Source organism: Streptomyces sp. NPDC091387 (genome assembly GCF_044756945.1).
Classification (GTDB): Bacteria; Actinomycetota; Actinomycetes; order Streptomycetales; family Streptomycetaceae; genus Streptomyces.
In genome coordinates this window covers 210,819-325,852 of sequence record NZ_JBIVTZ010000007.1, presented here as the reverse complement: position 1 = coordinate 325,852, position 115,034 = coordinate 210,819, and the positions used below count along the sequence as shown (strand labels likewise).

The window sequence follows — 115,034 nt, the reverse complement described above, 5'->3', positions numbered from 1 at the left end:
ATCTGCTGCTGCGCCCTGGTCAGTTCGGGGTCGCCCTTCAGCGGCTTGCCATTCTGCCCGATCCGCGTCTCCAGCTTTCCGGGACCCTTCACGTGGGCGTGCGCCGGTGCGTGGTCGTTGGAGTAGATCTGGATGGTCACGCCGCCCTCGTTGACGATGGTCCCCACGCCCGGGAAGTCGACGTTGTGGACCAGGAGGGGCGAGGTGCCGGCGACGACGTAGTACGTGTGGATGCCGGCGACCGTCAGGTCGTGGGTCGTGCGCATGTGCACGACGTGCGAGACGGACAGGACGGGCAGCACCCGGCCGGAGACCGACCGCAGCGCGTCGCCGGGCCTGATGGCCCCCGCGTCGACCCATTGGCGCCGAGCGGGCAGCCAGAAGGGGTGCGCGTCGGTCGCCGTGATCACGGCGGGCTCGCCGCCCGTGTCCCGTACCCGTATCCGGGTGAAGTGCTTGTCGTCGTACGTCGTGATGGCCGCCGTGACCCGGCGTGAGCCCGTGGTGCCGGTCGCCGGGTCCGTCGCCCGGACCCGGTCGCCGACCCGGAGCGACTCGATCGGAGCCTGCCGCCCGTCGGCGAGGAGGACCGGCGTGCCGGGCAGGAAGCTGTGGGTCGGGCAGGTCTCCTTGGGATCCGGCTCTTCTTCCTTCGGTTCCTTCTTCGGCGGGTCCTTCTTCTCGCCGTCGAGCTTCTTTCCGGCGTCGGCGACCTTCTTCTCGGCCTCCTTCACCTTCTTGCGGTTCTTGATGAGCCCCTTCAGGGCGTCATAGAGGTCGCCGCCGTGCTTCTTCAGGCTCTTGATGAGCTTGTAGGCCTTTTTCCACTTCCAGGGCGCCCCGTACTTCGCCCCGAGTTTCCCGACCGCGCCACCGATCAGGCTGAGCAGGACGTTGATGAGGGTCTCCGTGCAGGCGCCCATGTCGCCCTGGGTGATGCAGTCCAGCGCGTCGGTGATGCCCAGCTCGTCGGCGAGGATCTTCGCGAGTTCCTTCGCGGCCTCAAGCGCCTTGTCCCCGTTGGACTTCTCGTCCTTCTTCGCGTCGTCGAGGTCCTTGACGGCCTGGTCGTACTCGATCTGCGCCGGAGACTTCGGCGAACCGTCCGCGTTCCTGTCCGACGCCGGATCACCGTTGCCCGGACGGTTCGAACCGTCCTGTGCCTCGGCGTTGCCGTCACCGCCGCAGTTCCCGCCGCCACCGATCCGGCAGACCTGGACCCCGATCTTCTCCGTCAGATCAGCGCCGATCCCCGTCGCGACCAACGCGCCGACGATCGCCGCGACCACCAGGACGAGCCCCAGATACTCGATCGCGCCCTGACCCGCACTGCTCCTCCGGAGCCCGGCGAGGCGTACCCGCGTCCGCGGCATCGAGCGCCTCAGGCGCAGGCGTAAGCGTCGGGCGGCGACCATGGGTGACATGAGCCCGACGCTATGCGCGGGGTTGCGGCCCTGTCATGGGCCCACGGGCCCAATCCGGCCCACCGCGCCGCCGCCCCCGCGAGGGTGGCCTGTCCGCCGGATGGCGCACGCCGCGCCCGGCGGGGGAACCGTATTCCGGCCGCCGGCGCGTGGCCGGCGGCCGCACGCGGGGCGGGCGTGAAGCGGAGCTGCGGCCGCGCTTAAGAAAACCTCGATGGACCTGGGGCGCGCGGTACGGCAGATTTCTCCGTGACGGCAGAGGATGGTGCGCGGCAGCCGGTCGATGCGCGCTGCCACGCCGTCCCCTCATTCCTCCCCGGGCCGCAGGCTTCCTCTGGCATGCCCCCGGCCCGGGGAGATCAACGCCGTACCAGGTACAGGGAGCCGCAGCCGTGAAGGCACTCGTGAAGCAGAAGGCCGAGCCGGGACTCTGGCTGATGGACGTTCCCGAGCCGGAGACCGGCCCCTCGGACGTACTCATCAAGGTGCTCCGTACCGGCATCTGCGGTACCGACCTGCACATCCGCAACTACGACGGCTGGGCGCAGCAGGCGGTCACGACGCCGCTCGTCCTGGGCCACGAGTTCGTCGGCGAGGTCGCCGCGATCGGGTCCGACGTCGTGGACATCGCCGTCGGTGACCTGGTCAGCGGCGAGGGCCACCTGGTGTGCGGCAAGTGCCGCAACTGCCTGGCCGGCCGCCGCCACCTCTGCCGCTCCACGGTGGGGCTCGGCGTCGGCCGCGACGGGGCGTTCGCGGAGTACGTGGCGCTGCCCGCGTCCAACGTGTGGGTGCACCGGGTCCCCGTCGACCTGGACATCGCCGCGATCTTCGACCCGTTCGGCAACGCCGTGCACACCGCGCTGTCGTTCCCGCTCGTCGGTGAGGACGTCCTGATCACCGGCGCCGGCCCGATCGGCATCATGGCCGCGGCCGTCGCGAAGCACGCCGGTGCCCGCAACGTCGTCATCACCGACGTCAGCGAGGCCCGGCTCGAACTGGCCCGCAAGGTCGGTGTCAGCCTGGCCCTCAACGTCGGTGAGCTGACCATCGCCGACGGGCAGCGGGAGCTCGGACTGCGCGAGGGCTTCGACATCGGCCTGGAGATGTCCGGCCGCCCCGAGGCGATGCGCGACATGATCGCGAACATGACGCACGGCGGCCGCATCGCGATGCTCGGACTGCCGTCGGAGGACTTCGCCGTCGACTGGTCCCGGATCGTCACCTCCATGATCACGGTCAAGGGCATCTACGGCCGGGAGATGTACGAGACCTGGTACGCCATGTCCGTCCTGCTGGAGGGCGGCCTCGACCTCGCCCCCGTGATCACCGGCCGCTACGGCTACCGCGACTTCGAGGCGGCCTTCGACGACGCGGCGAGCGGACTCGGCGGCAAGGTCATCCTCGACTGGACCGTCTGACCTCCTGCCGCCCCCGTCCTGCCGCCCTCCGTACCCAGCTGGGAGACACCCTCATGTTCGACTCCGTACGCGACGACATGCGCACCACCCTCAAAGAGATCGAGGCCGCCGGGCTGCACAAGCCCGAGCGCGTGATCGGCACCCCGCAGTCCGCGACCGTTGCCGTCACCGCGGGAGGCCGCCCCGGTGAGGTGCTCAACTTCTGCGCCAACAACTACCTGGGCCTCGCCGACCACCCCGAGGTGATCGCCGCCGCGCACGAGGCGCTGGACCGCTGGGGCTACGGCATGGCCTCGGTCCGCTTCATCTGCGGCACCCAGGAGGTCCACAAGGAGCTGGAGCAGCGGCTCTCCTCCTTCCTGGGCCAGGAGGACACGATCCTCTACTCCTCCTGCTTCGACGCCAACGGCGGTGTCTTCGAGACCGTCCTCGGCCCGGAGGACGCGGTCATCTCCGACGCCCTCAACCACGCCTCGATCATCGACGGCATCCGGCTGTGCAAGGCCAAGCGCTTCCGCTACGCCAACCGCGACATGGCCGACCTGGAGAAGCAGCTCAAGGAGGCGTCCGGGGCCCGGCGCCGCCTCGTCGTCACCGACGGCGTCTTCTCCATGGACGGGTACGTCGCACCGCTGCGCGAGATCTGCGACCTGGCCGAGCGCTACGACGCCATGGTCATGGTCGACGACTCGCACGCCGTCGGCTTCGTCGGCCCCGGCGGGCGCGGCACGCCCGAGCTGCACGGCGTGATGGACCGCGTCGACATCATCACGGGCACGCTCGGCAAGGCACTCGGCGGCGCCTCCGGCGGTTATGTCGCGGCCCGCGCCGAGATCGTCGCGCTGCTGCGCCAGCGCTCGCGCCCGTACCTCTTCTCCAACTCGCTCGCCCCGGTCATCGCGGCGGCCTCCCTGAAGGTCATCGACCTGCTGGAGTCCGCCGGCGACCTGCGCGAGCAGCTCAACGCCAACACCGCGCTCTTCCGTACCCGGATGACCGAGGAAGGCTTCGACGTCCTGCCCGGCGACCACGCCATCGCCCCCGTGATGATCGGGGACGCGGCGAAGGCAGGCCGGATGGCGGAGCTTCTCCTGGAGCGCGGTGTGTACGTGATCGGGTTCTCGTACCCGGTCGTCCCGCAGGGCGCGGCCCGTATCCGCGTCCAGCTGTCCGCCGCGCACTCCACGGCCGACGTGAACCGCGCGGTCGACGCGTTCGTCGACGCGCGGGCAGCCCTGGGCGAGTAGGCCCCCGTCGCGGAGGGCGTCCCGGACCCCCTCCGCGACCTGGGACAATAGGGCACATGATCGATGCACGGCGGCTGCGCACCCTGCGTGCGGTGGCGGACCACCGCACGGTGACCGCCGCGGCCGCCGCGCTGTACCTGACCCCCTCCGCGGTCTCCCAGCAGCTGGCCGCGCTGGAGCAGGAGACCGGGCACCGGCTGGTCGAGCGCAACGCGCGCGGGGCCAGGCTCACGGCCGCCGGGGAGATCCTGCTGACCCACACCAACGCGGTGCTGGCCCAGCTGGAGCGGGCGGAGGCGGAGCTCGCCGCCTACGGCGCGGGTGACGCCGGGACGGTCACGGTCGCCGCGTTCGCCACCGGCATCGGCCTGGTCCTCGCCCCCGCGATCACCGCCCTCGGCGTGACCGCACCCGGCATCCGGGTCCGGGTCCAGGACGCGGAGGGCGACGCGAGCGTCCCGATGGTGCTGGACCGCCAGGTCGATGTGGCCGTCGCCGTCGAGTACCGGGGCGCCCCGGGCGAGGACGACCGCCGGCTGACCCGGGTGCCGCTGTACTCGGAGCCGTTCGACGCGGTGCTCCCGGTGCGGCACCGGCTGGCGGACCAGGAGCAGGTGGCGGTCGCCGATCTGGCGAAGGACACCTGGATCGGCCCCTACCCGGGCAACCCGTGCCATGACGTGGTGGTCCTGGCCTGCCAGTACGCGGGCTTCGAGCCCAGCCTCGAACACTCCTCCGACGACTTCCACGCGGTGGTCGCACTGGCGGGCGCGGATGCCGGAGTCGCCCTGGTCCCGAGGTCCGCGCTGCGCGGAATGGACCTGACCGACGTGGTGGTCCGCCCGGTGCACGGCAGCGCCCCGACCCGCCGGGTGTTCGCGGCGGTACGCCGGGGAGCGGAGGCGCATCCGCTGATCGCGCCGGTGCTGGACGCGCTGGCGGGGGCGGCGGGCGGCGTGGGTCTCGGGCGCGGGACGGGCTGAGGCGCCGGCCGCGGAGCCCCGGGCCTCGCTACGTATCTCCGTATTCTCCGAAATCTCCGTAATCTCGGGAATCGCCGCCCCGGCCCGGCCGATCGGCCAGACTTGCCCCTGTTCCTCCCGGTGACGAAAAGGACAGCAGGCATGGCGAACAGCGCGCTCCTGGTGATGGACGTCCAGCGCGACATCGTGGACATCACCGGGGCCGGCTCCGGATACCTGTCGCGCCTGAGCGGAGCGATCGAGGGTGCCCGCGCGGCGGCCATCCCCGTGATCTACGTGGCCATCGCGTTGCCCCCGGACGATCCGGAGGTCAGCCCGCGCAACAGGGTGATCACGGACGCGGTGCGGGCCGGCTGGTTCACCGAGGGCGAGCCCGGCACCGCGATCCATCCCGACGTCGCGCCCCGGCCGGGCGAGGCCCTGGTCACCAAGAGGCGGGGGAGCGCGTTCTCGGGCAGCGACTTCGACCTGGTGCTCAGGGCGCGCGGCGTCGACAGCCTCGTGGTCACCGGCATCGCCACCAGCGGCGTGGTGCTCTCCACCCTGTGCCAGGCCGTCGACCTGGACCTCGGCCTCACCGTCCTGGCGGACGCCTGCCTCGACACCGACCCCGAGCTGCACCGGGTCCTCACCGGGAAGCTGTTCCCGCGGTGGGGGGACGTCATCACCGTCGAGGACTGGCTCAAGGCCATCGCCCCTCAGTAACCGGCGGCCGGTCCCGCGCCCGGCCGCTCCTCCGCCCGCCCCGGAGCCGCCCCGGCCCGCGCCGCCCCGCGTCCCCGGGAGCAGCGTGCCGGCCGCCGCGGCCGCCGTCACGGTCAGCGCCGGGCAGCGGTCCGGTTCCGGATCGCCGGTCTCGCGGTGGGCCAGCACGACGGCCGAGCGCAGCACGCCCGTCGCGGCGGACACCCCGTGAGCCCCGCGCACGGCCTCGGCCGCGTCCGACGGGAGGCCGGCGGCGGGACCGGTCACCACCAGGTCCGCCCGCAGGGCGGCCGCGGCCCGGCGGTCGGCGGCCCGCTCCAGCGTCGTGCCCGCCGTCAGCTGCACGCAGACGAACGCGGCCGGCACGGTCCACCGCCGGGTCCTCGCCGTGCCGGCGTACCTGGAGGGCAACGGGACGCGCTGAGCCACCCGGGGTCAGGCGGGCTGGAGCAGGTCCCAGCGGTTGCCGTACAGGTCCTCGAAGACGGCGACCGAACCGTAGACCTCGTGCCGGGGCTCCTCCAGGAACCGCACCCCGGCCGCCGTCATGCGTGCGTGGTCGGCCGCGAAGTCCTCCGTATGGAGGAAGAAGCCGACCCGGCCACCGGTCTGCGCCCCGACGCTCGCCCCCTGCTCCTCGTCCTTGGCGCGGGCCAGCAGCAGCCCCGTACCGTGCCCGCCGCGCGGCCGGACGACGACCCAGCGGGAGCCGTCGCCCCGGTCGGTGTCCTCGACCAGCTCGAAGCCGAGGGCGTCGGTGTAGAAGGCGCGGGCCTCGTCGTAGTCGCGGACGACCAGGGTGACCAGAGCGATGTGCGGCATGGGGTTCCTCGGTGCTCGGGGCGGGCGGGGGAGGGGTACGGCCCGGAGGCCGCCGGGCCCGTAGCGGGACAATATCCGCCATGGACACCAGTGACCTCACCGGGCTGACGGCCCGCGCCCGTCGGCTCGCCCTGGCCGGGAAGCGCCGCGTCCTCGGAATCGCCGGTCCGCCGGGCGCCGGGAAGTCCACCCTCGCCGGACGACTGGCCGACGCCCTCGGGCCGCTCGCCGTGCTGGTGCCCATGGACGGTTTCCACCTCGCCCAGGCCGAACTGGAACGGCTCGGCCGGGCGGACCGCAAGGGCGCGCCGGACACCTTCGACGCCGCCGGGTACGCCGCCCTGCTCCGGCGGCTCCGGGCACCGGAACCGGGAACCGTCGTGTACGCCCCCGCGTTCGACCGGGCCCTGGAACAGCCGGTCGCCGGGTCCGTCCCGGTCGGTCCGGACGTTCCGCTGGTCATCACCGAGGGCAACTACCTGCTGCACGGGGAGGACGGCTGGGCGCCGGTGCGCGCGCTGCTCGACGAGGCGTGGTACCTCGAACTCGACCAGGACGTACGGATGAGCAGGCTCGTCGACCGGCACGTCCGGTTCGGGAAGCCGCGGCCCTACGCGGAGCGCTGGGTCGCCGGCTCCGACGAGGCGAACGCCCGGCTCGTCGCCCCCGGCCGCGACCGGGCCGACCTCGTCGTACGGCTCGGGCAGGCGCCGGCTCCCGGAGCCCGGGAGGAACCGCGCGGCCCCCGCCCCTGACCGCTCGCGTCCGGCGGTCCGTACCGGCAGGATGCAGGGAGCCGTTCCGTGCCGCCAGGAGGTCCCGCATGTCCAGCCCGAACCAGCCCGTGCCGTTCACCGCCGACGACTACCGGGCCCGGATGGCGCGTGCCGCCGAGAGCGCCGCCGCCGCCGGACTCGCGGGCGTACTGGTCGCGCCCGGACCCGATCTGGTCTATCTGACGGGGTACCGGCCCACCGCGATCACCGAGCGGCTCACCCTGCTCGTCCTCGCCGCCGGGCAGGACCCCGTCCTGGTCGTACCGACGCTGGAGGCGCCGGACGCCGAGCAGGCCGTGGGCGCGCCCGCCCTGACCCTGCGGGACTGGACGGACGGCAAGGACCCGTACGCCGTCACCGCGCCGCTGCTCGACGCGAAGGGGCGGTTCGGGATCAGCGACAACGCCTGGGCGATGCATCTGCTCGGCCTCCAGCAGCACCTGCCCGGGACCTCGTACGCCTCGCTCACCGAGGCGCTGCCGATGCTGCGCGCCGTGAAGGACGCCGCCGAGCTGGAGCGGATCGCCGCGGCGGGCGCCGCCGCCGACGCCACGTACGAGGAGATCCTCAAGGTCCGGTTCGCGGGCCGCGCGGAGACCGAGGTCGCCGCCGATCTGGCCCGGCTGCTCACCGAGTACGGGCACTCCCAGGTCGACTTCACCGTGGTCGGCTCCGGGCCGAACGGCGCCAACCCGCACCACGAGGCGGGGAGCCGCACCATCGAGCGGGGCGACATGGTCGTCCTCGACTTCGGCGGCCTCAAGCACGGCTACGGCTCCGACACCTCCCGTACGGTCCACGTCGGTGAACCCACCGCGCAGGAGCAGCGGGTCCACGACATCGTGCGCGAGGCGCAGGAGGCCGGCTGCGGGGCGGTCCGGCCCGGTGCCGCCTGCCAGGACATCGACCGGGCCGCCCGCGCGGTCATCACCGAGTTCGGCTACGGCGACCGGTTCATCCACCGCACGGGCCACGGCATCGGCGTCACCACCCACGAGCCCCCGTACATGATCGAGGGCGAGGAGCAGCCGCTCGTCCCCGGCATGTGCTTCTCCGTGGAACCCGGCGTCTATCTGCCGGGCCGGTTCGGCGTGCGGATCGAGGACATCGTGACCGTCACGGAGGACGGCGGCCGGCGCCTCAACGCCACCGCACGCGAACTGGCGATCGTCGAGTAGCGCCTCAGCCGTCGGCCAGCACCACGCACGACTCCGGCGGGAGGTGCAGCGCCCCGTCCGCGCCGGGCGCCTCGACCGGCAGCCAGGCGGCCAGCACCCGGCCCCCGCCGCTGCGGTGCCGGCCGCCCCCGAGCGGGATCGTGGCGGGCTTCTCGTCCAGGTTGACCGCGATCCGCAGATCGCCCCTGCGGAAGGCGAGCCAGCGGGCCTCGTCGTCGTACGCCGGTTTCACCGTGGCCAGATCCGGGTCGCAGAGGTCGGGCATGGTGCGGCGCAGCGCGATCAGCTCGCGGTACCAGGCGTGCAGCCGGGCGTGCGGCTCCCGGCCGGGTTCGCTCCAGTCCAGACAGGAGCGGTCCCGGGTGGCCGGGTCCTGCGGGTCCGGGATGTCCTCCTCCGGCCAGCCGTGCGCGCCGAACTCCCGCCGTCTGCCGTTGCGTACCGCCTCGGCCAGCTCCGGATCGGTGTGGTCGGTGAAGAACTGCCAGGGCGTACGGGCGCCCCACTCCTCGCCCATGAACAGCATCGGCGTGAACGGCCCGGTCAGCACGAGCGCCGCCGCGCAGGCCAGCAGACCGGGGGAGAGGGAGGCGGCGAGCCGGTCTCCGAGCGCCCGGTTGCCGATCTGGTCATGGGTCTGGGCGTAGCCGACGAAGCGGTGGGCGGCACTGCGGGTGACGTCGACGGGGCGGCCGTGCGTGCGGCCGCGGAAGCCGGAGTACGTACCGTCGTGGAAGAAGGCGTGCGTCACCGTCTTGGCGAGCGCGGCGAGCGGGGCGGCGGCGAAGTCCGCGTAGTAGCCCTGGGACTCGCCGGTGAGCGCGGTGTGCAGACAGTGGTGGAAGTCGTCGTTCCACTGCGCGTGCAGACCGGTGCCGCCCGACTCCCGGGGCGTCGTCGTACGGGGGTCGCAGAGGTCGGACTCCGCGATCAGCGAGAGCGGACGGGCCAGTTCGGCGGAGAGCGCGTCGGTCGCCGCCGACAGCTCCTCCAGGAACGTCAGCGCCCGGTTGTCGGCCAGCGCGTGGACCGCGTCGAGCCGCAGGCCGTCCAGGCGGTAGTCGCGCAGCCAGGCGAGCGCGCTGCCCAGCAGGAACGCCCGCACCTCGTCGGAGCCGGGGGCGTCCAGATTGACCGCCGCGCCCCACGGCGTGTGGTGCGTCTCGGTGAAGTACGGGCCGAAGGCGGGGAGGTGGTTGCCGGAGGGGCCCAGGTGGTTGTGGACCACGTCCAGCACGACGGCGAGCCCCAGCCCGTGCGCCGTGTCGACAAAGCGCTTCAGTCCCTCCGGGCCGCCGTACGGCTCGTGCACGGCCCACAGCGACACCCCCTCGTACCCCCAGCCGTGGACACCGGGGAAGGGGCAGACCGGCATCAGCGAGACATGGGTGATGCCCAGCTCCGCCAGATGCCCGAGCCGCGCCGCCGCCGCGTCGAAGGTGCCCTCCGCGGTGTACGTGCCGATGTGCAGCTCGTACAGGACGGCGCCCGGCAGCCCGCGCCCCGCCCAGTCCTCGCGCCACTGGTACGTGGAGTGGTCGACGACCGCGCTCTCGCCGTCCGGCCCGTCCGGCTGGCGGCGCGAGCGGGGGTCGGGGAGCACCGGCCCGCCGTCGAGGACGAACCCGTAGCGGTCACCGTCCGCGGCCCGCGCGTCGGCCGTCCACCAGCCCGCCCGTACGGGATCGCGCTCCATGGACCGCGGCTCACCCGCCAGCCGCAGAACGGCCGATCCCGCCTCCGGTGCCCATACCTCGAACAGCATGCGCGTCTCCTCGTCTCCTCGTCCCGGCCCATGGTCGGCAGAAGCCGCGATCACCGACCGCTGACACTGGATCCAGCCCGTTACCGGCGATTAAGGTCTGGTCCTGATCACTGCCCTGCCGGCTTCTGCCATACGCACTCCCTCTTACCTACGGCTGTGGAGGCCGAGATGACTGTGCCGACGTTCCCGCCCGGTTTCCTCTGGGGAGCCTCCGCCTCCGCGTTCCAGACCGAGGGGGCCGCCGACACCGACGGCAAGGGCCCCTCCGGCTGGGACGCCTTCGCCGCGCAGCCCGGACGGATCAAGGACGGCACCGACACCGGGCGCGGCACCGGCTTCCACCGGCACTACCGCGAGGACGTCGCCCTGCTGGCCGGCCTCGGCGCCGACGCCTTCCGGTTCTCGGTGAGCTGGCCGCGCGTCGTCCCCGGCGGCAGCGGGCCGGTCAACCCCCAGGGGCTCGACTTCTACGACCGCCTCGTCGACGAACTCTGCGCCCGCGGGATCACCCCCGCCCCCACCCTCTACCACTGGGACACCCCGCTCCCCCTGGACGAGGCCGGCGGCTGGCTCAACCGGGACACCGCCTACCGCTTCGCCGAGTACGCGGGCATCGTCGCCGAGCGCCTCGCCGACCGCGTCCCCATGTGGATCACCCTCAACGAACCCGCCGAAGTGACCTTGCTCGGCTACGCGCTCGGCCAGCACGCACCCGGCCGCGCCCTCCTCTTCGACGCGCTGCCCGCCGCCCACCACCAGCTCCTCGGCCACGGCCTGGCCGTACGCGCCCTGCGCGCCGCGGGGGCCGACAACATCGGCATCGCCGTCTCGCACTCCCCGGTCTGGACCGCGGGCGAGAGCGAGGAGGACCGCTTCGCCGCCGAGCTGTACGACACGCTGACCAACCGGCTGTTCTCCGACCCGCTCCTCACCGGCCGCTACCCCGACGAGAACTTCGCCGCACTGATGCCCGGCCCGGTCGAGGACGACCTGAAGACCATCTCCACCCCGCTCGACTGGTACGGGGTCAACTACTACAACCCCACACGCGTCGGCGCGCCCAGGGGCGATTCCCTCGACACCTTCGCCGGCTTCGACATGCCCGCCGAACTGCCCTTCGGGATACGGGAGATAGAGGGCTACGAGACGACCGACTTCGGCTGGCCCGTCGTTCCCGACGGACTGCGCGAGACCCTCGTCCAGCTGAGCACCCGCTACGGAAACCGGCTCCCGCCGCTCTACATCACCGAGAACGGCTGCGCCTTCGACGAACCGACCGAGGACACCCGCCGGATCGCCTTCCTCGACGCCCATCTGCAGTCCCTGCGGTCGGCCGTCGACGCGGGCGTCGACGTACGCGGCTACTTCACCTGGTCGCTCACCGACAACATCGAGTGGACCGAGGGGGTCAGCAAGCGGTTCGGCCTGGTCCACATCGACTACGAGACGCTGCGGCGCACGCCCAAGGACTCGTACGCCTGGTACCGCGACGTGATCAGGGAGCAGAAGCGGCAGGGCGCCGGTCCGTGCGACCGGACCGGCGCGGACCGGGCCTGAGGACCGGCCCCGGGCACCCGGTCACGACGCCGTGCAGTTGACCCTGATCGGAGCGGCTGCGGCATGCCGGTTGCCCGAGGTCTTGCCGCGGTTCTCCAGCACGATGGATATCTTGCCCGTGCTCACCGGGAACGTTCCGGCGTTGATCCACTGACCCAGGTGCGAGGTCTGGTTGATCTCGAAGGTGCCGATCTGGGTGCTCGGCTTGGCCTCGAAGTAGCGGTGGACGGCGTAGTGCGCCGGGTTGCCGCCGACCCGGCTGATGTTCTTGACGTTCGGGATGTAGACGGACACCTGGCAGCTGCCTTTGGTCACGGACCCGGTGGGGAACTTCCACTGGGCGTAGCCGGTGGATTTCGTGGTGCTGTTGGACAGCGGCACGCTGTAGTAGAACCCGCTGCATCCGTAGGACGTCTGGCTGCCCGTGCTGCCGACCCAGCCCTCGCCGCCCTTGCGCCACCGGTTGGACGTGGCGAAGCCGGGGGTGTCGCAGCCGGGGCCGATGAAGTGGCTGTACGTCACCGGGGCCGCCCGCTCCTGCTGGGTCGACACGGGTTTGTCGGCCGGTTTCGCGGCGCTGCTCTTTGCTGCCGAAGACTTGGACGCCGAAGGCGTGGCGTGCTTCTCTGCCTTGCTGTCCTTGGCGTCCTTAATGTCCATGGTGTCCTTGGCGTCCTTGGACACTTCGCCGGTGTCCGTGGCGAGACTCTTCGTCCCGGCCTCGTGCACTCCGCCCGTCGCCGGGCGGCCCGTTCCCGAGCCGCCCGTCCCCGAACCGCCGGAGGGCTCGCCGTCGGACTTCGGCAGCTTGTCACCGGGCGCGTTCTGCCGGCCCGGCACGAAACCAGGGCCCGAGCCGTCGGGGCCCATCCGGCTGCCCGCGGGTGCCAGTGCGGAGGACGGCGAGGCGTCGTCACCCGATCCGGACAGCCCGGAGATCAGGAACGGCACACCGACCAGGACCAGCCCGCCCGCCACGGCTGCCGCGATCAGGGGCTTGCCGGGGCGGCCCAGCGGGAGCACGCCGGTGCGGCGGGCGCCGGTGGTGGTGGCGGTGGCCTTTGCGGTCTTGGCCTTGGTCTCGGTCTCGGCGGAGGTGGCCGCGCCGGTCGTGGCGACAGCGGCGACGGTGGCGGCTTCCGGCGCGGTCTCCGCCTCGGGCTGCTCCTCGGCCTCGGCCTCGGCCTCCGCCCCTGCCCCTGTCTCTGTCTCGGCCTCCGTTCGGGAGGGTTCCTCGCCCTCGGCGGCGGCCGGGGCGGCGGAAGCGGACACGGTGGCCGGGGTGCCGCTGCCGGATGACGGGGCGGCGGCGGTCCCGGCCTCCGGCTTCGCGGGGAACAGTCCGGTGGACGGCTCCTCGGCCAGGACCGTAACCGCCGCGGCGCGGGGGACCGGTGAGCCGGGAGTGCCGGACTCCGCACCGGCTGCGGCTGACTCGCTGGTTGCCATGACATGCCTCTCGGACGGATCAGGATGGGGGACGGGAAAACGGGCGGCCGGGTGCCGGCCGCCGGATCAGGTAGAGCCGGGGAAGTGGCCGGTGCAGCGCTCCGGCCACCTGGCGGCCGTCGCACCGCCGTCCCGGCGCGCCGCCTCGTCGAGCCGGGCGACCGCCTCGTCCGACGGCGCCCGGAACTGGCGCGTCCCGCCCGGGATTTCGGCCAGCAGCACCCGTGCCGGGGCCTCCTCGGACGCCTCGTGCCGGGCCAGTACGGAGAATTCGGTACCCGCCGCGAAGAGCGCCGTCGCACCGCTGTCACCCGGGGCCGCCAGCACCGACGTACGGCGTGCGGTCACCGGCCTTATGACGTAACGGACATGGCCGTCCGGCGGCGCCGGAGCACCCTTCTGCTCCAGGTGCACGACGTCGAGCGGCGCGTCGCAGCGCAGCACGGTTCCCGGAACGGCGTCGTCCGCGACGCCGGGCCCCGGCACGGCCCGGAGCAGGGTCCCCCGCAGCGCGGGCAGTCTGCGCAGCCCGGAGGCGAGACAGGCGGCGTACGGCGCCAGCCCGCCCCCGCCCGAGGCCGCGTCGGAGGCGAGCGCGAGCGCTCCGAACCGTCCGTCCGGCGCGGCCGTCAGATACAGGTGTACGGCGACGAGGTCGATCCGGGCCTGCTCCTCCTCGGGCCCTCGCAGGGCGGGGAGATGCACCAGCGCCCGGTTGACCGGCCCGGTGTGCTCCTCCCAGACGGACGCCGCGAGTTCGCGGAAGGCGGCCCGGTCGGCGCCACTGCTGAGGCCGGTCGGGGCCGGGGCGGTGGGGTGCCGGGACGGTGCGGCGGCGACGCGGACCGGCGGCTCAGGTGCGCGCGGAGCCGGAGCCGGGGCCCGGTTCGTCGGGGACGCCGGCGTGCTCGGGGCCGATGCGACCTGCGGGGCCGTCCGGGGCTCCGGGGCCTGCGGGAGCGGCCCGGCTTCCGGCGCGGGCGAGCTGGGCAGTCCGGTGTGGCCGCTGCTGGTGGCCGGACGGGAGGCAGGTGCGGGGGCCGGGACGGGGGCCTGGGCAGTGGCCTGGGCCGGGGGCGGCGTCGCGGTGCGCGGCACGGCGGCGCTCGTCGGGGGCGCGGACGCGGCGGGTATGGACGCGGCGGGTACGGGCGCGGCGGGTATGGGCGCGGGTGTCGCAGTCGCAGCCGCTGCGGACCGCGTGGGCGGCGCGGCGAACATCAGCGCGTTCCGTACCGCGAAGCGCCGCAGCGCGTCCACCGTCTCCGCGCCCGCACCGGCGGGCGAGGCGATCTCGGCGTGCTCACGGACCTGGGCGTCCAGCTCCGGCAACAGGGCGGCGAGCGCTTTCAGCAGGGCGCCCCGGGTCGGTCCGTCGCCGTCCGTGTCCGCCACCTCGATCCGCACCGCCCGTGCCTCGGCGGGCCGGTCGCGTACCGCCGCCGGGGGGTCGGGGGTGGCGCCCACCCACAATCCGGCCCGCACCGCGACCACGTACGATCCGCCGGGCAGGCGCCCCACAGCGGGTTCCGAATCCGGGCCGGTCACGGCGTCGGGCAGCAGCCACCGCACCGGACGCGGGGCCGCCGTCTCCGCTTCCGTCTCCGCCGGGGCGCAGCTCACCGCGGCGAGCAGCGCGGGCCAGGTGCTCTCGCCCTCGGCCGAGACCAGCCGTACCTGTTCCTGGTGCGTACCGTCCGAGGGGTTCGGCACGGAGAGCGGGAGGCCCGTGCAGACCTCCACTTCGGTGCCGAGCAGGTCCGCCACGCGCTGGGCGACGGGCAGCAGATCGTTTCCGCCGCCGGGGGCCAGCCGCACCCGGTCCCGCAGTTCCGCCGGCAGCCGGGCGAGCAGCGTCGCCAGGTCCTCCGCGAGGTCGTTCCGGCTGTCCGCGCCGTTCACCAGCACGGTCAGCCGGTCCGGGTGCACGGCGAGGGCGAACGCCAGATCGCCGGGACGGGGCGCCGCCGCTCCCGTGGGGTGCAGCAGCAGGCCCGCGGGTATCTGCCGGACCGTGTGGTCGCCCAGTTCGCCCAGCGGCACCCGGGCCAGTGCGCGCTGCCAGCGCGGGGCGGGTATGCGCGCTCCCAGCGCCAAGGGCTCCGCGCCCGGCGCGAAGCGCCACCAGCCGCCCGCCGGGCTCGCGGGCTCGGTCACGTACAGCCCACCGCCGGGCACCAGGACCGCGGCGGCGTCCGGCGCCTCGATCTCGACGTCCCACGCGTCGGCCAGGCGTTGGGCCAGCGGAAGCTGCCCGTCGGGCTTCCGCGCGGCGGCGCCGGACATCACCAGCCGGGCGGCGGACCGGTGTTCGTCGCGCAGCCGGGCGAGCAGGCCGCCCAGCTCCTCGCCGAGGTTCCCCGCCGCGTCCGGAGCGACATCGACGATGACCACCGGGCGCTCCCGCTCGACGCGCAGGCTCCGGGCCAGCTCCCGCACGGAGGTACGGCGGTCGGCGGAGGAGCGCAGCAGGAACCCGGACGCGCCGCCGGGACCGGAACCCGCGCCGAACTCGTCGAGGACCGTGCGGGGGCCCTCCGGATCACGGGCGACGGGGCCGGGCACGGCAGGGCCGGGGGACGGTTCCGCCGCCGAGCGCCGTCCGCGCCACCGGGGCAGCCGCGAGGTCAGTCCGCTCATCGGGAGCCCTCCCGACGGGTGAAGCCGCTGCGCTGCACTGACCCTCCATCAACGATTGTGCCTGGTTGAGACGCTGACCATAGCTCCCGGACGTTCACGCGGGACCCGCAGGGCCGGTGGCGGACCCGCCGGTGAGGATGTCCAGGGCGAGGTCGGAGAGCGCCGAGGGGGCGGGTCCGGGTGCGAACGGCGGCGCGGTGTCCGCGTCCGTCTCCGCCGACGGTCCGGTGCTCGACCCGGCCCGCCGCAGAGCCGCCAACCGGGCTCCCGCGAGGCGGAGTTCAGCCTGCCGCAATGCCCATTCCGACTCGGCGGCCTCGACGCGCGACGCCGGCTCCCAGCCATCCACGGGCTCTCCCGCCGCCATGGGTCCCTGCTTCTCCCGCGTGTCCGTCACGTCGCCCTCCCCGAGCCGCCGCCCAGGCTGGTGCCCGCCATCATGCTGGAGAGCTCGGTCGCGCCCGTCCGGAGCTTCGGGGGCATACGGCCGTTGTGGTGGGTGCCGCCGCCGGGGCGCTTGGAGCCGGTCTCCGGCAGTTGTTCGATGTAGGCGCTCCAGCCCCGCTCACCGCGCGGACCCTGGACATGCCACTCGATCACGAGGCGCCGCGAAACGCTGCTCCCCGGCGACTGCGTGGCGTACGGCTCGCCGTTGAGGCCCCGCACCTCGATGCTCATGCCAAGGGCCGACGCGTACCTGCCGAGCAGGAAGTGCGCGTCGGGGCCCAGCGTGAACTCCTGCCCGTGGCGCAGTTCCGTGAAGCTCTGGCCAGGGGAGTGCAGGGCCCCGGTGGCCAGCCGGGTGAAGAGTTCCTCCACGCCGATGCCGTGCCGGTCCGCCTCCGCGACCAGGGTGCCGACTTCCCGGAGGGAGTTCGTGTTCGCGTACAGCCCCCGCCAGACCGTCTGGAGGACGCTCTCGCCGCCCGGTTCCCCGTGCGGCACGCTGTCGAGTGCCCGGAAGAGGGTTCCCCGGGGCCCGAGAGGCGGCACGAGCTGCCCGGCCGGCACATGGCCCTCGCGGAACGACGGCAGGTACTCGTGTGCGAAGTACCGAAGGTGGTCCAGGAAGTACGGGTTGTCCGCGCTCAGCGCGAGGGCCCGGGAGAACAGCCTGATGCTGTTCGGGTCGATGCCCGCCCAGATGACCGGGTCCGGATCCCGTGACACCTTGTCGGAGATCGACACACTGACCGAGTTCACTCCCGGCACACCGAGCCGCGGGTCGAGATGCGCCGCCAGCCCCGGGGCCCGGTCGGCCACGGGTGTGCCGTGGACGAGCGGGGTGGTGGGGTGCACGGGCCACAGCGGACTGTTGGTGTGCACCGGCTGCGTCGCGCTGCCCCAAAGGGGCTGGCCCTTCATGCCGGGAACCTGGCTGACGGAGTCCAGGACCTCCTGGTCCTGGTACTCCGCGAGACCCCAGATATCGCGGAACGGTGCCAGTTGAAGGCCCCTGCGCCCCGCCTGGACGTTGCCCAGTCCCGGTTCGCTCTGGTGGAACATCCGCTGGAACGGGTTGGTGAGCCCCACGTGGTCCTGCGGCAGCGCCCCGGTCGCCCAGCGCCCCGCGACCAGCCGGGACAGATCGGTGAGGACCGCCGCCTGCTCGAACTCCACGACGAAGGCGGTGCCCCGCCGCGGCAGCACCTGGTTCTCGGCCGCGACCTTGCGCCGGGTGTGCTGTGCTTCGAGCCGCCGCGCGTACGCCCACCGCCGCCTGAGGTGAGTGGTGAAGTCGGCATGCGGGGCGGGCGGCCGCGGCAGCGGCAGGTCCTCCCGCAGCTCCCACGTGTTGACCCGGTTCAGTGACTGGCTCAGGTTGTGGAACTCCGCCCCGCCCAGCCCGAAACGCAGCTGGTGCCGGTCCGGCGCGCCCCTGAGCAGAGTGGCTGCCGCGTCCACGAAGAGGTTGGGCTCGGGCGAGTACGGCAGCAACGGGTGCAGGCCGCGCAGCCGGGTCCGTACCCGCATGTCGTGGGTGATCTCGCTCCGGACCGTCTCCAGCATCTCCTCGAACGACGAGGTCGCCGGTCTGCCTCTCTCGGCCAGCAGCGCCGCGTACCGGCTCTCGGTCAGCTCCTTCAGCCGTGCGGTCGCCGCCGTCTCGTCCGGGCGCGGCAGCCGGTAGCCGCCCGACATCATCAGCGGGCGCAGCGGCAGAGCGTCCTCGCCCGTCTCCAGCCGGGACTCGAACCAGCTGAAGACATGCGTGTTCCGGGTGGTCGCGCCGTCGCGCGTGGAGACCACGTGCGGATAGGTGTCGAAGTCCATGAACGCGATGTACGGGTGGGTCCGCCGGTCCATCATCGAGCGCACCAGATGGCGGTTGGCGTTGCTTTCCAGGACGTTGTTGCGGGCCGTCCCGAACGGGAAGGCCTTGCCGTCCGGCCAGGTCATGGTCATCGGGACCAGGGCCAGCGGGCGTGCGAAGGTGGCCCGCGTCGCCGCGTGGCGCACGGTCGCGGCGATCTCGGCGTGCTTCGCGGCGATGCTTTCGGCCTTGGCCGCCTTGGTCTGCCGCCCTCCCCCGGGGGGCCCTTCCACGCGTGCGTTGACGCCGACGACGACCGCCACCCGTCCCGGGTACCCCTCCAGTTCCTCGGTGACCGCGTCCAGGAACTCCTGGAGCCGCTCGGGGTGTTCGCTCAGCTCGCGCGCGGAGACGATCGCGTTGACGACGTAGGAGACCGGAAACGCCTGGCCGGACCGGTCCGGATCGTCCGGCAGGCTGTTTTGCAGCCAGTCCTGGTACTCGCTCTCGGTCAGGTCGTGGAGGCTCGCCGGTGGCACGAGATCGCTGAACGCCTGGTTGACGTAGGTGAGCGTGGAAGTCTGCGGGCGGTTGCCCGGGGCGGGCACGGACCACTCGTGGCCGGGGTGGGTGCGCTCGGACTCGACCACCTCGACCGGGGCCGGCTCGTCGAGGTCCATCGGTGTCGCCTGCGGTACCGACCGGGATGCCGTCTCCGGCTGGTCGAGGTCCATCGCCATCAGATCGGAGGCGTGGTCCCAGGCACTACTGGAGACGCGATCGGATTCGTCGCCCGGAGCGAACGGGGCGTCGCCGAACGGCCCGTCGCCGTGATCGTCGGCGATCCGGGCGCGCGCCTGAGCGGCGGCGGAGATCCGCAGGCTCTCGTTCTGCTCGGCCCGGCGCAGATCCAGCTCCCGGCGCGCGGTCAGGACGGCGAGTTCGGCCACCCGGAACCGCCGAAGGGCCTCCTGTTCCGGGTCGTTCCGTTCCGCGGCCTCCCCGGCGTCCTTGTTCTTCCCCGCGTCCTCGTCCAGGGGCTCCCGCGTCGTCCGGTCGGTCGCGGTGTGCAGCGGGACGACCGCGTTCTCGCTGACCCGCTCGATGGTGGCGAGGTAGTCGTGCGGAAGGTTCTCCAGGCTCTCCTGCGCGGTGCTCACCATGAGGCCCTCGCGACGCACCCCGCTCGCCAGGTCGTCGCGCCGGAACAGATGGCGTTCCTCGGGCCGTTCCGCGGCGTCGGAGTACTCGTCGGCCAGCCCGAGGTAGTGCAGGATCTCGTGAGTGAGTACCGCGTCGCTGTGCCCGACGTCCCACCTGCGCTGGTCGGCGCGCACCGGCGGACCGTCCGACTGCGACAGCGTCACCACCTCACTGTGCCCGGCCGACTCCACGAACTCCACCGTGACGTGCAGCTGGTCCCCCGAGTCCGGCAGCGTGTAGCCGGTGTTGACATGGGCGTCCAGCGCCGCCTGGAGGCGGGCCCGCAACGCCGACAGGTCCTGCGCGCCCAGCCCGTCGGTGAGCCGCACCGGCAGCGTCACGAAGAACTGCCGGACCGTCCGCCCGTCCGGCATCCGCATCCGGCGTACATGGCTGCGGATCAGGGTCAGCGAACCGTCGAGGCGCCCCGCCTCGCGACGGGACTGCACCCGCTTCGGGTCGAACCGCTCGGTGTGCACGGCGGCGGTCGTCGTCTCGTGGAACGCGGCCACCTCGTGCGGAAGCACGGGGCTCTCCGTGCGCTCGCCCCTCCTGCGGCCGCTGTGGGCGGCCGTGGCGGGCGGCGTCGTGCCCTCGCCCGGGGCCCGGGGGGCCGGCCACTGGGGGGTGAGCGAGGCCAGCGACTGAGCGGTCGGGTCCGAGAGCGGCGGCAGCAGGAGACCGGGCACTCCGGTACCGCCCGTCCGGTGCGCCCGCGCGATCCCGGCGCCGAGGGCGAGCAGCTCGACCCCGGTCTCGATGTGCCGCGCGTTCGCCCGCTCGACGGCCTGGCGCGCCTCGTGCCACTGGTGTTCCAGCCGCGCGGTGTCCTCGGCCCGTGCCGCCCGCTCCAGCACGGCGTCCGCCTCACCCAGGGACCGGGCCGCCGCGTCCAGATCCTCGTACGCCGTGACGGCCTGCTCCAGCTCGGCCACCGCGTCGAGCAGCATGGTCTGCCGCCGGGCCAGGGCGTCGTCCCGGCCGGGGGCCGCCGCGGTAAGGCGCTCGCGGGTGGACTCCATCATGCGGGTCGCGTCCAGGAGGGCCTTGCCGGCCTCTTTCCTCGTGCGGCCGAGGCCCGTCACGAGATCCTGCTGGTCCGCGTACACCTGCTGTGCCCGTTGCCGGTCGAGAGCGGCGGCGGCACGGAGAGCGGTGGCCTGCCGCAGCGCTTCTGGCGGGTCCGGGGCGGGGCTGGGCGGTCTGCCGTGCTCCTCCTCGAACAGGCGCAACCGTTCACGTGCGGCGTCGAGCCGGGCCTGCGCGCCGTTCCGGTCGGGGAACACGGTGCTGTCCGGGACCAGGGTCCAGACGCGGGTTCCGTCGCCGTCGCGCAGCGCCAGCTCCAGCGTCCGCCCGCTCTCCTCGGCGATGGACTGCGCCCGGTAGAGCGCCTCGATCCGGGCGGCCGGGGTGGGGGCCGGGCCCAGGTCGAGCCACAGCTGCACCACGGCTCCCGGCGGCAGCACGTCGCCGGAGGCGGTGATCAGCTGTGCGACCTGTGCGGGAGCCAGTTCGCGTACGTCCGGCGCGGACAGGTCCCACACCCCCTCGCCGCGGTGCCCTTCGGGGAGGACTCCGAGGCCCAGCAGATCGCGTTCGGACACCCGCAGCAACGCGGTGCCCGTCGCGTACCGCACCTCCCCGGTCGGGCCGGTCAGCGTGGTGACGGTGTCGACCTCGACCTCGTACGTACGCAGCCCCTGGTCGGCCCCGGGCATGCCCGCGGTGCCGGTCTTCTCCCAGTGCCGGGAGAGTGCCGACACCCCGCCGCCCTGACCGCCCGGGGTGGACTGGTTCGACAGGAGGGGCGCCGATCCGCCGAAGTCGAAGCCGCCCTTCGAGCCCAGAGTTCCGGACACGCCCAGGGTGAAGGAGCTGCTGCGGGACGTCGAGGAGCCGGACGTCGTACTGAAGCCCGTCACCCGCACCCGGTCGACCGTCACATTCCGGGCGGTGTCGATCAGCCGGGGCCGGAACACCCGCGTGGACAGGGTGATCATGGGGTGCTTCGCCGTCCCGGTGACGGTCCCGCCCGCGCCGGCGGCCGCGCGCACCGGGTCCATGGTGATGGTCCCGCCGTGCAGCAGCTCGGTCAGCCGCACCGCCGCACCCTCGGACGAGCTTCCGGAGCCGAGGCCCTCGCCGGCCAGCTCGGGCGCCAGCTCCCGCACGGCGAGCAGCAGGTCCTGCTGGTTGCTGAGCGCGTACGCGACCTCGTTGCCGGTCGGCCGCAGCGGTGCCGCCGTGGCGAGCGGGCCGAAGAGGGTGGGGTCCTCGGTCGCGACCACGTAGTCGAGCCGCTCCCTCTCCGGCAGGGGCGCCGGGGCCTGCTGCTGGGCGTGGTCCCCGGAGAACCGCAGGGTGACCCGGCCGGGCACGTCCACGGACGGACGGGTCCCGGACCCGCCCTCGACGTGGAGGTCGGCGGTGAACACGTACCCGAGCGTGAACTCGTTGCCGCCCTCGACGCGTTGCCACAGCCGGTCCTCTGCGGTGAGCGTCGTGCTCACGTTGTCCGAACGGGTCGTCGAGCCGCCGGCGGAAGGACTGAACGTCGCCCTGCGGGAGTTCTCACCGGACATCGGCACCACGATGCTGCCCGGCAGCGAGAAGCCCCAGCGGGTGGTGCGGGCCTGGCTCCGGGTGACGTTCGCGGGGGAGTGGGCGGAGTAGTTCTCCACCCCCGCACCCCGGTCGCCGCTCCGGCCCGTCACCAGCAGGAGCTGCTCCTTCGTCCACGCGGGCCTGCCGTGCACCCGCAGCGTGACGGTACGGGTGGTCGGACCGCCGGTGTACGGGAAGCTGAAACTCAGCGGCCCGCCCGCGCCGCGGCCGGGCAGCGCGCCGAGAGCGGCGGGCGAGGTGTAGTCCGCGATGCGCTGCGCCAGCCCGGGTGCGTAGTCGCGGTGGCCGGGCGTGAGGCTGCCAGGCGCGTGCTCCTCGACCAGGCCGGTGAGCCGCTCGCGCAGCAGATGGGGTCGGCGCGGGTCCTCGTTGGTGGTGGGGCGGGGCCGGTCCGTGTGCGCGGTCTCCTGCTCCTCGGCCGTCTGCCCGGCGACGCCCTGCTCCTGGGAGTCGCTCCCGTCGGTCAGGGCAGGACTCGGCTCCGGGACGGGGGCCGGGAGCGGCGCTGCCAGGGGCGTCGCCTCCAGCACCGCCGCGAGTCCGAGCGCGCCGTGCTCGACGAAGCGGTACGGCAGCCGGGCGGTGGCGGGGCGGGACGTCCCGGTCTCCTCGCCCGCGACCCACTCCAGCATCGTGCCGCCGCGCCGGAGCTGATCGGCCGTGGCCAGGAACGTGATGCCGCCCGGCACATGGACCGTGCGCGTCACCGAGGCGGCCGACCGGTTCAGCGGCGAGACCCGCCGGTGCCCCCGGCGGACCGTCACCTCGTACGTGATGTCCGCGCCGATCCGGTGATGGGTGCCGTCCTCCACGGGCACCCGCGTCATGTTGGTCGACGCCGACGTCGTCACCGAGTTGCCGGTCCCCCGCCCGTAGACGCCCTTGCCGCCCGCGCCGCCCGTGGGCGGCTTCGGCGCGGCGGGCGCGGACGGATCAGCGGTGACGGGCGGCCCGGCGGCGGCCTGCTCGGCCTCCTCCCGGCTCTGGCCGTACTTCACCGTGAATCCGGGCCCGCCCTCGTGCGAGGTGGTCCGGGTGACCTGGTGGGAGGCGCTGTCGGTGACACCGAGGTCCGTCTCGCCGTACTGCCGGACCGTGCCCAGGTCCTGCGGATTGCTGAGCACGGCCCGTACCTCGACGACCAGGTCGGTGCCGCCCGACACCCCCGGCGCGAACAGGTCGTCGATGACGAAGACACCCTTCACCATCTGGTGCGCGCGCGACATCAGGGCGGCGGGCGTCAGCTGTGCGTGCAGCGCCTCGTGCAGCAGCATGCCCTGGTCGGAGAGGTCACCGGTGGACACGGTCTGCCGGACCACCGTGGCCATGGACAGCACCGAGTCGACGACGGACCTCGCGGCACCGGCGGCCGCCGCCCACCAGGACGACGACGAGGGGGCGTTGGCCGGGGCCGTGGCCAACGGACGTTCCGTACTGACGGGCAGGGCCGGGCCGTGGCCGGAACCACCGGCGTTGCCCAGTTCGTTCAGCTCGATGTCGCCCGCGTGCTCCTGCGGGTACGCGCCGGGCATCGTCGACGGCCGCGCACTCCGCGTCGGGAGGGGCCCGGTCTGCTGCTGCGCGGACTCCTCCTCCACCGGGGGCGCCGCGAGGTCCGACAGGATCGAGTCGACCGCCTCGTACAGCTGCTTGCTGCCGCGTACGACGTCGACGAGGGAGCTGTCGGGCAGCAGGAACGTCTCCTGCTCCGGCGGCAGCGGCGTGCCGGCCTGCTGGAGCACCGCTGCCCCGTATGCCTCGGAGAAACCCTCGGTGCGCTTCTCCGGCACCGCCAGATCGACGGAGACCGGCTGCCCGGCCGAGGTGAACGGACCGGGCGGCAGCGGACCTGAACCACCGGTGATCTCGGCCGCGAACACGGCCGGTACCCGGAAGACCTCCGTCTTCTGCTGGGTCGTACTGATCATCTGCGCGTGCGAGACCGAAGCCCCGGCCGTCGAGGTGTCCGTCGTCTGCCAGGTGCCCTTGTAGTCCGCGGTGAGAGCGCCCCTGAAGTGACCGGGCGCGAGACCGGTCAGCTGGGTGCCCAGCTGGAAGGTGCCGGAGCTGCCGGACGACTGCTGGCTGGTTCCGGGCACGGACAGGCTGCTGATGCTCGGCAGGTGGACATCGCTCAGTGAGGTGACGTGGGTGGGGGCTGTGGTGTCCTGGGGATCGCGGTCCAGGGTGAGGCGGAGCCGGACGCGGTCCACACCGCCGCCGAGTCCGGGCTTGCCGAAGTGCAGGACGAGGCCGCCGTCCACCAGTTCGTCCATGGTGCCCAGCAGACCGTGCTGCGAGCCGAGCACGGAGAGCTTGCGCAGGTTCTCCAGACGGGCCTTGACCAGGCGCTCGTCCATGAGCGTGCCGTCCTGCCCGCCGGGCCTCGGCAGGTAGCCGTTGTCGCTGAGCCAGTCGCGCGCCTGCTCAAGGACCGCGGTGATGCCCGCGCCGTTCACCCGCAGGGGGGTGGTGGTGAGGCCGATGGCGTCCAGCCGCGTCACTTCCGTGGGCGCCTGCTTCTGCGCACCGGCCGCGGGCACGGCGCCCAGCGCGGTCCGCGGGGTGAGCGTCCGGAGCCGCACCGGAGTCACCGGCATCGTCTCGGGGGTGGTCCGTGTGCCGTCCGCCGCGATGAACTCCACGCTGTAGACCACGTTCGCCGGGGTGAGCACGTGACCGCCGTTGGTGCGGATGTTGTGTGTCACCCCGTGCGTGGCGCCCGCGCCGAGACTCTTGTCCTGCTGAACGCCGAAGCCGCCCTTGGGCTGTACGGAGCCACCCAGATGGAAGTCCCGGAACGACATGTCCGCCTCCGCCGGCTTCACGTTGAACACTGCGCCGAATCCGCCCTCGACGCTGTACGCCTGGGACACCTTCGCCAGCGAGTCGGTCTTCAGCTGACGTTCCAGGAAGCGTTCCAGGCTGTACTTCGGACCGACCCGGATGTCCTGGCCCTCGCGGCGGGTCACCTCCGCGGTGACCCTGAACACGCCGACGGCGTTGCCGCGCTTGTCCAGCAGGACCGGCGACCACGTACCCGTGCTGCCGCCGGGGTCGTCCGTCGTCCGTTGCAGGGGGAGGGCCCCGAGCAGGTGCTCGGCGCCGAAGTACTTCTGCACGGCGGCCAGCGACCCGGGCCCGAGACCGTCGAGCCGGCCGCCGAACCGGGCCCGCACCGCGCGCAGCAGGCTGCCGGGATCGGACATCGAGTCCATCACCCACAGCGGCGAATCGTTCAGGTGCGCCTGGAAACCGACGGTGTCCTCCTGGCGGAAGACGTTGCCGCCCGCTGTCCCGTGACCGGGCAGGGCCAGGTGCTCGGGGAACCAGGCCGACACCGTGCCGAGTTCCCGCACCCCCGTCCGGTCCGGCGGGATCTCCTGGAACGGGGGCGTGGAAGCCTCCCGCACCCGGCCCAGCGCGGTGTAGTCGAAGGGGCTGGCCGGCTCCGAACTGCGCAGCAGACTGGTGGAGTTGACCGCACTGCTCACCGTCGTCGACAGGTTCGTCTGCTGATGGGTGATGCTGAAGCTCAACGAGGTGGGCACACTGGTGAGGAAGCTCTTGATCACGCTGAAGGTGTTCGAGAACGGATTCAGGGAGATGGTGCGCACAGCGGTGGTCGAGGCCGTGGACGTGCTGTCGAACGCGGCCGCGTGCCGCTGCTCGTTGTTGTGCGGCGGCATCCGGCTACCCGCGCCGAACAGCGCGGAGGGCCTGGGCCGCTCCAGTTGCAGCTGCACGGCCAGCGAGCGCGGCCGGCCGTTGACGTCCAGGGTGATCGCGTGGCCGTCCCTGCTGAGCAGCATCAGACGGTTGTCCTGGAGGGCCTGCGGGGAGAGCAGTTCGGCCAGCCGGTCGCGCGCGTCGGCGCGCGCGGTCTCGGTCAGGGGGCCGGCGACCCTCTCCAGCGTGGTGAGCGCCTCCTGCTGGAGGGCCGTGGCGACCTGGTCCGAGATCGGCGCGAGGTGGACGCCGCTGACGCCTTCGGAGGCGTGGGTGCCCAACCGCCGCACCTCGTCGGACAGTTGCACGTTCGAGGGCGGGGGCGGGGGCGGGGGCGGGAGTGGCGGAGTGGAATGGCTCGGGCCGGGAGCGCCGTCGCTCTCGTTGCCGCCGTCCATGTCTATGCGGACGTCGGTGTCGGTGTCGATGGCGATCACGGTGTGCGGTGCTTGGCTGCTGGTCCAGGCGGGGGCGGTCGCCTTGGCGGACTCGTCGGTTTCGCTGGACTCGCCGGAATCGTTGGAGTTCTCGGACGGGGCGAGGCGGGACTCGGCGGGGGTGAGCTGGGTATCGGACTGCGAGAGCGTCCGCGGTGCGGAGTGCGGGTCCTCGGCCGCGGAGGATTCCTCCTGGACCCGCACCTGTGCCTGCTCCTCCACGGTGGGTTTCGTCGAGGTCGTGTTCGGCCCGTTCGACGCGCTGTTCATGTCCGAGGACGTGGTCTGATCGTTCGCACTCGACGTGATCGGCTTGCTGTTGGACGGAGTGGACGACAACGAGGAAGTCGGCGAGGAGGACGCGGACGCCGACGGCGATACGGACGGTGCGGAGGCCGGCGTGTTCGCTGACGTGGTGGACGGGACGGTGGTGCCCTGGGGCATCGTCGACGGCGCCGCCACGACGGGCTGGACACCGCCCTCACCGGTGCCGTCGTTCTCGTCGTCGCTGACGAGGTTGCCGTGGTCCTCGCGTGAGGGACCGGACACGTCGAGCAGCTCGAAGCCCTCGTCGTCGTACGACTTCTCTTTCACGGAGGAGGAGTTGTCGGTGGTGCTGGACACCGTGCCGTCGTCGTCCGTGGAGAGCGGCGACGAGGTGTCGCTCAGGTCATGGCTCAGGCCGTCGCTCGCCGTGACCGGGCCCGACTGCGCTCCCGGACCGCCGCCCGCGTTGCTCCCCGTGCCGCCGCCGGACTCGTAGCCCGTGGAACCGCCCGGGGTCTCAAGACCGCCGCCGGGCAGTTTGAACCCGGCCTCCAGCGTCTGGTTGCGCAGATTGCCCCCGAGCTTGTCGCCCGCGCCCTCCAGTATGTGTCCGACGCGCCCCTCCACCATGCCGGAGCCGAAGGTCAGGCCCGAGGTGCTGAACGTGTGCTCGTCGCTGAAGAACAGGTTGTAGAAGCCCTCGGAGACCGCCGCGTGCGCTCCCTCGGACACGCCCTCGGTGATGCCGTGGACCCCGGACTGGGCCATCGCCCGTATGGCGCTCCTGCCGAGCTGGTCGGCCGCGCCCTGGCCGAGGATCTTGCCCAGGGCGCCGTTGCCCTCCTTGGCGAGCGGCTCGAGCGCGTCGTCCAGCAGCTTCGGGAGGTCCTTCTTGCCGGTGTTCTCCAGCAGCGTCCTCGCCCAGTCGCGGCCGACGGCACCCGCCTTGTCGCCGCCCAGGTGGTTGCCGAAGGTCTCACCGATGTTGCGGACGAACCTGTCCCCGGCCGCCTTGCCGCCCGGTCCCGTGGTGTGGGGGATGTCGTTCGCGAAGTTCCTGGCGAAGTCCTCGCCGAACGTCTTCGGGGCTTTCGGCCCGGCGCCCTTCGGACCCTTGGGGCCCTGCACGGGCGGCTGCGGGAACGCCTTGTCGAGCTCCTTGCCCAGCTGCTTACCGCCGCCCTTGCCGAAGAGGTCGGCGAGCCTCTTGCCCAGCTTGTTGCCCAGGAACTGGAACGGTCCGGCCAGGAACCCCTGGATCGTGCCGGACAGCGCCGCGCCCTTGGTCAGGTCGCCCTCGTACTCGTCGCGCGTGCCCTTGTTGAGCTGCGACCACTGGACCAGCAGGTCCATCGCGACGCCCATGCCCACGTTGATCAGCTGGTGCATCAACAGGGTCATCAGCGCCCGCCCGAGCCACGAGCGGATCAGGAACCGCACGATCGCGCACTTCGCCAGGTACGCCTGGATCGACGCCCCGAAGAAGAACGCCAGCGCCGCCGCGACGACCGCCTCGAACAGCAGCTCCACCAGCTGGGCGATGATCATGTACTTGGTGTACTGGAGCTGCGTCGCGGCCTTGCGGGTGTACGTCGCCAGCAGCTGCGCCTGGTCGGCGACCGCGTCGAAGTAGTTGAGCCCCTCCTCGCCGATGAAGCTCTTCATCGCCGCCTGGTACATCGCGGCGGCGTCACCGTCGAAGCTCTCGCTGGTGTAGCCGAGGGCAGCGGCGATCTGCTGCTTCATGTCGTTGTTCAGCTTGCCGTGCAGGTCCTTGTGGACCTCGGCCAGCGCGAACAGCTTGTCCTCGTCGCCGTTCGGCGGTACTTCACCGGTCAGCGCGGCGAACAGCCAGGCACAGTCGGGAGGGAACTCCAGGGACAAGGGTCAGCTCTTCCGGGCGTGCTGGCCGAGCGAGTCGGTGATGTCGGTCTGGAGGTTGCCGAAGTCCGTCGAGGCGTCGCGCAGGCTCTGCGCACTGCCGTTCAGCGCGTTGCTCAGCGCGGTGATCCCCGTCTTGGCGTCCTCGACGGCGGGCAGGTACTTCTCCGCGAAGGTCATGCCGAACTTGTCGGTGCCCCAGCACCCGTGGTACGAGGTGATCTTGTCGAGGTAGTCGTCCCGGATCAGCTTGATGTGGTCGGCCACCTGGTCCAGGTTCTCGCCGCTCCGGTCGAGCCCATCGGTGTCGACGTCGAGTCCGCTCATCGCCGCGGCCCCCCGTCCGTGCCGGCCGCGTCGTCGTCCTCGACGATCTCGTCGAGCAGCGCGCCACCGGACGAGGGGGTGGGCGCCTTCGACGGGGGCACCGGCAGTCCCTCCTCGCGCAGCGGGGCGAACAGGGCGTCCCAGTCCAGCTCCTGGAAGCCGCCCTCGCCGGTCGGCGAGAGACCGGGGATGGGCCCGAACGGCCGGTACACGTCGGCGAGCTGCTCGGCCGCTCGGGCGCGGGCCGATCCGATGGTGGACATCAGCACGGCGGCGAGCTGCGCCGGGGGCATGGTCCGGTACCTCGCCGTGGGGAAGCGCAGGTTCGTCAGCTCGCCCTGCGGCCCGACCGTCGCCTCCACCGAGCGGTCCTTCGCCATGACGGTCGCGGAGATCCGGGCGGCGGCGGCCCCGGCCTCGGTCAGCTTGGTCCGGGCCTCCTCGAACTCGGCCAGCGCCTCGGCCAGGTGCTCTTCCATCGGGTTGCTCATATGCGCTCCGCGCCCTTCGTCCCGCTCATCCCGCTCATGTCACTCGGTCCCTTCCTCGGCCGGCTACCGGCCGATCACCGCCGACACGCCACCCTCGTCCGTGCCCCAGGTGTCCTCGTCCTCGCTCACCCAGGTGGACCGCTCGCGTTCGTCGCTCTGGGTGTTGCCGCCCGCGCCGCCGCCCATGCCACCGCCCATCGGCGGCATCATCGGCGTGCCGCCGGACGAGGTGGTGCTGGGCCGCCGACTCGCCATCGCTGCTTCCTCCGCGGCGAGCTGAGCCGATTTACCGCTGCGCGCGGCGGACGCCTCTCCCGCGGCCATCGCCCGGCCGCGTTCCCCGGCCAGCCCGGTCCCTGCGGCGCCCGAGGCGGCTCCCGTGCCGCCTCCGGGGACGAGCCCCTGGTTGCCGAGCGGGTTCAGCGGGAGCCGGCCACCCCCGCCGGTGTCGGCGCCCGAGTCGCCGTAACCCCCGCCGCCCAGCGGCGATCCGCCGCTGCCGCCGTCCGGGTAGTCGTAGTAGTCGAAGTCGCTGCCGCCACCACCGGTCCTGTTCGCTCCGAGCCCGCCGGTACCGCCTGACGTGCCGGTCGTCCGCCCGTACGCGTCGGTGGTGACCGTGCGCCCGTCCGGGTAGCTGATCTGGTGGCCGCCGTTCTTGAGCGTCTTGTCGACGGTGCCGTCCGGGTACGTCGTCGTGGACGAGCCGTCCGCGTTGTGCTTCGTCTGCGTCTGCGTACCACCGCTGCCGGTGGTGTTGAGGTGCTCGGTCTGCTTGTGGCCGTCGGCGTCGGTGGTGGTGTACGTACCGTCGGGGCCGAGCTTGGTGGTACTGCCGTCCTGGTACGTGGTAGAGACCGTGCCGTCCTTGCCCACCTGGGACACCGAGCCGTCGGCGTACTGGACGGTGGAGGTGCCCTTGCCCAGGTGCGAGACGGTCTTGGTGCCGTCCGGGTCGACCGTGGTCACGGTGCCGTTCGCTGAGACGGTGGTCTTCGTGCCGTCCTCGTGCGTGGTGGTGGCCGAGCCGTCCTTGCCGTACGCCGTGGACGAACCGTCCGGGTTCCTGACGGTCGAACCGGGCGCCGGGTGGCTGGTGGTGCTGTGGCCCTGAGCGTCGGTGCTGGTGAGGGTGCCGTTCGGGGCGAGCTTCGTCGAGGTGCCGTCCGGGTACTGGGTGACCGTCGTGCCGTCCGGGCTGATGGTGGCCTTCGTGCCGTCCCGGTAGGTGATGGTCTCGCTGCCGTCCTTGTTCAGAACCGTCTTCGAGCCGTCGGGATTGTTCGTGACGGAGGTGCCGTCGGGGTTGACGGTGGTGGTCGTGCCGTCCTTGTGCGTGGTGGTGCGCGAACCGTCGGCGTTGTACGAAGTGGTGCTGCCGTCAGGGCCCTTGACCGTCTTGACGGGGTAGCCGCCGGTGTTTCCGCCCGTGGCGTTGGGCGACAGCGGAGGCGGGATGACGCCCGCGGGCGTGATCTCCTTGTGGCCGTCCGGGTAGGTGGTGGTGGTCGAACCGTCCGGGTTCGTGATGCTGGTGGAGCCGTCGGGATTCAGGACGGGGACGTTCGCGCCGCCCAGGCCGCTGCCGCCGCCCGTGCCGTTGAGGCCGAGCGTGGGCGGAGGGACGATCCCGGTGCCGCTCTCACCCGTCCCGCTGTTCCCGCCGTTCAGGCCGAGGCCGCCGCTGCCGGCTCCGCCGCCTCCGAATTCACCGTCGGTGTCGTTCTCCTCGATCTGTGGCAGAGGCTCGATGTCGCCGGTTCCACCACCGTCGCTGTCCAGGTCCTTCGTGAAGTTGTCCATCTCATTCCTGGCGTCCTCCTTCTCCTTCTCCGCGTCGGCCATCTCCTTCTCCGCCTCCTCCTTGGCGCGGCCGGCCTCGTCGGCGGCGTTGGCCCCCGTGAGGCTGTTGACGCCGGCCTTGAACGGGAAGGACGCGTCCGAGTTCAGCCCGACCATGGCCTGGTTGAGCTCCAGCATGGCCTTGCTCGCCGCCTGGTCGAGAGGAGCGAGGGTGGCGAGCCAGTTGGTGCAGGCCAGCGTGGCCAGGTTCTTCCAGTCGCCCTCGACGGTGAGATCGCCGTAGACCGGGTGGATGTGGAGGACGCCGTCCCCGGGCTTGTTGCTGCCGTAGTTCTGCCGCACCCTCATGATGTTGTTCTCGTTCAGCCACATCGCCAGATCGTCGAGCAGCGCGTCGAGATGGGATGTGCCGAGCCATACGTTCGCCGGCCGGGCCTTGAGACCGGCGTAGGCCGTGTTGACCGCGGCCTGTACGCCGGGGTCCGAGTTGTTCTGCCAGCCGTTCCAGGCCGTGGCGAGTTGGTTCGCCGCCGTCCAGATCGCGAGTTCGGCGTCGATGAGCTTGTCCCCGACCACGGACCGGGACCTGTAGTCCTTGTTGCTCTTGAAGTCTCTGCCGCCGCCGGGCTGCACCGCACCCGTTCTGGGCGCGATCAGCGTGAGGAAGTCCTTGTAGCCGAGGCCCACCGCGTCGATCAGGTCGCGGAAGACGTCCGCTCCGCTGCCCTGATAGGACGAGAACTCGCCGTCGAGCTGCTTCACCCACTTCTCGAGGTCGACGGACTTGGCGGAGAAGTAGTCGACGACCCTGTTGAACGCCTCGGCGATGGGGCTGAATTCCCTGAGGTTGACCGCGTCGGCCGTGACGACCGCCGGGGTGTGGTCGTACCCACCACCGAACCCGTCCGTGGTGAAGGTGTCCCGCAGGGCCTCCAGCGCCTTCCCGTAGCCGTAGTCATAGGCCCCGGCGTTCCCGGTGTTGCTCCAGTCGGCGCCGCTGGACGAGCTCCAGGGGAGGGAGATCGTCGCCTTGTAGACGTTGAGGTAGCTGCCGGTCTGCCCGCCGGAGGGGCCGTAGAACTGGATGACCCGTTCGGGAGTCTCACCCGCCTCCACCTCGCCCGTGGTGTAGCTGTCGTCGGACGCGTCCCCTTCGGTGACCCTCGTGACCGTGACCCGCATCCACTCGCTGCCGGTTCCCGACTTCGCGTCCGCACCGCCCACGGCCGCCACGTTGGCCCTGGTACCGCCGTCGAAGCCGGTGAGCTGCTTGACGACGGATTCCCAGCTTGAATCGGCTGCCACGGGCAGGACACTCCTTGTACGGGTCTGTGCGACGAGCGGAGACGAAAAGTGGGGGTCAGGCGGTCTTCTGGGTCGGGGCGAGGTCCCCGTCGACATCGCCCAGGTCGTTCAGGAACTCCTGGCTCTTGATGTCCTCCAGGCTGTCCGCCTGGTTCTTCTTCATCGTCTCCAGCACCGTCTTCATGTTCTTCTGGATGTCGTTGAAGAGCTTCAACTGGTCGCTGATGACGCCCGCCTGGGACCCCGCCGCGCCCGTGAGGTACTCCACCAGCGGATTCGCGCTCAGCGGGGTCGCGTCCTTCCCGGCCAGTTTGCCGAGTTTGAGCACATGGCTGCTGAGGCCCACCTCAGGGGTGGCCATCTGGGCGCTGAGGAACTTCAGGGAGGAGATCCCACCCGTCTCGGTGTCCTTCTCCAGCGCGGTCAGCAGGTCGATGAACTCCTGCACGTCGGTGTCGATGAACTTCTGGAGGGACTCCGTGTCCAGGTGCGACAGATTGGTCGGGTCGGCCGCCATGGCTTCTCACAATCGACGGGGGAGGCGGGGCAGGCGGGAGGCGGGGGCTGGGGCGGGCGATCACCCGCCGACGCGGATGGTCCCCCACTCCGACGCGCTGCGGTTCTCGTGCTTGCGGTACTGGTCCGAGATGTCGCTCAGCGTGGAGCTGTGCTTCGTCAGGACCTGGCCCAGCTGGGTGGTGGCCCGGTTCCACTGGTTCTGCAGAGCCGCGTACGTCGCCGCGTCCGCACCCTGCCAGGCACCGTGCAGCCCGGCCAGTTCCTCGTTGAGGGCCTGCACCAGGGACTGGATGCGGGTCGTCTGGAGGCGCATGTCCTCGGCGGCCTGGTCCACCCGGCTGTACTCGACGTGGATGATGCCGTCGGTCTTGTTGGAGGGGTCGTACGGAGTGGTCATGACGAACTCCTGGAGGGGGAGACGGGGCGGGGACGGGAAGGGGGAGGCGCCGTACCGGCGATCAGGTCAGCTGGCCGAAGACGTCGTTCGACCGGCTGCTGCTCTGGATGGTCTCCGTGGTCTGTCCCTGCAGGCCGCGCTGGAGCACGCCGGTCTCCTGGAGCTTCTCGATCATCTGGCCGATGTTCTTGGTGATGATGTCCACCTGGCCGCTCCAGTCCGTGAGCAGCCGCTGGTACGCGCCGCCGTCCTGGCCCCCGTACGCCGACATCAGGCCGCTCATGGTGGTCCGCACCTCTTCCTGGGACTGCTTGATGCCGCCCTGGACCGTGCTCAGCGCGGTGTAGCCCTTCTGGTTCTCGGACTGCGACGACGTCTGGAGGTTGCCGGGAGGGGCGGGGGGAGTCGACATGGCAGGTGTCCTTTCCAGAACGTGAGCGTCTGCTGATGCTAGAGATGCGGGTGTGGCGCAAGCAATGCTCAGAGGTGAGATCTGAGCTGGAATTGATCTTGATGACGCCGACAGGTGTCCATCGGCCTGTGAACGGGGGCAGCCGAAGGCCCGGTGAAGGGTGGACGTCACCCATGCACCGGCCGTTCATCCGCACGGCTTCTCCGACGGGCCCGCGAGGGACGCCCGTTCACCGCCGGCCACCGCGGCGTCCAGCACCGGCCCCGTCGGCAGCATGTCCAGCAGCCGCGACGGCACCGCCTGCGCGTGTCCGCCCTTGAGGCCGAGCCGCTCCACCGACTTGGCGTCCGGCAACCGGTACTTGATGCCCACATCCGTGACCAGGTACGTCGTCGTGCCGATCACCGAGCCGCCCGCCCCCAGCGCCTGCACGAGCGCGCCGCCCCCGGGACGTACCTCCAGACCGTCCACCGCCAGGCACGCCCGCCGGATCTCCGGACCGGAGGCCACCGGAGCGGCCCGTACCGTCGCCGGCACCAGGGCCAGGGCCACCCGGGGCGCGTCCCCCTCCGGCTGGATCCGGGCGCACACCGACGTGCCGGGACCCGGGTCCCGTACGACGGGGGTACGGGACGGCCAGCCCGCCGGGTCCTTGGCCGCCTCGGCCGCCGGTGCCCGGTGCTGGGCCAACTGGTCCGCCGTGAGCGGGAGCGCGGCCGGCACCGACCCCTTGTAGGCCAGCTTCGCCGTCCGGTCGTCGCCCAGCACGAGGGCCGCCCCGGGGGTGCTCAGCGGGCGCAGCCCGCTCTTCTCCAGCAGGAAGTGCTGGGTGACGGTGCCCGGCGAGGCCAGTGCGTACACCTGGCCCGTCCGGCCGGCATGCCCGCCGATCCGGGGGCCGGCCGCGCCCCGGCCGTCCACCTCGGGTGCGGTCAGGTCGGGTCCGGCCGGGACGCTGTCGAGGAACGCCGCCGAGACGGGCACCGGCGTCGCCCCGGAGTAGCCCAGCGCCTCGGCCGCACCGTGCTTGCCGAGCCGCAGCCGGTGATCGCCCCACAGCAGGTGCGTGCTGCCGTCCGGGCCCTGGACGAGGACCGCGCGGTCGTCGCCGGGGGAGACCCCGCCGGCGGGCAGGCCCAGGCGCAGCGAGGTGACGGGGCGGCGGCCGGTGCGGTCGGCGCCCGTGCGCTCCGGTTCCTCGGCGCAGACCTGCCACGCACCCTGCTCCAGGTCACCGAGGCCGGGCAGCGCGTCGGGGGCGCCGGGGATGCCGACCGGGGTCCCGTGCCGCTCGCCCGCCAGGGATGTCCCGGACACCGAGACCACCTTGAGCTCATCGGCCGCGATCAACTTCGCCGACGCGTAGTTGCGCACCGGGCGCAGCGTCCCGTCGAGATAGAGGAAGCGGGTACCGGTGTCCTTCTGCACGATCAGCGCGGACTCCTGCCGCCAGGTCTTGGAACCCGCCGGCGAGATCATGCCGAAGAGCAGGAACCCGACGACGAGCACGACTCCGAGGCCGATGCCCCAGGCCATGCCCCGGTTCGTGCGGCCCACCGGGGACTCCGGGGAGTCCGGGTCGCCCCGCAGCATGCCGCTGGTCAGCCGCCCCATGACGAAGAGGTGGGCCTGGACCTGGTCCTTCCTGGACTGCATGTCGTACGCCCCTCAGCCGTTGGCGGTGCGCAGGGCCGTGTACACGCCCAGCACCCACAGAGTCAGCGGGATCAGGGCGACGGCGAGCAGGCTGTGCAGAATGTCCGCCGCCCGGCCCCAGTAGGGCAGCATCCGGCGGCCGGGCACCGTCCACGAGGCGATGGCCGCCGACGCGGCGACGGCGATGAGCGCCGCGATCAGGAACGGGCGCTGCCCGGCGTCCAGCGAACGGGCCGCCCGCACCGCCATCAGGACCAGGGCGTACAGGCCCGGGAGCATCACCGCGGGCCGCTGCCAGACGTTGCCGATGCCGCGCGCGTGCAGGAGCAGGAGCAGGCACAGAACTCCGGCGGTGACCAGGGCGGCGGTGTTCGGGCGGTCCAGGACGAGGGCGGTCAGGACGACCGCGCAGACCAGACCGGTCCCCGCGTACAGGGCGGTCATCCACTCCTCGGCGAGCGCGGTGCGGCTCACCACACTCCGGCTGGGGTGCGGTTCGATGCCTTCCTGGAGCTGCTCCGCGTTGGTGGGCAGGGCGGGCAGCCGCAGCCCGGACAGCCGGAAGGCGATGCCCGGAACCAGGCCGCCGAAGACGACCGCGAGGACCGCGAGGACGCTCGCCGCATGCGCGGCGGGCCAGTCGGTGACCAGCATCAGGGCGCCCCACAGGGCGCCCGCGAGCGCGACCACCGCCGCGCTCAGCAGCAGCGGCACGAAGGCGGCGACCGCGGCCACCGCCAGGACCGCCCCGCCCGCGGCCGCCGCCGAACCGGCGAGCAGCCGCGCACCCGTCAGCTGCGCGTCCGCGTCACCACTGGGCAGCAGCGCACCGGCCAGCCCCAGATACGGTGCGACGAGGAAGCCGAGCGCGGCGCCGGCGGCGGAGTCGCCCACCGCCCGGCTCGCCGTGGCGGCACCGAACAGCACCAGCAGTCCGGTGGCGGCCGCGACCGCGGCCCGCAGCGGCGCGGAGCCGCCCGGCAGCGCCAGCACCAGCAGTCCGGCCGCGAGCAGCACGACCGCGGTGCCGCGCAGCAGCCACCGGCTGGTGCGGGCCTCCCAGCCGTGCGGGCGGTCGCGCATCGTGACGGCGACCCCGTCCACCAGGTCGTCGAAGTGGACGGGCGGGAGTGCCTCGGTGCGGGGACGGAGGAACAGCGTCTCGCCGTCCCGCAGGCCCAGGCCCTCCGGGGTGCGTTCCTCGTCCAGGGGCTCCTCGCCCAGGCGTTGCAGCACCCAGCCGCCGTGCTCGATCCCCCGCTCCGCCAGGCCGTGGCCCGCGTGGTCGAGAAGGATGGGCAGCAAGTCGGACACGGGGACGTCGGCGGGGACCGCCAGATCGATGAGCCGTTCCTGGGTTCTTACCGTGAGCCGACAGAGGCCGGGGGCGGATATGTCTGTCATGCGGCGGGGCCACACCTCTCCGAGGGGCGGGGATACCAAAGTTGATCACCGCACACTACCTTTGATCCCGCGTCAGGCCGTCAGCCCCTGGTGCGCCCCCCTGTGCCGGGCATACACGTGCTGAACCGCCCTGGATCCCCTGCCTCCCCACCGCGTCCGAGGCGACGAGCCCGAGGAGTATTTCCGCGTGAGCACCGTTCTGTTCCGTCGTCCCGCCCGCCGGCGGGGCCCCGACATGCCGGACGGCGAGATCAGCCTCCAGGAGCCGCCCGCTCTCCCGGAGGCGGAGCCGAACACCTCGGCCATGTGGATGTACCTCCCCATGGGCCTGACGTCACTCGCCATGATGATGATGTTCATCAGGCCCGGCCAGGCGACCACCTTCAGCTACCTGGCGATCGGGCTGATGCTGCTCTCGTCCGTCGCGATGATCGTCGGACAGCTGATGCGCAGCGCGGGCGAACGCAAGCGCAAGCTCAAGGGCGAGCGACGGGACTACCTGCGGTACCTGGCCCAGACCCGGCGCAAGATCCGCCGCACGGTGGCCGACCAGCAGAAGGCGCTGGCCTGGCGGCACCCGGACCCGGCCGGACTGTGGGCGCTGACCGGCACCAGCCGGCAGTGGGAACGCCGTCCCGCCGACGAGGACTTCGCCGAGGTACGGGTCGCCGTCGGCGAGCAGAAGCTCGGCACCCGGCTCGCCCCGCTGGCCACCAAACCGGTCGAGGACCTGGAACCGCTCACCGCGCACGCCCTGCGCAGCTTCATCCGGGCGTACGGAACCGTCCCCGGCCAGCCCATCGCCCTCTACCTGCGGGCCTGGTCGCGCATCCTCGTGCACGGCGACAACGACCGGGCCCGCTCCCTCGCCCGCGCCCTGATCGCCCAGCTCGCGGCATTCCACGCACCCGAGGAACTCACCGTCGCGCTCTGCGTCTCCGACGCGCGGCGCGCCGACTGGGAGTGGGTGAAGTGGCTGCCGCACACCCAGCACGCCTACCAGCGCGACGGTGCGGGGCAGGCCCGTACCGTGGCGGCCGGACTCGTGGAGCTGGACGAGCTGCTCGGTGCGGACTTCACCGAACGTCCGCCGTTCGACCCGGAGACCGCGCCCGGCCGCGAGGAGCCCTTCACCGTCGTCGTCGTGGACGGCGGCACCGTGCCCGGCGGCCACCGCCTCGAAGGAGCCGGGTACCGCAACGCCGTCGTCGTCGACCTGTCCGAGGCGCTGGCCTGGAAGCCCGCCCGCGGCACGCTGCGGCTGCGCATCGATGACGGCGGACTCCACCTGGTGCGCACCGACCGCGAACGCAAGGAGCAGGCCACCCTGCTCGGTGAACCCGACACGCTCGGCCCGCTCGCCGCCCGTACGCTGGCCGCCCGGCTCGCCCCGTACCGCCTCGGCGGCGGTGCGGTCTCCGCCGAGCCGTTCGCCTCCGACACCGAACTCACCTCCCTGCTGGGCATAGCGGACCTGCGCCGCCACGACCCCGCCAAGCTGTGGGACACCCGCCCGCTGGAGAGCCGCGACCGGCTGCGGGTGCCGATAGCCGTCGGTGAGGACGGGATGCCCGTCGAACTCGACATCAAGGAGTCCGCCCAGGGCGGCATGGGCCCGCACGGCATGCTCATCGGCGCCACCGGCTCCGGCAAGAGCGAACTGCTGCGCACCCTTGTGCTGGGCCTGGCCCTCACCCACTCGTCCGAGACCCTCAACTTCGTCCTCGTCGACTTCAAGGGCGGTGCCACCTTCCTCGGAATGGACGAACTGCCGCACACCTCTGCCGTCATCACGAACCTGGTCGAGGAACTCCCCCTCGTCGGACGCATGCAGGACGCCGTGCACGGCGAACTGATGCGACGCCAGGAACTGCTGCGCCGGGCCGGGAACTACTCCTCCGTGCTGGAGTACGAGAAGGCACGCGCGTCCGGCACCCCGCTGGCACCCCTGCCCTCCCTCTTCATCGTGGTCGACGAGTTCTCCGAACTCCTCTCCGCGCACCGTGACTTCATGGACCTCTTCGTGATGATCGGCCGCCTCGGCCGCTCGCTCGGCGTCCACCTCCTCCTCGCGTCGCAGAGGCTGGAGGAGGGGCGGATGCACCAGCTGGAGTCCCACCTCTCCTACCGCATCGGCCTGCGCACCTTCTCCGCGATCGAGAGCCGCGGCGTGCTCGGCGTCCCCGACGCCTACCACCTGCCGCCCACCCCCGGCAGCGGCTACCTCAAGAGCGGCGTCGAAGCCCTCACCCGGTTCCGCGCCGCGTACGTCTCCGGGGCGTACACGAGCAGGCGCGGCACCGTCCAGCAGGCGCAGATCGCCCGGCAGGTCGTCCCGTGGGGCACCGACTGGGTGGTACCGCGCACCTTGCCCTCGGCCCCCGAGCCGGCGACCCCCGTCCCCGGCTCCGGTGAGTCCCTCCTCGCACTCGCCCTCGACCGGCTGCGCGACAGCGGCCCGCCCGCCCGTCAGGTGTGGCTGCCTCCGCTGGACGCGCCGCCCGCCCTCGACGCACTGCTGCCGCCGCTGGTCCCGGACCCCGACTTCGGCCTCACCACGACGGGTTCCCCCGACCGGGGCAAGCTGCGCGTCCCCGTCGGCATCGTCGACAAGCCCTTCGACCAGGTGCGCGACCTGCTCACCGTGGACTTCTCCGGCGCGGGCGGGCACTTCGCCGTCGCGGGCGGTCCCCAGAGCGGCAAGTCCACCGTGCTGCGGACCCTCATCGCCGCTCTCGCCCTCACCCACACCCCGCGCGAAGTGCAGTTCTACTGCCTGGACTTCGGGGGCGGAGCCCTGCTGGGCCTCGCCGGACTGCCGCACGTCGGCGGGGTCGCCGGCCGTCTCGACCGGGAACGGATCTCCCGCACCCTCGCCGAGGTCACCTCGCTGCTCAACCGGCGAGAGCTGTTCTTCCAGGAGCAGGGCATCGACTCCATGGCCACCTACCGCAGGCGGCGGGCCGAGGGGCAGTACCCGGACGAGCCGCTGGGCGACGTGTTCCTCGTCGTGGACGGCTGGTCCACGGTGCGCAGCGACATGTTCGACGACATCGCCGTCTTCAACGGCATCGCCACCCGAGGCCTCAACTACGGCGTCCACCTCATGGTCAGCACCTCCCGCTGGGTGGAGCTCTCCGCCGCCCTCCGCGACCAGGTCGGCAACCGTCTGGAGCTGCGGATGGGCGACCCGATGGACTCCGCCATCGACATCCGCAAGGCCGGTACCGTGCCCGCCGTACCCGGGCGCGGTCTGAGCCCCGACAAGCTCCACTTCCTCACCGCACTCCCGCGCATCGACGGCGGCGAGGAGGCCGATGACCTCACCGACGCCCTCGCGGACCTCGTCGAGGCCGTCGCCGAGCACTGGGATGCCCCGCCGGCCCCGCCCGTCCGCATGCTGCCGGCCCACCTCACCGCCGCCGATCTTCCGCCGGCGGACCCCGCCCGGCCGCTGCGCATCCCGTTCGGCCTGGACGAGGCCGAACTCGCCCCGGTCTGGCACGATTTCGGGCAGAGCCCGCACCTGATGCTGATCGGGGACACGGAGAGCGGCAAGACCAGCGCGCTACGGCTGCTCGCCCAGCAGATCGTCGCGACCCACACCCCCGAGCAGGCGCGCATCCTGGTCGTCGACTACCGGCGCGAGCTCGTCGAGGCGGTCCCCGAGGAGTACCGCCTCGGCCACGCGGTGGCGGCGGACCCGCTGCGCGAACTCATCGACGGGGTCACCCGGGCGATGGTCGTCCGCGCCCCGGGCGAGGACATCTCCCCGGCCCGGATGCGGCGGGCCGACTGGTGGACCGGGCCGCGCCTGTTCGTGCTCGTCGACGACTACGAAATGGTCGGTACCGGCTTCAGCGGCCCCTTCGAACCGCTTCTGCCGCACATTCCGCTCGGCTACGAGGTCGGCCTCCATGTGGTCGTCGCCCGCGCCGCGACCGGTGCGTCACGTCTGGACCCCCTGATGCGCAAGCTCCAGGAGGTCAACTCCCCGGCCCTCCAGCTGTCCTGCCCGCCGTCGGAGGGCTACATCTTCGACAGCGTCAAGCCGAGGATCCTGCCGCCGGGGCGTGCGCTGCGGATCGCCCGCCGCAAGGCGGCGCTCGTGCAGGTGGCGCTGCCGCGGGAGGCAGCGGGGCAGGAGGGGTAGAGGCAGGGTTCCGGTGGGCGGGCGGGTCCGGGAGCGGGCCCGCCCGCCCCGGCCGGCGCCGCTGTCCTCAGGCGGTGCCGCCCTCCCCGTGGGTGCCCGGGTCCAGCCGTCCCGGCCGCCAGCCCCTGGCCCGCCCCCGCGGCAGCGCCGCCGCGAGGAACGCCACGAGCAGAGCCGTCCCCGCGGCGCCCGCCGTGACCAGCAGCGCGGTGTTCCTGGCACTCGCGGCGTCCGGGGGCGACGCCGGCCTCACCGGGTCCGGCCGTGCCGCCGCCGCATCCGGGGCAGGGGCCTCCGCGCCCGCCACCGCACCGTAGGGATCCAGCGCGGGCAGGTCCGCCGGGTACGCCGTGCGCAGCAGCCTCTCCCGCACCTGGGCCGCCTTCAGCTCCGGGTGGTAGGAGCGGACCAGCGCCGCCGTGCCCGCCGTCACCGCCGCCGCCAGCGACGAGCCCGAGCCGGTCCACTTGCCGCCGCCCACCGGGCCCGGCCCGACGAGTGCGTCGCCGGGTGCGGTGAGGTCGGCGCGCGTGTAGGGCGGGGCGGTGTCCGGACGGGTGCCCTGCGGGCCGGTGTCCAGTACGGCGAGGACGCCCTTCGGTGGTGCGGGAGCGGGCTTGGCAGGGGTTTCGCCGCTGGTCGCGGTCGGGACGCTGTCCGCCGCCGCCGGGGCCACCACCAGCGAGTCCCTGGCCGCGGCCACCGCCAGCGCCGCCCGTACCGCCTTGTCCGCGCCGTCCAGCGGAGCCGTCACGGTGATCACACCGGCCCCGTGCTCGGCCGCCGCCCGCACCCCGGCCGCCAGGCGTGCCGGGTCGGGTTCGCCTCGGACGCCCGTGCCCCGTACGGCAAGGATCCTCGCCTGCGGGGCGACCCCGGAGAAGCCCTGGCCGGGCGTCGCCGCCCCCGCGACCAGACCCGCCTGGAAGGTCCCCCGGCCCACGCAGTCATCGCCCGCGTCACCCACCGCGTCGACCCGGCCGGCCAGTACGGCGGGCCCGTCGCTCACCCCGGTGCCGACGACCGCGACCGTCACACCCCGCCCCTGCGACAGGGTCCACACCTGGTCGAGGCCGAGCGCCCGGCGCGTCCAGGGGGCGTCGGAGGTGGCCCGGCCCTTGAAGGCCGTACACGCCTGCTGTGCGGACAGCCGCTCGGGAACCCCGGGCAGCACCACCTGTCCGCTGCTGTCGCCGCCGTCGTCCGCGAGGGCGAGCGGGCCCGGCAGGGCAGTGAGAGCGGTGCTGAGGAGCAGAACGGTCGTACGGCGGTGCATGCGGGGCGTTCCTCTGTTCGGTGAGGTCCGGAGGGTCTGGGGGAGGAGTGCGCGGCGGGACAGCTCTCAGGAGGGCTGACGCAGGCCTGCCAGGTCCTCCGGCAGCAGGAGCTGCAGATCGTCCAGGCTCGGCGCCACGACTGTGCTCAGCCGCCCCGCCTGACGCGTCATCATCTGTTCCAGTGTCTGCCGCGCGAGGCGTGCGTTGCCGAACGTGCGCCCCCTGGGCAGTCCGTCGAAATGCGCGCGCAGCGCGGTGGCGGCGCCGGGCGCGCACTCGTAGCCGTTGTCGACGGCGTGCTGGCGCACGATCGTGACCAACTCGTCACTGGAGTAGTCGGGGAACTCGACGTGCCGGGGGAAACGGGAGGCGAGACCCGGGTTGGAGCCGAGGAAGCGCGCCATCTCCTCGGTGTAGCCCGCCGCGATCACCACCACCTCGTCGCGGTGGTCCTCCATCAGCTTCAGGAGGGTGTCCACGGCCTCCTGGCCGAAGTCGGCGGAACCGCCGCTCCCGGCGGGGGTGAGGGTGTACGCCTCGTCGATGAACAGCACACCGCCGAGCGCGCGCGTGAACACCTCCTTGGTGAGCTGCGCGGTGTGTCCGACCCACCGGCCCACCAGGTCGGCCCGCGACACCTCCACCAACTGGCCGCGCGGCAGCACGCCCAACGAGGCCAGCAGCTCCCCGTACAGCCGGGCCACCGTCGTCTTGCCGGTGCCGGGCGGCCCCGCGAAGACCAGGTGGTTGCTGATGCGCGGTGCGGGCAGTCCGGCTTCGGTGCGGCGGCGGGCGGTGGCCAGCAGGTTGACCAGGTCGCCCACCTCCCGCTTGACGGCCGCGAGCCCCACCAGCGCGTCGAGCCGCAGCAGCGGGTCGTCGTCGGCCTTGCGGTCCACGGCCGCCGTCACGCCGACGTCCCTGGCGGTCAGTACCGCCAGATCGCGTTCGTTGACCTCCGGCATGCCCGCGAGCCGGGATGCCTGACGGTCCACCATCTCCTCGAACACCTTGCGGGCGGTGCGTCCGTTGCCGAAGGCCGCGTCGCGCGGAATGGCCTCGAAGTGGCCGTGCAACGCGGTCCGGGCAGCCGGTTCGAGCTCGTAGTGGTGCCCCGTGCACATCCGCTCGACGATGGTGACCAGCTCGTCCGAGGTGTAGTCGGTGAACTCCACGGTGCGGGTGAACCGGGAGGCCAGACCGGGGTTGGAGGCGAGGAAGCCGGTCATCTCCTCGGGGTAGCCGGCCGCCACGACCACCACGTCCTCCCGATGGTCCTCCATCAGCTTCACCAGGGTGTCGATGGCTTCCCGGCCGAAGTCCGCGCCCGAACCGCCGCCGTCGGAGAGCAGTGTGTACGCCTCGTCGACGAACAGCACGCCGCCCAGAGCCTTGTTGAAGGTCTCGGTGGTCTTGATCGCGGTGCCGCCGACGATCTGTGCCACCAGGTCGGCCCGCGACACCTCCACCAGGTGCCCGGTGCGCAGCACTCCGAGTGACGCCAGGATCGACCCGTACAGCCGGGCCACCGTCGTCTTGCCGGTGCCGGGTGGGCCCGCGAACACCAGATGGCGGCTCATCGGCGGGGCGGGCATGCCGAGGCTGGCACGCCGCTGCGCCAGCCGGTTCAGATTGATCAGCGTCAGGACCTGCTGCTTCACGTCGGCGAGACCGATCAGGGACTCCAGCTCGGCCACCGGGCCGGTGTCCTTGTCCGGCTCGGCGGCCATCGGAACCGCACCACCGGGCAGTCGCCCGCCGCCCGCCGCCTCGGCGCCCGCCGCACTGCCCCAGGCATCGGGAGCACCGTTGTCCGCGCTGTTCAGGCCCTCGACGGCGAGCCGGTCGCCGGGCACCGCCTGGCGCAGCCCGCTGCCCCGGTTCTCCCGTACCGTGCAGCCGATCAGTGACGCCGGGTCGGTGCCCTCGACCCGCACGCCGTCGGCGCCGGAGCCGGACACCTCGCAGGTCTTCAGGGCCGCCCGTGCGCCCGCGGCGACCAGCACACCGTGCTCACCCGAGCCGGTGACCCGCGCCCGCGCGGCGGACAGCTCGCCCTTCGCCTCGATCAGGACGCCCGCCCCGGCCGCGTCCTGGACGGCGGTGTCGCGAAGGGTGAGCGTGCCGAGTGCCCCGACGTGCACGCCCGCCCCGGCCGCCGTGCGCAGCGTGCTGCCGCCGACGTACAGAGTGCCGTGCCCCGAGACGTGCACGGCCGAGCCTGCCGACGCCTCGACGACGCACTCCTCCAGCCGGCCCCGTCCGTCCTTGGAGACCTCCACCCCGTGCGAACCCGGCCGGGTGACGGTGACGCGGCGCAACAACGGGTTGGCGCCGGTGCGGACGACGATGCCGGACCCGCCCGCGTCGCGTACCTCCAGGCGGTCGAACTCACCCGCCGAGTCCTCGTCGAGCAGTACCCCGACGGCCTTCGCGTCCGCCACGACCGTCCCGGTCAGCACCGGGGAGGAGAACCCGTTCACCCGGATCGCCGCATCCTGCGCGGAGGCGAACACACAGTCCTTGAACGTGCCCCGGCTGCGCTCGGTCACGAACAGACCGTGCCCAGCGGTCCGTTCCGTACGGCAGGCGGTCAGAGTGGGGGAGCTTCCGGCGCCCAGCACGAACCCGTGCCCGGTCGTGTCGGCCACCGACACCTCCTCCAGCACGGTCGGCCCGGTCGAGCTGACGTACACCCCGACCACCGCCTCGCGGACCGAGCCGCGCACCATGCGCACCGTGCTGTCCTCCTCGACGGCGACCCCGGGCTTGTCCGCCGCGGATATCTCGCAGTCCTCCAGGTGCAGGTGGGCCTGACCGTTCGTCAGTACCCCGTTGCCCCGGGTGTCGCGCAACCTGCCGCCGCGCACGGTGATCCGCCCGCGCTCCCCGGCCACCACCGCCGACGTGCCCAGATGCTCGACGACGCAGTCCTCCAGGAAGCTCTCGTTCCCGGACGTCGAGACCACACCGGCGCCCGCCGGATTGCTGACCCGGCACTCGCGCAGGGCGAGGGACCCACTGCCGCGCGCGAACAGCGCCGCCCACGCCGAGCCGTGCACCTCGCACCGGTCCATCGCGATCTGTCCGCGCGGCGAGTCGACGACCGGCAGCTCGTCATCGTGGCCGCGCAGCACCAGGTCGCTCACCATCAGGGCGTCGCCGGTGAGGGTCAGCGCGGTGCCGCGCCGGGGCGCCAGCTCCACCGTTCCGGCCCCTTCGGACGCGGTCAGCGTGATCGCGGCGGAAACGGTGACGGACTCCTCGTAGCGGCCGGGACCGATGCTGACGACAGCCCCGGTACGGGCCCGTGCGACGGCCTCCGCGACGGTGCGGAAATCGCCCGAACCGTCCACTGCGACGGTGAGCATCTGGCGTGACACGTATCTGACCTCCCGGCCCCCGGAGCCGGTGGGGCGGCGGGGACACGCGGCATGTGGTGGGGCGTACGGAACTTGAGAGCCCATCATGCCTGTTCTCGCAGGTCGAATGCCATGGTGGTCCGGGCCGGGCCGCAGCTCCCGAACGGCCCCTCCGGCGCCGCGCACCGCGGGCTCCGCGTCCGCGGTCCCCGGCTGCCGGATCGCCCTCGCGGCCCGGACCGCCTGCCGCGGCGGCGGCTCCGTCAGTCCCACACCATGTCGAAGGCGCGCTCGAAGTTGACGTACCCCAGACGCTCGAAGGACTTCGCCATCGGCACGTTGCCGAGGTCCGTCGCGGCCCGGATCCGCTCCACCCCGTCCTGCCCGGCGAGCACCCGGGTCCCCTCCGTGAGGAGGTCGTCGATGTAGCCGTGGCCGCGGTGCGCGGGCAGCACACCGATGTACGCGATGATCGGGTTGTAGGTGTTGCGGGCCGGGATCACGAAGCCGACCGGTTCACCGCCGGGGAGTTCCGCGATGCGCCACCACTCCCGCGGGGTGGTGTAGCCGGCCAGCTCCTCGTCGTAATGCTTCTCCGCGGCCCGGCGCGCCGACAACCCGGAGGCCAGGTCCTGTTGGCCGTGGGCGTCGAGGGTGCCCTCCATCACGGGCGCCATCAGCGCGAGGAGGTCCTCGCGCCCGGCCACCGGGCGGAAGCGCAGCCGGCCGCTGCCGGCGGGCACCGGGGTGCCCGCGCGCCACTCCAGGCGCAGCCGCTCGACCAGCATCCGGGCCCCGGTGCGCTCCATGACCCGGATCCGGGCCTCGACGGCGTCACGGACCACCGGGTCCTCACGCCAGTCCGGCGGCACGTACCGCCCGTACTCGGGACGCGGGCCGCCCGCGGGCACGACCGCCGCGGTCGCCGTCTCCAGCAGCCGCAGGCCCGCCTCACCGCGCTCGGGCTCGGGCAGGGTGTCGTCGAGGTCGAAGAAGTCGAGAAGGAGCGGCGCCTTGCCGTCCGGGCTCCACCACGCGATCCGCGCCACCACCCGCTCGCCCCGCAGGGCCACCCACATCCACTCCGGGCGGCGGCGGCCGGACCCGAGGTCGTCCGCCAGTTCGTGGTCCAGGACGTACGACAGCCGGCGGAAGAGACCGAGCTCCTGCGGGCCGGTGAGCGGACGGACGGTCAGTTCGGTTGGTGCAGCAGGCACAAAGTCTCCAGGACTACGCGGGAGCGCCCCGGCGGTCGTCGGGGCCGCACGGCGGCAGACGGTAGCAACGTCTCGCTCCGGGCGCCCCTGGATATCCGGGTGAGAGGGGTGAGAGGGGTGCGCGGGGGCCCCGGGCGGGCCGTCCCGCACAGGCCGGGAGCGAGGAAGGAGCGGCCGTTCTGGACACCTTGGGGCGGTCGGCCCGACAATTGGCCCTGTGACGTCCTCCTTCGAGTTCCACACGTATCCCGCGCGGCTGTCCGACGCCCAGCGCGACCGTGTTCTCGGCGTGCTCAGAGAAGGCGCGGCGCAGGGAAAGCTCTCCCACGACACCTTCATCCGGCGCATGGAACTGGCCCTGACCGCGAACCGTTCCGAGGAGCTGGCCGCGCTCACCGCCGACCTGGACGGCGGCGGTGGCCGCTGGTCGCGGCAGCTGATCCGGGCCGTCGGCGGGGTCTCCGGCTTCCCCGGGCGGGTGCGCAGGGCCTGGTGGGCCGAGCGGCTGCCCAAGCTGCTGCTGCCGGCGCCGAGCCCGTACCCCCTGCTCATCGGCCGGGATCCGGGCAACGGGCTGCGCCTCAGCCACGAGACCGTGTCCCGGACGCACGCCGAACTCACCGTGCACGGCGGCCGGTGGCTGCTGCGCGACCTGGGCTCGACCAACGGCACCTGTGTCAACGGGCAGCGCGTCACGGGCACGGTCTCGGTGCGGGAGGGGGACCAGGTGAGCTTCGGCACGATGATGTTCCGGCTCTCCGCGCCCGCGCTCACGCCGCCCGCGTAGCGCGTCCACGAACGGCTCGCCCGGCCCGCTCTCACGCCTGCTGGTGCAGTCCGCCGCCCGCCAGGGTGAGGAAGGCCTCGCCGACCGCCTCCGAGAGCGTCGGGTAGGGGTGCACGTGGCGGGCGACGTCGGACGGCTCCGCGTCCCAGCCGACGATCAGCTGACTCTCGGCGATCATCTCCGAGACGTGCGGCCCGACGAGATGGACGCCCAGGACCCGGCCGCCCCGCTCCGCGACCACCTTCACCATGCCGCCCTGCCCGCTCGCGGTGTTCTCCCACGTCGGGCTGACCGGCGCCGCCGCCGCGTTCACCGAACTGCTGAGGCTTCCTGGCCGCCGGGCCCGAGGAGCGGCCCGTGACCGGCCGGGCGGTGAGCGCCCCGTCACCCGGACGGCCGCGCGCCGACTGCGGCGGGTCCGTTGAGGTGATCCCCTGAGGGGGACCGCGCCGCACACCGGCGCACCGACCACCCGGGGGTACGGATGCAGGCCGACGCCCCCGGAGACATACCCGCCCCGACGCCCTCGCCCGACCACCGCGCCGCCAGGCCGTCGCGGAACCGCCGGTCGGCCCGCCCCGCCGGACCGAGCCTCCTCGCCCCCGGCGCCGCCCGCGACCCGTACCGGCTCTACCGGGTGCTGCGCGAGGAGTACCCGCTCAGCTACGACGCCCCGCTGGGGGCCTGGCTGATCAGCCGGTACGACGACGTGGTCGCCGCGCTCACCGGCCCGGGGTTCACCGGCTTCCCGCACGACGGGGCACCGCGGGGCGGCCCCGCGCCGCTCGGCCTCTGCCACGGCAGTGCCCGTTGCCTGCCCCGCGACCGGTACACGGTGGTGACCGGCACCGCGCCCCGGCACCTGGCCGAACGTGTCGAGCGGACCGCGTACGTGCTGGCCCGGCGCATCGCCGGGCGCCGACAGGCCGATCTCGTCGAGGAGTTCTGCCACTGGCTGCCCGCCGGTGCCGGGCCCTTCCGGGCCCCGCCGCGCACCGCCGGCGGCGCCACCGCCGACGAAGGGCCCTGCACCCGGCACACCGGGCTGCGCGAGACCGCGCTCGCCTCGCTGCTGGCCAACCTGCTGGACGACCCCGACCTGCTGGCCGCCCTGCGCGTCGAACCGGCCCTCGCCGGGCGGGCCTGGACGGAGTCGATGCGCCGCGACCCGCCCGTCCAGGTCGTGCTGCGGCGCACCCTCACCGAGGTCACCCTCAGTGGCGGCACCCTCCCGGCACGGACCCCCGTCGCCTGCCTGATCGGCGCGGCCGGACGCGATCCGGAACGGTTCGCCGCACCGGACCTGTTCGACCCCTTCCGCCGCGACCAGGGCCGTACCACCACCACCGGCCCCGCGGGCTGCCCGGCCGTGGTGCTCGGGCGGCTGGAGGCCGAACAGGGCCTGCGCGCCCTGCTGGACGCCATGCCCCGGCTCCGCTGGGCCGACGGATTCAGGCCGGCCGCCACCGGCCTGCTCACCCGGGGCCCGCGGTCCCTTCTGGTACGGCCCGGCTGAGCAGCGCCACCGGCCGTCCGGCGAACAGCTCGGACACCGCGGCCGTGCCGCCGGAGAACTCCCGGCCCGGCGTCAGCAGATCCCGCCACACCCCGTCGTCCGGCAGCGTCAGCTCCGTCCCGCGCCAGCCGCCCGACTCCGCCAGCCGGAGCGACAGCCGGGTCACCGCGGTGACGACCTCGCCCGAGCGGCAGAACGCCAGGCAGTGCCCGGCCGCCGGCCCCGAGGCCGCCAGCGGGGCGTACGTCCCCGACTCGCCGAACACCCCGGGCCGCTCGCGCCGGAGCCGCAGCGCCGCCACCGTGAGCGCCTCCTTCTCCTCCGAGAGCGCACCGGAAGGCAGGTCAGGGGAAGGGCGCCGAAACGGCCGCCGGTTGTCCGGATCGACCAGGGCCAGATACGCGCGCTCGGTGCCCTGGTAGAGATCCGGCACCCCCGGCATCGTCAGCTGCACCAGCGCAGCGCCGAGCACATTGGCCCGCACCTGCGGGGCGAGCGCGTCCGCGAACCGGTCCAGCAGCGCCCGCACCGGACCGGTCCCCGCGGCCGGACCGGCGGCGACGAAGTCGGACATCGCCCGCTCGTACCCCGGATCGGGTTCGGTCCAGCTGGTGAAGAGACCCGACTCGCGCACCGCCTTCAGCAGCGCGGGCTCCAGCCGCGCCGCCTGCTCCCCGGCCGGGAACCCCACACAGCCGAACGCGGTCTGCCACGCCTGCCAGGCCAGCTGCGGATCGGGGGCGGCCGCCGGGGCCGTCCGGGCCAGTTCCGCCACCAGCCGCGCCCACGGCCCCGGACACTCCGAGAGCACCGCGACGGTGGCCCGGACGTCGGCGCTGCGCTTGGTGTCGTGCGTGGTCAGCGCCGTGCCGGTGGCGGGCCAGTCCCGCGCGAGCCGGGTGCAGAAGGCGTGGAAGTCCTCCGGAGCCACCGCCGGCTGCCCCGGATCACCGCCCACCTCGTTGGCCGAGACCAGCGGCACGTACCGGTAGTACGCGGTGTCCTCGACCGACTTGGCCCGCAGCGCGGACGCCGTCTGCGCGAACCGGTCGCAGAACGCCGCCCGGTCGCCCCCCGGACCGAGCCGCCCCAGCGCCAGCTCCCGCACCACGTCGACGGCCGACGCCTCCTCCCGCACGGCGAACACCGCCTTGGCGTCGCTCACCGCCGTCGCGTCGAGCGCCGCCAAGGCCGACTCCGTGCAGGGCCCGCCGGCCGTCACGTACGGCCGGTAGACCGGCACCCGGACCAGCAGTTCACGCACCGCGGTGTGCAGCGCCCACGGGGCGTGGTCGCGCAGCGCGGGGTCCTCGGCGCAGACGCGCGACGCCAGCCGGGTCAGCAGGGCGGTCTCGGCGGCCAGCTCATGGGTGACGACGCGGTAGGCGGCCCGGCGCACGGTCGCGTTCCAGTAGCCTCCCCGGTCGCCCGCCGGAGAGGCGGACTCCCGGTAGTGGCCGAGCAGTTCCGCGGCGCCCACCGGATCGACGAAGAGACCGTCGATCCGGTGCAGCGCGTCGTACCCGGTCGTCCCGGCCACCGCCCAGCCGGCCGGCAGCGGCTCGGGGCCGGTGAGGATCTTCTCCACCACGGTCCACACACCGCCGCTCGCCCCGGAGAGCCGTTCCAGATAGGCGGCCGGGTCGGCGAGTCCGTCCGGGTGGTCGATCCGCAGCCCCTCGACGGTCCCGTCCCGGACCAGTTCGAGGATCTTGGCGTGGGTGGCGGCGAAGACCTCCGGGTCCTCCACCCGCACCCCGATCAGCTCCGAGATCGTGAAGAACCGCCGGTAGTTCAGCTCGGTCCGGGCCAGCCGCCACCAGCCGAGCCGGTAGTGCTGGGCGTCCAGCAGCTCGGGCAGGTCGAGACCGGCGGTGCCGGCCCGGAGCGGGAACTCCTGCTCGCCGTAGCGCAGCACCTCCCCGTCGACCCGGAGCGCGCCGAGCTCCTCGCCGAGCCGGCCGCCGAGCACGGGCAGCAGGATCCGCCCGTCGCCCGCGGCCCAGTCGATGTCGAACCAGCGGGCGTACGGGGAGCCCGGCCCCTCGCGCAGGACCTCCCGCAGCGCGTGATTGTGCCGGGGGTCCGCCGCCATGTGGTTGGGCACGATGTCCAGGACCAGCCCGAGCCCGTGCTCCCGGGCGGTGCGGGCGAGCCGCCGCAGCCCTTCCTCACCGCCCAGCTCGGCGCGCACCCGGCCGTGGTCGACGACGTCGTAGCCGTGCCGGGACCCGGGCACGGCCTCCAGGACCGGGGACAGATGCAGATGGGAGACGCCGAGCGTGGCGAGGTACGGCACGGCGTCCTCGGCGGCCGAGAACGGGAAGTCCGGCTGGAGCTGGAGCCGGTACGTGGCGGAAGGCGTCATGGGGACGTTCGTACCCAGATCCGGGCGCTCTGTGTCACCCCGTCGCGCACAAGGGCCCGACCGGCGGCCCCGTACCCGGCGCTCCCGCTACGCGGGCCGCTGGAGCACCGCCATGCTCCGCCCCACCAGGGTCACCCGATCGCCCGCCGCGACTCTGGGCCCCGCGCCGGTCAGCACGCCGGCCGGGCGCGCCGTGTCGACGACCACATGCCACTGCCGCCCGTGGTTCACCGGGACGGCGAACTCCAGCGTCTCGGCGCTCGCGTTGAACATCAGCAGGAAGGAGTCGTCGGAGATCCGCTCGCCGCGCGGCCCCGGCTCCGAGATGGCGTGCCCGTTCAGAAAGACCGTCAGGGCCTTGGCGTGCGCGGCCTGCCAGTCCCGCTGGGTCATCTCCTCGCCCTCCGGAGTGAACCAGGCGATGTCCGAGAGCTCGTCGTGCGTGCCCTCCACCGGCCGCCCGTGGAAGAACCGGCGGCGCCGGAAGACCGGATGGTCCCGGCGCAGCCACACCATGGCCCGGGTGAACTCCAGCAGGCTGCTGCCGAGCCCGTCGCCGCCCTGCGGCTCCGTCTCCTCGCCGTCGTCGGCCGCCGCCTCGGCCGGGTCGGGCCAGTGCACCCAGGACAGCTCGCTGTCCTGGCAGTACCCGTTGTTGTTGCCCAGCTGGGTGCGGCCGAACTCGTCGCCGTGACTGAGCATCGGCACACCCTGCGACAGCATGAGGGTGGCGATGAAGTTGCGCATCTGCCGCTCGCGCAGCTCCAGCACCTCGGGCCGGTCCGTGTCGCCCTCCACGCCGCAGTTCCAGGACCGGTTGTGGCTCTCGCCGTCCCGGTTGCCCTCGCCGTTGGCGTCGTTGTGCTTGTCGTTGTACGAGACCAGGTCGTGCAGGGTGAATCCGTCGTGGCAGGTGGCGAAGTTGATCGAGGCGAGCGGCCGCCGGCCGTCGTCCTGGTACAGGTCGGACGAGCCGGTCAGCCGCCCGGCGAACTCGGCCAGGGTCCGGGGCTCGCCGCGCCACAGGTCCCGGACCGTGTCCCGGTACTTCCCGTTCCACTCGGTCCACAGCGGCGGGAAGTTCCCCACCTGGTAGCCGCCCTCGCCCACGTCCCACGGCTCCGCGATCAGCTTCACCTGGCTGACCACCGGGTCCTGCTGCACCAGGTCGAAGAACGACGACAGCCGGTCCACCTCGTGGAACTGACGAGCCAGAGTGGCCGCCAGATCGAAGCGGAACCCGTCCACGTGCATCTCGGTCACCCAGTACCGCAGCGAGTCCATGATCAGCTGGAGCACGTGCGGGGAGCGCATCAGCAGGGAGTTCCCGGTCCCCGTGGTGTCCATGTAGTAGCGCTGGTCCTCGGCGAGCCGGTAGTACGAGGCGTTGTCCAGGCCCCGGAAGGAGAGCGTCGGCCCCAGGTGATTGCCCTCCGCCGTGTGGTTGTAGACCACGTCGAGGATCACCTCGATGCCCGCCTGGTGCAGCGCCCGCACGGCCTGCTTGAACTCCAGGACCTGCTCGCCCCGGTCGCCCCAGGAGGCGTAGGCGTTGTGCGGGGCGAAGAAACCGATGGTGTTGTAGCCCCAGTAGTTGGCGAGCCCCGCGTCCGCCAGCCGGTGGTCCTGGACGAACTGGTGCACCGGCATCAGTTCGATCGCCGTGACCCCGAGCTCCGTCAGATGCGCGATGACCTCCGGATGGGCCAGTCCCGCGTAGGTGCCGCGCAGCTCCTTCGGCAGCCCCGGGTGAAGCATCGTCAGGCCCTTCACATGGGCCTCGTAGATCACCGTGCGGTGGTAGTCCGTACGGGGCCGCCGGTCGTCGCCCCAGTCGAAGTACGGATTGACCACGACGGACGTCATGGTGTGCGGCGCCGAGTCGAGGTCGTTGCGCGCGTCCGGCCGCCCGAAGGGGTAGCCGTACACCGCCTCGCCCCACTGGATCCGTCCGGCGACCGCCCGTGCGTACGGGTCGAGGAGCAGCTTGGCGGAGTTGCAGCGGGCGCCGCGCTGCGGCTCGTACGGCCCGTGGACCCTGAATCCGTACCGCTGACCGGGCATCACCCCGGGCAGATAGGCGTGGCGGACGAAGGCGTCGGTCTCCCGCAGCTCCACCGCCGTCTCTGAGCCGTCGTCGTGCAGCAGGCACAACTCGATTCGGTGGGCGGCCTCCGAGAAGACCGCGAAGTTGGTCCCGGCGCCGTCGTACGTGGCACCGAGGGGGTACGCCTGTCCCGGCCAGACCTGCATAGATTCGACTCTTCCACTCTGATGCGGTTGCCTGGGGAATGCGGGCTCCCTGGGGCAGATCTTCCCCGAAAGAGCGCCCCTTACCTAAGACGTCGCCCGGTCCGGTCAACATCGGGCCCCTCCATGTCGCCCGGAACCGGAATCCGGTGGACGCATGCGGCCTGCTGCCCGGTATGCGGCTTGCGGTGGGGTGTTTAATCACTATGAATCCGCTCACTACGGCAGATCTTGTCCCAGGGAACGAGCTTGTCCCGCTGGGGAGTTGAGAAAGGAGCCTGTGCATCCGGCTGCACCGGCTCCCGCTCCCGGAGTACCCTTCCTTGATCGTTGGTGGGGGAGTGGAAGGCGGTGTGCGGGTGAGCTCGGGAGGTTTCGAGCTGCCCCCAGGTGACGCTGGTCACGAGGGGGACGCCACCGTTGTGCGGCCCGGGGCGGTCTCGCTCGCCCGGCCCATGGAGATCGGTGCGGAGCTGGACTGGGGAGCGGACGCCTGGAGTGAGGTGCGCACACGTGCCCAGCGGGCGGGGCGCGCCTACATCTGGCTGAATCTCGTGGAGCAGCGGCTGCGCGCCGTGGTCGCCGCGGTGCTCCGGCCCATCTACGAACCGGTCCACGGCGAGGACTGGGTGGTGGCCGCGGCGGGTCCCGCCGGGCAGGAGTGGGTGCAGCGCGCCGTCGCCGTGCGCGAGGTCTCACGCCGCAAGGGCTATCTGCTCGACCCGGCCGACGACAACGTCCTGAGCTTCCTCACGCTGCCCCAGCTGCGTGAGCTGATGGTCCAGCACTGGCCCTGTTTCGAGCCCTACTTCGACGACCGCCGCGATGTGGAGCTGGCCCTCGACGAGCTGGAGGTCGCCCGCAACGTCGTCTCCCGCAACCGCGCGCTCAACGAGGCGGTGCTCGCCCAGGCGGAGCGCGCCTCCGCGCGGCTGCTGGAGATCCTCGGCAGCGGCGCCGCGGTCCCGTCCGCCGACCGGCTCCCGGTCGACGCCGTCGAGGAGCTGGTGGGCGACCGGTACGCGGACGTGGTCTCCGTCCACTCCGACCGGGTGCGGCTCCAGCGCCAGCTGCCCGCGGAGGACCTCTTCGGGGGAGCGCGCCGGCTGGACGCGATCGGCATAGGGCTCAATCTGCTGGTGCAGAACTTCTCCGGCCGCCGGCTGATCCGGCTCGCCGAGTCGGGCTGCCGGGTCCGGCTGCTCTTCATCAACCCGGCCAGCAGCGCGGTCAAGCGCCGGGAGCGGGAGCTGGGCCTCAAGAAGGGCGAGCTGAGCCGGACGGTGGAGATGAACATCCTCCACATGCGCCGGGTCCGCTCCAAGCTCCGCGACCCGGGCGCCTTCGAGATCCACGTCTTCGACGAGACCCCGCGCTTCACCGCCTACCTGGTGGACGGGGACGGGTCCGACGCGGTGGGGGTCGTCCAGACCTACCTGCGCAGGGCCCGCGGCATGGAGGCGCCCGTGCTGGTGCTCCGCGGCGGCGGGCGGGCGGTGGTCCGGGCCGGGCAGGACAGCGAGCACGGACTGTTCGAGACGTACCGCGAGGAGTTCGAGTCCGTGTGGACGGACTCCCGTCCGGTCTCCTGAGGGACCGTCCCCCGGAGGGTGCTGTCAGTGGCCCGTGCGAGGGTGGTCGTCACCTGGGGGAAGCACCACGAAGGAGGTACGGGATGAGCTGGCACCGGCATGCGCTGGTCGGCTTCGACCTGGAGACGACGGGTACGGAACCGCTGGAGGCCCGGATCGTGACGGCCGCGGTCGTCGCCGTCGACGGCAGTGACGGCGAACCGGCGGACCCGCACACCTGGCTGGCCGATCCGGGGATCCGGATCCCCGCACAGGCCTCGGCGATCCACGGCATCAGCAGCGAGCGGGCGGCGGCCGAGGGCCGGCCGGCCCGCGAGGTGGCCGACGAGATCGCCGACACCCTGACGGGCTACTGGCGACAGGGCGTGCCGGTCGTCGCGTACAACGCCGCCTTCGACCTGACGCTGCTGACGGCGGAGTTGCACCGCCACGGGCTGCCGTCGCTGAGCGAGCGCCTCGGCGGCGCGGGGATCGGTCCGGTCCTCGACCCGTACACGATCGACCGGGCGGTGGACCGTTACCGCAAGGGCAAGCGCAACCTGGAGGCGGTCTGCGTCGAGTACGGCGTGGTCCACGGCGGCGCGCACGACGCGGGAGCGGACGCGCTGGCCGCGGTGCGGGTGGCCTACGCGATAGCCGCGCGGCACGGCTCGGTGGCCGCGCTGTCGGCGGCGGAGCTCCACGAGCGCCAGATCACCTGGTACGCGGAGTGGGCCGCCGACTTCCAGAAGTTCCTGCGCCGCAAGGGCGAGGCGGACGCGGTCATCGACGGCCGGTGGCCGGTCCGCGAGCCGGTGCCGGTCTCGGGCTGAGGGGCGCTGCCCGGCCTTCGGCCGTGCCGTGTCCTCGACCGCCGGACGGGCTTGAGCCCTTGGAGCCCGTCCGGCGACCGAGGACAGCTCCGCGGGCTCAGAACGGGTACCAGCGCACCCCCGTGTCGCCGTCGCGCAGCGACGCCACGCGCCTGCGGAACTCCGCGAGCGCCTTCGGGTTGGCCGGTGCGTGCTGGGCGACCCACGCGCAGCTCGCGGTCTCCCGCGCACCGCGCAGCACCGCGCAGCCGTCCCACTCCCGGACGTCCCAGCCGTACGCCGAGGTGAACGCGTCGTAGGCGTCGGCCGCCAGCGCGTACCGGTCCCGGGACAGCGCCAGCACCACCAGGTCGTGCTCGCGCAGATCCGTGGAGAAGGTCTCCAGGTCCACCAGGACCGGCCCGTCCGGACCGACATGGACATTGCGGGGGAGCGCGTCGCCGTGGATCGGGCCCGGGGCCAGATGCGGCACCAGCCCGGCGGCGGCCGTCGCGAAGCCGTCGCGGCGCTCGCGCAGATACGCGGCGTCGGCCGGGTCGATCGCGTCGCCCGCCAGGCCCAGCCAGCGTTCGACGCCGCCCAGCAGCTCCCGGCGGGGCAGGACGAGACCCTCCGGGGCCGGCAGCGCGTGCACCGCGGTGAGCAGCGGCGCCAGATCCCGCGGCACGGCGGGCCGCACCGCGTCGGGCAGCCGGTGCCACAGGGTCACCGGGTGGCCCTCTACCAGCCGGGCCGAGGGCTCGGCGGCCCGGACCGCGGGGACGCCGGACGCGGCGAGCCACTGGGCGACGGCCACCTCTCGCTCGGCCCGGAGCCGCAGCTCCGGACTCCGTACGGCATCCCGGCCGATCTTGACCACCAGGTCGCCCACGGCGAACACCGCGTTCTCGCCCAGCGCGAGCAGCTCCGCGTCGCCGGGGTGCCCGGCAGCGGTCAGTACTTCGCGCGCTCGCATCTCGTTCATGGATCCGATTTTCGCATCTGTGCAGGTTGTCTTGACGAACAAGCCCGCCCTCAGCACGATGACGGAGGCCACCTGAGCGGCCAGAACGGTATCAAGCCGGTCGAATGACGCAAGGGGGTCGTATCCGTGACATTGGCGAGTGCAACCGTGCAGTCCGGGCGGCACGGTCCGCCGGGCGGTCCGCCAGGCAAGGGGCCCGCCCGGATCAACCGGAACGCCGGTACCTGGTTCCTGGTGCTGCCGGCCCTCATCCCGATCCTGGTCCTCAGCGTCGGCCCGCTGCTCTACGGCGTCGCGCTGGCCTTCACCGACGCCCAGTCGGGCCGTACCCGGTCCACCCAGTGGGTCGGCACGCTGAACTTCCAGGACCTGTTCCACGACGGACTGTTCTGGGACTCGTTCCGGATCGGCCTGGTGTGGGCGGTCGGCGTCACCGTCCCGCAGTTCGTGCTGGCCCTCGGCCTGGCGCTGCTGCTCGACCAGAACCTGCGGATGCGGTGGCTGGCGCGGGCGCTGGCGATCATCCCGTGGGCGATGCCGGAGGTGGTCGTGGGCATCATGTGGCGGCTCGTCTACAACCCGGACGCCGGAATCCTCAACGAGACGATCCGCGACCTGGGGCTCGGTGACGGCCGGGACTGGCTGACCGGCCTCGCCACCGCGCTGCCCGCGGTGATCGTGGTCGGGGTCTGGGCCGGGATGCCGCAGACCACGGTCGCCCTGCTGGCCGGCCTGCAGAACACCCCGCACGAGCTCCACGAGGCGGCCGCCCTGGACGGCGCGGGCGCCTGGCGCCGCTTCCGTACCGTCACCTGGCCCGCGCTCAGACCCGTCGCCCTCTCCATCACCGCCCTCAACTTCATCTGGAACTTCAACTCCTTCGCCCTGGTCTACGTGCTGACCAACGGGGGTCCGGGCGGCCGGACGAGGCTGCCGATGCTCTTCGCGTACGAAGAGGCCTTTCGGTACGGGCAGTTCGGCTACGCCGCGGCGATGGGCTGTGTGATGGTCGCGGTGATCTCCGTGCTCCTCGCCGTGTACCTCGTGGGACGGCTCGGCGGAGGTGAGGACCGATGAGTCCGCGTACCCGCGGAGCCGCGCGCGCCGGACAGTACACCGCGCTCCTGTGCTACCTGGTCTTCCTGGCGTTCCCGTTCGTGTGGCTGATCTCCACCGCGTTCAAGCCGGCACCCGAACTGGGCTCCCTGCACCCCACCTGGATCCCCGAGCACCCGACGCTCGACAACTTCCGGGCCGCCTTCGACGAACAGCCGCTGCTCCGGGCCGCCGCCAACTCGCTGATCGCCGCGCTCTCGGCCGGGGCCATCGCCGTCGTCATCGCCACCCCGATGGCGTACGTGATGGCCCGCCACCGCTCGCGGCTCTCCACGGCTGCCACCGGCTGGGTCGTGGTCAGCCAGGCGTTCCCGTTCGTCCTGCTGATCATTCCGCTCTTCCTGGTCCTCAAGTATCTGCATCTGATCAACACGCTGTGGGGGCTGATCATGGTGTACGTCGTCTGGTCGCTGCCGTTCGCGCTGTGGATGCTGGTCGGGTACGTACGGGCGGTACCGCCCGAGCTGGAGGAGGCGGCGGCGGTCGACGGCGCGAGCCGGCTGCGGACGCTCGTCTCGGTCACCGCGCCGCTGCTGGCCCCCGGGATCGTCGCCACCGCGCTCTTCGCCTTCATCACCGCGTGGAACGAGTTCTTCTTCGCGCTCGTCCTGCTCAAGACACCGGAGAAGCAGACCTTGCCGGTCGTACTGACCCACTTCCTCGGCGCGGAGGGTGCGAGCGACCTGGGGCCGCTCGCCGCCGCCGCGTTCCTCGCCACCCTTCCCTCGCTCGTCCTCTTCGCGGTCATCCAGCGGCGGATCACGGGCGGCGTGCTGGCCGGGGCGGTGAAGAGCTGATGCGCGCACGGGTACGGACCGCGGCCGCGGCGGCCACCGCACTGGCCCTGCTCCTGACCGGTTGCGGCGGGGGCGGCGACGGCCGGGCGGACGGGCGGATCACGATCCGCTTCCAGTCGCTCGCCTGGCAGAAGGAGTCCGTCGACGCCAACAAGCAACTGGTGAAGGAGTGGAACGCGAGCCATCCCGACGTCCGGGTCCAGTACGTCCAGGGCAGCTGGGACAGCGTCCATGACCAGCTCCTCACCTCGTTCGAGGGGGACGAGGCACCGGACGTCATCCATGACGCGTCCGACGACCTCGCGGACTTCGCCTACGGCGGCTACCTCGCCGATCTGCGCACCCTGCTGCCGGACCGGCTCACCGCCGACATCCCGCAGCGGAGCTGGCGGACCAGCACCTTCGACGGCGGCGTCTACGGGGTGCCCTTCCTCCAGGAGCCGCGCGTCCTGATCGCCAACACCAGGCTCCTCAAGGCCTCGGGCGTCCGCATCCCGACCCCGGCGCACCCCTGGAGCTGGACGGAGTTCCGCCGGGTCGCCAAGAAGCTGACGGGCAAGGGCCGTTACGGGGTGGCCTGGCCGCTCAAGGAACCGGTCTCCCTCACCCTCAACCTCGGCCTCTCGGCCGGTGGCGAGCTGTTCCACCGCGGCGCCGACGGAAAGGTCACGCTCGCCATGGACGCGGGTGACCTCGTCGTCCCCGGGACCATCCACGACCAGGTCAACACCGACCACAGCGCCGCCCGCACGGCGCTCGGCATGGGCGGCGGCGACGCGCTCCCCGGTCTCTTCGGCGGCAAGTACGCCATGGTGCCGCTCGGGTTCTCCTACCGCCAGCAGGTGGTCGAGCAGGCCCCGAAGGGCTTCGAATGGACGGTGCTGCCCGCCCCGGCCGGCAGCGCGGGACCGGCCCAGGGCGTGAGCCCGCAGACCCTGTCCGTCGCCGAGGACAGCCCGCACAAGAAGGAGGCCGCGGCGTTCATCGGCTTCCTTCTGCGGCCGGCGAACATGGTGCGCCTCGCCAAGGGGGACTGGATGCTGCCGACCGGCAGGGCGGCCCTGGCGGACCCCTCGCTGCACACCGCGGACCGGGGCTGGGCGACCGGCGCCGCTCTCGCGGGCGCACTGCGCTCCGCGCCCGCCCAGTCCGTGCGCGGCTACCCCGAGTGGAAGGACAAGGTCGCCACCCCCGCGTTCCAGGAGTACTACAGCGGTGCGATCGACGCGGCCGAGCTGAGGAGGCGTCTGGTCGAGGACGGGAACCGGGTGCTGGCCCGCTACCAGCGCTGAACCCGCGCGGAGCCGGCCGTTCCCCCGGGACGGAGGGTGTACGCCCCTCAGATGTAAAGGGTATTGGGGGGTCGTGCACCCGACTTGCGACGGCCGGCCGGTTCCTTATTACGAAACCTTGTTGAGTAAGTCACAGGCCCATGTAGGTCTTGATCTGAGCGCGTCAATGGGTGAGGGTTTCGAGTCAGCCCCCGGAGATCTTCCGGCCGAGGGCCAATCCCCCCACAAAGAATGACGAGGAGACCCCTCTTCATGGCGATTCACAAGCGCACTCACCGGATCAAGCTCACCGCAGCGATCACCGCGGTCGCCGCCGCAGCCGGAATCACCCTGCTGGGCAGCCCGTTGGCCGGAGCGGCACCCGCCCCCGCGATGGGCAAGATCTACGGTGCCGACGCGGCAACCGCCGTGTCCGGCAGCTACATAGTGATGCTCGACCACAAGGCGGACAAGGCGAAGCTCGCCAAGGAGTACGGCGGCAAGCTCAAGCGCAACTACACCTCCGCCATCAACGGCTTCTCCGCCAGCGGCCTTTCGCGGACCGAGGCCAAGCAGCTCGCCGCCGACCCGGCCGTCTCCAAGGTCGTCCAGAACAAGAAGTTCCACGTCGACGCCACCCAGAACAACCCGCCGTCCTGGGGCCTGGACCGCATCGACCAGACCGAGACCGCCGGCGACAACGCGTACACCTACCCGGACAGCGCGGGTGAGGGCGTGACCGCGTACGTCATCGACACCGGTGTCCGCATCACCCACGAGGAGTTCGAGGGCCGGGCCGGCTACGGCTACGACGCCGTGGACGACGACAACGACGCCGACGACGGCTACGGACACGGAACCCACGTGGCCGGCACCATCGCCGGTGCGACGTACGGCGTCGCCAAGAAGGCCAAGATCGTGGCCGTCCGGGTCCTCGACGACTCCGGCTCGGGCACCACCGAGCAGGTCGTCGCCGGCATCGACTGGGTCACCGCGAACCACACGGGCCCCTCCGTCGCCAACATGAGCCTCGGCGGCGGCGCGGACGAGGCACTCGACGCGGCGGTCCAGAAGTCCATCGCCTCCGGAGTCACCTACGCGGTGGCCGCCGGCAACGAGTCGGGCGACGCGAGCGAGAGCTCCCCGGCGCGCGTCCCGGAGGCCATCACGGTCGCCTCGTCCACGGTGGACGACGAGCAGTCGTCGTTCTCCAACTACGGCTCGCTCGTGGACATCTAAGCCCCGGGCTCGGACATCACCTCGGCGTGGAACGACAGCGACACCGGCTCCGACACCATCTCCGGCACGTCCATGGCGACCCCCCACGTCGTCGGTGCCGCCGCCCTCTACCTGGCGGGACACCCGGACGCCACCCCGGCGGAGGTCTCCACGGCACTGACCGACGGAGCCACCCCGGACGCCATCAGCAACGCCACCGCAGGCACGGCGAACAAGCTGCTGAAGGTCGTTGAGTAACAGCACCACCCCCTGACCGGCGGCCGCCGCGCTCTCCCCCACGGGGCGCGGCGGCCGCACGGCTCGGGCCGATCGTCCTATGGTGTGCCCATGACGATGTATGCGGCGCTGCTGCGCGGGATCAACGTGGGCGGCCACCGCAAGGTCCCGATGGCCGAACTCCGCACCCTGCTCACCGGACTGGGCCACGGCGACGTCCGTACCTATCTGCAGAGCGGCAACGCGGTCTTCAGCAGCGACTCGGGCGACGAGGACACGCTCGCGGTGGAACTGGAGCGGGCCATCGAGGAGCAGTTCGGCTTCGGGGTGGAGTGCCTGGTCAGGGACGCGGCCTACCTCGCCGCCGTGGCCGGCGCCTGCCCGTTCCCGGCCGCCGAGCTCCTGCCCAAGGAGCTCCACATCACCTTCTTCGACCAGCCGGTCGACGCGGCCCGGTTCGCCCCGCTGGACGCCGCGGCCTTCCGCCCCGAGGAGTTCCGGCTCGGCGAGCGCGCCCTCTACCTCCACGCCCCCGGCGGACTGGGCGGCTCCAAGCTGGCCGCCGCGCTCTCCCGGCCCTCCCTCAACAAGGGCCTCGTCGCCACCTCGCGCAACTGGAACACCGTCACCAAGCTCGTGGAGATGACCGGAGGCGACGCGTGAGCGAGCCGTCCCCCGGCGTGGCCGCGGCGGTCGAGGGCGAACTCCGCCTCCTCGACCCGCTGGTCCGGGCCTCCACCGAACTCCTCGTCCAGGTCCTGCACCCCGACTTCCACGAGGTCGACACCACCGGCCGCCACTGGGACCGCGACATGGTCATCACCTCGCTGATCACGGGCACCGCCGCGGGCCCCGGACAGCTCACCGCCTCACGGATGCGCGGGATCCAGCTCGCCGAAGAGCTCGTCCACGTCACCTTCGACACCGAGGCCAAGGGCAAGCGCGCCCACCGCAGTTCACTGTGGCGGCTCACCGCGACGGGGTGGCTGCTCTACTACCACCAGGCCACCCCCTTCGTCACCGGACCGACGGCCGAGGACTGAGCGGCCAGGATCAGCGGCGGGCGGATCAGTGACGGCGGGATCAGCGGCGGCCGGCCCGCTGGGCCCGCGCCGTCCACCGGCCCTCGGTGCGGGAGATCCGCACCGGATGACCGAAGCAGTCGCTGACCTGATCCGTGGTCAGCACCTCGTCCGCCGGCCCCGAGGCCACACACCGTCCGCCGCGCAGCAGCATCGCATGGGTGGTGGAGGCGGGCAGCTCCTCCAGATGGTGGGTGACCAGCACCGTCGCCAGCTCCGGGTGCTCCTCGCGCAGCGCGTCCAGACTGTCGAGCAACTGCTCCCGGGCGGCCAAGTCAAGACCGGTGGCCGGCTCGTCCAGCAGCAGCAGCCGGGGCCGCGGCATCAGCGCGCGGGCGATGAGCGTACGGCCCCGCTCGCCCTGCGACAGCGCGGGCCAGCGCGCCCCCTCCTTGCCGCCCATGCCCAGCATGTTCAGCAGCCGCGCCGCCCGCTCCCGCTGCTCCGGGCTCGCCGACCAGCGAGGCACCGGCTCGACCGAGTTCGTCAGCCCCGTCAGCACCACCTCGTTCACCGACAGCGGGGAACGCAGCGGATGGCGCGGATCGACATGCCCCAGCAGCGTCCGCAGTTCCCGCAGATCGACCCGTCCGATGGTGCGGCCCAGCACCTCCACCGCGCCCCGGGTGGGATGCCTGATCGCGCCGAGCAGCCCCAGCAGCGTGCTCTTGCCCGCACCGTTCGCGCCGAGCAGCGCCCAGTGCTCCCCGCCGCGCACGGTCAGCGACACCGAGTCGAGCAGGACCTTGCCGTCCCGGACGAGCGTGACGCCGTCGGCCCTGATCACCGGAACCGGGGCCGTGGGAGAGGACGGGGCGACAGCGGCGGTGGTGGTCACGTGCGGTACTCCTTCATGCGGATGCGAGCGCCTCCAGGAGGCTCATGTCGTCGGCCGACAGCCGGATGTCCCGGGCCGCGAGGTTCTCCGCGAGATGGACGGGCGAACCGGTACCCGGAGTCGGGCAGAGGACGGGGGAGTGGTGCAGCAGCCAGGCGAGGGCGATCTGCCCGCGGGTGGCACCGTGGCGTTCCGCGACTCCGGTGAGTGCCGCTGCGCCCGCGCCGGTCAGCGCGCCGTTCGCCAGCGGGAACCAGGGCAGGAAGGCCAGGCCGTGGGCCTCGCACACCTTCAGTACCGCGTCCGACGAACGGTCGAGGAGATTGAACCGGTTCTGCACCGAGACGATCCCGGTCAGGGAGAGCGCCTGCTCCAGCTGGTCGGCGGTGAGGCTGTCCAGACCGATGTACCGGATCTTACCCTCCTGCCGCAGCGCGTCCAGAGCGCCCAGCTGCTCGGCCATCGGCACCTGCGGATCCAGCCGGTGCAGCTGGTAGAGGTCGATCCGGTCGGTCCGCAGCCGGCGCAGGCTGGCCTCGCAGCTCGCCCGCAGCTCCTCGGGCCGCCCCGCGATGTGCCAGGTGCTGTCACTGGTGCGCACGACACCGCCCTTGGTCGCGATCACCAGATCGTCGCGGTACGGGTGCAGCGCCTCCGCGACCAGCTCCTCGGCCACCCCGGGGCCGTAGTTCTCGGCGGTGTCGATCAGGGTCACGCCCTGGTCGACGGCCGCCCTGAGCACGGCCAGCGACTCCTGCCGGTCGCCGGGGGGACCCCAGTACCCGGGGCCGGTCAGCTGGGCGGTGCCGTAGCCGAGACGGCGCACGGGCAGCTCGCCGCCGAGGAGGAAGGAGTCGTCGGGGGATCGCAGCACGGAAGACATGGGGGAAACAGTAGTCTGGATGGCGGATACAACTTCTGTCCCGGGGTGTGACCTTGCGGTGGCGGCGAGCGCCGGGAGCCCGGCTCGATGTCCGTCGCCGAGCTGACCGCACTGGTCGACGCGGCCGTCCGACCGCCGCTGTCGCTTTTCTTCAATACCCGGGGCGGGCACCGGTCCTACCCTGTTCCGTATGAAGACCGAGCACGCACATATGGCCGAATGCGCCGCAGAGGCGGCCCGAGTGGCCCGCGGCGTCCGCGCCGCACAACTCGACGACTCCGCCACCCCCTGCGAAGGCTGGGACGTCCGCGGGCTCGTCAACCACTGGGTGCTCTACACCTCGCACGGCATGGAGCACCGCGCCCTGCGCACGGAGATCCCCGAGGAGCTCACCGTCCGCGACTTCACGGCGGACGCCGACTGGGCCGCGCGCTACGCGGCGCAACTGGACCGTGCCGTCGCCGCCTGGTCGGACCCGGCCGTCTGGGAGGGCGCCATCGGCCAGGGCGACTCGGCCTCACCGGCCTCGGACACCGCCGAGATGCTCGTCATGGAGACGGCGCTGCACGGCTGGGACGTGGCACGGGCCACCGGCCAGGAGTTCCGGCTCTCCGACGGGGCGGCCGGCTACGTCCTGGAGGTCGTGGAGAAGACCGCCGCGCTCTACCGGCAGTACGAAGGCTTCGCCGCCGAGATCACCCTCGAGAACGGGGCCTCCGGATTCGAGCGGGCCCTCGCCCTGAGCGGGCGCGATCCGCGGTGGACCGCCGCCTGAAAGTGGCCCAGCCGGACGGCCGCTGAATGGCCCGCGGGGGTGCGCCACCGGCTGGCTACGCTCATGTCATGACCACTCACCGCAGCCCGGAGCCGGGCAGGCCCGCCGTCGACTTCTGGTTCGACCCCGCCTGCCCGTTCGCCTGGATCACCTCGCGCTGGATGCTGGAGGTGGAGCAGCAGCGCGACATCGAGCTCCGCTTCCACGTGATGAGCCTGTACCTGCACAACACCGGCAACGAACTCCCCGACTGGTACCGCACCCTGGTCGACAAGTCGATCGGTCCGGTGCGCGTCGCCGCGGCGGCGGCCGAGCAGCACGGTGAAGGCGTCCTGCGCGACCTGTACACGGCGTTCGGCACCCGGATCCACCAGCGGAAGAACGAGGACTTCGACGAGGTGATCGCCCAGTCCCTCGACGAGCTGGGCCTGCCCGCCGGGCTGGCGGCCGCCGCGCACACGGACACGTACGACGCGGCACTGCGGCGCAGCCATGACGCGGGCAAGGACCCGGAGGCGGACGGATACGTGGGTACGCCCACCATCCATGTCGACGGGAGCGTCTGGTTCGGCCCGGTGCTGCGGGCGGTGCCGCGCGGGGAGAAGGCGGCGCTGCTGTTCGACAGCTTCCGGGTGCTCGCCGGCCACGAGGACTTCTTCGAGCTCAAGCGCACCCGCACGGGCGGCCTCGACGTCGGCTGAGCGGGGGCTACGCGCCGATCGACGCCGGCCGGGCGGCGGCCGGTACCAGGGACTCGTCGTACCGGTCCAGCAGCAGCCGCGCCAGCTCCGGCGACGGGCCCAGCACCCCGGCCAGCACTTCGGCGCCGGCCTCGGCCGCCCCCGCCGCGATGCGGTCCGGGAGGCGGCCGGGCGCGATCACGTACGGGGCGACCGCCACCCGGCGCACCCCCTCGGCGCGCAGGGCCCGTACCGCGTCCCCGGTCCGGGGGAGAGATGCGGAGGCGAACGCAGGCCGCACGGAACACCAACCGGTGTGCCGCAGCTCCCGCGCGATTTCAGCGATCACTGCGATCGCCTCCGGGTCGGTGGAGCCCGCCGAGGCCAGGACGAGCCCGGTCGAGCCTCTGTCGCCGGGGCGGACCCCGGCCTCGTGCAGCCGCCGTTCCAGGGCGGCGTTCAGCAGCGGCGACGGGCCGAGCACCTCGGCCTGCCGCACCCGCAGCCGCGGGAGCCCGGCGCGGGCCTCCCGCAGTACCGCCGGGATGTCGGACTTGGCGTGGAAGGCCCGGGTGAGCAGCAGCGGCAGCGCCACCACCTCGCCCGTTCCCTCCGCCGCCAGCCGCTCCAGGACCCGCGGCACCGACGGCGCGCTGAAGTCCAGGAACCCGGTCTCCACCCGCAGCCCCGGCCGCAGCGCCCGTACCCGCGCGGTGAGCGCGTGCACAGTTGCGGCGTGCCGGGGATCGCGGCTGCCGTGGGCGATGACGAGGAGGACCGGGGACGTCATGCGGGGCCCTCTCAGCTCTTGACCAGGAGACCGCGGCTGCGAAGCACCCACCGCTCCAGCGGACTGAAGATGAGCAGATCGATGGCGATGCCGACGATCAGGATCAGGAAGATGGCGAGGAAGACCATCGACATGCTGCTGGTCTCACGGCCCTGCTCCAGCAACTGTCCCAGTCCCACGCCCAGATCGGGCGAGGAGGCGATGATCTCGGCGGCCATCAGCGAGCGCCAGGAGAACGCCCAGCCCTGCTTCAGCCCCGCCAGATAGCCGGGCAGGGAAGCCGGGAGCACGATGTGCCAGGTGCCGCGCAGCCCGGTGGCGCCCAGCGTCTGGCCGGCCCGCAGATGCAGCGGCGGGATCTGGTCGACACCGGCGACGAGCCCGTTGGCGATCGACGGGACGGCGCCCAGCAGGATCACCGCGTACATCATCCTGTCGTCCAGCCCCAGCCAGATGACCGCGGGCGGCACCCACGCCACCGACGGCAGCGACTGGAGACCCGAGAGCACCGGGCCGATCGCCGCGCGCACCACCTTGACCCGCGAGACCAGCAGCCCCAGCGGGGTGCCGATGACGAGCGCGAGGAGGAAGCCGAGCAGACCGCGCGAGACGCTGGTCCAGATGTAGCCGAGCAGGGTGCCCTGGGCCCAGGCGTTGGACACCTCGTCCCAGACGTGGGCCGGCGACGGCAGCTTGTAGTCGTCGGTGACCTTCGCCCAGATCAGGATCTGCCAGATGATGAGCACCAGTGCGACGGCCACCACCGGGGGCAGCACCTTCTGCACCAGCACCTGGCGCACCGGGGTCCGGGTCACCCGCACCGCGTCGAGAGCGTCGAGCCCCGCTTCGAGGCCGGCCAGGTCCCGGGCGGCGTCCCCGGGAGCACCGTTCTCGGCGGCGCTGTCCTCGGCGGTGGTCTCAGTGCTGGCCATGTCGGCGGATCTCCCCACGCAGTTGTTCGGTGATCTCGACGGAGAGCTCCGCCACGGCGGTGTCCTCGATGCGGCGCGGCTGCTCGATGTCGACCGTCCACTCCCGGGCGATCCTGCCCGGCCGCGAGGAGAGCAGGACGACCCGCTCGGCGAGCCGGACGGCCTCCCGCACGTTGTGCGTGACGAAGAGGACCGAGACGTTCGTCTCGCGCCAGATCCGGGTCAGCTCGTCGTGCAGCACATCCCGGGTGATGGCGTCGAGCGCGGCGAACGGCTCGTCCATCAGGAGCAGTTGGCTGTCCTGGGCGAGCGCGCGGGCCATCGCCACCCGCTGGCGCATACCGCCCGAGAGTTCGTGCACCCGCTTGCCGTACGCCCCGCCCAGCCGGACGAGTTCGAGCAGCCGCTCCGCCTCGGGGCGGCGCTCCTGCTTCGGTACGCCGCGCAGCCGCAGCGCCAGTTCGATGTTCTTGCCCGCGGTCAGCCACGGGAAGAGGGCGTGCTCCTGGAACATCAGGGCCGGCCGCCCGCCGGGGGTCTCGATGGACCCCGCGGACGGGCGGTCGAGCCCGGCCACCAGATTGAGCAGCGTCGACTTGCCGCACCCGGAGGCTCCCAGGAGGGTGACGAACTCGCCGGGAGCGACATCGAGTGTGATGTCGTCCAGGACGAGCTGCTGTCCCTCCGGACCGCCGAAGGACTTCGAGACGTGGTCGATACGGGCCGCGTGCCCGACCGCCGTACGGTCCTCGGCCTTGGTGAGCGTGGTCGTGGCCATGGTCGTCACCTCCTGGGAGATCCTGGAACGGGGTCGGGTGCTTACTTGACGCCGAGACCGGCGTCGGCGACCTCGGGCTTGCCCGCGGCCTTGAGGATCTTGTTCAGCGGCTTCAGGTCGTAGATGCCCGCCAGATCCGGGTCGTCCAGCAGACCGGCCTTCACCGCGTGCTTGGCCTCGGCGTCGAGCGTGGCGGCCAGCGGGTCGTCGGTGAACTGGATGGACTTCCACGCCGGGTCGATGACGTCCGCCGGCAGTTCCTTGCCGGACAGCGTCTTGAGCGCGGCGTTGGCGGAGGCCTTCGCCTCGTCCGGGTTGGCGTTGATCCACTTGTTGGTGTTGACCGAACCGCGCAGCACCGCCTCGACGACGTCCGGGTGCTGGTCGAGGAACTTCTGCGACACGATGATGTTCGTGATGACGAACTTGTTGTCCGGCCACAGCGTCGACTCGTCCAGGAGCACCTTGGCGCCCTGCGCGACCAGCTTGGAGGCGGTCGGCTCAGGCGCCCAGGCGCCGTCGATGGAGCCGGACTTGTAGGCGTCCGGGGTCACCTTGTTGTCCGTACGGACCACGGAGACGTCGCCCTTGCCGCTCTGGGCGTCGACCTTCCAGCCCTTCTCGGAGACCCAGTTGAGGAAGGCCACGTCCTGGGTGTTGCCGAGCTGCGGGGTGGCGATCTTCTTGCCCTTGAGGTCGTCCAGGGTCTTGATCTTCTTCGGGTTGACGACCAGCTTCACCCCGCCGGAGGCCGAACCGCCGATGATGCGCAGGCTCTTGCCCTTGGACTTCGTGAAGCCGTTGATGGAGGGCGAGGGGCCGATGAAGCCGATGTCGATCGAACCGGCGTTGAGCGCCTCTATCTCGGACGGGCCCGCGTTGAACGTCGAGGGCTTGACCTCGGTGGCGCCGAGCTCCTTGGCGATGATGCCTTCCTGGATACCGACCAGGGCGGTGGCGTGCGTGAGGTTCGGGAAGTAACCGATCTTCACGGTGTCCGCGGAGAGCTTCTTGCCGCCCGCGGAGACGTTCGCCTTCTTGGCGTCGTCGTCCTTCGAGTCGGAGCCGTAGCCGCAGGCGGTGAGCGCCACGGCGAGCAGTGGCAGGGCGGCGGCAGCGGCGATGCTGCGGCGCAGCGTGGTACGGGGGGCAGACACGGGAGGGATTCCTCTCGGAGGCCCGGTGCTCACGTCCCTCGGTAATCCGGGGAGGCGGCCGGGAGGTCGGCAGGTCTTCGTCTGAACGGGCGTTGCGGGCGGTGCGGTTGGTGCATCCGGGCGCGCAGGCAGTGCGCGTACGTCATCGCGCACATCGCGCAACCCCGCCCTGGCCGCTGCCGAGGGCGCCGCTGCCGACGCGGCCGCCCTCCTTCGCGAAGGTCGAGAAGACGTCGGTGCTCATCAGAAGTCCCATTCGGCGTCGTCGCCCGCCGGGGCCGGCGCCCGGGTCACGGCGGCGAACGAGGCGCCCGCCATGCCGGCCGACAGGGTGGTGCCGTCCGCCGGGTCGATCAGCAGGAAGGAGCCGGTGCGGCGCGAGTCGGCGTAGGCGTCGAGCGCGAGCGGCTCCGCGGTACGCACCACGACCCGGCCGATGTCGTTGGCGACGAGCTGTCCCGGGGCCGGGTGCTGCGAGAGGTCGTCCAGGGTGAGGCGGGACGGGATGTCCTTGACGATCGCCTTGACCGTGCGGGTGGTGTGCTTGATCAGCACCCGCTGGCCCACGGTGAGCGGCTGGTCCGCGACGTGGCAGACGGTCGCCTCGACGTCCTGGGTGACCGCCGGGGCGTCGTCCGACGGTGCGATCAGGTCCCCGCGCGAGACGTCGATGTCGTCGGTGAGCCGTACGGTCACCGACTGCGGGGCCCAGGCGATGTCCACGCTGTCGCCGAGCAGGTCGATCCCGGCGATCGTCGACGTACGGCCGGAGGGCAGTACGGTGACGGGCTCGCCGACCCGGAACACGCCGGCGGCGATCTGGCCCGCGTAGCCCCGGTAGTCGGGGTGCTCGGCGGTCTGCGGCCGGATGACGTACTGGACCGGGAAGCGGGCGTGGCAGGCGGTGAGGTCATGGCTGACCGGAACCGTCTCCAGGTGCTCCAGGACGGTCGGGCCGCCGTACCAGTCCATGTGGGCGGACGGCTCCACGACGTTGTCGCCGGCCAGGGCGGAGATCGGGATCGCGGTGATCTCCGGGACGCCCAGGGAGGCCGCGTAGGCGGTGAACTCCTCGGCTATGGCGGCGAACACCGGCTCCGCGTAGTCGACCAGGTCCATCTTGTTCACGGCCAGCACCACGTGCGGGACGCGGAGCAGGGCGGCGACGGCGGCGTGCCGGCGGGTCTGCTCGACGACGCCGTTGCGGGCGTCGACCAGGACCACGGCCAGCTCGGCGGTGGAGGCGCCCGTCACCATGTTCCGGGTGTACTGCACATGGCCCGGGGTGTCGGCGAGGATGAACCGGCGCCGGGTGGTGGCGAAGTAGCGGTAGGCGACATCGATGGTGATGCCCTGCTCGCGCTCGGCCCGCAGCCCGTCCGTCAGCAGCGCCAGGTCGGGCGCCTCCTGGCCACGCTTGCGGGACGCGTCCTCGACCGCCTCCAGCTGGTCGGTGAGGACCGACTTGGAGTCGTGCAGCAGCCGTCCCACGAGGGTGGACTTGCCGTCGTCCACGGACCCCGCGGTGGCGAACCGCAGGAGGGTCGTGGTCGACAGCTGTTCGGCCAGCTGGATGGGTGTGGTCATGTTAGAAGTACCCCTCGCGCTTGCGGTCTTCCATCGCGGCCTCTGACATCTTGTCGTCGGCGCGGGTCGCGCCCCGCTCGGTGAGCCGGGAGGCGGCGATCTCGGTGATCACGGCGTCCAGCGTGGTGGCGTCGGAGTCGACGGCGCCGGTGCAGGACATGTCGCCGACCGTGCGGTAGCGGACCTGCCGGGTCTCCGTCCTCTCGTGCTCCTTGGGGCCGCCCCAGTCGCCCGCGGTCAGCCACATCCCGGAGCGGCTGAAGACCTCGCGCTCATGGGCGAAGTAGATCTGCGGGAGCTCGATGCCCTCGCGCTCGATGTACTGCCACACGTCGAGCTCGGTCCAGTTGGAGATCGGGAACACCCGGACGTGCTCACCGGCGGCGTGCCGGCCGTTGTACAGCTGCCACAGCTCGGGGCGCTGGCGGCGCGGGTCCCACTGGGAGAACTCGTCGCGCAGCGAGAAGACCCGCTCCTTGGCGCGCGCCTTCTCCTCGTCGCGGCGGCCGCCGCCGAACACCGCGTCGAAGCGGTGCTGCTGGATCGCCTCGGTCAGCGGCACGGTCTGCAGCGGGTTGCGGGTGCCGTCGGGGCGCTCGCGGAGCTTCCCGGCGTCGATGTACTCCTGCACGGAGGCCACGTGCAGACGCAGCCCGTGCTCGGCGACCGTGCGGTCCCGGTACTCCAGGACCTCGGGGAAGTTGTGCCCGGTGTCCACGTGCAGCAGTGTGAACGGCACCGGCGCGGGCGCGAACGCCTTGAGCGCCAGGTGCAGCATCAGGATCGAGTCCTTGCCGCCGGAGAACAGGATCACCGGCCGCTCGAACTCCCCCGCCACCTCGCGGAAGATGTGCACCGCCTCGGACTCCAGGGAGTCCAGGTGGCTGAGTGCGTACGGATTGCCGGTGCCTTCCGACACAGTCGCGACGGTCGTCACGCTGCACCCCTCTCGCTCAGCAGCGCGTACAGCTCCGCCGCGGACTCCTGCACGGTCTGCTGGTGCGACTCGATCCGCAGATCCGGCGACTCGGGAGCCTCGTAGGGGTCGTCCACCCCGGTCAGCCCGCTGATCTCGCCCGCCGCCTGCTTGGCGTAGAGCCCCTTCACGTCACGCACCGAGCACACCTCGACCGGAGTGGCCACATGCACCTCCAGATACGCGGTGCCCTCGGCCTGGTGCCGCTTGCGGACCGCGTCCCGGCTGTCCGCGTACGGCGCGATGACCGGGACCAGGACCTTCACGCCGTTGGCCGCCAGCAGCCCGGCGACGAAGCCGATCCGCTGGACGTTGGTGTGCCGGTCCTCGCGGGAGAAGCCGAGGCCCGCGGAGAGGAACTCCCGGATCTCGTCGCCGTCCAGCACCTCCACCCGGTGGCCCTCGCCGCGCAGCCGCCCGGCGAGTTCGTAGGCGATGGTGGTCTTGCCCGCGCTCGGCAGACCGGTCAGCCAGATGGTGGCTCCCGTCTCCGTCACGCTCATCGAGGTCTCCTGATCAGTCGTCATCAGCCGTGCAGCCCGCACTCGGTCTTCCCGCGCCCGGCCCAGCGGCCGGCGCGTGCGTCCTCGCCCTCCAGCACCCGGCGGGTGCAGGGCGCGCAGCCCACGGAGGCGTAACCGTCCATCAGCAGCGGGTTGGTGAGCACACCGTGCTCCGCGACGTACGCGTCCACGTCGTCCTGGGTCCAGCGGGCGATCGGCGAGACCTTGACCTTCTGCCGCTTCTCGTCCCAGCCGACCACCGGTGTGTTCGCCCGGGTGGGGGACTCGTCGCGGCGCAGCCCGGTCGCCCAGGCCGTGTACGGGGTCAGGCCCTCCTCCAGCGGCTTGACCTTGCGCAGCTTGCAGCAGAGGTCGGGGTCGCGGTCGTGCAGCTTCGGCCCGTACTCCGCGTCCTGCTCGGCCACGGTCTGCCGCGGGGTCAGGGTGATGACGTTGACGTCCATCACCGCCTCCACCGCGTCGCGGGTGCCGATCGTCTCGGGGAAGTGGTATCCGGTGTCGAGGAAGACCACGTCCACCCCGGGCAGGGCCCGGGAGGCGAGGTGGGCGACGACCGCGTCCTCCATCGAGGAGGTGACGCAGAAGCGCGGCCCGAAGGTCCGGGTGGCCCACCGCAGGATCTCCGGTGCGGAGGCGTCCTCCAGCTCGCGGCCGGCCCGCTCGGCCAGCTCCCCGAGGTCCTTTGACGTGAGCTCTTCGATCTTCAGGGTGTCCGTCATATCCCGTCCCCTTCACCGTCGTTGCGCACCAGTCCCCGGTTCAGCAGGCCCAGGAACTTCAGCTGGAACGCTCGGTTGCAGGAGGCGCATTCCCAGGCCCCGTGCCCCGTCTCGTGCGGGCGCAGGTCCTCGTCACCGCAGTAGGGGCAGTGGAACGGTGCGGCGCGCTCGCTCATGCCAGCGACTCCGCACTGGCGCGTGCCGCCCAGGTCGCGAAGCGCTCGTCGCCCTCGCGCTCCTTCTGGAAGTTCCCCAGGACCCGCTCGACGTAGTCGGGCAGTTCGGCCGAAGTGACCTTCAGGCCGCGGACCTTGCGTCCGAATCCGGCCTCCAGGCCGAGCGCGCCGCCCAGGTGCACCTGGTAGCCCTCCACCTGGTTGCCCTCGCCGTCCAGCATGAGCTGGCCTTTGAGGCCGATGTCCGCGGTCTGGATGCGGGCGCAGGCGTTGGGGCAGCCGTTGATGTTGATGGTGAGCGGCTCGTCGAACTCCGGCAGGCGGCGCTCCAGTTCGTCGATGAGGGAGGCTCCGCGCGCCTTGGTCTCGACGATCGCCAGCTTGCAGTACTCGATGCCGGTGCAGGCCATCGTGCCGCGGCGGAACGGGGACGGCTTCACCTGGAAGCCGAGCTCCTCGAGTCCGGCGGACAGCGACTCGATCCGGTCCGGTTCCACGTCGAGGATCAGCATCTTCTGCTCGACGGTGGTGCGCAGCCGGTCAGAGCCGTGCGCGGCGGCCAGCTCGGCGATCTTGATCAGGGTGGGACCGTCGACCCGGCCGACCCGGGGTGCGAACCCGACGTAGAAGCGGCCGTCCTGCTGCTGGTGGACGCCCACGTGGTCGCGCCAGCGGCTGCTGGGCTGTTCGGGGGCGGGGCCGTCGAGCAGCGGCCGCTTGAGGTACTCGTCCTCCAGTACCTGGCGGAACTTGACGGGGCCCCAGTCGGCCATCAGGAACTTCAGCCGGGCACGGGTGCGCAGCCGCCGGTATCCGTAGTCCCGGAAGATCCCGACCACTCCGGCCCAGACATCGGCGACCTCGTCCAACGGCACCCAGGCGCCCAGGCGTTCGGCGAGCCGGGGGTTGGTCGAGAGGCCGCCGCCGACCCAGAGGTCGAAGCCGGGGCCGTGCTCGGGGTGCACGACGCCGACGAAGGCGATGTCGTTGATCTCGTGGACCACGTCCTGCACGGGCGAGCCGGAGATCGCGGTCTTGAACTTCCGCGGCAGGTTGGAGAATTCCTTGCTGCCGATGTAGCGGTCGTGGATCTCGTCGACCGCCGGGGTCCCGTCGATGATCTCGTCGGCGGCGATCCCCGCGACCGGGGAGCCGATGATCACCCGGGGGCAGTCGCCGCAGGCCTCCGTCGTGGACAGGCCGACGGCCTCCAGCTTCTGCCAGATGGCCGGGACGTCCTCGATGCGGATCCAGTGCAGCTGGATGTTCTGCCGGTCGGTGACGTCGGCGGAGCCCCGCGCGTAGTCCCGCGAGACCTCACCGATGGCCCGCAGCTGAGCTACCGTCAGCCGCCCGCCGTCGATGCGGACCCGGAGCATGAAGTAGCGGTCGTCCAGCTCCTCCGGCTCCAGGATCGCGGTCTTGCCGCCGTCGATGCCGGGCTTGCGCTGTGTGTACAGGCCCCACCAACGCATGCGTCCGCGAAGGTCGTTGGGGTCGATCGAGTCGAACCCACGCTTGGAGTAGATCGTCTCAATGCGCGTCCGCACGTTGAGACTGTCGTCGTCCTTCTTGAACTGCTCATTGCCGTTGAGGGGGGTGTAGTGCCCCAGGGCCCACTGGCCTTCGCCACGGTGGCGTCCTGCCTTGCGGCGAGGGGTGGCGGGCGCAGGCTGTTCCGGGGTAGCGGCCATGACAGTACGTCCTTCGGGACTGCAGGAGGGCGGCTCTGAACTGCACACTCGCGTCTGGGCGCGGCGGTGCGCAGGGTTTGCAGAGAAAAGGGGATCGCGGCGGTGCTGGAGACTCTCAGCTCGCCGGACAGATGGCGCTGGACATGCGGCCGAGGTCGACGTGGCGTCGACTCACCAAGGCAATTCCAGTTCCAGACATGACGGAAGCGTGTCACGCGAATCTCGGACCAGTCCACCACTATCCATGATGTGGACGAGACTGTCCCGACAGGTGAGACCATGTGGCGCCCGTCACGGAAGTGCCGGGCGCCGGACCGTCCGGATAACCGGACAACCATGCGTATTTCCTCCGAGTGAACGGTTACGGAAGCGGCTCCCGGCCGGAACCGGGCCACGGACCCGGAGTGGCGACCTCGGGCTCCAGCTCGGTCCTGGTGTCGAAGAGCCGGAAGCCGCGCCGCAGATAGTTGTCCATGGCATGGGGCCCGTCCTTGGAGCAGGTGTGCAGCCACACCCGCTTCGTCGCCGGCCGCTGCGGCCACCGCTCCGCCAGGTCCCAGGCACGGGCCGCCCCGTACGCGAGCAGATGGCCGCCGATCCGGCGCCCCCGGAACGCCGGTATGAGACCGAAGTACATGATCTCGACCACGCCGTCGTCCTGCGGGTCCAGCTCGATGTACCCGGCCGGTGTGCCGTCCGCGTACGCCACCCAGGTCTCCGCGCCGGGCCGGTCCAGCGCCTCCTGCCACTGCGCGTACGTCATCGTCAGCCGGTCCGTCCAGCGGATGTCGCCGCCGACCGCCGTGTAGAGGAAGCGGCTGAACTCGGGCAGCGGTATCCCGGACCGGATGATCCGGATGTCCCCCTCCGGTACGGCGGGCGGCCGCAGATCATCGGGAGAGGTCTGCTCCAGGGACCAGACGGTCACCTCGGCGGTCGGTTCGGCGGGGCGCGCGGGGTTGCTCATGACTGCCAGAAAACCATGCCCCGCGGCCCCGCCCCAAGCCGGTCCCGGCAGACGGACGCCCAGGACCTGCGAGAACACCGGTCAGCGGGCGCTGCGCGCCGCCGTCACCACCGGGGCCTTCGAGCGCGGCAGCAGATCCGCCGGGTGCTCCGGGTGGACCACCTCCACCTCGACCCCGTCGCCGAAGCGGTACGGGCGGTGCGCCAGCACCTCCGCGAGATGACGCCGCAGCCGGGAGATCTCCGCCCGCACCGTCACCGTCCGGGTCGGATCGCCGAAGATGTCCTCCGCCAGCTCGGACGCGGTACGCCCCTCCCGGTGCAGCGCCAGCGCGAACAGCAGCTCGGCGTGGCGCGGGGAGAGCCGCTGGGCCCAGGTGCCCACCGGGCTCACCACGTTCACCGCGAGACCGCGCGGCCGGCTCAGATCGAGCACGACCCGGCGCGGCGGGCTGTCCGTCGCGCCGTCCGCGACCTGCACCAGCCAGCCGCCCGGCAGCGGCTCCACCCGGCACATCCCGAGCGAGGGCAGCCACACCCGGCCCTGCTGGAGGGACTTGGGCAGCGGCAGCCGGTCCACCGGCGGCATCCCGGTGACCGCCGCCAGCCAGCCGTGGGGGTCCACGGCCATCGCCCGGCCGCCCAGCCGGCACAGCATCGGCGCCGCCACCGAGCGCAGCCGGTCGATCGACTCCAGATGCCGGGTCCTGATCTCGCTCTCGGCCAGCCGGGCCACCGAGCCGACCAGGGCGAGCGTCGTCGGATGGAAGGTGGACGCGGGCCCGCTGATGTCGACGATCCCCATCAGCCGGCCGTCCCGCGGATCGCGCACCGGAGCCGCCGCACACGTCCACCCGTGCAGACTGCGCACGAAGTGTTCCGCGGAGTGGACCTGCACCGGGGTGCGCGCGGCGATCGCCGTGCCGATCGCGTTGGTGCCGGTGCTCTCCTCCGACCAGGCGGCGCCCTCGGCCAGGCAGATCTCGTCGGCCCGGCGCAGCACCGCCGTGTTGCCCTGGCGCCACAGCACCCGGCCCTCCACGTCGGTGACCACCATGATCTGCTGCGAGGCGTCCGCGATCGCCGTCAGGGCGTCGCCGAGCAGCGGCATCACCTCACCCAGCGCGGAACTGCGCCGCCGGTGCTCGATCTCGTCCGGCTCCAGCAGGACGCTGTGGGTGGACTTCTCCGGATCGATCCCGCTGCGCAGCGCCCGGTTCCACGAGGCCCCGATCTCGGCCCGCGGCGCGACCGGCACGCGCTCGCCCGCCAGCCGGGCCTCACGGGCCCGGTGGACCAGGCGCACGGCCCGGTCCGACTCCCGGACAGCCAGCCGCATCACATCGACAGGACTTGTCTCCATGCCGGATCCCCCCTGGAGCCTCTTGTTTCCCGTGTCAAGGCCGCGGGCCCCATCCTGCCGCTGCCGGGGTCCGCGTACCGCAACTCCACATAATGGTTGCAACCCTCTGCAACTCTGGCGACGCTCCCCGGTCCGTACAAGAGTGGCGGTACACCGGACGGCGGGGCCTCGGCCTCGTGGCCCGGTGTGTACAGCATGGGGGGTGGTGCCGTGTCGGCGCAGCACCACCCTCCGTTGCTGCCCCGGCGGACCGTCCGGCAGAGCGGCCCCGTGAGGTCAACGCTCCACGGGCCACGCCCGTTCCACGACCGACGCCAGGTCCAGGGTGTGCGGCAGCGTCCCGAACGCCGAGCCCCAGTCCCCGCCCAGCCGTGACGCGCAGAACGCGTCGGCGACCTCCGGCGGCGCCCAGCGCACCAGCAGCGAACCCTGGAGCACCAGCGCCATCCGCTCCACCAGCCGCCGGGCCCGCGCCTCGATCCCCTCCAGGTCCGCGAGCTCGGTGAGCAGGTTCTTGATCGCCCGGTCCAGCCGGTGATCGGCGCCGCGCGCCCGGCCGACCTCCGAGAGGAACGCGTTGAGCGCCATCGGCTCGCGCTGGAGCGCCCGCAGCACATCCAGCGCCTGTACGTTCCCCGAGCCCTCCCAGATCGAGTTGAGCGGCGCCTCGCGCAGCAGCCCGGGCATCCCCGACTCCTCCACGTAGCCGTTGCCGCCCAGGCATTCGAGCGCCTCGCCCACCATCGGCGTACACCGCTTCGTCACCCAGTACTTGGCCGCGGGCACCGCGATCCGCAGGAACGCCAGCTCGCTCTCCGTCCCGGCGTCGTACGCGGCCGCCAGCCGCATCGCCAGCACCGTCGCCGCCTCCGACTCCAGCGCCAGATCGGCCAGCACGTTGCGCATCAGCGGCTTGTCGACGAGCACCCCGCCGAACGCGCTGCGGTACGTGGCGTGGTGGACCGCCTGCGCCACCGCCTGCCGCATCAGCGCGGCCGAACCGATCACACAGTCCAGGCGGGTCGCCGCCACCATGTCGATGATCGTGCGGACCCCGCGCCCCTCCTCACCGACCCGGCGCGCCCACGTACCGTCGAACTCGACCTCGGCGGAGGCGTTGGACCGGTTGCCCAGCTTGTCCTTGAGCCGCTGGATCGCGAAGGCGTTGCGGGTGCCGTCCGGCAGCACCCGGGGCAGCAGGAAACAGGTCAGGCCGGCGGGGGCCTGCGCCAGCACCAGGAAGCCGTCGGACATCGGCGCCGAGCAGAACCACTTGTGCCCGGTGAGCAGATACCCGTCGTCACCGGACAGGGGTTCGGCGCGCGTCGTGTTGGACCGCACGTCCGTGCCGCCCTGCTTCTCGGTCATGCCCATCCCGAGGAGCACCCCGGCCTTGTCGCCGGCCGGCCGCAGCTCCTCCTCGTACACGTGCGAGGTCAGCAGCGGTTCCCACGCGGCGGCCGTCGCCGGATCGGTGCGCAGCGCGGGCACCGCCGCGTGGGTCATCGAGAGCGGACAGCCGTGGCCCGCCTCGGCCTGCGTCCAGACCAGGAAACCCGCCGCCCGGCGCACATGACCGCCCGGCCGGTCCCAGGCGTCGGTCAGACCCGCGGAGACGGCATGGCCGAGCAGCCGGTGCCAGGACGGATGGAACTCCACCTCGTCGACGCGGTTCCCGTACCGGTCGTGGGTGCGCAGCCGGGGCGGGTTCTCGTTCGCCTGCGCACCCCACCGCTGCGCCTGCGCGGAACCGGCGGACCGGCCGAGCCGGACGAGCCCGGCCCGCGCCTCGTCGAGCAGTTCGGGCGGGAGATGCCGGTCCACGGCTTCGGTGAGCGCACGGTCCGCGGAGAAGACGTCATAGCCGGACAGGGGAGGGGCCTGGTTGGACACTGTGTGGGTGGTGGCTGCCATGCCGATACGGTAAGGACGTGCAGGCAGCAAATGAAACACCCGAGCGGCCACCGGGCCGGCTCCACCGGGCCCGAGTCCTCTACCGCAACGTCTCCAAGCGGCAGATGGCGTGGCAATTGCTCAAGGACACCGTCAACTCGTGCATGGAGTACCGCATTCTGGGACTCGCCGCCGAGGCGGCGTTCTTCACCCTGCTGTCCCTGCCGCCGCTGCTGCTGGGACTGATCGGCCTGCTCGGTTACGTCGACGAGTGGACCAGCACCACCACCGTCGCCTCCATCGAGAACAACATCCTCAGCGCGGCGCAGACCGTGCTCTCCCAGCGGGGCGTCAACGACTTCGCCAAACCGCTCCTGGCGGACGTCACCACCGGGGCCCGGCCCGACGTCATCTCGATCGGTTTCGCGATCGCGCTCTGGTCCGGCTCCCGCGCGGTCAACGTCTTCATCGACACCATCACCGTGATGTACGGGCTGGACGGCCAGCGCGGCATCGTCAAGACCCGGATGCTCGCCTTCTCGCTGTACGTGGTGGCGCTGCTGCTCGGCGCGATCGTGCTGCCGCTCCTGGTGGTCGGCCCTGACCGGGTCGTGGAGTACATCCCCTGGGGCACCGAGCTGATAAGCGTCATGTACTGGCCCCTCGTGATACTCCTGTCCATCGCCTTCCTGACGACGCTCTACCACGTGTCCGTCCCCGTCCGCTCGCCCTGGATCGAGGACACACCGGGCGCCCTGATGGCGCTCGCGATCTGGGTGCTGGGCAGCTTCCTGCTGCGGATCTACCTCACCAGTACGGTCGAGGGGCCCACGATCTACGGCTCCCTGGCCGCGCCGATCGCCGTACTGCTGTGGATCGGCGTCTCCGCGTTCGCGGTGCTGGTGGGCGCCGCCGTCAACGCGGCCATCGACCGGGTGTGGCCCTCGGTGGCGACGGCCGCGGCACGTGCGGCCAACGATCGGGTGCGCGCGGTCCAGGCGGCGGAGTTCGTGGCCCGTACCCAGGCGGAGAGCTGGAACGACGGCATGGACGACGAGGAGGACGGGGACGAGGGGGACAGCCCCTACATGCCGTCCGAGTTCCCGGAGCGGTGGTCCCGGTTCCTGCCGCCCGACGACGTGAAGTCCAGGCTCCAGCCGGGCCGCGAGAAGGAGCCGGACAAGCCGTACCAGCCCGGCGAGTGAGACCCGGCCGTCTCAGGGCGCGGCAGGCGAGGCCGGCGCGGCGGGTGCGACCTGCTGGGCCGGTACGGGCGGTGGCGCCGGCGCGGTCCCGGGCGTCGAACCGGGCGACCACGACAGCTTGACCGTCAGGTGGCCCTCCACCGCGCTCTTCGCGATCACGGCCCCGGCCTCGGTGGTGATCTTCACCCCGAACTCGATCTCCACCCCGTCCGGCTTCAGCGAGCCGTCCCGGAACACCGCCAGCGCCGATTCTGCCGCCGCCCGGATCCCCTGGAGCGCGCTGTCGAAGGTGCGCCCCGACCGGGCCAGGGCGTTCCCGTCGCGTGAGACCAGCTGCGCACCCGGGGCGTGCCGGTCGACCTCGACCGTCACCGTGGCACCGCTGTCGGTGGTGAACTCCATCAGTGCCGCCATGACCGCCCCCGGGATACCGATTCCGCCCGTTCTCCGTCAGTCGACGACAATAGTGCCCATGGGCGACAGGTACGAGGAGCGCGCGTCGCGGGTGGACGGCGCGCGGGTGTGGACCCTGACCGTGCCGCGGGGTTCGGTCCATCCGGTGCTGCCCGACGGCTGCATGGACCTGCTCTGGATCGGTGGCCGGCTGCTCGTCGCGGGCCCGGACACCCACGCGGAACCCGCGTCCGTGACCGACGGCGGCCGTGTCGCGGGCATCCGCTTCGCCCCGGGCACGGCGCCCGCCCTGCTCGGCGTGCCCGCGCACGAACTGCGTGACCGCAGGATCGCGCTGGCCGGTCTGTGGCCGGACGCGGAGGTCCGGGAACTCACCGAGCGGGTCGCGGAGGCCGTCGACCCGGCCGCGGCCCTGGAGCAGATCGCCCTGCGCAGGGCGGCCGGTACCGCGCCGCCGGACCCGGCGATGCGGTACGTCGCCGGGCAACTGGACAGCGGCCGGTCCGTCGCGGACACGGCACAGGCGGTCGGCCTCGGCGCGCGCCAGCTGCACCGCCGCTCGCTGGTGGCCTTCGGATACGGCCCCAAGACGCTCGCCCGGATCCTGCGGCTCCAGCGCGCGCTGGCTCTCGTACGGTCCGGAACGCCGTACGCCGAGTCCGCGCTCGCGGCGGGCTGCGCCGACCAGGCACATCTAGCCCGGGAGATGCGCGAACTGGCCGGAACCACCCTGACCGGATACTTCGCCTGACACCACCCCGGGGGAGCGGACCGCCGATCCGGCGTCCGGACCTCTGAGCCGCGTCGCCTCAGGAGGGGGTCGCGGCGAACAGCGACACCGCACAGCCGTCCGGGTCCAGCACCACCGCGTACCGCTGCCCCCACACGGCGTCCCACGGCTTCAGATGACCGCGGTACCCGGCGCCGGTCAGTTCCTCGTAGACGGAGTCGACCTCCGCCGGACCGTCGCAGAGGAAGGCGAGCCCGAGCCGCTCCCCGCCGTCCGCCGCCGTCCATTCCGGGTCGAAGGAGCGCACGACGTCCTCGGTGTCCCACAGCAGGCGCTGCCCGCCCGGGAGGGTCACCTCGACATGCGGAGCGGATTCCGCGTCGGCGGGGATGTCGAGGCCGAGCCGGCGGTAGAAGGCGAGCGAGGCGGCCAGATCCGCCGTGGTGACGGAGAGCGCGTCGAGTCGTGGAGTCATGGTCCGACCGTAGGCCGGGCACCGGCCTACGGTCTTGTACAAATCGGTCACGCCCCCGTCCGGCCGCGCTCAGCCCGTGCTGTCGCTCCCCGCGCCGTCCAGGCAGTCCGCCGGGGACGTGCCCGGGTCCGTCAGGGCCAGGCCCAGCGCGGCGCGTTCGGTGACCCAGCGGCTCGGGCGGTGGCGCGGGTCGCCGGTCGTCGCGTACAGGGCCCGGTGCAGCTCCAGCATCCGGGCCGCGCCGATCCGGTCGCCCCAGGCCAGCGGGCCGACCGGGTAGCCGAGACCGGTCGTGACGGCCAGATCGATATCGGCCGGGGTCGCCAGGGCGCGTTCCGCGATGGACGCAGAGACCGACACGATCGAGGCCAGCAGCCTTTGGGCGACCGAGCCCGCCGTGTCCCGCACCACAGACACCGCGAACGGCTCGCCGTCGTCCGATGCCCGTGCCAGTACCGCGCGGGCGTCCCGCGCGGCGGCCGGGTCCGCGGCCGGTGTCAGGGCCAGCACCCGGCGGCGCCCGGCCGCCGGCAGCGGGTCCACCCCGAAGGTGCGCCCGGCGGGCAGCCGGTGCGCGGCCACCGCCGAGGCGACCGTGGTGCCCCAGACCGGGACCAGCACCAGGGCCTCGCCCGAGGGCTCGGGGCCGGACTCGACCGTGGCGCCCGCAGCGGTCAGCGCCTCACGGAGAGCGGTGGCGTCCCGCACGTGCGCCGCGTCGGCGAAGACGTGCACCGGACGGTCCGCGTCACCCGTGACCGGCGCCTCCGCGGCCGGGGCGGGCGCCTCGGAGCCGTACGCGAACCAGCCGCGTCCGCTCTTGCGGCCGTGCAGGCCGGCCGCCACCCGGTTCGGGGTCAGGTAGGAGGGGCGCAGCCGGTCCTCGTGGCGGAAGCCCTCCCAGATCGAGTCGATCACCGCCGCGGTCACATCGAGTCCGGTGAGGTCCATCAGCTCGAACGGGCCCATCCGCAGGCCGAGTACGTCCCGTGCGATCCGGTCGATGTCGGCCGGGTCGCCGACCGTCTCCTCCAGCAGCGCGAGTGCCTCCGTGACCAGGCCGCGCCCGGCGTGGTTGACGAGGAAGCCGGGGGTGTCGGCGACCGTGACCGCGCGGTGCCCGCAGCTCTCCACGAGCCCCGTCAGCAGGGGCGGGATGCCGGGGCGGGTGGCCGCGCCCGGCACGACCTCGACGATCCGCATCAGGGGGACCGGGTTGAAGAAGTGCAGCCCGGCCAGCCGCGTCGGGTCATCCAGCGCGGCGGCGATCCGGGTCACGGACAGCGAGGAGGTGTTGGTCGCGAACACGGCGGAGGCGGGCAGTACCCGCTCCAGCCGGCCGAAGACCTCCGTCTTGGTGGCGAGGTCCTCCCGCACGGCCTCGATGACCAGCTCGACCTGCGGGCCCTGGGCCCACGGGTCCGCCAGCGGGATCAGCCGGTCCACGGCGGCCGCCGCGTCCCCGGCGGACATCCGGCCCTTCTGCACGGCCCGCTCCAGCATGGAGCGTACGAAGCCGGCCGCCTCGGTCACCGCCTCCGGCCGTACGTCGCACAGCTCGACGGTGTGTCCGGCGGCGGCCGCCCACTGGGCGATGCCGCGGCCCATGGCTCCGGCTCCGACGATCCTGATACGCATGGCAGTTGGGGCCTCTCGGGGTGGTGGACGGGCGGACCGGACGGACCGTGCGGTTCAGCGGAGATACACGCGGTCCGGGTCGACATCCTCGCGCAGCAGCCGCAGCTCGTCCCGCGTCGGGGGTGGTACCTCCTCGACCGTGTCGGCTGCCCGGAGGTCCCAGCCGGTGGCCGCCCTGACCTGCTCGACGCTGACGCCCGGGTGGACGGCGACCAGCCGCAGTTCCTGGCCCATGCCCGCACGGGCCAGGATGCCCAGTTCGGTGATGACGCGGGTGACCCCGGCACCCAGCGGCCGGATGCCCTCGGCCAGTGCGCGGTCCGGTCCGGGCGTGGTGCAGAAGTCCAGCTCCGCGGGGAAGGAGCGCGGATTGTGACGGCGCATCACCACGAAGACCTCGCGGGAGTTGGCCATCACCTCGACCCCGCCCCCGGAACCCGGCAGACGCACCGACGGGCTCTCCCAGTCACCGATCACCGAGGTGTTGAGGCTGCCCCAGCGGTCGATCTGCGCGGCTCCGAGGAACCCGACATCGATATGGCCGCCCTGGAGCACACAGCCGAAGAGCATCGGCATCGAGATCACCGCCTCCGCCCCCGTGATCAGGACGGCGTCGGCGATGGTCTCCGGCAGTCGCGAGGGGTGGGCGCCGCAGACCCCGGACTCGTACACCACCTCGATGTCCGGGGCGACCGTCAGATGGGCCAGTTCGGTGGCGAGGGTCGGCAGGCCGATCCCGGCGAACACCGTGCGGCGCGAGGCCAGTTCGCGGGAGGCGACGACGGCGAGCAGTTCGGACGAGGTGAGGGTGCCCGGTGCGGTGGTGGTCATGACCCGTTCCTTCCCGTGTCCGGTGTGCGGATCCGTGCGGAGCCGGTGGGTGCTCACAGCCGGCGCCCGTAGTTCACCGGCTCGCTCAGCGCCTCGCCGACCGCGAGCCCGGCCCAGAACTCCTCGCCGAGCTTCTCGACGTACTCCGCGTGGTCCGCCGTGCCGCGCACCCACTCGTCCAGCCAGTCCTGGAGCCGCCGCGGATCCTTGCTGATGTGCGACCAGGCACGGTAGAAGGCGTTGTCCCGGTCGTAGTACCCCTGCGCGAAGGACGGATGCGCGCCGCGCGGGCAGCAGACGACCGCGTCGACCGCGTGGGCGGGAACCAGGGTGCGGTTCGGGTCGGAGCGGATCACCTCGTCGTCCACGATCTCCTCCACGACGACGACCGCCTTCCCCGCCGCGTACACCGCCTCGGCCTGAATGCCCGTCAGGCCCCACATCTGGGTGTTGCCGCTGCGGTCGGCGCGCTGCGCGTGGATGATCGTCACGTCCGGGTTGACGGGCGGTACGACGTAGATCTGCTCGGGTTCGCCGTCCGGGCCCGGATAGGGCGAGGTGACCTTGCGCAGATCGCTGTTGACGGCCGGCAGATCGCTGCCCCCGTAAGAGCGCAGCGGATAGAACGGCAGCCGCTGGGACCCGGCGAGATAGCGGCAGATCATCCCGTAGTGGCTGTACTCCTCGAAGGCGAGCGGTGCCGGGTCGGCGCTCTCGATGCGGCGACGGAGCTCACCGAGCGAACCGGCCGAGGAGTTGCCCACGAAGGAGGAGACCAGGCGCGTCACGCACCCCGCGGCCAGCATCTGGTCCACCACGATGTCCGCGGTCATCCGGACGACCGTCAGGTCCCGGCGGCCCTGGCGGATGATCTCGTGGCCCGCGGCGGTCGGGATGAGGTGGGTGAAGCCTTCGAGGCAGACGGTGTCACCGTCGTGGACGAAGCCGGCGATCGCCGCCCTCATCGACATCGTCTTGTCTTTCGGGTCCGTCCTGGCCACGGTGCTCCTCCGCTGCGTGTGCGTCGTCGCGCCCCGCGGTGCGTGCGCGTCGCCCTACCGTGCCAGCGGCCATTGATTGCTGTCCAATACCAAATTAAGGTCCGATCAAGACTGCTCATTAATCAATCACCGCTGAGGCAAGAGGTGGGTATGGAACTGCGTCATCTGTCCGCGTTTGTCGCCGTGGCCGAGGAGTTGCACTTCGGCCGGGCCGCCAAGCGGCTCCAGATGGCCCAGCCGCCGCTGAGCCAGCAGATCCGGCAACTGGAGAAGCAGCTCGGCGTCCAGCTCTTCGAGCGCAACACCCGCTCGGTGCGGCTCACCAGCGCGGGGGAGTCGTTCCTCCAGCCGGTACGGACCGTGCTCGACGACCTCGACATCGCGGTACGGGCCGCGAAGGCCGCGGGCCGCGGCGAGTACGGGCGGGTCAGCATCGGCTTCGCGGGCGCCTCCAGCCACGAGACGCTGCCCCGGCTGACCCGGGCGGTGCGCGCCGCCCACCCCGGCATCGAGCTGGTCATGACCGGCCAGACCTACGCCAACGTCGCGCTGGCGCGGGTCGCGGACGGCTCGCTGGACCTGGGGTTCGTCCGGCTGCCGGTGACCCAGCCGGGCGTGGCCCACCGGGTGATCGACGAGGAGGAGCTGGTCTGCGCGCTCCCCTCCGACCACCCGCTCGCCGCCCGGGACAGCGTCCCCATCGAGGTCCTGGCCGAGGAGCCGTTCGTCTCGTTCCCCGCCAACACCGGCTCGACCGTGCGCGACGCGATGGTCGGGGCCTGCGAGGCCGCCGGGTTCAACCCGCGCGTGGTGCAGGAGGCCCCCGACTCGTACACGATCCTGGCGCTGGTCGCCGCGGGCGTCGGGGTGACCCTCACCGTCACCTCCGTCCAGCACATCCAGCAGAACGGCCTCGTCTACCGCCCGCTCGCCGGCCCGCCCATCCGGCGCCAGGCGGCTCTGGCCTGGCGGGCCGACAACCCGTCCGCCGCCCTGCGCGCGGTGCTCGCCGTCGCGGAGAACGCCCTGCCCACGCCGTCCTCGTGACCGCTCGCCCGATTGAGACGCGCCGCGTCTCGAATCAGGGGGAACTGGATATTGGACCGGCTCAGTCCCCGGGTGCGAGGGTCACCCCACACCCTTGCCGCCTTCTCCCCGCCCGATCAGCCCTCCACTCCGTCCCCGTCCTCCGCTCCGTACCCGCTCCCGGAAAGGTCCCGCCGTGCCCGACCAGAACGATGTCGTGATCTGCGAACCGCTGCGCACCCCGATCGGCCGCTTCGGCGGAGCGCTCGCGGGGCAGGCGCCGGCCTCCCTCGCCGCGCTCGTCATCGCCGAGGTCGTCGCCCGCACCGGAATCGACCCGGACCGGGTCGACGAGGTGATCCTCGGCAGCGCCTACCCGTCCGCCGACGCTCCCGCCATCGGCCGGGTCGCCGCGCTCGACGCCGGACTCCCGCAGTCCGTCACCGGCACGCAGATCGACCGCCGTTGCGGCTCCGGGCTGCAGGCCGTCCTCGACGCCGCGATGCAGATCAGGGCGGGCTTCAGCGAGGTGGTGATCGCGGGTGGTGTCGACGTGATGAGCGCCGCCTCCTACTACACGCACGACGGCCGCTGGGGCATCAAGGGCCCCGGCCTCCAGCTCCACGACAGCCTCGCCCGGGGCCGGGTCACCGCGGGCGGCGTGAACCACCCCGTGCCCGGCGGCATGATCGAGACCGCCGAGAACCTGCGACGGGAGTACGGCATCAGCCGCGCCGACCAGGACGCCCTCGCCCTGCGCTCGCAACAGCGTGCCGGCCGGGCCGCGGCCGAGGGGCGGTACCGCGCGGAGACCGTCCCCGTCACCGTACGCACCCGCAAGGGCGAGACGGTGGTCACCGCCGACGAGCACCCGCGCCCGGACACCACCGCCGAACAACTCGCGGCCCTGCGACCGGTCATGGGCAAGACCGACCCGGCGGCCACCGTCACCGCGGGCAACGCCAGCGGCCAGAACGACGCGGCCGCCGCCTGCCTGGTCACCAGCGCCGCCACCGCACAACGGCTCGGCCTCACCCCGCTCGTCCGGCTGGTCTCCTTCGCCCGCGCCGGGGTGCCCGCCGCCACCATGGGCATCGGCCCCGTCCCCGCCACCCGCACGGCGCTCGCCCGAGCCGGGCTCACCCTCGCCGACCTGGACCTGATCGAGCTCAACGAGGCCTTCGCCGCCCAGGTGCTGGCCTGCACCCGTGAACTGGGACTCGGCGAGAAGGACCACGAGGAGCGGATCAACGTGAACGGCTCCGGAGTCTCCCTCGGCCACCCGGTCGGTGCCACCGGCGCCCGCATCCTCGCCACGCTGACCAGGGAACTGCACCGCCGCGAGGCCCGCTACGGCCTGGAGACCATGTGCATCGGCGGCGGCCAGGGCCTCGCCGCGGTCTTCGAGCGCATCGCGGTCTGAGAACCGCCACCACCCCACTACGCGGCCCCCGCCGGCCGGTTCCCGGCTCGTCCGCGTCGCACCGGCATCTGGAGCTCTGCCACCAGCCCTGCGGCACGCTCCTGGGCGGTACGACCCCGATCATCGGCCGGTTCCTGCCGCACGCCGCGGTCACCGGGGTGAGCGAGGTCGCTCACGCAGGGGTGCGGATGTCCCGGGCCTTCACCTTCGAGCTGGAGGGGTCCGTGAAGCCCGCCTGCGTGGCCGGGTCGCTGACCCGCTTCCACCCGTGACGTGAAAGGACCCGGCGCAGCCGCACAGCTGCGCCGGGTCGGGTGGCCTACCGCGCCACAGGCACGGGTTTCTCCGCCGTCGCCACCGCGAGGTGGTCCGGCGTGGCGTCCGGGTCCGTCAGCCGGTTCAGCCGTGCCGGTACGTCGAATCCGACCAGCACCACCACGATCACCGTGCCCGCGAACGTCAGCACCGCCAGTGCCTGTCCCAGGTCCATGCCGGAGGCGAGGTGCGCGCCGAGGACCGGGGCGACGGCCCCGCCGAGAGCGCCCACGTTGTACGTGAAGCCGAGCGCCGCACCCCGGCTCGCCGTCGGGAAGTGCCCGCCGATGTAGCGCGGCAGCAGCCCGGAGATGCCGAAGCTCGTCGCCTGGAGCAGGAAGAGCAGGATGCCGAGCACCAGCAGGTTGTTCTGCACGGCGAACACCGGATAGACGAAGGCGAGCGAGGCCAGCAGGGTCAGCGCGTACGCCTTCTTCGCCCCGATCCGGTCGCCCAGGAAGCCCGCGACCCAGCAGCCGACCATGGTGCCGAAACCGGCGAAGTACAGGACGTCGGTGACCTGGTCCGTGCTGTAGCCCAGCTCGGTCTTCAGATACGTCGGCAGCAGCGCCTGGATCGGCCACGAGTACAGGAACGCGAAGAACAGCGTCACGATCATCGACAGATACAGCACCCAGCTCCGCCTGCCGCCCAGCTGCACGGCGAACGCGGCGAGCGAGAGACCGGCGATCACCGAGAGCACCGGCACCATCCCGGCGCCGCCGGGCGTGAAGACGAGGAACAGCGAGACCGTGGCGACGACGACCAGCACCGTGTTGGCCGTGGCCCGGCCGCGGGTGACGAACAGCGGCCCGAACGGATTGGGCTTGGCGCCCTTCTCCGCGACGGACTCCGTCCACTCCTCGGCCTCCGGCAGCGCGCGCCGCATCCACAGCGCGACGGCTATCGGGACGAGGCCCAGATAGAACATCCAGCGCCAGCCGAGCGAGGGGACCACCCAGTCGTAGACCTGGGCGGCGAGCACGGAACCGACCGAGAAGCCGGAGATCAGGAAGCCGCTGGCCCGGCCGCGCATCCCGGCGGGCCAGCTCTCCATGACGTAGGTGGAGCTGGCGCTGTACTCACCGGCCATGCCCATGCCGATGGCCAGCCGGGCGGCGAACAGGCTGTGGTAGTTCCAGGCGAACCCGCAGGCGAAGGTACCCACCGAGTACAGCAGGATGCTCAGCACCATGGAGAGCTTGCGGCCGTACCGGTCACCGATGGCGCCGAGCACCGCCCCGCCCAGCCAGCGGGTGATGAACGCGCCGGAGATCAGGCTGGCCGCCTGCACCGTGCTCAGGCCGAACTCGTCACTGATCTCCGTCAGCACGAGGGTGATCAGCACGAAGTCGAAGCCGTCGAGGACGTAGCCGATCCAGGCGGCGAAGAACGACTTCCACTGGGTGCGGCTGACCTGGCGGTACCAGGGGAGCGTGGGGGGTGATGTGGTCTGCACGGTGACTCCAGGATGCGGGACGGCGCTCTCCCTTGAACAGCCGCCCCGCGTGGTGGGGGGAGGGTCAGGGCCGGGCGATGCCTGCGACGAAGCGGGCGGTCAGGGCCGTGGGCGCGGTGATGGCGGTGCCGACGACGACGCTGTGCGCGCCGCGGCGCAGGGCCTCGGCCGCCTCCTCCGGGGTGTTGATACGGCCTTCCGCGACGACCGGGACGTCGATCGCGGCGGACAGCGCGGCGACCAGATCGAGGTCGGGGCCGGTCTGCTTCGGGGTGCCGGGAACGTAGCCGGACAGCGTCGTGGAGACGAAGTCCGCCCCCAGCCGGGCCGCCGCCACGCCCTCTTCGAGGGTGGAGACATCGGCCATGACCAGGGCGCCGGCCGCGTGCACGGCCTCGACGAGCTCGGCGAACGTCGAGCCGTCGGGGCGCGGCCGGTCGGTGGCGTCGGCGGCGACGACGGCCGCACCCGCCTCGGCGACCGCCAGGGCGTGCCGGACGGTCGGCGTGATGTAGACCCCGATGTCGCCGTCCTTCCAGAGGCCGATGACCGGCAGGTCGACGGTCTCGACGATCGCGGCGACGACCGCCGGTTCGTTGGCCCGGATCGCGGCGCCGCCACCGGCGACCGCCGACTGCGCGAGGCGCACCAGGGTGGCGGTCTCGCGCATGGGGTCACCGGGCGGGGCCTGGCAGGACACGATCAGCTTGCCCTCGAGGAGGGCGGCCAGTTTCTGTGCGGTCATCGGAGAGCTCCCGGGTGGTGGAGGGGAAGGGTGGTGGTCAGGGCGGCCGCTCCGAGCACGGCCGCGTCGTGGCCGAGGAGCGGAGCCCGCGGTACGAGCCCGCGCAGCGGCTCCATCAGTTCCGAGGTGAAGGCCGCCCGCAGGGCGTCCTCGTACAGGGCGCCGATGCGCGGGACCCCGCCGCCGACGACGACCCGGTCGGGGCCGAAGGCGTTGGCGAGTCCGCCGAGCACATGACCGGCGGCGGCCGCGCCGGTGGTGATGGCGGACACGGCGTCGGTGTCGCCCCGCGCGGCCCACGCGGCGACGGTCTCCAGCCGGTCCACCGGGGCGCCGGTCAGCCGCTCGTAGTGGGCGGCGATACCGGGCCCGGAGGCGATGACCTCCAGGTGGCCGGTGGCGCCACAGGTGCAGGGCAGCCCGGCCGCCTCCGGGCTGGGCAGATGGCCGAGGTGCCCGGCGATGCCGGACGCGCCGTGCAGCATCCGTCCGTCGGCGGCTATCGCGCCGCCGACCCCGGTGCCTATGGCGGCGAAGAGCAGCGAGCCGTGTCCGGTACCGTCCGCGCCCAGCGCCGCGAGTTCCGGCCCGGCCGTGGCGCGTACGTCGTTGTCGCAGGCCACCGGGTACCCGGTACGGTCCGCGAGACCGGCGCCCAGAGCGGTGCCGGCCCAGCCGCGGATGGAGTCGGTGGCGCTGGTGACCATGCCGGTGCGGGGGTCGATCACCCCGGCCGCCGCGATGCCGAGCACCGCGGCGGCCTTGCCGGGGTCGACCTCGGCCGCGGCGGCGGCGAGTGCGTCGAGCACCGCCGCCGCACCGTCACGGGCCGGGGTGGGACGGCTGTGCCGGGCCAGGATCGTGCCGTCGGCGCCGAGGAGCGCGGCGGCGATCTTCGTACCGCCGAGGTCGAGGCCGACGACCGGCCGCCCGGCCTGCGCTGTCCGAGCTGCCGAGGTCATCGGACCGGCGGCAGACCGGCGGCGCGCAGCAGTCCGGAGACCAGCGCGACGGATTCGGCGGACAGCTGGATCTGCGGGAACGCCGTGTCGCCGCAGTCGATGATGCCCAGCAGCCGGAGCGCCGACTTGAACGAGCCGAGCGCCGAGGAACTGCGCCCCATGTCCGCCTCTGGACCGACGTCGACCATGGCGAACAGCTTGATGAGCCGCTCCTGCTCCTTCGCGGCCAGCGCCCAGTCCCCGGCCCGCGCGGCCTCGTAGAGCCGCACATAGCCGGACGGGTCCACGTTGCCGATACCCGGGACGACGCCGTCGGCCCCGGCCAGCAGCGCCGCGTCCACGGTCAGTTCGGAGCCGGTGAGGATGCTGAACTCCGGCACCGGACCCTGCGCGCGCCCCTCACGGCCACCGAGCTCGACGACGAGCCTGCGCAGCCCGCCCTCGTCGCCGCTGCTGTCCTTGAGCCCGGCCAGGGTGCCGTCCTCGGCGAGCTCACGGACCAGCGCGGCGGACAGCTTGCTGTGCACGGCGACCGGGATGTCGTACGCGAACAGCGGCAGGTCCACCTCGGCACGGAGCCGGCGGAAGTGCCCGGCGATCTCCTTGCCGTGGGTGCGGGTGTAGAACGGCGCGGTCGCGACCAGTGCGTCAGCGCCCAGCTGGGCGGCGGACCTGGCATGCTCGACGACCCGGGCCGTGGTGGTGTCGATGACCCCGGCCAGCACCGGGACCCGGCCGTCGGTCGCGTTGACCACGGTCTCCAGGACCGTCGCGCGCTGTTCGTCGGTGAGGTAGGCGACCTCGCTGGTGGACCCGAGCGCGAAGAGTCCGTGCACGCCCCCGGCGACGAGGTGCTCGACGAGCCGGGCGAGGGACGTGGTGTCGACCTCCCCGCGGGGGTCGAGCGGGGTGCAGACCGGCGGGACTACGCCGTGCAGCGGTGCGGTCAGAGGCATGGTGGAGGCTCCAGCTGATCGGGATACCGATCCGGGGCCCGTACGGCTACGCGGATCGAGACGTGAGACGTAAGATGTCCTATGTCTTGCTTCACCTTAAACAGATGCTCCTGTGACCGGTCAAGGGGCAACGGCACCTCAGGAGGACGTTGTGGCGCGGCCCACCATGGCTCAGGACATCGAGCGCAGGATCAAGGAACTGATCCTGGAACGCCGGCTCGCGCCCGGCGACGCACTGCCCACGGAGGCCGAGCTGATGGAGCTCTTCGGCGCCGGACGGGTATCGGTGCGCGAGGCGCTCAAGTCGCTCCAGGCGGTCAACGTCGTCGAGATCCGGCGCGGATTCGGCACCTTCGTCGGCTCGCTCTCCCTGTCACCGTTCGCCGAGGGGCTCGCCTTCCGTGCGGCGGTCCGCCACCGCCAGGGCGAACCGGGCCTCGCCGAGCTGATGAAGGTGCGCGAAGCCCTGGAGGCGGGGCTGGTGGGCTCCGTCGCGGCCGGGGTCCCGGACGAGGACATCGAAGTGCTGCGCGCGCTGGTGGTGCAGATGGAACAGGAGGCCGGCACCGGCCGGGTCGCCCGCGCCACCGACCGGGCCTTCCACCTCGCGCTGTACGCCTCGCTCGACAACCACCTGCTCAGCGAGGTGCTCGACGCCTTCTGGGCGGCGATGGACCGGGTGCGCGAGGACCTCGACGACGGCCACCAGGACCCTTGGGTCACCTGCGCCCAGCACCGCGAGATCGTCGCGGCGGTGGCGGCGGCCGACGGCCTGCGCGCGGTGAGGGCGATGCGCACCCACTTCGACGGCATCCGCACCAGACTCAGCCCGGCCTGAGCCGCGCTCAAGCCGACGGAACGACCGAACCCGTCGATCAGGCCAAATGCTTTATTCCGCAAGGAATTTGATAGGTCGTCACTGCTATATTGAAGGCGAGGCAGCGGAAGGGCGACGCCATGAGCAGGCCGTGGGAAGCGGACCCGGGAACGGACTTCAAGCGGCGCCTGGGCAAGTCGGCCCTGGAACTGGGTGCGACCAATTCCGGCCCCGAATGCCCGGACATCTGGGAGCTGGAGAACGGCGACGTCGCGGTGATCGGACGTGACCTCACCACCTCCCTCGGCACCCGCCTGCCGGACGGAGTCTCGATCGGCGTGGACGAACGCCTCGTGGTCATCCCCCGCAGCATGCTCATCGCGGCGAAGGGGGACATCCCCGGTGTTTGAGTGCTTTCGCGACAACGGCGGCGAGGTCCTCGCGAGGCCCGACTACTTGGCCGACTTCAGTCGGTTCCACAAGAGCGACATCCGCCTCCTTGCCAAGATCGAACGTGGCCAGACGTTCAAGGAGCAGGGCTCGCCGAGCTGGGACGCTTTCGCCGCCGGGGACTGGGCGGCCGCCTTGCGGCTGATCGAGGCCGAAAGGGATTCCGTTGCCGCGTACTTCCAGGAATCCGCCGGACGCGGCCTGGCGTTCCGAAGGCTTCGTATCGTCGAATTCCCGGTGACTCCGTATCTCCAGTGGGAAATGAACTCCTTCCGGCTCCGGTCGGAGCTGGGCGAGGAGATTCGAGTGCTGGACGCACGGGAGATCGTGGACCTGGAGCGTGACGCACCGTTGCCCGAGGTCGTCGTCCTGGGCAATTCGGTGATGTACGCCGTGATCTACGACGAGGAACTGAAGGGTGCGGGAGCGCGCCGTTTCACCGAACCCGGGCAGATCGCGACAACAGTCGCCGAATTCGAAACCCTGTGCCGCAAGGGCGAGGAGTTCTCGGAGTTCTTCGAGAGGGAGATTGCCCCGCTCGGACCCCCCACGGCCAACTGATATGACAACCATTACGCGGCAGTGCGAGGAGCATGCGCCATGGACCCGGAGCTGACCACGCTCGCACAGAGTGCGAGCCTGACCCTCGTCACACTGATGGCGACCGACTCCTGGGAGCGCACCAGGGACGGCATCGTCGCCCTCTGGCGGCGGGCCCGGCCGGAACGGGCCGACGCGGTGGCCGCCGAGCTGGACAGCACCCGGGAGGACCTGGCGGTGGACCCGGGCTCCGAGGCCGAGCTGGCAGCCGAGTGGCAGGGCCGGATCAGGCGGCTGCTGGTCGACCGGCCCGAGGTGATGGTGGAGCTGCGGAGCCTGCTGGATGAACTCGCCCCCGGCCCCGCACCCGGGCCGGCTGTCTCACAGCGCGCCACAGCCTCCGGCGACTCCCGGGTCTACCAGGCCGGCCGCGATCTGCGCATCACCGAGCGGTGAGCGGGTCGACCGAGGGCCGTGCGGAGGACAACGGCCGGGTCTACCAGGCCACTGGGGACCAGTACATCACTGAGCACCACCACCACGGTGACCCCCGGACGGCCGCGCCTGGGACGGCGCCGGACTCCGTGAGGCGGCCGGCCGTGGGGCGCCCTCCGGTCGTCCTGCGCGACCGGTCGGAACTGATGGCGCGACTGCGTTCCTCCCTTGAGGACGGCGGAACCGATCAGGTCTACGTGCTCCACGGTCTGGGCGGCTGCGGCAAGACCGCCGTCGCCTCCGAGATCTTCCGGACCGCGACCGCCGACGGCAGCCGGACCGGACTGTGGGTCAACGCCTCCGACCTGACGTCACTACGCGCCGGAATGCTCGCCGTCGCCGCCGACCGCGGTGCGGGCGAAGGCGAGCTCACCGCCGCGCGCAGCGGGCTGCGGGCAGCCGCGGACCTGGTGTGGGACCGGCTGGACCGGTCCGACCAGCCATGGCTGCTGGTGATCGACAACGCCGACGACCCTGCCGTCCTGCGCGACGGCAACTGGTTGCGCACCAGCCCGCGCGGCACCACCCTGGTCACCACACGGCAGGTCGCAGCGCACTGGTGGCCCGGCGCCGAGCTGCACCACGTGGGTGTGCTGCCGCGGGAGGACGCGGCGCGGGTGCTGTGTGATCTGGCGCCGGAGAGCGGGACGGTGGAGGAAGCGGCCGAGATCGCGGACCGGCTCGGGCGGCTGCCGTTGGCGCTCACCCTGGCGGGCGGCTACCTGGCGCACCAGGTGATCAGTCCGTGGAGCATGGCGGAGTACGGACGGGCTCTCGACCGGGGGCCGGAGGCAGACGCCATCGAACTGCTGGACCAAGGGGCCGAGTACGGCAGCGGCCACGACTCGCGCCATCTTGCCAGCAGCACCTGGGAGCTGTCCCTGGCCGCCCTGCGCGCCCATGGGCTGCCCGAGGCCACGACATTGATCCAACTGCTCGCGTGCTGGTCCCACGACCCGCTGCCGCTCCCTCTGCTGGCCGGTACGGGCATCGGCGCGGTGCTGCCCCGGGCGCGGGTGGAGATGGCACTCCGTGGCCTCCTCGATCACTCACTCACCCGCCTCGTACCGGGGCCGCCGCGCTGCGTGCGCACCCACGGGGTACTGCTCGACAGCATCGCCCGGGGTGTTCCGGCAGATCGGCGTGACCCGCTTGTCGGTGCCGCCGCCGAGCTGCTCGGCGCGCTGCTGCCCGACGTGACGCGGCCGTGGACACGGGAGGACCCGCCGCTCGCTCTCTTCGCGCCGCACACTCGGGCGTTGCTGCGTCGGGCGAGCCAGTGGACCGAGGTCGGCCCGACGACCGTGGCGCGGGTGCTGGACTGTGCGTTGCGTCTCGTGGTGGCCCTGCACCGGGCGGGCGACTACGCGTCCGCGCTGTCGGTGGCGCAGGACGCGGTCGAGCGCGGTACGGGATTGCTGGGCGCGGACCACCCTGCGCTGATCGCGATCCGTCAACGGGTCGGGCGGGCTCTCTACCGGATCGGACGGTACGAGGAGGCGGAGGAGGCCCACCGTCTCGCCCTCGCGGACTGCACCGCCACGTTCGGCGCGGATGCCGTCGAGACACTGGAGAGCTGTGTCGGGTTGTCCCCGGTGCTGTTCTGGGCGCTCGACCGGAAGGACGAGGCGGTGTCGCTGATGCGACGGGTCGTCGAGGGCCGGACCGCCGGGCCGGGCGCGGCCCATCCGTCGACGCTCATCGCGCGAACGTACCTGCTGGAGTTCACGGCCGGGCCGGAGCTGGACCCGTCCACCGGACCCGAGCTGCTGGCGGACTGCCGCAGTGCGGTCGGCCCCGGGCACCCGATCACTCTGGCCGCCGAACTCAACCACGCCTTCGGCCTGATCGCCGCCGGCCGGCAGTCACGGGCCCTGCCTCTTGTCCGTGACGTGGTCACAGCCTTCGAGCGTGCCTGCGGACCGGACCACCCAAAGACCCTCGCCGCCCGCTCCTTGCTGAGCAGAGCCCTCGGCGAGCTCGGTCTGATGGAAGAAGCGGTGACGCAGGCCGAGCTGGTGGCGGATGCCCGGGTGCGGGTGCTCGGGCCCGAACACCCGTGGACCCTCTGGTCGCTGGAGCGGCTCGCGGAGCGGCGGGGGGCCCTCGGCCGGACGGATCCTGACGACAGCCCCTGAAGCCCGTAGCCGAGCCCCCGGCAGGCCGCCCCCGCCCCCGTCAGCCCTCCTCCGCCCCGTACAGGTAGCTGTCGGCGCCGTCCAGCGTCGCGCGGGACCACGTCGCCACCTCCGACGGGCCCATCGCCGCCCAGTCCGGGGTGCGTTCGACCATCGCTCGTCCCAGTCTGCGGCCGAGGTCGACCAGTCTGGCTCCCTCGGGCGAGCGCTCGGCCGCGTACGCGCGCAGTGCGTCGGCCGGGGAGGACGCTCCGCGCAGGACGCGTTCCAGGCAGAGGGCGTCCTGCAGTGCCTTGGTCGCGCCGCTGGCGGTGTGCGGTCTGGTGATGCTCGCCGCGTCGCCCGCCAGCAGGAACGGGGGGTCGGCCACCTGTGGGGCGTGGAAATCGGTGACCGGGTGGTACGCCGTGGAGGTGTGCTCGCCCCGGCCGACGAGACCGGCCCAGTCCGCCGGGAAGTGCTCCTCGGCGATGCGCCGTACGTACGCCTCGCGCCCGGCGGTCCACGAGACCGGGGGAGGGGAGCCGTAGACGGCGTAGGCCAGCAGCCGGGAGTCCGGTGCGGCGCCGGGGATCAGGTAGAAGACCCCGTGCCCGCCCCGGTATCCCAGCGTGATCCACGCGCCGCGCAGCAGTTCGAGCAGGTGCGGATGACCGGCGAGCGCGGTCAGTGGCAGGGTGCCCCGCCACACGGCGTATCCCGCCGGAACAGGCCGCACCCCCGGGGCGACGGTCTCCCGGGTGACGGACCGGGGGCCGTCCGCCCCGACGACGATGTCGTACAGCTGCTCGGTGTCCGCCGTCCGGATCACGGCGCCGCCCGAGGGGTGGCGCCGTACCTCGGTGACGGGCCGGCCCCGGTGATACCGCACGGCGCCGCTGGTGTTCGCGTGCAGGGTGCGCCACAGGAGGCCCCAGTGGCAGGCCGTCACCGCAGCTTCCTGGCGGGCCAGTTCGCGCGCCGTCGAGCGCCCGCTCTGCCGGGTGAGCCAGACCCGGGAGGGCACCGGAGCCGTCGGCATCGCGGCGTCCAGATAGCCGGCCGCGACCAGCTCCCCGTGCAGCGCCGGCGGGATGACGATGCCGAACCCCCGGTCCTCCAGGGCCGCGTCGCTGCGCTCGTGGACCGTCACCTCCGCGCCGGCCCTGGCCCCGGCGATCGCCATGGCACACCCGGCGACGCTCCCGCCGACCACCCCGATGCGTAAGACCGCTCCCGCCATGTCCGCCACCACTTCCCGGTTGCTCCGCCTGCCGCGCGTCGCACCCATTCAACGGTCGCGGGGCGGGGCACGTCCAACCGCCGTGCGGCGGCCGGACGTACGGGACCCGCCCGGGTTACGGAGTGACCGTCACCGTCGTACTGCCCTGGGCCTGCTTGCCGTTCGCCCGGTACGTCGCGGTGAGCGCGGCGCTGCCGGAGGCGCCGGCCGCGACGGTGACCGGGATCTTGATGTTGGCGCCCTGGCCGGGGTTCAGCGCCGGGATCGCGGTCTGCGCGGTGGTCCAGCCGCTCGGCACGGTCAGGTCGATCGTGCCCGCGTCCCGGCGTACGTCCATCCGGTTGACGACCCGGACCGTGACCTGGGCACTGGTCCCCGCCTTGAGCGAGGCGGGCGGGGTGATCGTGACGTCGGCGCAGGTGCCGCCCAGCCACTTCAGGTCGAACGAGTCGTACGTGATGTGCTCGTAGTCGCCGCGCTCGTACAGCAGTCCGACCCTGCCGTCCGGCAGCCGGGTGAGGGTCGAGTAGGCCGCGGCGCCGGGGTCGACGACCTTCCTGATCGGCCATGTCTTCCCGTTGTCGCAGGACATCTTGACGGTGAGGTTGCGCCGCGACCCGGTGTCCTCGGTGTTGCTGAACAGCAGCCAGGACGACTGCGGGTCCGAGGCCGCGGCGTCGGGGGCGTACCGGATGACCGAGGCGTTGTTCGCCGGGTCGGGGAGCGCGGTGTCCTGGGCGAAGGGGGTGTAGGTGACCCCGCCGTCCGTGGAGTACGCGATCGTCCGGTACGGCTTCGACCGGTTGTTGAGCATGACCGTGCCGTCGTTCAGCTCGACGGTCTTGTTCTCGTCACCACCGGGGCCGACCGGCTTGCCCATCTTCCAGGTGGCGCCGTGGTCGTCGCTGTACGCGCTCGCCGCGTGGTTGGCGCCGTTGATACGGACGGCGTACTGCTGGATCAGCCGGCCCTTGTGTGCTCCGTTGCGCAGCTGGATGCCCTCGCCGGACGCGGCGAACATCCCGGCCCAGGCCGGGTCCTTGATCTGCTTGGTGATCCGGCGATGGGTCCAGGTCAGCCCGTCGTCGTCCGAGTAGCTGTAGTCGGCCTGGAGGACGTTGGGGTCGCTCTCGTCGTTGCCGGTGGCCGAGCCCGCGAAGCCCTGGTTCACACCGGCCGCGTAGAACAGGAAGATACGGCCGGTGGTCCGGTCGACCAGCAGGCTCGGGTCTCCGTAGCCCTTGGGCGCGGCATCCTTGCGGACCACCTGCTGCGCCTGCCAGGTCGTACCGCCGTCGGTGCTGCGGCGCAGCACGATGCCGATGTTGGAGGGCAGGTCCGCGAGGGTGGGACGGGCGTCGTACGCGGCCAGCACGGTGCCCTTGACCGAGGTGGTCAGGGCCGGGATGCGGTAGTGGGGGGAGCCCACGCCGTCGACGGTCAGGTCCTGGGACGTGAGCGTGCCGGGGGCGGGCGCCGCGGCCTGCGCGGTGCCGGTCACGGTGACCACCAGCATGGCGGCGCTGAGCAGGGCGACAGGGACGGTTCGCTGCATGGACGATCTCTCTTCTCGGAAGGGGTGGTGCTTCTCGAAGGGTGGGAGATTGGGGGGTTCGCCGGGGATTACGGGATGCGCAGGGAGCAGACCCGGCTGCTCCCGTCGAAGATCCGCAGATCCTTGATCATCTTGAGTACGACGCGGTGGTGGCCCCGCTCGTTGGGGTGGAGCCCGTCGCTGAGCAGGGACAGTGGGACCTGGCCGCCGTTGCCGTCCAGCCAGTCGTTGTAGTGGTCGACGAAGACCGCGTTCTGCTGCGCCGCGACCTCGCCCATGACCTGGGCGTACTGCGAAAGTCCCACCCGGCCCGGCCACTTCGCCGGATCGACCGGGTTGGGTGCCTGCAGGACCGGCACCGGGGAGCCGGGCAGTGCGCGCACCGAGCGCACCAGGGAGAGGAGATTGGCCCGGTAGGTCTCGGGGCCGAGACCGGACGTCGCGATGTCGTTCGTCCCGATCATGATCGAGACGACCTGCGGCGAGAAGGCGGTGACCCGCTCGCCGAACTGTGCGACGAGTTCGGCGCTGGTGGCGCCGCTCACCCCGGAATCGATCACGAAGTCGCGGTTCTTCGGCTTGCCCAGCTCCCAGCGGACGCGCTCCGTCCAGTGTTCCGGGTAGCTGCGCCAGCCGTTGGTGTGCAGGGCGCCGTGGGTGATGCTGTCACCGGTGACGACCCAGGTGGCCGGGGTGTCGCTGTTCAGGACGGTGGAGATCCGGCCCAGGTCCGCGAGGTCGGGGCGCGGGCACTGCGCGACCAGTTCGCTCTCGTTCAGCACCCGGTCCCAGACGGCGGCCCGTTCGACGGTGCCGGTGCAGAACCACTCGCCGCCCGGGTGGTCGCTGTCGGTGTTGCGGCCCAGGGCGAGTGCGGTGAGCTTGGAGACGCTGCCGAAGAAGGCGTGCCGCGCGGTCTGGAACACCACGCGTCCGCCGGCGTGCAGCGTGGTGCCGGAGGCGTTGACGGTGACGGCGACGGTGTGGCGCAGCCCGTCGTCGTACCGTGTCCGGGTCATGACATTGATGAGCACCGATCCCTTCTCGCGTACGGAGAACTGGAGTGCGCCGCCACTCAGATTCAGGGTGATGTTGGAGGACGGGGCGGTGGGGTCCGAGGCGCTGAACAGCGTCATCGCCTCGTTGTGACTGGTGGTGCGGAAGGTGACGACGATGGTTCCCGTGGTGAGCGGGGCGAGTACGCCGACCTGGTTCGACAGGTCGACGTACTCGCTGCCGTCCAGGTCCACGGGAGTGTCGTGGTCCAGGACGGGGCCGCTGCCGGCGGCGAAGGCGCGGCCGCCGAGCTGGGTGCTCAGGGCCGCCGCGCCTGCGGCAAGAAGCATGGATCGTCTGCGCACGGAAGGTGCCTCCGGTCAGGAGTGTCCGGCCTGCCCCGACGGCAGGCCGGCGAACAGGGTGCGCACCCAGGCCAGTTGCTCCCGCTGCTGGTACTCCGCGCCGCCCTCGTGCCCGTTGAACGCGTAGATCGTCACGTCCTTGGGCCCGGCGTAGTTGTTGTAGGCGGCGAAGCAGGTGGAGGGCGGGCAGATCTCGTCCATCATGGCGATCGAGAAGAGGGCGGGAGCCGTGGCCCGGGTGGCGAGCAGCGCCGCGTCGAAGTACGCCAGGGTGGTGAAGACGGCTTCGGTGCGGTCGCGGTGGAGCTTCAGGTACTCGGCGATCTCGGTGAACGGCGGACGTCCCGAAATCCGCGTCGCGCGGGGGAAGTCGCAGAGGAACGGCACGTCCGGCATGACCCCGGCCAGTCCCGGCACCAGCCCTGAAACGGCCAGCGCGATACCCCCGCCCTGGCTCACCCCGGTGACGACGATCCGGTCCGGATCGACCTCGGGGTGGCCGCGCATCGCCTCGACACAGCGCACCGCGTCGGTGAACAGCCGCCGGTAGTAGTACGTTTCGGGGCTCTCGACGCCACGGGTGAGGAAGCCGGGTACGGCTCCGGCCGCCCCGGCGTCCGAATCCGCGGTGTCGCCGCCCGCCGCGGACCAGCCCTGACCGCGGGTGTCCATGATCAGATGCGCGTAACCGGCCGACGCCCACAGCAGGTTCTCGTGCGCGAGGCCCCGGCCCCGGCCGTAGCCGAGGAACTCCACGACGCAGCCGAGCGGTTCGCGCGCCCCGGCGGGCATCCGCAGCCAGCCGCGCACCGGTTGGCCGGCGAAGCCGGGAACCGTCACGTCGTAGGTGCGGATCTGGGTGAGCCCCGTGTCCGTCTCGGTGAACACCGGCTTCTGCCGGCTGCCGTCCCCGGCTCCGGCTCCGGCCAGGGTCCGGGTCCAGAAGTCGTCGAAGTCCGCCGGCACGGGCAACGACGGCCGGTAGTCGCGGCAGTCCGCGAGCGAGAGATCCGTCAACGGCATGGAGGTGCCCTCCTGGGGGCGCGGCGGGAGGTGCCGGGTGCGAGGTCAAGCACAGGTCATCAGACGGATGACGTCAGATGTCCTGTCGGCACACGGACCCTAGGCAGCCCCCGCGGCGCCCGTCAAGGGTGCGCCGGGCCTGGTCCGGGAGGGACGGGGCCCGGCGCCGCCGTCGCGCCGCAGGGGTCGGCGCGCGGTTCAGCCCTTGGCGCCGTCGCGGCTCCGGGCCTCGGAGATCCTGCGCCTGACCGGGGCGTAGTGCTCGCCGAGCGCCTGCATGAAGCCGGCGGTGTCCCCGGCCCGCGCGGCGTCCACGATGTTCTGGTGCGCCGCGACCGTCGCCGTCTCGTCGGCCTGGGTGAACCCGTCGAGATGCGGCGCGACGATCGTGTACACGTCCCAGAAGGCCATCGAGAGCTGGCCGATCAGCTCGTTGCCCAGCGGGGCGACGAGCAGCGCGTGGAACGCCCGGTCGGCGTCCACGAAACCGTGCCCCTCCTGCGCCCCGGTCTCGCGCATCGTGGCCACCAGGCCGTCCAGTGCGTCGAGCTGCTCCGGCGTGAGCAGCGTGACGATCCGGTCGGCCATCCCGCGCTCGAAGAGCTCGCGCACGTCGACCAGGTCGGACATCACCTGGAAGTCGTCGTCGGGGGAGAGCAGCCCGCGGAAGGTCAGGCTCTCCACCAGCGCCGACAGGCTCAGCCTGCCGACGTACGTGCCGTGCCCGTGGCGGACCTCGACGATGTCCAGCGCGTTGAGGATCTTGACGGCCTCGCGGACGCTGGAGCGGCTGGCGCCGAGGGCCTCGCACAGGGCGGGCTCGGTGGGCAGCGGGTCCCCGGGGCGGAGCCGTTCCTCGAGGATGTACCGCTTGATGCCGTCGACGACTTCCTGCCGGAGCAACTGCCGGCCGGGCCTCGTTCCGGACATATGTGAACTCCCCACCTCTTGACCCCTCTCGATTGTCAAGCTACGTTCCCACGCTATCAAGGCATCAGACATCTGACGTCTGATGCTTCAGGTTCCGCGGTCCCCGTGAACCACCCGATCCACCCCCCGTCTCCACCTCCGATGCCCCACCTCAAAGTCCCTGGAGGACCCGTGCCCGAGCTGAGATCAGCCGGTGTCGAGCGCCGCACCTTCCTGCGTTACACCAGTGCTGTCGGTGCTGCGGCCGCCATCACGGCCAGCCTTGCCGCCTGTGGCGGACCGTCCTCGACCGCCGACGGATCGACGGACAAGGGCAGCGGCAGCGACCTCATCGAGGCCGGTCTGTCCTACCCGCTGTCGACCGGCTTCGACCCGATGATCACCTCGGGCGCGACCCCGTACGCCGCCAATATGCACATCTTCGAGGGTCTGGTTGATCTCGATCCGGCAACACTCGTGGCACGCCCCGCGCTCGCCACCGAGATGCCGAAGAAGATCAACGCCACCACCTACCGGGCGACGCTGCGCAAGGGGGCGACCTTCCACGACGGCTCGGCCGTCACCGCCGACGACGTGGTCTTCAGCTTCGAACGCATCCTGGACCCGAAGAACGCCTCGCTGATGGCGCAGTTCGTGCCCTTCATCGACACGGTCAAGGCCGTCGACGCCGGCACGGTCGAGTTCAAGCTCAAGTACCCCTTCGCGCTCTTCCCGTCCCGCATAGCCGTGGCCCGGATCGTCCCGAAGAAGATCGTCGCGCCCGACCCCAAGGCCTTCGACGCCAAGCCGGTCGGCTCCGGCCCGTACAAGTTCGTCTCCGCCACCCGCGAGGACAAGATCGTCTTCGAGGCGTACGACAAGTACAACGGCGCCCACCCCGCCAAGGCCAAGAAGATGGTCTGGCGCCTGATGTCCGACCAGTCGGCGCGCGTCAGCGCGATGGAATCGGGCCGCGTCCAGGCCATCGAGGACGTTCCGTACATCGACGTCAAGCGGCTCTCGGGCACCGCCAAGACCGAGTCCGTGCAGTCCTTCGGGCTGCTCTTCCTGATGTTCAACACCGCCGACAAGCGGTTCGCGGACAAGCGGGTGCGCCAGGCGCTGCACTACGCCCTGGACACCGAGAAGATCATCTCCACCGCGATGGTCGGCAACGCCGCGGCCGCCACCGGCTACGTGCCCTCGACCCACCCCGACTACCACAAGGCCGCCACGGTCTACACGCACGACGTGGCCAAGGCGAAGCAGCTGCTCGCCGACGCGGGCGTGAAGAACCTGTCCTTCACCGTCCTCACCACCGACACCGGCTGGGTCAAGGACATCGCCCCGCTGCTGAAGGAGAGCTGGGAGCAGGCGGGCGTCAAGGTCACCCTCAGCATCGCCCAGTCCCCGGCCCAGTACGCCAAGATCGACAAGGGCGACTTCGAGGTCCTCGTCGCCCCCGGTGACCCGTCGGTCTTCGGCAACGACGCCGACCTGCTGCTGCGCTGGTTCTACTACGGCTTCTGGCCCGAGAGCCGCTACGGCTGGGGCAAGTCCGCCGCGTACAAGAAGGTCAAGCAGACCCTCGACAAGGCCGCCCAGGCGGGCGACGAGGCGAAGCGCAAGGAGCTGTGGGGCCAGGTCACCGACCTCGTCGCCGACGAGGCCGCGCTCTACCCGATCCTGCACCGCAAGCTCCCCACGGCCTGGACCGAGAAGGCACTGCCCGGCTTCAAGCCGCTGCCCACCACCGGCCTGTCGTTCCTGGACGTCAGCCGCGCCTGACCGGCCCCCCAGCCCGGCGCCGGCCAACCGGCGCCAGATCGCCCGGTCCGGGACAACAGACCCCGCTGTCCCGGACCGGCCCGCCCAACCGCAAGGAACCCGACGATGGTTGCTTTTCTCCGGCTCGCGCTGCGCCGCGTCGCGATGATGCCGGTGATGATCCTCGGTATCGCGCTGCTCGTCTTCGTGGTGCTGCAGTTCTCGCCGGTCGACCCGGCCTTCAACGCGCTCGGGGAGAGCTCCACTCCCGAAGCCCGTGCGGCCTTCGCCGAGGCCAACGGCCTGAACGACCCCCTGCCCGTCCGCTACTTCCACTTCCTCGGCCAGCTGCTCCACTTCGACCTCGGGATGACCGTCCCGCCGAGCCAGCCCGTCGTCGACCGGATCACCGCCGCCTTCCCGCTCACCCTCCAGCTGACCGTCCTCGGCCTGATCCTCGCGATCGTCCTGGCCGTCGTCTTCGGCGTCGTCGGCGCGATGTACCGCGACCGCTGGCCCGACCAGCTGTTCCGGGTGCTCTCCATGGCCGGGGTCGCCGTCCCGTCGTTCTGGCTCGGTGTCCTGCTCATCCAGCAGTTCGCACTCAACACCCGGATCTTCCCGACCGGCGGCTACACCAACCCGGCCGACTCCTTCGGCGGCTGGCTCAGCACCATGGCACTGCCCGCCTTCTCGCTCGCGGTGCCCGTCGCGGCGTCGCTCGCCCGTCTCGTCCGGACCTCGATGGTCGCCGAACTCGACCGCGACTACGTCCGGACCGCACGCGGCAACGGCCTGCCGGTGTTCCTGGTGATCCGCTCGGTGCTGCGCAACGCGCTCGTCACCCCGCTCACCGTGCTCGGCGTCAAGGTCGGCTACCTGCTCAGCGGCGCCGTCGTCATCGAAGCGATCTTCGACCTGCCCGGCATGGGCAAGCTCATCCTCGAAGGTGTCACCGGCGGCGATGTCGCGCTGGTCCAGGGCACCGTACTGACCATCGCCATCGCGTTCCTGGTGGTCAACGTCATCGTCGACCTGCTCTATCTGCTGGTCAACCCCCGCATCAGGACGGTGTGACATGTTCACCACGGGCCGTCTGGCCAACAAGCTGTCCCGACCGGGCATCGCGTTCCGCGCCCTCCCGGTCACCTCCCGCGTCGCGCTCTGCGTGCTGCTCGTCGTCATTCTCGGCGCGGTGTTCGCCCCGCTGCTGACCCAGGACCCGCTCACCACCGGCACCCCGGTCCAGGCCCCGGGCGCCGACCACTGGTTCGGCACCGACCGGGCCGGCCGCGACGTCTTCGCCCGCGTCGTGCACGGCTCGCGCTACTCGCTGATCATCGGACTCGGCTCGACCGCCCTGGCCCTGATCGCCGGCGCCCTGCTCGGCGCACTCGCCGCCACCTCGCGCAAGCTCGGCGACGAGTCCGTGATGCGCACCCTCGACGTGGTGATGTCGTTCCCGCCGATCGCCCTGGCCGCCGTCCTCGTCGCGGTCTTCGGCACCAGCATCCCGGTCATCATCTTCACCATCGCCTTCGTCTACACCCCGTCGCTGGCCCGGGTGGTCCGCGCCAACGTCCTCTCCCAGTACGGCGAGGACTACGTCGCGGCCGAGAAGGTCATCGGCGCCCGGCGCGGCTACATCGTGCTGCGCCACGTCGCCGTCAACTGCATGGCCCCGGTCATGGTGTTCGCCACCGTGATGGTCGCGGAGGCGATCATCTTCGAGGCGAGCCTCTCCTTCATCGGCGCCGGTGTGCAGGACCCCGACCCCAGCTGGGGCAGCGTCCTGGCCTACGGCCGGCAGATCCTCCTCGCGGGCGGCTGGTGGGCCACGTTCTTCCCGGGCCTCGCCCTGCTGGTCACCGTGCTCGCGCTGAACATCCTCTCCGAGGGCCTCACCGACGCCTCGGCGGCCCCGAAGAAGGCCCGTGCCGGCGCGGACCCCTCCCACACCACGGCACCGGACCCGGTGGAGGCGAGCTCCACCGTGGACATCGACGCCGCCCTCACCAAGCTCGCGGAGCGCATCCACGCGAACGGGCCGGCCATCACCCCGGTACCGGAGGACGCCGCCGAACTCCTGGTCGTACGGGACCTCGCCATCCGCTTCCCCGACCGGTACGGCACCGTCCCGGTCGTCGACTCCCTGGACTTCACCGTCCACGAGGGCGAGACCCTCGGCCTGGTCGGCGAGTCCGGCTGCGGCAAGTCCATCACCAGCCTCGCCGTCATGGGCCTCCTCGCCCGCAACGCCGAGGTCAGCGGCGAGATCCTCTACCGCGGCCGGGACCTGCTGAAGCTCCCGCCGAAGGAACGCCGCGCCCTGATGGGCCCCGAGATCGCGATGGTCTACCAGGACGCGCTCTCCTCCCTCAACCCGTCCGTGCTCGTGGGCACCCAGCTCAAGCAGCTCACCTCGCGCGGCGGTACGAAGACCCCGGCCGAACTCCTCGACCTGGTCGGCCTCGCACCCGAACGCACCCTGCGCAGCTACCCGCACGAACTCTCCGGCGGCCAGCGCCAGCGCGTCCTGATCGCCATGGCGCTGTCCCGCAGCCCCCGCCTGCTCATCGCGGACGAACCGACCACCGCCCTCGACGTCACCGTCCAGGCCCAGGTCGTCGAACTCCTCGTCCGGCTGCGCGAGGAACTCGGCTTCGCGATGGTGCTCGTCAGCCACGACCTCGCCCTCGTCGGCGACCTGTCGCACCGCGTCGCGGTGATGTACGCGGGCCGGCTGGCCGAGATCGGCGACACCCGCTCCGTACTCACCGACCCCACCCACCACTACAGCCGCGGCCTGCTCGGCTCGGTCGTCTCCCTTGAGGCGGGCGCCGAACGGCTCCACCAGATCCGCGGCGTCGTCCCCGCACCCCAGGGCTTCGGCGAGGGCTGCCGGTTCGCCTCGCGCTGCGGCGCCGCCACCGAACTGTGCCGCACCACCACCCCCGCACTCACCGCACGCGGCAGCGCGCACGACCACGGCTTCGCCTGCCACCACCCGGCGAAGGCCGCACAGCTGGAAGGGAGCGCCCTGTGATCAGGCTCGACGGCGTCCACGTACGCCACAAGGCACGCAGCGGAGGCGTGTTCCGCCGCGACGCCGTGCACGCCCTCACCGACACGAGCCTGGAGGTCAAGCGCGGCGAGATCGTCGGCCTGGTCGGCGAGTCCGGCTGCGGCAAGTCGACGATGGCCCGGGTGCTGACCGGTCTGCAGAAGCCCACCGAGGGCACGGTCACCTTCCACGGCAAGAACCTGTGGGAGATGTCCGGGACCCAGCGGCGCGACGACTTCGGCTCCGCCGTCGGCGTCGTCTTCCAGGACCCCTCCACCGCCCTCAACCCCCGGCTCACGGTCCGCCAGATCCTGCGCGACCCGCTCGACGTGCACCGCCGCGGCACCCGCGAGGAGCGCGAGGCACGCGTCGAGGAACTCCTCGACCTGGTCGGCCTCCCCGGCCACACCCTGGCCGCACTGCCCGGACAGCTCTCCGGCGGCCAGCGCCAGCGCGTCGCCATCGCCCGCGCCCTGGCGCTCGAACCGGAACTGATCGTCGCCGACGAACCGACGTCCGCGCTCGACGTCTCGGTCCGCGCCCAGGTCCTGAACCTCCTGGTGGACCTGCGCGAACGGCTCGGCCTCGGCATGGTGTTCATCTCGCACGACATCCAGACCGTGCGCTACCTCGCCGACCGCATCGCCGTCCTCTACCTCGGCCGCATCGTCGAGGAGGGGCGCGCGGCGGACGTCGCGGGTGCCCCCTCGCACCCGTACACCGAGGCACTGCTCTCCGCGACCCCCAGCCTGCTGGAGACCACCGAGCGCATCGTGCTCACCGGCCCGGTCCCCTCGGCGACCAACCCGCCGACCGGCTGCCCGTTCCGCACCCGCTGCTGGAAGGCGGACGACGCGTGCGCCACGGTCTTCCCGGTCCGCACCGACGGCACCGACGGACACCGCTGGCACTGCGTCCACCCCCAGACCCCCGCGTCCCCCTCCGGGGACCCGATCCCCGTACCGTCCGCAAGGAGCACCGCATGACCGCCCGAACCCCCCGCTATTCGGGAGTGATCCCGCCCGTCGTCACCCCGCTCACCGCGGACGGCGAGCTCGACCGCCCCTCCTTGGAGCGGGTCGTGGGGCATCTTCTCGACGGTGGTGTCAGCGGGCTCTTCGCCCTCGGCAGCTCCGGCGAGACCGCCTATCTGACGCCGGGACAGCAGGACCAGGTCATCGAGGTCATCACGGCGGCAGCCGCGGGCCAGGTGCCGGTCCTCGTCGGAGCGATCGAGACCACCACCAACCGTGCCATCGAGCGCGCCAACCGCGCCGCCGAGCTCGGTGCGGACGCCGTCGTCGTCACCGCGCCGTTCTACACCCGCACCCACGACATCGAGATCGACCGCCACTTCAGGGACGTGGCGGCCGCCGTCGACCTGCCGCTCCTCGCGTACGACGTGCCGGTCTGCGTCCACAGCAAGCTCGACCCGGAACTGCTGCTGCCGCTGGCGGCCGACGGGGTCCTGGCCGGGGTGAAGGACTCCAGCGGCGACGACGGCTCGTTCCGACGGCTCGTCATCGGCGCCCGGGAACTGCCCGGGTTCTCGGTGCTCACCGGCCATGAGCTGGTCGTCGACTCGATGATGCTCGGCGGCGCCGACGGCTCGGTCCCCGGGCTCGGCAACGTCGACCCGCACGGTTACGTACGCCTGCACGAAGCCGCGGTACGCGGTGACTGGGCCGCGGCCACGGCCGAACAGGACCGCCTCGTCGCGCTCTTCGACATCATCCGCGCCGCCCGCCCGGGAACCGCCTCCGCCACCGCCGCCGGACTCGGCGCGTTCAAGACCGCGCTCATGCTGCGCGGGATCATCGCCACCAATGTGATGAGCCCGCCGATGCGCCCGCTGGACGCTGCGGAGACGGCGACGATCGCCGCGTGCCTGGACCGCGCGGGGCTCTCCAGGGCCTGACGGCCCCGCCCCGTCGCACGGACGGGGACGACGAAGGGTCCGGCCGGACAGCTTGGGCTGTCCGGCCGGACCCTTCAGTGCGTGGGGTGTGTCAGCTCTGCGACTTGCGGCTGCGGCGCATCAGCAGGCCGCCACCGAGCACCATCGCGGCGCTGGCGCCACCGGCGATGCCCAGGTTGCTGTTCGCACCGGTGTGCGCCATCTGCGGCGGCTTGTGGTGGTGCGCCGGCTTGTGGGGGTGCCAGGCGTGCGTCGGCGGGTTGTGGGTGGGCGGGTTGTGGGTCGGCGGGTTGTGCGTGGGCGGGTTGTGGTGCGGGGGGTTGTGCTTCGGCGGGGTGTGGGTCGGCGGGTTGTGGTGGTGGCCGGGAGGGCAGTCACCGTTGTGGTGGTGGTGATGGTGCCCCGTCTTCGGCGGCGTCGGGGGCTGGTGGTGGGTCGGCGGCTTGTGGTGCGTCGGCGGCTTGTGGTGCGTGGGGGGCTTCGGGGTCTCGGTCCCGCCCTCACCGTTCTCGCACTCGTTGCCGAACGCCGGGTTCAGCAGGCCGACGACGTCGACCGTGTTGCCGCAGGCGTTGACCGGGATGTCCACCGGGGCCTGGATCAGGTTGCCCGACAGCACGCCGGGGGAGTTGGCCGCGACGCCGTTGGCGCTCGCGCCCTGGGCGTCGCCGGTGCCCGATCCGCTGTCGGTGTTCTCGCACTCGTTGCCGAACGCCGGGTTCAGCAGGCCGACCACGTCGACCGTGTTGCCGCAGACGTTGACGGGCACGTGCACCGGCACCTGCACGGCGTTGCCCGAAACGACTCCGGGTGACCCGACGGCGGCGCCGTCGGCCGAGGCGTCCGCGAAGGCGTAGCCGCCGGAGGCGGTCAGGATGCCTGACGCCGCCGCCATGACGAGCACGCTTTTACTCAAGGCTTTTCGCATTGGTTGCCCTTCCTTAGGACATTTCGCGCGGGCGCATTGCCCGCAGTTCATTCATCAGCCGGCAGCAACCGTCGGGCATGCCACTACTGCTGGGTGAGCGTCCCGTCGGGCGGGCTTGACTCCACCCATAACGACGCACGTGTGGCGGGGAAACGTGAAGTCCGTGAAAAATATGTGACCACTCGGACGGACTACGCATGGGTGTTCGTTTCCGGGGTTCGGCGCATTTGGCCACACGTGACCCGGATGGGGGCATGGCTGTTGAGGCTTGAATCAAGATGCGCCTCTACCGAATGCGCTGTGGAATACCCGGCCTCTTTCGCACGGATGTCCGTGAAGTCTCGGCATTCGGGTGAATGGACATAACCAAACGTCCGGAAGCGAGTTGGTCAGTGCGCTCCGGTACGGGGCATCCAGTACGAGAAGGGTTCATCGTGATCAAGAAGGTCCTGGCTACGGGTGCCGTTGCCGCCTCCATCCTCGGTCTCGGCGCCGCGCAGGCGATGGCCATCGGCAACGACGGCGGCACCACGTCGGTCAACGGAAACGGCGCCTCGCAGTCGTTCGGCAACGCCGAGACCCACGGCGACGGCAGCCCCCAGTTCGGCCTGGTCCAGGGCTCGCTGAACAAGCCCTGCGTCGGCCTGCCGCTCAAGGCCAACGTCGGTTCGCTGATCGGCCTCATCCCGATCGCGGTCCAGGACGTCAACGTCCTGTCGTCGCCGCAGAACCAGCAGTGCACCGAGAACTCCACCCAGGCCAAGGGCGACGAGGCGCTGTCGCACATCCTGGACGACATCCCGGTCCTCTCCGGCAACGGTGCCGGCAACAGCTGATCCAGCTGTGCTCAGGCCCGAGCCGCGGGCGTTCCTCCTCCGAGCGGCTCGGGCCTGCTGCTGTCCTCCGAAAGGCCCGCCCGCGCGTGGCCGTCGATCGCGACGGTGACGTCGTGCGATCGGAACTGCGTCATTCGGGCGGACATTGAGGAATCTTCGTCTCGAAGAGTTTCGCTTACCGTCTTAAATCGTTACGAATTACAGCAGCGGAGTTACGAGTGTTCAGGACCCGCGCTCGTGCGGCACGAAATTCGTTGCCGCTACGGACTCCGTCAAAGAAAGGGTTGAACGTGAAGTACACCAAGATTGCCGCCGTCGCCGCCGGAACCCTCATGGCGATGGGTGCCGCCGGCACGGCGTTCGCCGACGCCGGCGCCGAGGGTGTGGCCGTGGGCTCCCCGGGCGTCCTGTCCGGCAACGTCATCCAGGTCCCGATCCACATTCCGATCAACCTGTGCGGCAACACCGTGAACGTCGTCGGTCTGCTGAACCCGTCCTTCGGCAACACCTGCGTCAACGCCTGATCTCTGTACCGCCGGGGCCTTTCCCGGCGCCGGTCTGCCCCGGATCGCATCTCCTGCGATCCGGGGCTTTCCTCTTTCCTGCGTTCTCCGCCCCGGGAGTTCGCTGCCCTGCCCGGACGCGGTGGAAAGGCCTGTGCCATTTCCACCGGCCCGGGGCGCGGTGCGCCGGCGGCTGGGGGCTGACATCCGGGCGGGCGCGCGGGACGGAGTACCGACAGTCCACCACCGATGTGCGTCCGCTGTCCCGCAGTCACACCCGATTCAGTGATTAGTCATGCAATCGATCGAGTGGTCCCGCGAACCGTTCCGAGAAAAGCCGAAAGCTCCAGTTGCCCGTCCGCAATCGGGTCGTTAGTCATGGGGAGAGCGGCAGAAGTCACAGCTAAAGAAGGCTGGTGCGGCGCGAGGATGCGACCGAAACGGCTGCCGCTGCAGAAGGGAACCCGAAAGTGAAATACGCGAAGACCGCCGCGTTCGTTGCCGGCTCCGTAGTCGCTCTGGGAACGGCTGCTCCCGCCTTCGCCGTTTCCACCGCGATGTCCCCGAACTTCAGCCTCGACGGCGGTGTCAACCAGGTGGTTGCGGCGGCCCCGCAGGCCGTCGACCCGCTCGTCGACACCGTCGGCAGCGCCGCCCAGCAGCTGCAGAAGGACGGCACCGTCACCAAGCTCGCCGGCCAGGCCACCGGTGCGGCCAAGGCTGCTGGCCCGCTCGTGGGCGGCCTCCCGATCGGTGGCTGACCCGTCCCAGGGCGGCAGTTCCCGATCCAAAGCGTTCCGCGTCGCTCCGGTGCCGTACCTCCCGTGAACAGACGGACGGCAGAAGCACCGTTCGAGTGAAGCGCCACAACCATTCCCGCCGCCGCGAGTTGATCAAAGCGCTCAGGACAGCGGGCAACAGAAAACCCCAGAAGGGCTATTCAATGATCAAGAAGATTATGGCGTCGGCAGCCGTCGCTGCGTCCATCGTCGGCGTCTCCGCCGCGGTGGCCCCCTCGGCCATGGCGATCGGCAACGACCAGGGCACCACCTCGGTCAACGGCAACGGCGCCATGCAGTCGTACGGCAACTCCGCCACCCACGGCGACTGGAGCCCGCAGTTCGCGCTCATCCAGGGTTCGCTCAACAAGCCCTGCATCGCCCTGCCGGCCAAGGTCAACGCCGGTTCGCTGCTCGGTGTCGTGCCGATCTCGGTCCAGGACCTCAACGTCCTGTCGTCGCCGCAGAACCAGCAGTGCACCGAGAACTCCACCCAGGCCAAGGGTGACGAGGCGCTGTCGCACATCCTGGACAGCATCCCGATCCTGTCCGGCAACGGTGTGGCCAACGACTAGTCCCTCCTGTCGTACCCGTGGGGCCGACCCGTTCACGTGGCTGCCGATCCAAGGCCGCCCGGGACGCGTCGGCCCTCTCGTGTGTGCCGGTGCAGGACCGGACTCCCCCGAAAGGGCTGCCCGCTGGGCCGGTTGCCGCAGTGGTACCGGGCCGTTCCCGCCGTACCGGGTAGGGCCCTCTCATGGACCAGTACGAGAGCAGGAGCCCGCAGGACCGCCGCGGCGCGGAAGGCCTCACGCCGATCTACGACCGCCTCCTCGCCGAATGGCAGGCGACCCGGGGAGACCCGGAGCCCGACCCGCCCCGTGCGGGCGGCCTCGTACCGGCGGCGCGCACCTCGGGCGAGGCTCTGCGGGGTTGACGGAAAAGTGTCGAACTTACGCGGGATCGAACCCATTTGAGTGGTACTGCGCAACTGTCTGGGCTGTACGCGGTTGATCAGTACGTCCCTGAACGGGACGTTCCGAAAGGTGAAGTGTGATGAAGAAGATGATGGCCGGCGCGGCCGTAGCCGTGTCCATGGTCGGCCTGTCCGCCGCGGTGGCCCCCTCGGCCATGGCGATCGGTAACGACCAGGGCACGACGTCGGTCAACGGCAACGGTGCCGAGTCCTCGTACGGCAACAGCGTGACCCGGGGCGACGGCAGCCCGCAGGCCCAGCTCATCCAGGGCACGCTGAACGACCTCTGCCTCGGCGTGCCGGTCAAGGCCAACGTCGGTTCGCTGATCGGCCTCGTCCCGATCGCGGTTCAGGACGTCCAGGTCCTGTCCAACCCGCAGAACCAGCAGTGCGCCGACAACTCCGTCCAGGCCAAGGGCGACGAGCCCCTGTCGCACCTGGTGGACGGCATCCCGGTCCTCTCCGGGAACGGTGTCGCCAACAACTGACGCCGGACACACGTGCCGCGGGCGGTCCGGGAAGTCCCGGGCCGCCCGTCGCGCGTCGGCGGGGCACCTGAGCACGCAGGATGCCCACCGCTCCACGGGGGCGGTGGGCATCCTGCGTGTCCGGGGCGGTCAGCCCAGGCTGCGTACCGGCAGCACGCAGTGCGCCGAGGTGGCGATGACCTCCGGGTCGCCGGCGAAGGACCGCAGCGTCTCCTCGGTCACCGGATTGCCGGGCGCCCCCTGCGGCCAGGGGCGGGTGGCGAACATCGCCTGTACCTCGCCCTGTTCGCCGGCGGCCGCCAGCCACTCCGGCCGCGCCGGGTACTGGGCGGTGAAGTGAGGCAGTGTCAGAACGGCCTGACCCGCCTGGACGAGGAGCTTCACCGGGAGCCCGGGGGTCTCGTCGGCGCGCACCGGGGCGCCGCCGATGTGCAGCCCGCTGCGCTCCAGCGCGACGCGCATGGCGGCCTCGCCGGCCGCCGGGCCGTCCGATCCGTCGCCGAGCGAGTACACGAGCAGGAACGCGACATCCTGCCCGTTGTGGGGATGTTCGCCGCTCCAGCCGATCAGGGTGAGGGTGCCCAACTGGGCCTGGGTGAACGTGCCGGTGGCTGTCTGGGGGGAGGTCATGTCCGGCACCCTAACCGGCTGCGAC

At 72.0% G+C, this 115,034-nt stretch carries 93 protein-coding genes and 2 pseudogenes (1 of these 95 only partly in view); 41 read left to right on the top strand and 54 right to left on the bottom strand.

Translation table 11 applies throughout. The annotated features are described in order from the left end of the window. On the bottom strand, window positions 1-1,424 hold the 5' portion of the coding sequence (locus ACIQM0_RS17035; protein ID WP_401287021.1) for a polymorphic toxin-type HINT domain-containing protein. It extends 79 nt beyond the left edge of the window; 1,424 of the gene's 1,503 nt are visible here — the first part of the coding sequence; it begins with the start codon at window positions 1,422-1,424; the stop codon falls past the left edge of the window. 392 nt (window positions 1,425-1,816) lie between these two features. On the opposite strand from ACIQM0_RS17035, the gene tdh reads away from it, so the two are divergent. The 5 genes from tdh to ACIQM0_RS17010 all read left to right on the top strand — a co-directional run bounded on the left by tdh (window position 1,817) and on the right by ACIQM0_RS17010 (window position 5,991). Next, a complete protein-coding gene (gene tdh / locus ACIQM0_RS17030) occupies window positions 1,817-2,845 on the top strand; it encodes an L-threonine 3-dehydrogenase (protein WP_363026237.1) in 1,029 nt (342 codons plus the stop codon). A 53-nt stretch (window positions 2,846-2,898) separates the two neighbouring features. After that, on the top strand, window positions 2,899-4,092 hold the full coding sequence (locus tag ACIQM0_RS17025) for a glycine C-acetyltransferase (protein ID WP_401287018.1): 1,194 nt from the start codon (window positions 2,899-2,901) through the stop codon (window positions 4,090-4,092). A gap of 56 nt (window positions 4,093-4,148) precedes the next feature. Next, window positions 4,149-5,075, top strand: a complete 927-nt coding sequence (locus tag ACIQM0_RS17020; RefSeq protein ID WP_401287015.1) for a LysR family transcriptional regulator — start codon at window positions 4,149-4,151, stop codon at window positions 5,073-5,075. Between the two features lie 141 nt (window positions 5,076-5,216). Then, window positions 5,217-5,780, top strand: a complete 564-nt coding sequence (locus ACIQM0_RS17015; protein WP_401287013.1) for a cysteine hydrolase family protein — start codon at window positions 5,217-5,219, stop codon at window positions 5,778-5,780. 85 nt (window positions 5,781-5,865) lie between these two features. Beyond that, window positions 5,866-5,991: a hypothetical protein gene (locus ACIQM0_RS17010; protein WP_401287010.1), complete on the top strand. Its 126-nt coding sequence runs from the start codon at window positions 5,866-5,868 to the stop codon at window positions 5,989-5,991. Between the two features lie 224 nt (window positions 5,992-6,215). Here ACIQM0_RS17010 and ACIQM0_RS17005 read toward each other — a convergent pair whose 3' ends face one another. Then, entirely contained in the window at window positions 6,216-6,602 is a 387-nt protein-coding gene (locus ACIQM0_RS17005) for a VOC family protein (RefSeq protein WP_401287007.1), read from the bottom strand. Between the two features lie 80 nt (window positions 6,603-6,682). Here ACIQM0_RS17005 and ACIQM0_RS17000 point away from each other — a divergent pair, with 80 nt between their 5' ends. Together ACIQM0_RS17000 and ACIQM0_RS16995 are read left to right on the top strand one after the other, a co-directional pair. Beyond that, window positions 6,683-7,357: a nucleoside/nucleotide kinase family protein gene (locus ACIQM0_RS17000; protein ID WP_401287004.1), complete on the top strand. Its 675-nt coding sequence runs from the start codon at window positions 6,683-6,685 to the stop codon at window positions 7,355-7,357. A gap of 68 nt (window positions 7,358-7,425) precedes the next feature. Further along, window positions 7,426-8,556 (top strand): M24 family metallopeptidase, encoded by a 1,131-nt coding sequence (locus tag ACIQM0_RS16995; RefSeq protein WP_401287001.1) that lies wholly within the window; start codon window positions 7,426-7,428, stop codon window positions 8,554-8,556. Window positions 8,557-8,560: 4 nt separating this feature from the next. Here the strand turns inward: ACIQM0_RS16995 and treZ are convergent, their stop codons facing one another. Then, window positions 8,561-10,321, bottom strand: a complete 1,761-nt coding sequence (treZ, locus tag ACIQM0_RS16990) for a malto-oligosyltrehalose trehalohydrolase (RefSeq protein ID WP_401286998.1) — start codon at window positions 10,319-10,321, stop codon at window positions 8,561-8,563. Window positions 10,322-10,489: 168 nt separating this feature from the next. Between treZ and ACIQM0_RS16985 the strand changes: the two genes are divergently transcribed. After that, entirely contained in the window at window positions 10,490-11,878 is a 1,389-nt protein-coding gene (locus tag ACIQM0_RS16985) for a GH1 family beta-glucosidase (protein ID WP_401286995.1), read from the top strand. A gap of 21 nt (window positions 11,879-11,899) precedes the next feature. Here the strand turns inward: ACIQM0_RS16985 and ACIQM0_RS16980 are convergent, their stop codons facing one another. The 12 genes from ACIQM0_RS16980 to eccD all read right to left on the bottom strand — a co-directional run bounded on the left by ACIQM0_RS16980 (window position 11,900) and on the right by eccD (window position 36,680). Further along, window positions 11,900-13,327: a hypothetical protein gene (locus ACIQM0_RS16980; RefSeq protein WP_401286993.1), complete on the bottom strand. Its 1,428-nt coding sequence runs from the start codon at window positions 13,325-13,327 to the stop codon at window positions 11,900-11,902. Window positions 13,328-13,393: 66 nt separating this feature from the next. Next, a complete protein-coding gene (locus tag ACIQM0_RS16975; RefSeq protein WP_401286990.1) occupies window positions 13,394-15,967 on the bottom strand; it encodes a hypothetical protein in 2,574 nt (857 codons plus the stop codon). Window positions 15,968-16,061: 94 nt separating this feature from the next. Next, on the bottom strand, window positions 16,062-16,364 hold the full coding sequence (locus tag ACIQM0_RS16970) for a hypothetical protein (RefSeq protein WP_401286987.1): 303 nt from the start codon (window positions 16,362-16,364) through the stop codon (window positions 16,062-16,064). Then, entirely contained in the window at window positions 16,361-28,369 is a 12,009-nt protein-coding gene (locus ACIQM0_RS16965) for a hypothetical protein (protein WP_401286985.1), read from the bottom strand. The genes ACIQM0_RS16970 and ACIQM0_RS16965 overlap by 4 nt, the downstream gene beginning before the upstream one ends. 3 nt (window positions 28,370-28,372) lie before the next feature. Continuing rightward, window positions 28,373-28,693 (bottom strand): WXG100 family type VII secretion target, encoded by a 321-nt coding sequence (locus ACIQM0_RS16960; RefSeq protein WP_401286983.1) that lies wholly within the window; start codon window positions 28,691-28,693, stop codon window positions 28,373-28,375. After that, window positions 28,690-29,184 (bottom strand): YbaB/EbfC family DNA-binding protein, encoded by a 495-nt coding sequence (locus ACIQM0_RS16955; RefSeq protein WP_401286980.1) that lies wholly within the window; start codon window positions 29,182-29,184, stop codon window positions 28,690-28,692. Before ACIQM0_RS16955 ends, ACIQM0_RS16960 begins: the two co-directional genes overlap by 4 nt. A gap of 63 nt (window positions 29,185-29,247) precedes the next feature. Next, window positions 29,248-32,292 carry an AAWKG family protein gene (locus ACIQM0_RS16950; RefSeq protein WP_401286978.1) on the bottom strand — a complete coding sequence of 1,015 codons (3,045 nt, stop codon included), beginning with the start codon at window positions 32,290-32,292 and terminating at the stop codon, window positions 29,248-29,250. A gap of 55 nt (window positions 32,293-32,347) precedes the next feature. Then, window positions 32,348-32,809, bottom strand: coding sequence for a type VII secretion system-associated protein (locus ACIQM0_RS16945; RefSeq protein WP_401286976.1), 462 nt, complete (start codon window positions 32,807-32,809; stop codon window positions 32,348-32,350). A 60-nt stretch (window positions 32,810-32,869) separates the two neighbouring features. After that, complete coding sequence (locus ACIQM0_RS16940; RefSeq protein WP_401286973.1) at window positions 32,870-33,208, bottom strand: WXG100 family type VII secretion target; 339 nt, start codon at window positions 33,206-33,208, stop codon at window positions 32,870-32,872. Between the two features lie 61 nt (window positions 33,209-33,269). Then, window positions 33,270-33,620 (bottom strand): hypothetical protein, encoded by a 351-nt coding sequence (locus ACIQM0_RS16935; RefSeq protein WP_401286970.1) that lies wholly within the window; start codon window positions 33,618-33,620, stop codon window positions 33,270-33,272. Between the two features lie 186 nt (window positions 33,621-33,806). Beyond that, window positions 33,807-35,276 carry a type VII secretion protein EccB gene (eccB, locus tag ACIQM0_RS16930; RefSeq protein WP_401286967.1) on the bottom strand — a complete coding sequence of 490 codons (1,470 nt, stop codon included), beginning with the start codon at window positions 35,274-35,276 and terminating at the stop codon, window positions 33,807-33,809. A 12-nt stretch (window positions 35,277-35,288) separates the two neighbouring features. Beyond that, the gene (eccD, locus tag ACIQM0_RS16925) at window positions 35,289-36,680 is read right to left on the bottom strand and encodes a type VII secretion integral membrane protein EccD (RefSeq protein ID WP_401286964.1); all 1,392 of its coding nucleotides are present in this window, start codon (window positions 36,678-36,680) and stop codon (window positions 35,289-35,291) included. 187 nt (window positions 36,681-36,867) lie between these two features. Between eccD and eccCa the strand changes: the two genes are divergently transcribed. Then, window positions 36,868-40,833, top strand: a complete 3,966-nt coding sequence (gene eccCa, locus ACIQM0_RS16920; RefSeq protein WP_401286961.1) for a type VII secretion protein EccCa — start codon at window positions 36,868-36,870, stop codon at window positions 40,831-40,833. Window positions 40,834-40,900: 67 nt separating this feature from the next. On the opposite strand, the gene ACIQM0_RS16915 is transcribed toward eccCa, so the two are convergent. The 3 genes from ACIQM0_RS16915 to ACIQM0_RS16905 all read right to left on the bottom strand — a co-directional run bounded on the left by ACIQM0_RS16915 (window position 40,901) and on the right by ACIQM0_RS16905 (window position 46,689). Then, window positions 40,901-42,109, bottom strand: coding sequence for a S8 family serine peptidase (locus ACIQM0_RS16915; protein WP_401286958.1), 1,209 nt, complete (start codon window positions 42,107-42,109; stop codon window positions 40,901-40,903). A gap of 66 nt (window positions 42,110-42,175) precedes the next feature. Next, complete coding sequence (locus ACIQM0_RS16910) at window positions 42,176-45,481, bottom strand: right-handed parallel beta-helix repeat-containing protein (RefSeq protein ID WP_401287219.1); 3,306 nt, start codon at window positions 45,479-45,481, stop codon at window positions 42,176-42,178. Between the two features lie 254 nt (window positions 45,482-45,735). After that, window positions 45,736-46,689 carry a GNAT family N-acetyltransferase gene (locus ACIQM0_RS16905; RefSeq protein ID WP_401286956.1) on the bottom strand — a complete coding sequence of 318 codons (954 nt, stop codon included), beginning with the start codon at window positions 46,687-46,689 and terminating at the stop codon, window positions 45,736-45,738. A gap of 217 nt (window positions 46,690-46,906) precedes the next feature. On the opposite strand from ACIQM0_RS16905, the gene ACIQM0_RS16900 reads away from it, so the two are divergent. Next, a complete protein-coding gene (locus ACIQM0_RS16900) occupies window positions 46,907-47,476 on the top strand; it encodes an FHA domain-containing protein (RefSeq protein WP_401286953.1) in 570 nt (189 codons plus the stop codon). A 31-nt stretch (window positions 47,477-47,507) separates the two neighbouring features. On the opposite strand, the pseudogene ACIQM0_RS16895 reads toward ACIQM0_RS16900, so the two are convergent. Next, window positions 47,508-47,741 (bottom strand): annotated as a pseudogene (locus ACIQM0_RS16895) (dihydrolipoyl dehydrogenase); the annotation flags it as partial. A gap of 219 nt (window positions 47,742-47,960) precedes the next feature. On the opposite strand from ACIQM0_RS16895, the gene ACIQM0_RS16890 reads away from it, so the two are divergent. After that, window positions 47,961-48,992, top strand: coding sequence for a cytochrome P450 (locus ACIQM0_RS16890; protein ID WP_401286950.1), 1,032 nt, complete (start codon window positions 47,961-47,963; stop codon window positions 48,990-48,992). Here the strand turns inward: ACIQM0_RS16890 and treY are convergent. Next, window positions 48,952-51,360, bottom strand: a complete 2,409-nt coding sequence (gene treY, locus ACIQM0_RS16885; protein WP_401286948.1) for a malto-oligosyltrehalose synthase — start codon at window positions 51,358-51,360, stop codon at window positions 48,952-48,954. The genes ACIQM0_RS16890 and treY overlap by 41 nt on opposite strands. Window positions 51,361-51,447: 87 nt before the next feature. Then, the gene (glgX, locus tag ACIQM0_RS16880) at window positions 51,448-53,613 is read right to left on the bottom strand and encodes a glycogen debranching protein GlgX (protein ID WP_401286945.1); all 2,166 of its coding nucleotides are present in this window, start codon (window positions 53,611-53,613) and stop codon (window positions 51,448-51,450) included. Window positions 53,614-53,969: 356 nt separating this feature from the next. On the opposite strand from glgX, the gene ACIQM0_RS16875 reads away from it, so the two are divergent. Both ACIQM0_RS16875 and ACIQM0_RS16870 read left to right on the top strand, forming a co-directional pair. After that, a complete protein-coding gene (locus ACIQM0_RS16875; RefSeq protein WP_401286942.1) occupies window positions 53,970-55,202 on the top strand; it encodes an SAV2148 family HEPN domain-containing protein in 1,233 nt (410 codons plus the stop codon). Window positions 55,203-55,285: 83 nt separating this feature from the next. Then, entirely contained in the window at window positions 55,286-56,014 is a 729-nt protein-coding gene (locus tag ACIQM0_RS16870) for a 3'-5' exonuclease (RefSeq protein WP_401286939.1), read from the top strand. A gap of 97 nt (window positions 56,015-56,111) precedes the next feature. Here ACIQM0_RS16870 and ACIQM0_RS16865 read toward each other — a convergent pair whose 3' ends face one another. Further along, entirely contained in the window at window positions 56,112-56,978 is an 867-nt protein-coding gene (locus tag ACIQM0_RS16865) for a phosphotransferase enzyme family protein (protein ID WP_401286937.1), read from the bottom strand. Window positions 56,979-57,110: 132 nt separating this feature from the next. On the opposite strand from ACIQM0_RS16865, the gene ACIQM0_RS16860 reads away from it, so the two are divergent. The 6 genes and pseudogenes from ACIQM0_RS16860 (at window position 57,111) to ACIQM0_RS16835 (ending at window position 62,660) form a co-directional block, all read left to right on the top strand. Further along, window positions 57,111-58,055: a carbohydrate ABC transporter permease gene (locus ACIQM0_RS16860; RefSeq protein ID WP_401287216.1), complete on the top strand. Its 945-nt coding sequence runs from the start codon at window positions 57,111-57,113 to the stop codon at window positions 58,053-58,055. After that, the gene (locus ACIQM0_RS16855; RefSeq protein ID WP_401286934.1) at window positions 58,052-58,891 is read left to right on the top strand and encodes a carbohydrate ABC transporter permease; all 840 of its coding nucleotides are present in this window, start codon (window positions 58,052-58,054) and stop codon (window positions 58,889-58,891) included. The genes ACIQM0_RS16860 and ACIQM0_RS16855 overlap by 4 nt, the downstream gene beginning before the upstream one ends. Further along, window positions 58,891-60,183 (top strand): ABC transporter substrate-binding protein, encoded by a 1,293-nt coding sequence (locus ACIQM0_RS16850; protein WP_401286931.1) that lies wholly within the window; start codon window positions 58,891-58,893, stop codon window positions 60,181-60,183. The genes ACIQM0_RS16855 and ACIQM0_RS16850 overlap by 1 nt, the downstream gene beginning before the upstream one ends. Before the next feature lie 252 nt (window positions 60,184-60,435). Further along, window positions 60,436-61,638: pseudogene (locus ACIQM0_RS16845) on the top strand (S8 family serine peptidase). 90 nt (window positions 61,639-61,728) lie between these two features. Beyond that, window positions 61,729-62,280: a DUF1697 domain-containing protein gene (locus tag ACIQM0_RS16840; RefSeq protein WP_401286929.1), complete on the top strand. Its 552-nt coding sequence runs from the start codon at window positions 61,729-61,731 to the stop codon at window positions 62,278-62,280. Next, entirely contained in the window at window positions 62,277-62,660 is a 384-nt protein-coding gene (locus tag ACIQM0_RS16835) for a DUF4440 domain-containing protein (protein WP_401286926.1), read from the top strand. The genes ACIQM0_RS16840 and ACIQM0_RS16835 overlap by 4 nt, the downstream gene beginning before the upstream one ends. Before the next feature lie 40 nt (window positions 62,661-62,700). Here the strand turns inward: ACIQM0_RS16835 and ACIQM0_RS16830 are convergent, their stop codons facing one another. Then, entirely contained in the window at window positions 62,701-63,537 is an 837-nt protein-coding gene (locus tag ACIQM0_RS16830) for an ABC transporter ATP-binding protein (RefSeq protein WP_401286924.1), read from the bottom strand. Between the two features lie 13 nt (window positions 63,538-63,550). Next, window positions 63,551-64,420, bottom strand: a complete 870-nt coding sequence (locus tag ACIQM0_RS16825) for an aldo/keto reductase (RefSeq protein WP_401286921.1) — start codon at window positions 64,418-64,420, stop codon at window positions 63,551-63,553. 190 nt (window positions 64,421-64,610) lie between these two features. On the opposite strand from ACIQM0_RS16825, the gene ACIQM0_RS16820 reads away from it, so the two are divergent. After that, window positions 64,611-65,195, top strand: a complete 585-nt coding sequence (locus ACIQM0_RS16820) for a TIGR03086 family metal-binding protein (RefSeq protein ID WP_401286919.1) — start codon at window positions 64,611-64,613, stop codon at window positions 65,193-65,195. 68 nt (window positions 65,196-65,263) lie between these two features. Beyond that, window positions 65,264-65,896, top strand: coding sequence for a DsbA family protein (locus tag ACIQM0_RS16815; RefSeq protein ID WP_401286917.1), 633 nt, complete (start codon window positions 65,264-65,266; stop codon window positions 65,894-65,896). A 7-nt stretch (window positions 65,897-65,903) separates the two neighbouring features. On the opposite strand, the gene ACIQM0_RS16810 is transcribed toward ACIQM0_RS16815, so the two are convergent. The 14 genes from ACIQM0_RS16810 to ACIQM0_RS16745 form a co-directional block, all read right to left on the bottom strand. Further along, entirely contained in the window at window positions 65,904-66,665 is a 762-nt protein-coding gene (locus ACIQM0_RS16810) for a sirohydrochlorin chelatase (protein WP_401286914.1), read from the bottom strand. An 11-nt stretch (window positions 66,666-66,676) separates the two neighbouring features. Continuing rightward, the gene (locus tag ACIQM0_RS16805; RefSeq protein ID WP_401286912.1) at window positions 66,677-67,597 is read right to left on the bottom strand and encodes an ABC transporter permease; all 921 of its coding nucleotides are present in this window, start codon (window positions 67,595-67,597) and stop codon (window positions 66,677-66,679) included. Next, window positions 67,584-68,375: an ABC transporter ATP-binding protein gene (locus ACIQM0_RS16800; protein ID WP_385026262.1), complete on the bottom strand. Its 792-nt coding sequence runs from the start codon at window positions 68,373-68,375 to the stop codon at window positions 67,584-67,586. The genes ACIQM0_RS16805 and ACIQM0_RS16800 overlap by 14 nt, the downstream gene beginning before the upstream one ends. Before the next feature lie 41 nt (window positions 68,376-68,416). Beyond that, on the bottom strand, window positions 68,417-69,532 hold the full coding sequence (locus ACIQM0_RS16795) for an aliphatic sulfonate ABC transporter substrate-binding protein (RefSeq protein WP_363020984.1): 1,116 nt from the start codon (window positions 69,530-69,532) through the stop codon (window positions 68,417-68,419). 243 nt (window positions 69,533-69,775) lie between these two features. Then, window positions 69,776-71,119, bottom strand: a complete 1,344-nt coding sequence (locus ACIQM0_RS16790) for a sulfate adenylyltransferase subunit 1 (protein WP_401286908.1) — start codon at window positions 71,117-71,119, stop codon at window positions 69,776-69,778. A gap of 1 nt (window position 71,120) precedes the next feature. Then, a complete protein-coding gene (cysD, locus tag ACIQM0_RS16785) occupies window positions 71,121-72,056 on the bottom strand; it encodes a sulfate adenylyltransferase subunit CysD (protein WP_401286905.1) in 936 nt (311 codons plus the stop codon). Then, a complete protein-coding gene (cysC, locus tag ACIQM0_RS16780; RefSeq protein WP_385026274.1) occupies window positions 72,053-72,598 on the bottom strand; it encodes an adenylyl-sulfate kinase in 546 nt (181 codons plus the stop codon). Before cysC ends, cysD begins: the two co-directional genes overlap by 4 nt. Window positions 72,599-72,621: 23 nt before the next feature. Further along, window positions 72,622-73,338, bottom strand: a complete 717-nt coding sequence (locus ACIQM0_RS16775; protein WP_401286903.1) for a phosphoadenylyl-sulfate reductase — start codon at window positions 73,336-73,338, stop codon at window positions 72,622-72,624. Beyond that, window positions 73,335-73,514, bottom strand: coding sequence for a hypothetical protein (locus ACIQM0_RS16770; RefSeq protein ID WP_401286900.1), 180 nt, complete (start codon window positions 73,512-73,514; stop codon window positions 73,335-73,337). Before ACIQM0_RS16770 ends, ACIQM0_RS16775 begins: the two co-directional genes overlap by 4 nt. Beyond that, window positions 73,511-75,208: a nitrite/sulfite reductase gene (locus ACIQM0_RS16765; protein ID WP_401286898.1), complete on the bottom strand. Its 1,698-nt coding sequence runs from the start codon at window positions 75,206-75,208 to the stop codon at window positions 73,511-73,513. The genes ACIQM0_RS16770 and ACIQM0_RS16765 overlap by 4 nt, the downstream gene beginning before the upstream one ends. 115 nt (window positions 75,209-75,323) lie before the next feature. Beyond that, window positions 75,324-75,407 (bottom strand): putative leader peptide, encoded by an 84-nt coding sequence (locus tag ACIQM0_RS16760; RefSeq protein ID WP_309486338.1) that lies wholly within the window; start codon window positions 75,405-75,407, stop codon window positions 75,324-75,326. Between the two features lie 162 nt (window positions 75,408-75,569). Continuing rightward, a complete protein-coding gene (locus tag ACIQM0_RS16755; RefSeq protein ID WP_401286895.1) occupies window positions 75,570-76,175 on the bottom strand; it encodes a GNAT family N-acetyltransferase in 606 nt (201 codons plus the stop codon). Between the two features lie 81 nt (window positions 76,176-76,256). After that, window positions 76,257-77,537, bottom strand: a complete 1,281-nt coding sequence (locus tag ACIQM0_RS16750; protein ID WP_401286892.1) for a GAF domain-containing protein — start codon at window positions 77,535-77,537, stop codon at window positions 76,257-76,259. 276 nt (window positions 77,538-77,813) lie between these two features. Beyond that, window positions 77,814-79,451 (bottom strand): acyl-CoA dehydrogenase family protein, encoded by a 1,638-nt coding sequence (locus ACIQM0_RS16745; protein WP_401286889.1) that lies wholly within the window; start codon window positions 79,449-79,451, stop codon window positions 77,814-77,816. 17 nt (window positions 79,452-79,468) lie between these two features. Here ACIQM0_RS16745 and ACIQM0_RS16740 point away from each other — a divergent pair, with 17 nt between their 5' ends. Further along, on the top strand, window positions 79,469-80,635 hold the full coding sequence (locus tag ACIQM0_RS16740; RefSeq protein WP_401286886.1) for a YihY/virulence factor BrkB family protein: 1,167 nt from the start codon (window positions 79,469-79,471) through the stop codon (window positions 80,633-80,635). Between the two features lie 12 nt (window positions 80,636-80,647). Here ACIQM0_RS16740 and ACIQM0_RS16735 read toward each other — a convergent pair whose 3' ends face one another. Next, complete coding sequence (locus tag ACIQM0_RS16735) at window positions 80,648-81,049, bottom strand: CU044_2847 family protein (RefSeq protein ID WP_401286883.1); 402 nt, start codon at window positions 81,047-81,049, stop codon at window positions 80,648-80,650. A gap of 58 nt (window positions 81,050-81,107) precedes the next feature. Between ACIQM0_RS16735 and ACIQM0_RS16730 the strand changes: the two genes are divergently transcribed. After that, entirely contained in the window at window positions 81,108-81,800 is a 693-nt protein-coding gene (locus ACIQM0_RS16730; protein ID WP_401286880.1) for a DUF6597 domain-containing transcriptional factor, read from the top strand. Window positions 81,801-81,858: 58 nt separating this feature from the next. Here the strand turns inward: ACIQM0_RS16730 and ACIQM0_RS16725 are convergent, their stop codons facing one another. The 4 genes from ACIQM0_RS16725 to ACIQM0_RS16710 form a co-directional block, all read right to left on the bottom strand. Next, entirely contained in the window at window positions 81,859-82,254 is a 396-nt protein-coding gene (locus ACIQM0_RS16725; protein ID WP_401286878.1) for a VOC family protein, read from the bottom strand. Between the two features lie 69 nt (window positions 82,255-82,323). Then, the gene (locus ACIQM0_RS16720; protein WP_401286875.1) at window positions 82,324-83,892 is read right to left on the bottom strand and encodes a 3-hydroxyacyl-CoA dehydrogenase; all 1,569 of its coding nucleotides are present in this window, start codon (window positions 83,890-83,892) and stop codon (window positions 82,324-82,326) included. 54 nt (window positions 83,893-83,946) lie between these two features. Continuing rightward, window positions 83,947-84,723, bottom strand: coding sequence for a CoA-transferase subunit beta (locus tag ACIQM0_RS16715; protein WP_401286874.1), 777 nt, complete (start codon window positions 84,721-84,723; stop codon window positions 83,947-83,949). 53 nt (window positions 84,724-84,776) lie between these two features. Beyond that, window positions 84,777-85,694 carry a CoA transferase subunit A gene (locus tag ACIQM0_RS16710; protein WP_401287213.1) on the bottom strand — a complete coding sequence of 306 codons (918 nt, stop codon included), beginning with the start codon at window positions 85,692-85,694 and terminating at the stop codon, window positions 84,777-84,779. A 180-nt stretch (window positions 85,695-85,874) separates the two neighbouring features. Between ACIQM0_RS16710 and ACIQM0_RS16705 the strand changes: the two genes are divergently transcribed. Together ACIQM0_RS16705 and ACIQM0_RS16700 are read left to right on the top strand one after the other, a co-directional pair. Then, entirely contained in the window at window positions 85,875-86,771 is an 897-nt protein-coding gene (locus tag ACIQM0_RS16705) for a LysR family transcriptional regulator (protein WP_401286872.1), read from the top strand. A 175-nt stretch (window positions 86,772-86,946) separates the two neighbouring features. Further along, entirely contained in the window at window positions 86,947-88,173 is a 1,227-nt protein-coding gene (locus ACIQM0_RS16700; protein WP_401286869.1) for an acetyl-CoA C-acetyltransferase, read from the top strand. Window positions 88,174-88,492: 319 nt separating this feature from the next. Here ACIQM0_RS16700 and ACIQM0_RS16695 read toward each other — a convergent pair whose 3' ends face one another. The 4 genes from ACIQM0_RS16695 to ACIQM0_RS16680 all read right to left on the bottom strand — a co-directional run bounded on the left by ACIQM0_RS16695 (window position 88,493) and on the right by ACIQM0_RS16680 (window position 92,610). Beyond that, window positions 88,493-89,947: a sialate:H+ symport family MFS transporter gene (locus ACIQM0_RS16695; RefSeq protein ID WP_401286867.1), complete on the bottom strand. Its 1,455-nt coding sequence runs from the start codon at window positions 89,945-89,947 to the stop codon at window positions 88,493-88,495. Window positions 89,948-90,011: 64 nt separating this feature from the next. Continuing rightward, complete coding sequence (locus ACIQM0_RS16690; protein WP_385026316.1) at window positions 90,012-90,692, bottom strand: N-acetylmannosamine-6-phosphate 2-epimerase; 681 nt, start codon at window positions 90,690-90,692, stop codon at window positions 90,012-90,014. Further along, window positions 90,689-91,654: an ROK family protein gene (locus tag ACIQM0_RS16685; protein WP_401286864.1), complete on the bottom strand. Its 966-nt coding sequence runs from the start codon at window positions 91,652-91,654 to the stop codon at window positions 90,689-90,691. The genes ACIQM0_RS16690 and ACIQM0_RS16685 overlap by 4 nt, the downstream gene beginning before the upstream one ends. Then, window positions 91,651-92,610: a dihydrodipicolinate synthase family protein gene (locus ACIQM0_RS16680; RefSeq protein ID WP_401286861.1), complete on the bottom strand. Its 960-nt coding sequence runs from the start codon at window positions 92,608-92,610 to the stop codon at window positions 91,651-91,653. The genes ACIQM0_RS16685 and ACIQM0_RS16680 overlap by 4 nt, the downstream gene beginning before the upstream one ends. 151 nt (window positions 92,611-92,761) lie before the next feature. Between ACIQM0_RS16680 and ACIQM0_RS16675 the strand changes: the two genes are divergently transcribed. The 5 genes from ACIQM0_RS16675 to ACIQM0_RS16655 all read left to right on the top strand — a co-directional run bounded on the left by ACIQM0_RS16675 (window position 92,762) and on the right by ACIQM0_RS16655 (window position 97,050). Continuing rightward, window positions 92,762-93,448: a FadR/GntR family transcriptional regulator gene (locus ACIQM0_RS16675; RefSeq protein ID WP_401286859.1), complete on the top strand. Its 687-nt coding sequence runs from the start codon at window positions 92,762-92,764 to the stop codon at window positions 93,446-93,448. A gap of 119 nt (window positions 93,449-93,567) precedes the next feature. After that, window positions 93,568-93,837: a hypothetical protein gene (locus tag ACIQM0_RS16670; RefSeq protein ID WP_363020961.1), complete on the top strand. Its 270-nt coding sequence runs from the start codon at window positions 93,568-93,570 to the stop codon at window positions 93,835-93,837. Beyond that, complete coding sequence (locus tag ACIQM0_RS16665) at window positions 93,830-94,438, top strand: DUF6879 family protein (RefSeq protein WP_401286855.1); 609 nt, start codon at window positions 93,830-93,832, stop codon at window positions 94,436-94,438. The genes ACIQM0_RS16670 and ACIQM0_RS16665 overlap by 8 nt, the downstream gene beginning before the upstream one ends. 39 nt (window positions 94,439-94,477) lie before the next feature. Next, the gene (locus tag ACIQM0_RS16660) at window positions 94,478-94,873 is read left to right on the top strand and encodes a hypothetical protein (RefSeq protein WP_401286852.1); all 396 of its coding nucleotides are present in this window, start codon (window positions 94,478-94,480) and stop codon (window positions 94,871-94,873) included. Then, entirely contained in the window at window positions 94,870-97,050 is a 2,181-nt protein-coding gene (locus ACIQM0_RS16655) for a tetratricopeptide repeat protein (protein ID WP_401286849.1), read from the top strand. Before ACIQM0_RS16660 ends, ACIQM0_RS16655 begins: the two co-directional genes overlap by 4 nt. A gap of 40 nt (window positions 97,051-97,090) precedes the next feature. Here the strand turns inward: ACIQM0_RS16655 and ACIQM0_RS16650 are convergent, their stop codons facing one another. The 5 genes from ACIQM0_RS16650 to ACIQM0_RS16630 all read right to left on the bottom strand — a co-directional run bounded on the left by ACIQM0_RS16650 (window position 97,091) and on the right by ACIQM0_RS16630 (window position 103,141). After that, a complete protein-coding gene (locus ACIQM0_RS16650) occupies window positions 97,091-98,272 on the bottom strand; it encodes an FAD-dependent monooxygenase (RefSeq protein WP_401286846.1) in 1,182 nt (393 codons plus the stop codon). Between the two features lie 115 nt (window positions 98,273-98,387). Next, window positions 98,388-99,827: an exo-alpha-sialidase gene (locus tag ACIQM0_RS16645; protein WP_401286844.1), complete on the bottom strand. Its 1,440-nt coding sequence runs from the start codon at window positions 99,825-99,827 to the stop codon at window positions 98,388-98,390. Between the two features lie 68 nt (window positions 99,828-99,895). Next, window positions 99,896-101,173, bottom strand: coding sequence for a GDSL-type esterase/lipase family protein (locus ACIQM0_RS16640; protein ID WP_401286842.1), 1,278 nt, complete (start codon window positions 101,171-101,173; stop codon window positions 99,896-99,898). A 30-nt stretch (window positions 101,174-101,203) separates the two neighbouring features. Further along, window positions 101,204-102,211 (bottom strand): acetylxylan esterase, encoded by a 1,008-nt coding sequence (locus ACIQM0_RS16635; RefSeq protein WP_401286840.1) that lies wholly within the window; start codon window positions 102,209-102,211, stop codon window positions 101,204-101,206. 198 nt (window positions 102,212-102,409) lie between these two features. Then, entirely contained in the window at window positions 102,410-103,141 is a 732-nt protein-coding gene (locus ACIQM0_RS16630) for a FadR/GntR family transcriptional regulator (RefSeq protein WP_363020954.1), read from the bottom strand. Between the two features lie 171 nt (window positions 103,142-103,312). On the opposite strand from ACIQM0_RS16630, the gene ACIQM0_RS16625 reads away from it, so the two are divergent. From ACIQM0_RS16625 to ACIQM0_RS16605, 5 genes are all read left to right on the top strand, one after another. After that, window positions 103,313-104,908, top strand: coding sequence for an ABC transporter substrate-binding protein (locus tag ACIQM0_RS16625; RefSeq protein ID WP_401286837.1), 1,596 nt, complete (start codon window positions 103,313-103,315; stop codon window positions 104,906-104,908). A gap of 105 nt (window positions 104,909-105,013) precedes the next feature. Further along, window positions 105,014-105,964: an ABC transporter permease gene (locus ACIQM0_RS16620; RefSeq protein WP_385346996.1), complete on the top strand. Its 951-nt coding sequence runs from the start codon at window positions 105,014-105,016 to the stop codon at window positions 105,962-105,964. 1 nt (window position 105,965) lies between these two features. Then, window positions 105,966-107,933, top strand: a complete 1,968-nt coding sequence (locus ACIQM0_RS16615; protein WP_401286834.1) for a dipeptide/oligopeptide/nickel ABC transporter permease/ATP-binding protein — start codon at window positions 105,966-105,968, stop codon at window positions 107,931-107,933. Beyond that, window positions 107,930-108,937, top strand: coding sequence for an ABC transporter ATP-binding protein (locus ACIQM0_RS16610; RefSeq protein WP_363020950.1), 1,008 nt, complete (start codon window positions 107,930-107,932; stop codon window positions 108,935-108,937). Before ACIQM0_RS16615 ends, ACIQM0_RS16610 begins: the two co-directional genes overlap by 4 nt. Continuing rightward, window positions 108,934-109,869, top strand: a complete 936-nt coding sequence (locus ACIQM0_RS16605) for a dihydrodipicolinate synthase family protein (protein WP_363020949.1) — start codon at window positions 108,934-108,936, stop codon at window positions 109,867-109,869. The genes ACIQM0_RS16610 and ACIQM0_RS16605 overlap by 4 nt, the downstream gene beginning before the upstream one ends. A gap of 91 nt (window positions 109,870-109,960) precedes the next feature. Here the strand turns inward: ACIQM0_RS16605 and ACIQM0_RS16600 are convergent, their stop codons facing one another. Beyond that, window positions 109,961-110,797 carry a chaplin family protein gene (locus ACIQM0_RS16600; protein ID WP_401286830.1) on the bottom strand — a complete coding sequence of 279 codons (837 nt, stop codon included), beginning with the start codon at window positions 110,795-110,797 and terminating at the stop codon, window positions 109,961-109,963. Window positions 110,798-111,231: 434 nt separating this feature from the next. Here ACIQM0_RS16600 and ACIQM0_RS16595 point away from each other — a divergent pair, with 434 nt between their 5' ends. The 6 genes from ACIQM0_RS16595 to ACIQM0_RS16570 all read left to right on the top strand — a co-directional run bounded on the left by ACIQM0_RS16595 (window position 111,232) and on the right by ACIQM0_RS16570 (window position 114,379). Beyond that, window positions 111,232-111,633, top strand: coding sequence for a rodlin (locus ACIQM0_RS16595; protein WP_385037492.1), 402 nt, complete (start codon window positions 111,232-111,234; stop codon window positions 111,631-111,633). Between the two features lie 290 nt (window positions 111,634-111,923). Then, window positions 111,924-112,157, top strand: a complete 234-nt coding sequence (locus ACIQM0_RS16590; protein WP_401286827.1) for a chaplin — start codon at window positions 111,924-111,926, stop codon at window positions 112,155-112,157. 449 nt (window positions 112,158-112,606) lie between these two features. Further along, the gene (locus ACIQM0_RS16585) at window positions 112,607-112,897 is read left to right on the top strand and encodes a hypothetical protein (protein WP_401286825.1); all 291 of its coding nucleotides are present in this window, start codon (window positions 112,607-112,609) and stop codon (window positions 112,895-112,897) included. A 182-nt stretch (window positions 112,898-113,079) separates the two neighbouring features. After that, window positions 113,080-113,490 (top strand): rodlin, encoded by a 411-nt coding sequence (locus ACIQM0_RS16580; RefSeq protein ID WP_401286822.1) that lies wholly within the window; start codon window positions 113,080-113,082, stop codon window positions 113,488-113,490. Window positions 113,491-113,672: 182 nt separating this feature from the next. Further along, the gene (locus ACIQM0_RS16575) at window positions 113,673-113,852 is read left to right on the top strand and encodes a hypothetical protein (protein WP_401286819.1); all 180 of its coding nucleotides are present in this window, start codon (window positions 113,673-113,675) and stop codon (window positions 113,850-113,852) included. Window positions 113,853-113,971: 119 nt separating this feature from the next. After that, window positions 113,972-114,379: a rodlin gene (locus tag ACIQM0_RS16570; protein ID WP_401286816.1), complete on the top strand. Its 408-nt coding sequence runs from the start codon at window positions 113,972-113,974 to the stop codon at window positions 114,377-114,379. Window positions 114,380-114,508: 129 nt separating this feature from the next. On the opposite strand, the gene ACIQM0_RS16565 is transcribed toward ACIQM0_RS16570, so the two are convergent. Continuing rightward, window positions 114,509-115,009 (bottom strand): DUF5949 family protein, encoded by a 501-nt coding sequence (locus ACIQM0_RS16565; RefSeq protein WP_401286813.1) that lies wholly within the window; start codon window positions 115,007-115,009, stop codon window positions 114,509-114,511. Window positions 115,010-115,034 lie beyond the last annotated feature (25 nt).

Coding starts and splice junctions, on each gene's coding strand:
- ACIQM0_RS16715 (WP_401286874.1), bottom strand. CDS start 84,723: ATGACCACCACCGCACCGGGCACCCTCACCTCGTCCGAACTGCTCGCC.
- ACIQM0_RS16975 (WP_401286990.1), bottom strand. CDS start 15,967: ATGAGCGGACTGACCTCGCGGCTGCCCCGGTGGCGCGGACGGCGCTCG.
- ACIQM0_RS16660 (WP_401286852.1), top strand. CDS start 94,478: ATGGACCCGGAGCTGACCACGCTCGCACAGAGTGCGAGCCTGACCCTC.
- ACIQM0_RS16985 (WP_401286995.1), top strand. CDS start 10,490: ATGACTGTGCCGACGTTCCCGCCCGGTTTCCTCTGGGGAGCCTCCGCC.
- ACIQM0_RS16710 (WP_401287213.1), bottom strand. CDS start 85,694: ATGTCGATGAGGGCGGCGATCGCCGGCTTCGTCCACGACGGTGACACC.
- treZ (WP_401286998.1), bottom strand. CDS start 10,321: ATGCTGTTCGAGGTATGGGCACCGGAGGCGGGATCGGCCGTTCTGCGG.
- eccD (WP_401286964.1), bottom strand. CDS start 36,680: ATGACAGACATATCCGCCCCCGGCCTCTGTCGGCTCACGGTAAGAACC.
- glgX (WP_401286945.1), bottom strand. CDS start 53,613: ATGCAGGTCTGGCCGGGACAGGCGTACCCCCTCGGTGCCACGTACGAC.
- ACIQM0_RS16670 (WP_363020961.1), top strand. CDS start 93,568: ATGAGCAGGCCGTGGGAAGCGGACCCGGGAACGGACTTCAAGCGGCGC.
- ACIQM0_RS16980 (WP_401286993.1), bottom strand. CDS start 13,327: ATGGCAACCAGCGAGTCAGCCGCAGCCGGTGCGGAGTCCGGCACTCCC.
- ACIQM0_RS17015 (WP_401287013.1), top strand. CDS start 5,217: ATGGCGAACAGCGCGCTCCTGGTGATGGACGTCCAGCGCGACATCGTG.
- eccB (WP_401286967.1), bottom strand. CDS start 35,276: ATGCAGTCCAGGAAGGACCAGGTCCAGGCCCACCTCTTCGTCATGGGG.
- ACIQM0_RS16720 (WP_401286875.1), bottom strand. CDS start 83,892: ATGCGTATCAGGATCGTCGGAGCCGGAGCCATGGGCCGCGGCATCGCC.
- ACIQM0_RS16810 (WP_401286914.1), bottom strand. CDS start 66,665: ATGACGTCCCCGGTCCTCCTCGTCATCGCCCACGGCAGCCGCGATCCC.
- ACIQM0_RS16840 (WP_401286929.1), top strand. CDS start 61,729: ATGACGATGTATGCGGCGCTGCTGCGCGGGATCAACGTGGGCGGCCAC.
- ACIQM0_RS16910 (WP_401287219.1), bottom strand. CDS start 45,481: ATGCTCACCGTCGCAGTGGACGGTTCGGGCGATTTCCGCACCGTCGCG.
- ACIQM0_RS16635 (WP_401286840.1), bottom strand. CDS start 102,211: ATGCCGTTGACGGATCTCTCGCTCGCGGACTGCCGCGACTACCGGCCG.
- ACIQM0_RS16650 (WP_401286846.1), bottom strand. CDS start 98,272: ATGGCGGGAGCGGTCTTACGCATCGGGGTGGTCGGCGGGAGCGTCGCC.
- ACIQM0_RS16870 (WP_401286939.1), top strand. CDS start 55,286: ATGAGCTGGCACCGGCATGCGCTGGTCGGCTTCGACCTGGAGACGACG.
- ACIQM0_RS17000 (WP_401287004.1), top strand. CDS start 6,683: ATGGACACCAGTGACCTCACCGGGCTGACGGCCCGCGCCCGTCGGCTC.
- ACIQM0_RS16605 (WP_363020949.1), top strand. CDS start 108,934: ATGACCGCCCGAACCCCCCGCTATTCGGGAGTGATCCCGCCCGTCGTC.
- ACIQM0_RS16745 (WP_401286889.1), bottom strand. CDS start 79,451: ATGGCAGCCACCACCCACACAGTGTCCAACCAGGCCCCTCCCCTGTCC.
- ACIQM0_RS17020 (WP_401287015.1), top strand. CDS start 4,149: ATGATCGATGCACGGCGGCTGCGCACCCTGCGTGCGGTGGCGGACCAC.
- ACIQM0_RS16865 (WP_401286937.1), bottom strand. CDS start 56,978: ATGAACGAGATGCGAGCGCGCGAAGTACTGACCGCTGCCGGGCACCCC.
- ACIQM0_RS16800 (WP_385026262.1), bottom strand. CDS start 68,375: ATGGCCACGACCACGCTCACCAAGGCCGAGGACCGTACGGCGGTCGGG.
- ACIQM0_RS16690 (WP_385026316.1), bottom strand. CDS start 90,692: ATGACCGCACAGAAACTGGCCGCCCTCCTCGAGGGCAAGCTGATCGTG.
- ACIQM0_RS16730 (WP_401286880.1), top strand. CDS start 81,108: ATGGGCGACAGGTACGAGGAGCGCGCGTCGCGGGTGGACGGCGCGCGG.
- ACIQM0_RS16640 (WP_401286842.1), bottom strand. CDS start 101,173: ATGCTTCTTGCCGCAGGCGCGGCGGCCCTGAGCACCCAGCTCGGCGGC.
- ACIQM0_RS16790 (WP_401286908.1), bottom strand. CDS start 71,119: ATGACCACACCCATCCAGCTGGCCGAACAGCTGTCGACCACGACCCTC.
- ACIQM0_RS16820 (WP_401286919.1), top strand. CDS start 64,611: ATGAAGACCGAGCACGCACATATGGCCGAATGCGCCGCAGAGGCGGCC.
- ACIQM0_RS16680 (WP_401286861.1), bottom strand. CDS start 92,610: ATGCCTCTGACCGCACCGCTGCACGGCGTAGTCCCGCCGGTCTGCACC.
- ACIQM0_RS16615 (WP_401286834.1), top strand. CDS start 105,966: ATGTTCACCACGGGCCGTCTGGCCAACAAGCTGTCCCGACCGGGCATC.
- ACIQM0_RS16685 (WP_401286864.1), bottom strand. CDS start 91,654: ATGACCTCGGCAGCTCGGACAGCGCAGGCCGGGCGGCCGGTCGTCGGC.
- ACIQM0_RS16565 (WP_401286813.1), bottom strand. CDS start 115,009: ATGACCTCCCCCCAGACAGCCACCGGCACGTTCACCCAGGCCCAGTTG.
- ACIQM0_RS16940 (WP_401286973.1), bottom strand. CDS start 33,208: ATGACCACTCCGTACGACCCCTCCAACAAGACCGACGGCATCATCCAC.
- ACIQM0_RS16995 (WP_401287001.1), top strand. CDS start 7,426: ATGTCCAGCCCGAACCAGCCCGTGCCGTTCACCGCCGACGACTACCGG.
- ACIQM0_RS16750 (WP_401286892.1), bottom strand. CDS start 77,537: ATGGAGACAAGTCCTGTCGATGTGATGCGGCTGGCTGTCCGGGAGTCG.
- ACIQM0_RS16735 (WP_401286883.1), bottom strand. CDS start 81,049: ATGGCGGCACTGATGGAGTTCACCACCGACAGCGGTGCCACGGTGACG.
- ACIQM0_RS16825 (WP_401286921.1), bottom strand. CDS start 64,420: ATGTCTTCCGTGCTGCGATCCCCCGACGACTCCTTCCTCCTCGGCGGC.
- ACIQM0_RS16805 (WP_401286912.1), bottom strand. CDS start 67,597: ATGGCCAGCACTGAGACCACCGCCGAGGACAGCGCCGCCGAGAACGGT.
- ACIQM0_RS17005 (WP_401287007.1), bottom strand. CDS start 6,602: ATGCCGCACATCGCTCTGGTCACCCTGGTCGTCCGCGACTACGACGAG.
- ACIQM0_RS16955 (WP_401286980.1), bottom strand. CDS start 29,184: ATGAGCAACCCGATGGAAGAGCACCTGGCCGAGGCGCTGGCCGAGTTC.
- ACIQM0_RS16960 (WP_401286983.1), bottom strand. CDS start 28,693: ATGAGCGGACTCGACGTCGACACCGATGGGCTCGACCGGAGCGGCGAG.
- ACIQM0_RS16580 (WP_401286822.1), top strand. CDS start 113,080: ATGATCAAGAAGATTATGGCGTCGGCAGCCGTCGCTGCGTCCATCGTC.
- ACIQM0_RS16570 (WP_401286816.1), top strand. CDS start 113,972: ATGAAGAAGATGATGGCCGGCGCGGCCGTAGCCGTGTCCATGGTCGGC.
- ACIQM0_RS16575 (WP_401286819.1), top strand. CDS start 113,673: ATGGACCAGTACGAGAGCAGGAGCCCGCAGGACCGCCGCGGCGCGGAA.
- ACIQM0_RS16915 (WP_401286958.1), bottom strand. CDS start 42,109: ATGCACCGCCGTACGACCGTTCTGCTCCTCAGCACCGCTCTCACTGCC.
- ACIQM0_RS17025 (WP_401287018.1), top strand. CDS start 2,899: ATGTTCGACTCCGTACGCGACGACATGCGCACCACCCTCAAAGAGATC.
- ACIQM0_RS16935 (WP_401286970.1), bottom strand. CDS start 33,620: ATGTCGACTCCCCCCGCCCCTCCCGGCAACCTCCAGACGTCGTCGCAG.
- ACIQM0_RS16815 (WP_401286917.1), top strand. CDS start 65,264: ATGACCACTCACCGCAGCCCGGAGCCGGGCAGGCCCGCCGTCGACTTC.
- ACIQM0_RS16645 (WP_401286844.1), bottom strand. CDS start 99,827: ATGCAGCGAACCGTCCCTGTCGCCCTGCTCAGCGCCGCCATGCTGGTG.
- ACIQM0_RS16855 (WP_401286934.1), top strand. CDS start 58,052: ATGAGTCCGCGTACCCGCGGAGCCGCGCGCGCCGGACAGTACACCGCG.
- ACIQM0_RS16600 (WP_401286830.1), bottom strand. CDS start 110,797: ATGCGAAAAGCCTTGAGTAAAAGCGTGCTCGTCATGGCGGCGGCGTCA.
- ACIQM0_RS16755 (WP_401286895.1), bottom strand. CDS start 76,175: ATGAGCAACCCCGCGCGCCCCGCCGAACCGACCGCCGAGGTGACCGTC.
- ACIQM0_RS16620 (WP_385346996.1), top strand. CDS start 105,014: ATGGTTGCTTTTCTCCGGCTCGCGCTGCGCCGCGTCGCGATGATGCCG.
- ACIQM0_RS16945 (WP_401286976.1), bottom strand. CDS start 32,809: ATGGCGGCCGACCCGACCAATCTGTCGCACCTGGACACGGAGTCCCTC.
- cysC (WP_385026274.1), bottom strand. CDS start 72,598: ATGAGCGTGACGGAGACGGGAGCCACCATCTGGCTGACCGGTCTGCCG.
- ACIQM0_RS16630 (WP_363020954.1), bottom strand. CDS start 103,141: ATGTCCGGAACGAGGCCCGGCCGGCAGTTGCTCCGGCAGGAAGTCGTC.
- ACIQM0_RS16890 (WP_401286950.1), top strand. CDS start 47,961: ATGCAGGCCGACGCCCCCGGAGACATACCCGCCCCGACGCCCTCGCCC.
- ACIQM0_RS16725 (WP_401286878.1), bottom strand. CDS start 82,254: ATGACTCCACGACTCGACGCGCTCTCCGTCACCACGGCGGATCTGGCC.
- treY (WP_401286948.1), bottom strand. CDS start 51,360: ATGACGCCTTCCGCCACGTACCGGCTCCAGCTCCAGCCGGACTTCCCG.
- ACIQM0_RS16760 (WP_309486338.1), bottom strand. CDS start 75,407: ATGTCTGGAACTGGAATTGCCTTGGTGAGTCGACGCCACGTCGACCTC.
- ACIQM0_RS16775 (WP_401286903.1), bottom strand. CDS start 73,338: ATGACGGACACCCTGAAGATCGAAGAGCTCACGTCAAAGGACCTCGGG.
- ACIQM0_RS16705 (WP_401286872.1), top strand. CDS start 85,875: ATGGAACTGCGTCATCTGTCCGCGTTTGTCGCCGTGGCCGAGGAGTTG.
- ACIQM0_RS16850 (WP_401286931.1), top strand. CDS start 58,891: ATGCGCGCACGGGTACGGACCGCGGCCGCGGCGGCCACCGCACTGGCC.
- ACIQM0_RS16770 (WP_401286900.1), bottom strand. CDS start 73,514: ATGAGCGAGCGCGCCGCACCGTTCCACTGCCCCTACTGCGGTGACGAG.
- ACIQM0_RS16765 (WP_401286898.1), bottom strand. CDS start 75,208: ATGGCCGCTACCCCGGAACAGCCTGCGCCCGCCACCCCTCGCCGCAAG.